This window comes from Streptomyces sp. NPDC110618 (assembly GCF_055657065.1).
The window spans coordinates 1-110,825 of sequence record NZ_JBVKBN010000024.1 but is presented as its reverse complement, the minus strand read 5'-3'; the positions used below and the strand labels follow the sequence as shown (position 1 = coordinate 110,825).

The window sequence follows — 110,825 nt, the reverse complement described above, 5'->3', positions numbered from 1 at the left end:
CCGGATCGGCTTCGGCGAGGCGCGGGGGCGGATCGTCGGCAGCAAGGTCCGGTAGGCGTTAGCCCGTGGCACGGTGCCGTGGTGGCGAAGCTACGATCGGGCGCATCGATCGGTGAGGGTGGTGGGACGTCCGTGGATCACAGCGACATCGAGGACCGGATCCTGGCTGACGGGCTGGGCGCCCTCGGCGCGGCGAGCGGGGGCAGCGGGCGGCTGGTCCGAGCCGTGGCGAAGCGGCTGAAGAAGGACGTCCACGAGATCGAACTGCTCGTCCCCCTGCCCTTTCACGAGACGGTGGAGCGTGTCTTCGGCGTGATCGGCGGTGTCGGCCGGGCCGTCGAGCCCCTGCCTGCCGGTACCGCCGAGGAGCGGACGATCCGTGTGGTGACGGGCGGCGGTGTCGGCGGCCTGAATCCCGTGGTGGTGACGGCGCGCGTGCTGAGGTCCGCCGAGGCCACCACGGAAGTCCGGCTTCGCGCGGCCGCCAAGGAGGGGCTGATCAAGCAGCGGGCCGGGGAGAAGACCGCCGTCCACCTCGCCGCCCGGCTGCGCGAGGCAACCGGGGCGGCCTGAGCGTCCGGGGCCGGGCTACGCGCCCTTGTCCTCGACGTACGTCTTGTCGAACCAGTCGATGAAGTCCCGCACGGTACCGATCTTGGCGACCCGGGCGTGCAGGGCCTTCTGGTCGTGCCCGGCCAGGAACCAGCCGCCGGCGACCGGTTCGCCGCAGTCGCAGCCGCACAGGCGGGTGTCGTGCGGGGAGTCGAAGTAGGTGATCGGGTTGCGGGTCGAGTCCACGGGCGGCTGCTTGCCGACGTACGTGTCGTGGACCTCGTCCCCAGGCTTGAGGTACCGGCCCTCGATGGCCTTGCGTCCCCCGGCGACCGGGACCAGTCGGTCGATCTCGATCGCCATGCGCACCTTGCCCTCGTGGGACAGCAGTGCGTACTTCTCCTTCTCCGCGCGCTCGCCGAGGACCCAACAGCCCCGGTTGGCGCGGAAAAGGGCGTCCTCGCTCATGCTCTCGTCGTAACCCACGTACTCACGGCCGAGTTGGTCTTCCTTCGGGTCGACGTAACGCATCCGGCCGAGCGTGATGTGGATCATGATCCACCCCCCAATACATCGATACCCAGGGCCTCTTGCCCTGCCGACTATGGGCAACTATGACAGGCGGACCGGATACCTTCAACCCCTAGGACGCAAGGGTTTCAACTCACGTGGCCGCAAGGCGTGGCCGGCGTGAACCCGAGGGAATCCTCACGCCATCTTCACCAACCGGGCGCGCCGTCAGGGGCGCAAGGTGACGCCGAACAGGGTCTTCATCCGGTGCAGTTCCCACAGCGAGACCCCCGTCACGGTCAGCGGGCCGCCCAGCGTGGCGCAGATCTGGACCAGGGGTGGACCCGGGGGCAGACCGTCGCCGATCATGTTGATGACCGCGAACACCCATACGAGAGCCATGGTGAGGACCGGTGCCAGCATCGGGTGGACCTGCGCGCTGTTGAAGGCGCTGCGGGCCGAGTGCACCGACGCGAAGAAGAAGAACGGGAAGCCCCAGACGATCACGACGAGTGAGGCACAAAGGAGGACGTACTCCCACCACTGCGCGCCGTCCTCGGCGTTGACCGTCAGCGACGTCGGAAGGAGCACCGCGCAGATCACGGCCAGCGTGAGCACGTACCAGCCGACCGTCTTCAGCGGAATGCGCAGGCGGGAACGCAGGTGCGGGCGCAGATGCGGGGGCGCGTAGTAGATGAACGCGGTGACGACCAGGGGCGCGGCGATCAGCAGGACGAACGGGGCGATGAGGAGTTGGGCGGCGCCGCGCCACGCCGCGTCCTCCCAGCGGTCCGGGTTCACGTTGTAGGCGAGGATCAGCAGGACACTCGCGGCGGCGCCGAGCACCGTGCGGGCCAGCTGCACACGGTCCGCCGTGCGGTCGATGATCTGGTTGTCGCCCCGCTGCGCGAAGACCCTCACGGCCGCGCGGTTCGTCGAGCGCAGCAGCCAACCCCAGGGTCCGAAGAACAGGAAGGTCAGGCAGCCGCCGCGCCGGGCGGCGGGCCTGGTGGGCTGGGGAACGTAGGGGTGCGGCTGGTTCGGGATCGGCGTGGGGTACGGGCCCGGGTAGGGCCCCGGGTTCTGCGGCGGCGGCCCGTACGGGTCGCCCTGCGGGGGTCCGTACGGAGCGCCCCAACCGCCCTGGCCTCCCGGTCCGTTGCCGCTCGGCTGACCTGGACCGGTGCCCGGTCCCCATCCCCCCGTAGCCATGCTGCTCCTCGTTCCCTTTCAGCCAGTTGTTGTGCGTGGGCTGTGATGCCAGCGCGCAGTGTAGTTGCACGGTCGGCGCCCTTTGCGGCATCCCGTGGGGTCCGGTGCGGAGGTGAAGGTTCTGCGGAGCCGGGCCGTTCACGCCGGCCCGCGGGTCATCCCACCGACAGCCGCCGTGCCATGCGCTCTTCGAGGCGCGCCCGGCGCTCCGGCCACTCCTGTGCCGTGATGGAGAAGATCGCGGAGTCGCGGAGCCTGCCGTCCTCCCCCGGCACCCAGGAGCGCGACCAGTTGCGCAGTACGCCCTCCAGGCGGGCACCCGCCGCTTCGATGGCCGCCCTGGAGCGCAGGTTGCGCGCGTCGGTCTTGAGGTCGACGCGCGCCACGTTCCAGGTCTCGAACGCATGCCGGAACAGCAGGTACTTGGCCTCCGTGTTCACACCCGTGCCCTGGGCCGACGCCGCGAGCCAGGTGAAGCCGATCTCGATCGCGCACAGGTCCGTGCCGTCCGGCCACAGCCGGGGGTCCCAGAAGGACGTGCAGCCGATCGCCCGCCCCGAGGACCGGTCCACCTGCGCGTAGGGCGCGAGCTTCCCGACGGCGGCGCGGGCGTGCTGGGCGTCGATGTACGCCCCGACCTCGTCGGCCCTCGGCACCCATGTGAAGTCGTACGAGCTCCGGTCCTCCTCCGCCGCCAGGGCCAGGTCGGCCGTGTGGCGGCGCTCCAGGGGCTCCAGCCGCACCCGCGTGCCTTCGAGTACCGGTCCCTGAAGTACGAAGCTCATCGGTCCCCCGTCGCGTGCGGCTGCACTGATCATGTTCCGGGCCGTAGCGTTGCAGGGCCGACGCCCTCTGTCGCGCGAATTAAGGTGCAGCGTCGCGCGAATGAGGGTGCCGCCGCCGCGCGAATCGAGCGCCGTCGTCGCGCGGACGAGGGCCCGTCCGCCGACGGTCCCGCCCCTGCGAGGCGGTAGGCACCTGTTCGACGGCCTATCCCCCGTTTGGGAGCGCTCTCACACCTTCGTATCCTGCCGATATCCTTGAACAGTCCGCATCACCGTCGATACGAAACGTGCCCAGTCGAGGGAGTGCCCGCCTTGCCCGACCCGATCACGGGGCCCCGCCCCACTCTGGAAGCCGTCGCTGCCCGCGCCGGCGTCTCCCGGGCTACAGCCTCGCGCGTGGTCAACGGGGGTGCGGGGGTGCGCGCCCCGCTGGTGGACAAGGTGCGCCGGGCGGTCGAGGAGCTGGGCTATGTGCCCAATCACGCGGCCCGGACCCTGGTCACCCGGCGCAACGGCGCGGTCGCCGTCATCATCGCCGAGCCGGAGTTCCGGATCTTCTCCGACCCGTTCTTCGCCCAGCAGGTGCGCGGCATCAGCCGTGAGCTGACCGCGAACGACTCCCAGCTCGTGCTGCTGTGGGTCGAGGGGCGCGGCGATCACGACCGGATCGCCCGTTACCTCGGCGGCGGCCATGTGGACGGTGCGCTCGCCTTCTCCGTGCACAATGACGACGAGCTGCCCGCGCTGATCGAGAAGTCCCGCATTCCCACCGTGTTCGGCGGCCGGCCGGTCGAGGAGCGCGGCCTCGCGGCCCCGTACGTCGACTGCGACAACCGCGGCGGGGCCCGGCAGGCGGTCCAGCACCTGGTGTCGCTGGGGCGGCGCAGGATCGCGCACATCGCCGGGCCGCCCGATCTGACGGCCGCCATAGACCGGGTCGACGGCTACCGGGACGTGCTCATCGACGCCGACCCCTCCATGGTCTGCCAGGGCGACTTCACGGAGCAGGGCGGCGCCCGGGCGATGGCCGAGCTGCTGGAGCGGCACCCGGACCTCGACGCGGTGTTCGCCGCCAACGATCTGACGGCTCTGGGCGCGCTGCGCACGCTGCGGGAGCGCGGGGTGCGGGTGCCGGAGGACGTGGCCGTGGTCGGGTTCGATGACATGGCGTCGGTGGTCGAGCAGGCCGACCCGGCGCTGACCACGGTCCACCAGGACATCGAGGGCATGGGGCGGCTGATGGTGAAGCTGCTGATGCGGCTGCTCGACGAGACCGGCGGTCCGGCTCCGGCCTCTGTCATCACGCCGACCTCGCTCATCCGGCGAGTGTCCGCCTGACGCGCAGGGGCGCGGCGGGCGCCGGCTCGATGGCCGGTGCCCGCCGCGCCGAAGGCGGTCAGGACGGGGTCAGCCGAAGGGGATCACCAGGACGGAGTTCTCCGTACCGGTCTGGATCTTGGAGGTGCCGTTGCCGATGGCGCTCCAGACCTCCAGCCGTACCGTGCCGTTGTTCATGGTGCCGAGGGTGCCGCTGGAGGACTTCAGACCTCGGGTCTGGTTGTACTGCTCCCATCCCGGCACCGGGTCGGTGGCGAAGTAGTGGTAGGTCTCCGTGCGGTCGTAGGTGCCGTCGCCGGTGAGGTCGTAGCTGACCCTCACCTGCTGGCCGAGGCCCACCGTGGTGCCAGCGTCGACCTGGAACTTGAACTCGGTCGAGGCGCCCTGCTTGAGGGTGCCGTTGACGCCGCGGGCCACGTAGACGAGCGGCTGGTTCGGGGTGCCGTCGTGGTTGGCGCCCCCGGCGGAGGCGATGGTGTCGCTGCCCGCCGTGCCGTCGGTGGCCGTGGTGAGCGTGCCGCCGGAGCGCAGCCGGAAGGTGTTGCCGGTCGGCTCGGGGTCGGGATCCGGGTCCGGCTCCCCGCTGTCCTCCCCGGTTCCGGACGCGGTCGAACGAGCCGGCACGGACAGGCTCTTGCCGTCCGAGAAGGTCACCGTGCGGGCGCTGGAACCGTAGTTGTGGGCGACGTAGGTGCGGGTGCTGCCGTTGCTGAAGACGGCGGAGGTGGGGATGTCACCGGTCACGGTCGGGTCGGGGGCGCCGAGCGCGCCGAAGGTCTCGATCCAGTGGTAGGTGTGCGCCTTGGTCTCGCCGGCCTCCGGGTCGTACGAGCCGTGGCCCGCGTCCCACTTGGCCTTGGCCGCCGACGGGTCCGCGAAGGACTGGAACTCCCAGAGGATGTCGCGCCATTCCTGGGCCGGTCCGCCGTTCTCCCGTTCCATCTCCGCCAAGTTCCGCCGGATGGCCGCCTTTTCGCCACCCAGGTGCAGGGAACCGCCGGTCACCGGCAGGACGTTGATGCCGTGGATCTCCTCGGGGTTGGCCGTCCACCAGGTGGAGTAGGCGCCGCCGCTGCCCCAGACCATGCCGACGGTGTCGTGGCCGAAGGAGGACGGGAAGACCTGCTCGTCGGCGTCGAACCAGTACTGGGCGATGGCCTCGGCCTCGGTGGTGAGCAGGTAGCTGCCGAGGTCGCGCAGGCTCGCGTCACCGGTGGCGGAGCCCCACAGCACGAGGGCCGCGCTGAGGTTGGTCGACTCCGAGGAGGACTCCTGGTTGTTGCCGGCGGCGAAGCCCTGGTGGCCGGCGGCCCAGCTGTGGCCTGCGTAGACGTCGAAGCCGCGCAGGAAGGGGAAGGAGCTGTCGCCGCGGCTGGGGTTGGCGGTGTCGCGGATCAGGGTCTTGACCATGCCGCCCCAGGCGGAGTCGGCGGCCCAGGAGGAGTCGTACTGGGCGACGATCGCGGCCGCGTAGATGTAGTAGCCGTAGTGGAAGTGGTGGTCGTTGAGTTCGGCGTCGCTGCCGTAGGAGGCCGGGTAGCCGATCAGCGTCTTCCAGGCCTTGTCGTAGGAGAACTCATTGGCGCCGCCCGCGGTGAACCACTGCTCCAGGCGGCCCTTGAGGAGGTTGATGAGCTTGTCGCGGATCGCGCCCTCGCCGATCTGGTCGGCGAGCGGCACCAGCTGGGCGAGCTTGCCGAGGGCCTTGCCCGTCCAGTAGGTGTCGACGGCCCCGGAGAAGGGGTCCGAGGAGTTCGCGACGTCGTTGAGGTAGGTGCGCAGGCGCGCTGTGTCGACGGCGTTCGTCTTCGGCAGGCCCGGCAGCACCGGGGAGGCCTTCTGCGTGGTGGTGAACGTCGTGCCTTCGCGCACCTTCATGGTGCCTCGTGGTGAGACGTAGGTGTACGAGGTGAGCGCGTCCTGGGTGTGCAGCCACTGGTGCCGGTAGAGGGCCTGGAGCGTGCCGCGCTCGCTGCCCTCCTTGGCCTCGGTGGTGAGCTTGTACGTGGCGCGCACGGTGCCGCCGCTGTAGTCCCAGTCGACGGTGGAGCCGGTGACGAAGCTGAAGGCGTACTTGCGGTAGGTGGCGAGTGCGTCGGTGGAGGGCAGGACGGCGACGGAGAAGTAGTCCTTGCCGTTCAGGCCGGCGGTGATGGCGGAGCCGGAGACGTTCCAGTCGCTGCCGCTCGGCGCGAACAGCGCGTAGTGGTGTCCGCCGACCGTGATGCCGAGGACGTTGCCCTGGTCGGCGAAGACGTTCGGTGCGGAGGCCGTGCTGATCCGGGCGTCGCCGCCGGAGCCCTTGGCGTATACGAACGGCAGGCCGTGGCCGATGGTGGTGCGCAGGGTGCGGCTGCCGTCGGACCAGTACGGCGTGACGGTCCAGTCGGACCAGTCGTCGGCCTTGGTGTTGGGCGAGTTCAGCCCGCTGAGACCGAGGGTCAGGTCGGCCTTGTGGGCGTACTCGTACTGGCGGCCGTCGCCGACGATGCTGGGGGACGTCGGGTAGCCGATCTCCAGGCCGCCGGAGACGGCCTGGTAGGTGAGCGGGTGGCCGTACATCGGCGTGGAGTAGGGGTTGTCGCCGTACCGCTGGAAGGCCAGTGAGGACCACCAGTCGTTGGTGGGTACGGGCTTGTCCTTGGCGGCGTCGGTCACCTTCGGGGTGACCGGCTGGCCGGTGTTGTTGGTGGGGCCGGTGGTCCCGGCGGGGCGGGTGTCGGAGTAGCTGCCGGCGCCGATGGGGATCGTGGCGGCGGCTGCCGGGGACGCCATCGGACCGAGTCCGGTGGCAGCCAGTGCGGCGGCCAGGACCAGCACAGCGGCTGGTCGGGTGCGGGTGGCTGGCATGTTGTGGGGCACCTCATGTCATCACGACGGGTAAGTGGGGTCTCACCGTGTGCGTCCGGAACGTTTCGAGAGCGCTCTCAGATGGCCGGAAACGTACGGCCCCTGAAACACACGCGTCAATAGGTCTGACACAGAAGGCAGTTGGAGACCGAGTTCAACCCGTTATGCCTTCGACTCTTGACGGATAGCCCTTGCGACAGGCACGCTCCACCCGCAGTTTGAGAGCGCTCTCAAGGCGTTCTCGCTCCACCCCGAAGCCAAGGGAGGCTTCTTATGCCCATCGCCCGAGCCGCCAAGAGGGGCGCCGTCAGCCTGGGGGCCGTCGTCCTCGCCGGTGCCCTGCTCGCCGCCTGCGGAGGGTCCACGGACACCTCCGACACCGCGGACGGAAAGGTCACCATCACCGTGGACCTCTTCGGTTCCTTCGGATACAAGGAGGCCGGGCTGTACGAGGAGTACGAGAAGCTCAACCCCGGCGTCACCATCAAGCAGACCGACACCGAGGACGAGGCCGACTACTGGAAGTCGCTGCAGACCCGCCTCGCCGGCGGCGGCGGTCTCGCCGATGTCCAGGGCATCGAGGTGGGCCGTATCGCCTCGGTCACCCAGCAGCAGGCCGACAAGTTCGAAGACTTGAAGAAGTACGGCGCCGAGGAGCTCAAGAGCGAGTTCGCCGATGCCAAGTGGTCCGCCGCGACCGGCAAGAACGGCGAGGTCCTGGGCCTGGGCACCGACGTCGGCCCCGAGGCGATGTGCTACCGCACGGACCTGTTCAAGAAGGCCGGACTGCCCACCGACCGCGAGGAACTCGCACAGAAGTGGTCCACCTGGGACGGCTATGTCGACCTCGGCAAGCAGTACCTGAAGAAGGCCCCCAAGAAGAGCGCCTGGATCGACTCCGTCGGCAGCCTGTACTCGATCATGATCGGCCAGGAGAAGGAGCGCTACTACAACGCCTCCGGCGACCTGATCTGGGAGACCAACCCCGCTCTGAAGACCGCCTGGAACACCTCCGTGGAGGCCGCGGAGTCCGGACTGAGCGCCAAGCTCGACCAGTGGTCCCCGCAGTGGAACCAGGCGTTCGCCGCCGGATCCTTCGCCACCATCCCCTGCCCCGCCTGGATGCTCGGCTACATCAAGGGCCAGGCCGGTGACGCGGGCAAGGGCACCTGGGACATCGCCAAGCTGCCCGGCGGCGCCGGCAACTGGGGCGGCTCCTACCTCGCCGTCCCCAAGGCCGCCAAGAACAAGGAAGCCGCCTACAAGCTGATCAAGTGGCTGACCGCGCCCGAGCAGCAGGCCAAGCTCTTCGAGAAGCAGGGCAACTTCCCCTCCGCCACCGGCGCCATCGACAAGGTCGCCGGCGCCAAGGACGAGTACTTCAACAACGCCCCGATCGGCCAGATCTTCGGTGACGCCGCCAAGGCCGCCCCGGTCCAGGTCCTCGGCATCCACGACCAGAACGTGGCCCAGCAGATCACCAACGCGCTGAGCGAGGTCGAGCGCAAGGGCACCGACCCCGACAAGGCATGGTCCAACGCCAAGAAGGGCGTCGAGAACACCATCGGCTGACGCCTCCCACCGGGGCCGGTCCCCGCGCGAGCCACCCCGCGCACGGACCGGCCCCGGGCCCGCCCCGCCCCCACTGGCACCCGGCACCGACACCTCGAAGGGCCGCACCGTGACCCTCACCGCATCCGCGAAGCCGATCTCGCCGTCCCGGCCGCCCGCCGTGCGGCGTGCTTGGCAGAAGTTCTCGCCCTACGCCTACATCGCTCCGTTCTTCACCCTGTTCGCCGCCTTCGGTCTCTTCCCGCTGATCTACACGGCGTTCGTGTCGCTGTACCGGGTCGAACTGCAGACCCCCGGCGACATGGAGTGGCGCGGACTGGACAACTACACCGCCCTGCTCAGCGACGACTTCTTCTGGACGTCGCTGCGCAACACGTTCACCATCGGTGTGATCTCCACCGTGCCGCAGCTCGTCATGGCCCTCGGGCTCGCGCATCTGCTCAACTACAAGCTGCGCGGCCGTACGTTCCTGCGCACGGCCATGCTGCTGCCGTACGCGACGTCCGTGGCCGCCGCCACCCTGGTCTTCGCCCAGCTCTTCGGCCGTGACTTCGGCCTGATCAACTACGTCATCGGGCTCGTCGGCATCGACCCGGTGGACTGGCAGACCGGCACCGTCGCCTCGCAGATCGCCGTCTCCACCATCGTCATCTGGCGCTGGACCGGCTACAACGCCCTGATCTACCTCGCGGGCATGCAGTCCATCCCCGGCGAGCTGTACGAGGCCGCCGAGATGGACGGCGCCTCCAAGTGGCGGCAGTTCGTCCACGTCACGCTGCCCGGACTGCGGCCGACGATCGTGTTCACGGTCATCGTCTCCACCATCGGCGCCACCCAGCTCTTCGGTGAACCACTGCTGTTCGAGGGCTCGGTCTCCGGCGGCATCTCACACCAGTACCAGACGCTCGGGCTGTACATGTACGAGCAGGGCTGGGGCTTCTTCCACCTGGGCCGGGCCGCCGCCATCGCCTGGGTGATGTTCCTGCTCATCCTGGTGCTCGTCGGGGTCAACACCCTGATCGCGCGCCGCCGTATCCGCAAGGAGGCCGGCCGATGACCGCGCTCGCCGACCCGCCGGTCAAGCAGCCCACCGCCGACGGCTCCACCCCGGCCAAACGCCGCCGCTCCCGGGCGGGACGCACCAACCACGGCGGGCCCCTCGCCTACGCCGTCCTGATCGTGGCCGTACTGATCTCCGCGTTCCCCTTCTACTGGACGATCGTCGCCGCGAGCCGCTCCAACGCCGACCTGGCGAAGGTGCCGCCGACCCTGCTGCCCGGCCCCAACCTGATGCGCAACTTCGAGGCGGTGATGGAGGAGGCGGAGATCGGTAAGGCGCTGCTGAACTCCTTCATCGTCTCCGGGTCGATCACCGTCGGCACCGTGCTGTGCTCCACGCTCGCCGGTTTCGCCTTCGCCAAGCTCAAGTTCAAGGGCCGCAACGCGCTGCTCGCCCTCACCATCGGCACCATGATGATCCCGCCGCAGCTGGGTGTGATCCCGCTGTTCATGCTGATCGCCGAACTCCAGTGGGTGAACCAGCTCCAGGCGGTGATCCTGCCGGGGCTCGTCTCCGCCTTCGGTGTGTTCTTCATGCGGCAGTACCTCGTGCAGTCCCTGCCGGACGAGCTGATCGAGGCCGCCCGCGTGGACGGCGCGTCCACCGCCCGTATCTTCTGGTCGATCGTGGTGCCCATCGCCCGGCCCGGTATGGCCGTGCTCGGCCTGCTGACCTTCATGGCCGCCTGGAACGACTTCTTCTGGCCGATCGTCGCGCTGACCTCCTCGGAGCCGACCGTCCAGGTCGCCCTGCGCCAGCTCGGCGGCGGATACGTCCACGACCAGTCCGTGATCATGGCCGGCACCCTGCTCGGCACCCTGCCCGTGCTGCTCGTCTTCGGCCTGCTGGGCCGTCAGATCGTCGGCGGCATCATGCAGGGCGCGGTCAAGGGCTGACCCCGCGGCACCCGCATCCGCCCGTTCCGGCACCACCGTCTCACTCCTGGGAGTCCCAACCTCATGACCGCGCTCGACACCCGCCCCGACGCCATCACGCACCGCTTCCCGCCGGACTTCCGGTGGGGCACGGCCACGGCGGCGTACCAGATCGAGGGAGCCGCAGCCGAGGACGGCCGCACCCCGTCGATCTGGGACACCTTCAGCCGTACCCCGGGCAAGGTGCGCAACGGCGACACGGGGGACATCGCCGCCGACCACTACCACCGCGTGAGCGAGGACATCGCGCTGATGCGGCGGCTCGGTGTCACCGACTACCGCTTCTCGATCGCCTGGCCGCGGGTGCAGCCGACCGGCCGCGGGCCCGCGGTGCAGAAGGGGCTGGACTTCTACCGCAAGCTGGTCGACGAACTGCTGGAGGCCGGCATCCGCCCGGTGGCCACGCTCTACCACTGGGACCTGCCGCAGGAGCTGGAGGACGCCGGCGGCTGGCCGCACCGCGAGACGGCGTACCGCTTCAGCGAGTACGCGCAGATCATGGCCGGGGCGCTCGGCGACCGGGTGGCCACCTGGACCACGCTCAACGAGCCCTGGTGCGCGGCCTTCCTCGGCTACGGCAACGGCGTGCACGCCCCGGGGCACACGAACAATCTCGCCTCCCTGCGCGCCGCGCACCACTTCAACCTGGCGCACGGCCTGGCGGTGCAGGCCCTGCGCACCGCGCTGGGCACCCGCTCGGAGATCTCGCTCACCCTGAACCTGCACGCGGTGCGCCCGAACTCGCAGGACCCCGCCGATGTGGACGCGGCCCGGCGGATCGACGCGGTCGGCAACCGGGTCTTCCTCGACCCGGTCTTCCGCGGCGCGCTCCCGCAGGACCTGGTCGAGGACACCGCGGCGATCACCGACTGGTCGTTCGTGCAGGACGGCGACCTGGACATCGCCTCCACCCGCATCGACTCCCTGGGCATCAACTACTACTCGCCCGCCCTGGTCGAAGGGGTTCCCCCGGAGTCCGTGGTGCCGTTCACCGAGCCCTCCCCGTGGGCGGGCGCGGAGCAGTACGTACGCTTCCTGCCCGCGCCCGGCCCGCGTACGGCGATGGACTGGCCGATCGACGCGGACGCGCTGCACGAGCTGCTGCTGCGGCTGCGCGACGACCTGCCGGGCACGCCGCTGGTGATCACCGAGAACGGCGCGGCGTACGACGACTACGCCGACCCGCAGGGCGAGGTGAAGGACCCCGAGCGGGTGGCCTACCTGCACGCCCACCTGGCCGCCGTGCACCGGGCCATCGAGGACGGCGCGGACGTGCGGGGCTACTTCCTGTGGTCGCTGCTGGACAACTTCGAGTGGGCCTACGGCTACAGCAAGCGGTTCGGCATCGTCCATGTCGACTTCGCGACCCAGCGGCGCACCTTCAAGGACAGCGCCCGCTGGTACGCGGAGGTCATCGCCCGCGGCGGTCTCACAGCCGAATGACGATGAGGGCGGTGTCGTCCTTGTTGCCCTCGGGCGGCAGGAGGTCCGCCAGCAGGACGTCGGCCAGGGCCTCGGGGTCGAGGTCCCGGTGCCGGGTGAGGGAGTCGGCCAGCCGGGCGAGGCCGACGTCGACGTCCTCGCCGCGGCGCTCGAAGAGACCGTCGGTGTAGAGCACCAGTACGGTGCCGTCGGCGAACGGCGCGCTGGCCTGGAGCCGGGGGATGTGCTCGGGGCGGGCGCCGAGCGGGGGGTCGGTGGCCTGGTCGAGGAAGACCACGGAGCCGTCGGGGCGCAGCAGCGCGGGCGGGGGGTGTCCGGCGCAGCTGTAGATGATGGTGCGGTCGTCCCAGTCGACGAAGGCGGTGGCGACGGTGGTCGACTCGGCGCCCTCGACGGAGCGGGCGTACAGGCCGAGGGCGTCGAGTGCCTCGGCCGGGCCGTCCGCGACCCGGCAGGCCGCGCTCAGGGCGCTGCGCAGCTGTCCCATGGCGCAGGCGGCGACCAGTCCGTGGCCGACGACGTCCCCGACGGCGACCGCGAGGGATCCGTCGGGGAGGTCGACCAGGTCGTACCAGTCGCCGCACACGTTCAGCCCGCCGACGGCGGGCCGGTAGCGTACGGCGGCTCCGTGCGGGCCGGTCGGGCCGGGCGGCGGCAGCATGGCGTCCTGGAGGGCGAGCGCGACCTCGCGTTCGTGGGCGTGCGCCCTGCGGAGCCGCTCGTTGACCTCCTGGAGCTCACGGGCCCGGGTGTACAGCTCGGCCTCCAGCACGCGCGAGCGGGTGTCGCTGCCGCCGTCGCCGCCGAACGCCCGGATCAGGTCGGTGACTTCCTCGACCCGGTGCACGAGCAGCACCACCCGCCCGTCCTTGTCGACGACGGGGGCGTTGACCGGGCTCCAGTAGTGCTCCTGCCAGTGGCCCGGCCGGTCGGCGTCCTCGATGTCGTAGCGCAGCAGCGCCATGGTGTCCCGCTGGCCGGTGGCCACCGCCCGCTCCATCGACTCCCGGGTCTCCCGCATGCCGGCCGCCGCGGGCTCGTTCGGGTTCTCGGGGAAGACATCGAAGATGTAGCGGCCCAGGAGTTGTTCGCGGGTGCGCCCGGCCAGTCTCAGGAAATCGTCGTTGGCGTCGACGTAGACGAGGTCCGGGGTGAGCAGTGCCACCATGCCCGGCAGGGCATGGAAGACCTCCGCATAGTCGATGTGCGGTTCTGTCATGCACTGCCTGCCTTGGCGCCGACCGTCGGTGAGCTGTTCCAAGATAGGAGCGATCCCGCCACCCGTCCCCGGCAGTACTCCGTTCGAGGGGTGGTGCGTTCACCTGTACGGCCCTCTGCGGCCGTCACAGGGTCCGGGCCGGAGGTGTGAGGGCGGCGCAACCGAAGTTCCCACACGGCCTAACAGGTCGGAAACCGCCCGTCGTCGTGGTCGGTCTAGCTTCAGCACATGAGGGTGTGGAAGTCGTCACGGCCGGTGTTCGGCTGGCGCAGCGTCAGGGGCCGGGTGGCCGTGGTGATCGCGGTCCCGATCTGTCTGCTGCTGAGTGTGGCCGGTTATGCCGTGCACGAGCGGGCCGAGGCGGTGGGCGCGGCGCGGACGACGCGCGCCGAGGTCGGGCTCAGTCTGCGGGTGCAGTCCCTGGTCCATCATTTACAGCGCGAACGGGGCCTGACCAACGGCCTGTTGGGCGGTGAGGAGGAGTTCCGGGATCCACTCGCCGCTGTGCGCGGGCGTGTCGACGCGGCGTTGGACGACATGCGGGACGAGGACGCCGTGCACGGGGTGGTCCAGCGGCGGCTGAAGCGCCTGTCCCAGGTCCGTTCGGCCGCCGACACGGGGAAGGCGGACCCGGGCGCGACCCTCACCTTCTACACCGACGCCATCGAAGCGCTCAACACCGTCGATCCGGCGGCGCGGACCACGGCGGGCGCCGACCGTCAACTGCGCGACGGACTGGCTGCGTTGCGGGAGCTGGCCGCGGCGAAGGAGTCCGTCGCGCTCGAACGCGGTTTCCTCAACGGCGTGTTCGCCCGCGGTGCGTTCCGCGACGACGAGTACCTCACCTTCACCGAGGTGCGTGCCACCCGCGTCGCCGCCCTCTCCCGCTTCCGCCAGGTCGCCACGGATTCCCAGCGCGCCGCCCTGACGAAGGCCCTCGGGACCGAGAGCGCCGAGCGCGCCACGTCCTTCGAGAAGCGGGCGGAGGCGGCCGCCGGCGGCTCGGCGCTGACCGCCGACGCCCGCACCTGGTGGGACGCGATGACCGTACTCGTCGACGATCTGCACGGCGTCCAGCGGTCGGTCGGGGACGACGTACGGCGGCGCGCCGACGCATTGCGCAACGACGCCGAAGCGGGACTGGCGGCGTTCCTCCTCGCCGGAGCGCTCCTGTCCGCTCTCATCGCCGGTTTCGCGGCCTTCGCCGCCCGCTCCCTGACCCGCCCGCTGGGCGCCCTGGCCGAGGCCGCGCATCATGTGGCACGGCACCGGCTGCCCGAGGCGGTCGCCCGGATCCAGCGCTCGCCGCGCGAACCCGCCGAGCTCCCAAAGGACGTACCGGACGATCTGCTGGGCGGCGCCGAGGAGATCGCCAGGGTCGCCAAGTCCCTGCGCGAGGTGGAGCGGACCGCCCTCCACCTGGCCGCCGAGCAGGCCGGTCTGCGCCGCAACACCACCGAGTCCCTGGCCAACCTCGGCCGCCGCAACCAGAATCTCGTACGCCGCCAGCTCGGCCTCATCACCCGTCTGGAGCGTCAGGAACTCGACCCGGACGCCCTCGCCGAGCTGTTCGAACTCGACCACCTGGCCACCCGGATGCGGCGCAACGCCGAGAGTCTGCTCGTCCTCGCCGGGCAGAACCCGCCGCGGCCCACGACGGCACCGGCGAGTGGACTGGAGGTCGTGCAGTCCGCCGTCGCCGAGGTGGAGCAGTACCGGCGGGTCCTGATCACGACGGTGGAGCCGGTGCGGGTGCGCGGGCACGCCGTCGCCGATGTGGCCCATCTGCTCGCCGAGCTGATCGAGAACGGGCTGACCTTCTCACCGCCGACCGAGGCGGTCGAGGTGCACGGCTGGCACGACGGCGCGGACGGCGTGTACTGCTTCGCCGTCGTCGACCACGGCGTCGGCATGCCGGAGGCCGACCGTGAGCAGGCCAACGCCCGGCTCGCGGACCACCCCGGCTCGGACGAGGACGCCTTCCTCGCCGCGCCCACCCGGTTCCTCGGCCTGCTGGTCGTCGGCCGGCTCGCGCACCGCCTCGGTGCGGGCACCCAGGTCCACCTCTTCGACACCCCGGGCGGCGGTCTGTCCGCCCTCGTCACCCTCCCCAAGCGCCTCCTCGCCCCCGCGCAGGACGCCGCTGCCCCGTCCCTGCCCGCACGGCCCGCCGTCGCCGCCCTGCTCAACGGCTTCCGAGCAGGTGTCGCCCGCGCGGAGGCCGGCACCACACAAGGAGCGTCATCATGACCACCGCCGTCCAGAGCTTCGGCTGGCTCATCTCGGACTTCGTCCGCACGGCCGACGGCGTCACCGACGCCGTCGCCGTCTCCTCCGACGGCCTGCTCATGGCCGCCTCGGACAGCCTCGGCCGGGATCGCGCCGACCACCTCGCCGCGATCGTCTCCGGCATCACCAGCCTCGCTCAGAACGCGGCGACGGCCCACGGCTTCCACGGCATGAAGCTCGTCATGATCGAGATGCTGGGCGGCTTCCTCATGGTCGGCCGCATCCGCGACGGCAGCTGCCTCGGCGTCCTCGCCGCGGAGGGCTGCGACGTGGGCCTGGTCGGCTACGAGATGGCCGTCCTCGCCGACCGGGCGGGCGACCTGCTCACCCCGCAGCTGGTGCGCGAACTGCAGTCCGGGGCCGGCCTGCCCGGGTTCCAGCGGTTCGCGGGCGATCCCTGAGCCATCCGTGCTCGACTGCTGTTTCGGCTGGTGAGCAGGGCCTTACGAGGTCCACACCCCTGTTCCGGCTAAGTTGGGGGAGGGAGGTCAGGGGAATCACCGAGGCACCACGGGACGCTTCCTTTTACAACGGTGGTGAGAGAAAGGAATGCCTCGATGAACCACCTGAGGGTGCGCGACGTGATGAGCGACGCGGTCGTCCGGGTCCAGGGCGGTACGCCATTCAAGGAGATCGCCCATCTGTTGCAGGAGTACGACATCACCGCGGTCCCCGTGGTGGACGGCCAGGACCGCCCGCTGGGCGTGGTGTCCGAGGCCGATCTCCTGCACAAGATGCGCGGCGGACAGGACGCCACCGAAGCTCCGGAGGCCGCGGCGCCGCCGGTCAAGGCCCGTGCCACCGATGCCGCCGGACTGATGACCTCCCCACCGCTGTGTGCCCGCGAGGACTGGAGCGTGGTCGAGGCGGCCCGCGTGATGGCCGAGCACGGCGTCAAGCGGCTGCTCGTCACCGGCGACGACGGACGCCTCATCGGCGTGGTGAGCCGGAGCGACCTGCTGCGTGTGTTCCTCCGTACGGACCAGGCGATCCGGAGGGAAATCGTCGAGGAGATCCTCGTCAAGGAGCTGGGCGAGGCGCCCTCGGCGGTGCAGGTGGACGTGGCCCACGGTCATGTGGTCCTGACCGGACAGCTCTCCTCCCAGGCGGCGATCCCCGCCCTTGAGGCGCTGTGCCGCGATGTCGACGGCGTCGTGGCCGTGGAGTTCCGCAGCGTCACCGCGGCGGACCTGGACGGGCCCCTGGAATCACAGGCCCCCATCGCCCGCGCCTGAAGGGCGGGGGCATTCCCTACGGTTCGATGAGGCCGACGCGGATCGCGTACCGGGTCAGTTCCAGCCGGTCGCGCAGGCCGAGCTTGTGCAGCAGGTTCTCCCGGTGCCGGTGGACGGTCTTGATGCTGATGAAGAGCAGCTCGGCGATCTCCTTGGAGGAGTGTCCCTCCGCGACGAGCTTGAGCACCTCTTCCTCCCGGGGGGTGAGCACCTGGTCGGGGGGCTCCTCGCCGTGGCGTACGCGGTCGAGGTACCGGCGGATGAGGGCGGTGACCGCGCCCGGGTAGAGGAACGGCTCGTCGCGCGTCGCGGCCCGGCAGGCGGCCACCAGGTCGCGGTCGGCGACGGACTTCAGGACGTAGCCGCTGGCGCCGGCCTTGAGCGCCTGGAAGAAGTACTGCTCGTTGTCGTGCATGGTCAGCATCAGCACCCGCAGGTCGGGCTTGAGGGCGATCAGTTCCCGCGTGGCCTGCAGACCGGTCATGCGGGGCATGGCGATGTCCAGTACGGCCAGGTCGACGTCATGGGTGCGGGCCAGCGCGATGGCCTCGGCGCCGTCCCCGGCCTCCGCGACGACCTCCAGGTCCGGCTCCCGGTCCAGGATGAGCCGTACGCCCCGCCGGACGAGCGCGTGGTCGTCGGCGAGGAGGATGCGGATCACGGACGGGTCGGCTGTTGTCATGACTGCTTCCTGGTGACGGGCACGGCCAGGCGCACCTGCGTTCCGGCCTGCGGCTGTGAGGTGACATCCAGCGTGGCCCCGATGAGCAGGGCCCGCTCACGCATCCCGCGCATACCCGCGCCTTCCTTGGCGACTCCGGTCCCCCGGCCGTCGTCGGCGACGGCCAGCACCACCGTGCCGTCGAGGGGCCGCAGACTGACGTCCACACGGTCGGCCTCGGCGTGGCGGGCCACATTGGTGAGGGCCTCCTGGGCCACCCGGTACAGCACGAGTTCGGTCTCCTGGTCGAGTTGGGGCAGGTCGGGGGCGAAGTCGCGCACCACGCGCAGCCCGGTGTGGGTGGCGAACTCGTGGGTCAGCGAGTTCAGGGCGCTGATCAGGCCCAGGTCCTCCAGGACGCCGGGGCGCAGGCGGCGTACCAGGCGCCGGACCTCGTCCAGGCTTCCCCGGGTGATCTCCTGCGCCTGCTGGAGCTCGCCGCGCAGGGGTTCGTCGGCCTCGTCCGCCGACCGCTTGAGCGTCAGCAGGATCGCGGTCATGCTCTGGCCGACCTCGTCGTGGAGTTCCTGGGCGATACGGCGCCGTTCGGCCTCCTGCGCGAGCAGGGCGCGCGCGCTGCTGGCGGCGCGCTCGTGCTCCAGCCGCTGGAGCATGGCGTTGAAGGTGCGGATCACCTCGGCGGCCTCGCCCCGGCCGCGTTCCGGCAGCCGCTGGCCCGGGTGCAGCAAGTCGACGGTGGTCATCAGCTTCGTGAGCCGTTCCAGCGGGGCCAGGCCGATACGCAGCAGGGCGGCGTTGGCGATGAGCATGACGGCGAGGCCGCCGACGAGGATCACCGCCTCGGTGAGCAGGACCGGTACGGAGACGGTCACCGGGGCCCAGAGCAGCAGTGCGGTCGCGGCCCCCAGCACGACGGCGTTGAGTGCGAAGATCCGCCAGAACAGGGACACCGCGAAGAAGCCTTTCCTTTCCGTGACACGGCCTGTGTCTTTCCATCGGCCGGCGCGTGCCCCGGGCACGCACGGTCGCCGCCGCGTACGGCACCGGCCTGCCGCCCAGCCTGCCTCCGCCCCGGCGTAGCGGCCATGGGCTCCAATGCCCATTTCCCGCCCTGACCTGCCTACACGGTGCTGGGCCCTTCGGGCGAAAGCAAATGGGTATTGCGCCCGATGGCTTTCCCGGTGGCCCTCGGCGACGGTGGGGTCATGACCCACCCACCTTGATCACTCCGGTTCCCCCTCAGGCTCACCCCGGGCCCGCCGACCGGCGGGCCCCGTTCGCGCGCCGCCTGCCGCGGCGCACCCATGAAAGGCAGGAATGGCATGTCGCTCGATACGTCCCGGACCGAGGCCGGCTCCGAGCGGCTGACGGCGCACGAGGCCCGTCAGCGGCTGGAGCACGAGCGCACTACGCGGCTGGCCCAGCTCCGGGCCATCGAGGAGGCCGGACGCGACGCGACGGAGCAGGTGCTGGTGGCGCAGAAGGAGACCGTCGAGCGGGTCCTCAAGGAGGTCGACGCCGCCTTCGAGCGCGTCGAGGACGGCAGCTACGGCGTCTGCCAGGGCTGCGCCAAGCCCATCCCGGTCGAGCGGCTGGAGATCCTGCCGTACACGAGGTTCTGCGTGCCCTGCCAGCACACCGCCGGCTGAGCCGCGGCCCTCCAGTCCCCGTATGTCCGCCCTGCCCGAGGGGTGATGTGGTGAACCAGCAGATCATCGGCGACCGCGACACGGCCCTGTCGGCCGAGGACCTGGCCGCGCTGCGCGAGGACCTGCACGAGCAGCGCCTCTTCCGCAGGGAACAGCTCCAGCAGCTCACGGCGGCCCCGGTGTCCGGCACCGGGGCGCCGCTCGACGAGGTCCGCGTCAAGCTCGCCGCCTCCGCCCGTATGGTCCTCGCCGATGTCGAGGCGGCGCTGGCGCGGATGGACCGGGGCTCGTACGGCACCTGCCACCTGTGCCGCCGGCCCATCGACCGGGTGCGGCTGACGATCGTGCCGCAGGCCCGCTACTGCGCCCGCTGCCAGCACGTACGGGAGGCCGGGGCATGACCACCGCGCTCCGGCACCGTCCCTGGCCCCTGTACCGCAAGTGTTCGGGGGTCGCCCTGGACCTCGGCAGTGCCCGCACCCGCGCCTGGGTGTCGGGCCGCGGGTCGATACTCGACGCGCCCACCGTGACCGTCCCCGGCGACGGTGCCGTCCACCCCGTGCAGCGCGGCACCATCGTCGACACCCCGGCGGCCGCCCGGATGCTGGACCGGCTGCTCGGCCACCGCCTGCCCCGCTACGGCAGCCGGCTGATCGTGCTGACCGTCCCCGCTCTCGGCGGCCCCGCGTTCCGGGCCGCGGCCCGTACCGCCCTGGAGTCCCTGCGGCCGCACACCGTGCTGACCGTTCCCTCCGCGCGGGCGGTGGCCACGGCTGCCGGTGCCGAGCAGTCCCGGCCCCTGCTGGTGGTGGACATCGGCGCCCACCTCACCGAGGTCGTGCTGCTCACCGACGGCGCGGTGACCGACGCCCGCTGTGCCGCTCTGGGCACCGTCGACCTGGGCGGCGACACCCCGCCCTCGCGGATCGCCGACGCGGTCACCACGATGGTGACCGCCATGCTGGAGCAGGACCGCACCGCGCAGACGCTGGACGCACTCCAGCGTGGCGTCCTCCTGGCCGGGGGCGGCGCGCTGCGTCCGGACATCACCCGCCCCCTCGCCGACCGGTTGCACACCCCCGTCCGGCCGGTCCCCGCCCCGCACACGGCGGCGGTGCGCGGCGCGGCCACGCTGCTGACGGCCGCGCACACGCACCCTTCCACGCGCTGAGGGGGGACTTGCTTACGGCGCGATCTCGAACTGCGGTGGCTGGAGGCCCGCCAGGCAGCTGGTGTCGGGTGCCGTCGGGCGCTCGAAGAACGATGTGGTGATCGTCTGGGCGCAGGTGGAGTCGGCGAACACCACATGGGCGACGTAGGGCACGGTGACCGTGGTGGCGCGGCTCAGTGTGCGGGCCACGTAGGCGCCGTTGCTCGGCGCTGTCTGGGCGTCGAAGCCGCCGGACAGGGCGAGGGTCGGGATGTCGCTGCGGGTGACGTCCCGGATCCACGGGGGTGCGGGCGGGATGTCCCAGGCTCGGCAGTCGTCGTGCAGCCAGGCGAGCTGGGGGGCGTTGGCCAGCATGGAGCGGGGGAAGGTCGGGAAGGCGCGGTGGCCGGCCCGGACGATGTCGGCCCGGCTCTCGTAGGGCGTCCACTGGCTGCAGAAGACGCCGTAGACGAGTCCGTGGGCGACTCTGCCGATGGCCTGCGGGCTGTACTTGCCGCCGGCGAGCTGTTCGGCGATCCGCTGGGGGTTGCCGTGGGCGAGTTCGTCGAGGGAGCGCGGTACGCCTTGCGCCACATGGGTGGCGGAGGTCAGCCAGGTGACCAGGTTGCTGCCGTCCAGGACGACCTTGACCGGCTCGGGTTCGTCGGGAACCGTGACGGTGGTGGTGAGCGGGTTGGCCTCCAACTCACTGACCAGGCGCAGGAAGGTGGCCTTGAGGTTCGGGTAGCGGGTGTTGCAGGCGGGCTGCTCCTCACAGGCCCGGAACAGGCCGTCGAAGCCCTCGCGCGCCGCCTTCCAGGTGATGGCGCCGCCCGCGAGCGACGGCGGCAGGATGCCGTCGATGCCGACCGAGCGGATGCCCTTGGGGTGCAGGCGCATGTAGTTGAGGGCCAGGTGGGTGCCGTAGGAGATGCCGAAGACGTTCCACTTCCTGACGCCGAGGGTGCGGCGCAGGTCGTCGTAGTCGGCGGCGCTCTCGATGTCGTTGTACGTGCGGCGTTCGGCGCCCGTGCCGTCCACCCGGTCACGGCACTCCCGGGTCGCGTCGACGTGCAGGCGTCCGGTGGAGGGCGCGTTGGAGACCAGGCCGAGGGCGCGGGCGTTGAAGCGGTCGATGTTGGCGCAGGTCAGTTCCGGATCGGCGGAGTAGGTGCCGCGCTGGGACATGAAGACCACATCGCGGTCCCGGTTGAGGTTGCCGGCCAGCGCCAGCGGGATCTCGGAGACCGCGTCGTCGCCGGGGCCGCCCGCGAACCACACGATCGGGTCGGGGGCGGGTCTGCTGGTCTGCGCGGGCATGATCGCGACGGCGAGGGTGATCGTGCGCCTGCCGTGTTCCCTGGGCTTGTGGTGCCTGGAGCGGTCCTCGGGCACGCTGAGGGTGCCGCAGCGGGCGCGGGCGAGGTCGGGAATGGGGTCCGCGGTTCTGGGGCAGGGGCCCGGTTCGAAGCGGGCGTCGCCCACGGTGCGGGCCACCGTGCCGATCGGGTCGTGGGTGCCGGGCCCGGCGTGGACGGGCAGGGCGGCGAGGCCGGTGACGAGGGCGCCGGCCGTGGCCGCGGCCAGGGTGGCCGGGAGCCGGCGCGCGGGGCACCGGCCCGGGGTGGTGCGTGGGGGCATCGTGCGTACTCCCGTCAGGGGATGATCGTGAACGGCTTGGGCCGGACGTCCGACACGCAGCGGGTGTCGGGCGCGGTGGGCCGGGCGAGGAAGGACCGCAGGACGGAGGCGGCGCAGGGTTCCTGCGGCACCACCCAGTGCGTGATGCCGGGGAACACGACGGCGGTCGAGCGGGGCAGCGTACGGCCGGCGAAGCGGCCCCAGCGCGCGCCGGTCTTCGCGTCGAAGGTGCCGGAGATGATCAGTGCGGGGACTTCGCTGTAGGTGGCGATCCGCTGGACGGCGGTGCGGTCCGGCACGTTCCACACGCGGCACAGGTCGTGTTCGAAGGGCAGTTGCGGGGCGTGGGCGAGCACGGAGTCCGGGAAGCCGGGGAAGGCCCGTCGGCCCGCCTCCAGCAGGTCGCGCTCGGAGAAGCCGGGAGCCCACTCCGCGCAGGCCACCGAGTGGGTGAGCCCGTGGGCGAACTCGCCGATGGCGGGCGTCGCTCCGGCCGCCTGGGCGCGCGCCAGGCGCTCCGGGTTGCCCGCGGCGAGTTCGTACAGCGCGGCGGGGACGTCGACGGGCCGCACCAGGCTGCCGTTGGCGACCAGCAGGTTCACCAGGGTGCCGCCGTCGAGGACGACCTTCACCGGGGTTCCGCCGCCGGGCGGCGGCACGGTGAGGGTGAGCGGGTTGGCCTCCAGCCGCCGCACCTGCTGCGTCAGGACGCGGGCGAGGTCGGGGTAGCGGGCGGCGCAGGCCCGCTGGGCCTCGCACGCGGCGAAGACGGCGTTGATCCCCTCGCGGGCGCTGTCCCAGGTCCAGGGCAGGCTCACGGTCTGGGGCGGTGCGACCGAGTCGATCGCCAGCGAGCGGACGCCTTGGGGGTGCTGGCCCAGGTAGGTCAGGCCCAGGTCGGTGCCGTAGGAGTAGCCGTAGACGTTCCACTTCTTGATGCCGAGGGCTCGGCGCAGGGCGGCGAAGTCGGCGGCGTTCTCAGTGGTGTTGTAGGCCGACAGGTCGTTGCCCTCGGCCGTGAGCCGGTCCCGGCACTGCTTGGCCGCGCGCACGAGCCCGCGTCCGGTCGAGGGGGCGTCGTACGGCATGCCCACCGCGGCGGCGTTGAACCGGTCCATCTCCGGGCAGGCGAGGCTCGGCTTCGAGTACAGCGTGCCGCGCTGCGCCATCACGATGAGCTCGCGGTCCCGGTTGACCCCGGAGTCGATGAGGAACGGGATGGCGCCGAAGGCGTCGCCGCCGGGTCCGCCCTCCATGAACACCACCGGGTCGCCGGTGTGTTTCCTCGACACCGCCGGGATGATCGCGACGGCCAGCCGGATGGTCTTGCCCGTACGGTGTTCCCGGCTCTCCGGCACTTCCAGGTATCCGCACCGCCCGGGCACCGGCTCCGGCGTCGGTGGACACGGCCCGGGCACGAACCGCGCCGGATGCCGCGGCCCGGACCCGCCGGGAGGCGCCGCCTGGGCGCTGCCCGGCGCCGTTCCGACCACCCCGACCACCCCGAGGCACACGGCGAGCAACGCCGCCCTGGCCCGTCCTCCCCGCCCGGTCCGCGCAGCACGGGACCCGGGGCCGCTCTCCAGTTCCGCCATTGGCACTCGTCTCTCTGGCGCCCCCGGACACGAGCGGCCCGGGAGACAGCTGGCAGGGCTGTGCCCCGCCCATGACCAGCGAGGACACAACCGCCAGCCTCCGCCGCCCCCGAATCACCCGCACGACCGCACTGCTCCACTCGGAGCAACAGCGGCCGCCTCGGACCGGTGCCCGGGGCGGCGTGCCGCCGGGCACCGGGTGCACCGGAACGCGAGCCGGCTCAGCGCAGCCCGGCGAACAGGTCGTCCTCGGGAACCGCCGCCCCCGTTGTGTCCCGGACGCGCAGGAAGGTCTCCACGCCCATCAGTTCGGCGAAGCGTTCCTTGCCCATCCTGAGGAAGAAGATGTTCTCGCCCTGGCTGGCGTGGGCGGCGAGGGCGTCGTACTTCTGGTCGCTGAAGGCGGTGGTGTCGACCCAGGTGGTGATCTCGTCGTCGGGGAGGCCGATCCTGGCCAGCACCTCGGCCTCGGCGGGGTCCGGTTCCGGCAGGTTCGGGTCGGCCTCGCGCATGAGCTCGCCGAAGCGGCGCATCTGCGAGCGGGGCGCCGTGGTCCAGTACACCTTCGGGTTCAGCCCGGTCAGTTCCAGGGCCGCCATGGTGATGCGGTGGGCCTGGATGTGGTCGGGGTGGCCGTAGAAGCCGTACTCGTCGTAGGTGACGACGACGTCGGGGAGGTAGTGCTCCATCAGCGCCGCGAGCCGGGTCGCGCCTTCCTGAACGGGGCTCTGCCAGAAGGATCCGGGGGCGTCGTTCGTCGGCCAGCCGTCCATTCCGGAGTCGGCGTAGCCCAGCAGTTCGAGATGGCTGATCTTCAAAACGTCGCAGCTGGCTTCGAGTTCTTGACGGCGCATCAGGGCGACGGCGGCGGGGTCGTGCCCGGGGTCACCCGGTTTGACACCCCCCGGTCCGTCCCCGCAGCTGCCGTCCGTACAGGTCACCAGAACCGTACGGACGCCTTCCGCCGCATACCGCGCCAGCACCCCTCCGGTTCCGGTGGCTTCGTCGTCGGGGTGGGCGTGTACCGCCATGAGCGTCAAAGGCCGATCAGTCATGGCACAGTACTTCAGCAGAAGACGCGCCGTGGGCCGAGTGGAACAGGTCGGCCGGATCAGGCGGTGCACGCCAGCAGCCGGGCACGGAAATGGTCGAGGACCTGGTCCAGGGCCTCGCGGGTGGGCTGGCCGGGTTCGTCGATCAGGTGCTCGGTGAGGGCGGAGTGCGGGGGCAGTCGTGCCTCGGGGTTCGCGGACTTGTCGTCGATCTCGATTCCGAGGAACGCCTCGCCGAGTTCCTCCCGCAGCAGCGCGAAGCGGTCGGCGGGGGCGATCCGGTCGCCGCGGAAGCGTACGCCGAGCACGGTCAGGCCCGCCGCACAGCGCTGCCGGACGGCGCCGAGGTCGGTGGGAGAGAGGTCGAGGGACCGGCGTTTGCGCGCGGTGACGGCGAGGGGGAGGGAGGGCTGGCAGACCACCGGCGCGAGGAGGCGTTCGTCGGTGGCCATGGCGAGGGCGTAGCCGCCGGTGAAGCACATGCCGAGCGCGCCGACCCCCGGCCCGCCGCACCGCTCGTGCTCATGGGCCGCGAGTGCCCGCAGCCAGGTGACCACGGGTGAGGTGCGGCCCGAGGCGAGCACGGTGAACTCACGGCTCACGCAGATCTGCGCGGCGGCGCGCAGCCCGGTCATCGCGGCCCCGGCCCATCCGTGGGCACGGGGATCCGGATCGCGTCCGGCGACGCCGAACAGGTCCGGCATGACGACAGTGCAGCCGATGTCGCGCACCCGCCGTGCCAGACGGGCGACCTTCGGGGTGATGCCCGGGATCTCGGCCATGACGATCACGGCCGGTCCGGTGCCGGAGCGCAGGACGGGATGGGTCCGGCCGGCGTGGGTGAAGGGCTCCCGCGCGAAATCCGTCAGCGTGTCGTCGGCCACGCGTCCTCCTGCTCCCTGGCCTGTACGGGTCCACCCGCTCCCTGGCCCGTACGAGTCCACCCGCTCCCCGGCCCGTACGGGTTCATGACAACGGATCAGGAGCGTACTCGCTGGTAGCCGCGAGCGCAGCAGTCGTGCACGGAGCTATGCGTCGCCCTGCTCCCCGCCGGCGCCCTGTCGGAGCACTGCGAGCTCCCGGTTCATCTCGGACAGGAACCGTACGACGACCCCCAGTTCGTCCGGCGTGAAACGGCCGCGCGCGGTGTCCGTACTGCGGGCCAGCGGTCCGAAGTAGTCCCGGGCCAGGCTCCGGCCCGCCTCGGCGTAGTGCAGGTGGACGACGCGGCGGTCGTCGACGGACCGCTCGCGCCGCAGATGCCCCGACCGCTCCAGCCGGTCGATGCACGCGGTCATGGCGCCGGAGGTGAGGTTGAGCTCCTTGCGCAGCCGGCTCGGAGTCATGGGGCCCTCGGCAGGGTCGGCGTCCAGGACCGCGACGAGGGCCTGGATGTCCGTCGGGTGGAGCCCTTGCGTCTGCGCGAACTCCTGAGCGATCCGGTTGAACTCGCTGTTCATCCGCCGCAGAAGAACGGCGAAGGACTGCAACCCTGTCGGGTCCTCCCCCGGAAGAGAGGGCGAGGGGGCGCGGTGATCACTCATGCCCTCAGTATAAAGTCGCTCGATGATTGAGATACTTTACCGTCGAATCAGTTCGTCCGACCGCTGGGAACCTTCATGAGAATCGCACCGCGTTGGGCCCGGTGGCTGGCGCCCCTCGCCCTGTTGCTCGTCTGGCTGGGCGTCGGCGGCATGCTCGGCCCGTACGCGGGCAAGCTGGGCGAGGTCGCCACCAACAACCAGACCTCGTTCCTGCCGAAGAGCGCCGAGTCCACCCAAGTACTCAAGGCCCGTGAGGCGTTCGACCAGTCCGAGACCATGCCCGCCATCGTGGTCTGGACGGCGGACGGCGACCGCGTCAGCGAGGCGCAGCGGACGGCCGCGACCCGGGCCGTCGCCGGACTCGCCGGGCAGGACGGTGTCGTCGGACAGCCCTCCCCCGCCCTGCCCTCCGACGACGGCCTCGCCCTGCAGGCCGTCGTCCAGCTGGATCCCGACCTCGCCGACGACCTGCCCGCCGCACTGGACGCGATACGCGAGGCGGCGGACGGCGTGCCGGGCACCGAGGCGCAGATCGCCGGTCCCGCGGCGAGCCAGGCCGATCTGTCGGACGCCTTCTCGGGCGTCGACGGCCTGCTCCTGGGGGTGGCGCTCCTCGCGGTGCTGCTGATCCTGCTGCTCGTCTACCGCAGCGTCCTGCTGCCCTTCCTGATCATCATCAGCTCCGTCTTCGCCCTCGCCCTGGCCTGCGCCGTCGTCTACGCGCTGGCGGAGCGGGACGTGGTCCGCGTCGACGGCCAGGTCCAGGGCATCCTCTCCATCCTGGTGATCGGCGCGGCCACCGACTACGCGCTGCTGCTCGCCGCGCGCTTCCGCGAGGAACTCGCCGAGGGCCGCGACAAGAGCACGGCGGCCCTCTACGCCGTCCGCCGCTCCTTCGGCGCGATCACCGCCAGCGCCGCCACCGTGGCGCTCGGCCTGCTCGCCCTGCTCGCCAGCGACCTCACCAACAACCGCGCCCTCGGCCCCGTCGGCGCGATCGGCATCGGCTGCTCGGTGCTCACCACGCTCACCTTCCTGCCCGCGGTCCTGGCCCTGCTCGGCCGGGCCGCCTACTGGCCCTCGCGGGCGAAGCCGGCCACCAACGGCAGCCCCGTGTGGCGCCGGGTCGCCGCGACGGTCGACCGCCGTCCCCGGCGTACCTGGATCGTGACCGCCCTGGCCCTGGGCGTCCTCGCCGCCTTCTCCCCCACCCTGTCCTCCAAGGGCGTGCCGCTCAACGAGATCTTCGTGAACGACGCTCCCTCGGTCGCCGCGCAGCGCACGCTGAGCGAGCACTTCCCCGGCGGGTCCGGCAACCCCGCGGTGATCATCGCCGACGCCGGCCGGGCGGCCGAGGTGACCGCCGCCGCGCGGGACACCGAGGGCGTGGCCTCGGCGGGTGCGGTGTCCGCGTCCGGGCGCCCCGGCGGGGGCGAACCGCTCGTCGTCGACGGCCGGGTCCGTATCGACGCCACCTTGAAGGACGCCGCGGACAGCGACGCGGCCAAGGAGACCGTCGCACGCCTCCGCGAGAATCTGCACGCGATCTCCGGCGCGGACGCCCTGGTCGGCGGGTACACGGCGCAGCAGTACGACATCCAGGAGACCTCCGCGCACGACCGCACGGTGATCGTCCCGATCGTGCTGGCGATCATCCTGCTGATCCTGATGATGCTGCTGCGTTCGCTGCTCGTGCCCGTCCTGCTGGTGGCGACCGTCGCCCTGAACTTCCTGGCCACGCTGGGGGTCTCGGCCCTCGTCTTCGAGCACGCCTTCGGCTTCAGCGGCACGGACGCCTCGGTGCCGCTGTACGGGTTCGTATTCCTGGTGGCGCTCGGCGTGGACTACAACATCTTCCTGATGTCCCGGGTCCGCGAGGAGGCCCTCGTCCACGGCAACCGGCGAGGGGTGCTGCGCGGGCTGACCACCACCGGCGGTGTCATCACCTCGGCCGGTGTGGTCCTCGCGGCGACGTTCGCGGCGCTGATGGTCATTCCGCTGGCCTTCCTGGTGCAGATCGCGTTCATCGTCGCCTTCGGCGTCCTGCTGGACACGCTCGTGGTCCGGTCGCTGCTGGTGCCCGCCCTCGTGATCGACATCGGGCCCCGCGCCTGGTGGCCCAGCGCCCTGGCCCGCGACGGCGCCGGGACCGGGTCCTCTCGGTAGCCGCTCCGACATGCCGACGGCCCGGTCCGCCCCTAGCGTGGACCGGGCCAGTGCCGCCTCGCGGAATGGAGGCTCCCATGTCGGTCGTCCGCGGGCCCCTGTACGCCCGCACCGCCGTCGTCACGGGAGCCGCCCGCGGCCTCGGCGCGGGGCTCGCCCTGGAGCTGTCCCACCGGGGTGCGAGGGTGGCCCTGATCGACCGCGAGCGGGAAGCGCTCGTCCACGTCCGGGACGCGCTGCCGGGTGCGGCCGAGTGCTGGGAGGCCGATGTCACGGACGACGCCGCGATGTTCCGCGTCGCCGCCGCGATCCGCGCCCGGTTCGGCCCGCCCTCGGTGCTGATCGCCGGTGCGGGCACCACCGGGCAGGGCCTGTTCGCCGAGGCCGACCTCGCGGTGTGGCGCCGGGTGGTGGAGGTGAACCTCGTCGGCAGCGCCGTCACCGCGCGGGCCTTCCTGCCGGACCTGTTCACCACCCGCGGCTATCTGCTCCAGATCGCCTCGCTCGTCGCGGCGCCGACGATGAGCGCCTACTGCGCCTCCAGGGCCGGCGTCGAGTCGTTCGCGCACGCGCTGCGCGCCGAAATCGCCCACCGGCGGGTGGGCGTGGGGATCGCCTACGTCGGCCGGACCGCCACGGGCAGGGTCCGCGACGCCGACGAGCACCCCGTCCTGCGCGAGCTGCGCGGCCATCTGCCGCCGTCGCTACGCGAGCCGCACCCCGTCGCCGAGGTGGCCGACCGGCTCGTGACGGCCGTGGAACGCCGTAGGCCGACGGTCTACGTGCCGCGCTCACTGCACGCCGCCCCACTCGTCCGCGCGGGCCTGCCACCCCTGATCACCCTGCTGTCGCGCCGCGCACTGGCCCGCCTCGCCGCCCCGGAGCCGCTCACCGTCAGCGGCCGGGCCGTCCGTACGGCCGCCCCGGTGACGGGTGAGGCCGACCGGACCCCGCATCCATGAGCCGCGCCCGCGCCGAAGTGCCGTACGGACCCGTGGAGAATCCCGTGGAGGACCGACCATGACCACTGACGGACCGCACGGCACACCGCGTCTGCGCTGCCTGGTGACCGGAGCCTCGGGATACGTCGGCGGACGGCTGGTCCCGGAACTGCTGGAGGCCGGACATCAGGTGCTGTGCCTGGCCCGCTCCCCCGACAAACTCCGCGACCACCCCTGGGCGGGCCAGGTCGAGACGGTCCGGGGCGATGTCACGGACGCCGAGTCGGTCGCCGCCGCGATGCGGGACGTCGATGTCGCGTACTACCTGGTGCACGCGCTGCGCAGTGGCTCGGGGTTCGAGGACACCGACCGCCGGGCCGCCCGCGTCTTCGCCGAACAGGCCCATGCGGCAGGTGTCCGCCGCATCGTCTACCTCGGCGGACTCACCCCGGCGGACGTCCCCGAGCGGGAGCTGTCGCCGCACCTGCGGTCCCGGGCCGAGGTGGGCCGTATCTTCCTGGACTCACCGGTGCCGGCCGCGGTGCTGCGCGCGGCCGTCGTCATCGGCTCGGGCTCGGCCTCCTTCGAGATGCTGCGCTACCTCACCGAACGGCTGCCCGTGATGGTCACCCCGAGCTGGGTCCACACCCGCACCCAGCCCATCGGGGTCCGTGACGTCCTGCGCTACCTGGTCGGCTGTGCCACGCTCCCGGACGACGTCGACCGTGCCTTCGACATCGGCGGGCCGGACGTCCTCACCTACCGGGACATGATGTGCCGCTACGCCGCCGTCGCCGGACTCCCCCGGCGGTTGATCGTGCCGGTGCCGGTCCTCACCCCGAGCCTGTCCAGCCACTGGGTCGGCCTCGTCACCCCGGTCCCCGCCTCCCTGGCCCGGCCGCTCACCGAGTCGCTGCGCCACGAAGTCGTCTGCCAGGAGCACGACATCGCCCGGTACGTCCCCGACCTGCCGGGCCGCCCGCTCTCCTTCGACGACGCCCTGCGCCTGGCCCTGCGCCGGGTCCGGGAGGCGCAGGTCGCCACCCGCTGGTCCTCCGCCGCCCTCCCCGGCGCCCCGAGCGACCCGCTGCCCACGGACCCCGACTGGGCCGGCGGCAGCCTGTACAAGGACGAGCGCGAGCGGACGGTCGAAGCACCGCGCGAGTCGCTGTGGAAGGTGATCGAGGGCATCGGCGGTGACAACGGCTGGTACTCCTTCCCGCTCGCCTGGGCCGTACGGGGCTGGCTCGACCGGTTCGTCGGCGGGGTCGGGCTGCGCCGCGGGCGCCGGGACGCCGAACGTCTGCGCGTGGGTGACTCGCTGGACTTCTGGCGGGTCGAGGAGATCGAACCCGGGCGCCTGCTGCGCCTGCGCGCCGAGATGAGGCTGCCGGGCCTGGCCTGGCTGGAGATGCGCGCGGAGACGGACGACAGGGGCGGCACCCACTACCGGCAGCGCGCTCTCTTCCACCCGCGCGGACTGCTGGGCCACGCCTACTGGTGGGCCGTCTCCCCCTTCCACGCGGTCGTCTTCGGCGGCATGGCCCGCAACATCACCCAGGCCGCGGCACGGCGGAACTCCGCCACCGGGGACCGCATCCACCGGTCGCACAACGGCAGAAGAGTGCCTCAGTAGCGGACATCGCACCTCCAGGAGCACCCCATGACCGTCGCGGTCGTCCTGTACACCTCCGACCTGCGCGTGCACGACCATCCGCCGCTGCGCGCCGCACTGCGGGCCGCGGACGAAGTGGTGCCGCTGTTCGTCCGCGACCCCGGCATTCACGCGGCCGGCTTCGACGCGCCCAACCGGACCGCCTTCCTCGCCGACTGCCTCGCCGATCTCGACTCTTCGCTGCGCGATCGCGGCGGTCGGCTCGTGGTGCGTTCGGGCCCGCTGGTCGGGCAGGTGCGCGCGGTGGCCGCCGAGTGCGGGGTGACCGAGGTGCACCTGGCGGCCGCCGCCACGGGCTACGGCCACCGCCGGGAGGAACGGCTGCGGGACGGACTGCGCGGGCAGGGCATCGACCTGCACGTCCACGACTGCGTCACCACCGCCGTCGCGCCCGGCGCGGTGACCCCCTCCGGCAACGACCACTACGCCGTGTTCACCCCGTACTTCCGGCGCTGGGCGCGGGAACCGCTCCGGGACATCAGCCCGGCGCCCCGGACCGTCCGCGTTCCCGAGGCGGTGCGCGGCGAGCCGCTGCCGTCCCGGGACGAGGTGCGGGGCGTCTCACCCGGCCTTCCGGCCGGGGGCGAGAGCGAGGGCCGCGACCGGCTGACCCGGTGGCTCCGCAACGACCTGGCCGCGTACGAGGACCAGCACGACGACCTGGCGGGCGACGCGACCTCACGCCTGTCGCCGTACCTGCACTTCGGTGCCCTCTCCCCGGTGGAGCTGGTCCACCGGGCCCGCCACGCGCACGCGGGGCCGGGAGCGGAGGCGTTCGTACGGCAGTTGTGCTGGCGCGACTTCCACCACCAGGTCATGGCGGCCCGGCCCGACGCCTCCCGCCGGAACTACCGCACGCGGGACGACCGGTGGCGGTCCGAGGAGGAGGCGGCCGAGGACATCGCCGCGTGGCGGGACGGCCGTACCGGCTATCCGGTCGTCGACGCGGCCATGCGCCAGCTCCGCCACGAGGGCTGGATGCACAACCGGGCGCGCCTGCTGGCGGCGAGCTTCCTGACCAAGACGCTCTACGTCGACTGGCGCGTCGGCGCCCGGCACTTCCTGGAGCTGCTGGTGGACGGCGACATCGTCAACAACCAGCTCAACTGGCAGTGGGTCGCCGGAACCGGCACCGACACGCGTCCTCACCGGGTGCTCAACCCCGTGGTGCAGGGCAAGCGGTTCGACCCGCGCGGCGAGTACGTGCGGCGCTGGGTACCGGAGCTGGGGGACGTCAAGGACGGCCGTGTCCACGAGCCGTGGCGGCTGAGCGGGCGGGAGCGGCCCGACGACTACCCGACGCCGCTCATCGACCTCGCCGACGGTCTGGCCCGGTTCAAGCGGGCCCGCGGCCGGGACTGACGGGGGATCACGAGCGTTCGTACACCCGGAGATCACGAGTCCGTTCGTACGACCGATTCCAGGGCCGCGACGGCTTCCGCGAGCCCTCTGGGGCGGGACAGGCCCGCCACGGCCCGGCCCGCCCAGCCGGGGCCCAGGGTGAGGACCACCGGATGCCTGCGGGCCCCTCGTACGCCCCACCCCATGGCGGCGACGTGCTGGGCCAGGGGTGGGCTGGCCGTGGTGCGGGACTGGGCCCACAGGGCGACCGCGGCCGGTCCGGTCCTGCGTACGGCCGCGACGAGCGACTCGACGGGTACGGCACCGCCGAACATGCGCACCGGGAGCCCGCGTTCGGCCAGTGCGGCGGCCAGGACCTCCAGCGGCAGGGTGTGGTTCTCGCCCGGTACGCAGGCGAGCAGGGTGGTGGCGCCGGGGCGGTCGACGGCGGCGGGCAGCAGGCCTCGGCGCAAGGCGCAGGAGACGTGCCAGGACAGGAAGTGCTCCACTTCGACGTAACGCTCGCCCGAACGCTCCCACTTGCGGCCCACGGCCTGGAGGGTGGGCACGATGGCCTCGGTCCAGGCGGTGATCAGTCCGTGCCTGTCGATCGCGGCCGCCAGGAGGTCGTCCAGGGCGGCGGCGTCGAGGCGCAGGGCGGCGCGTGCGATGCCCTTGCACTCCTGGCGGGCGTCGCCCAGGCTCAGTCCGCTTCCGGCCTTGCGGTGATCCCGTGACGGTGCCGCCCTCTCCACGTCGACGGGCTCGCCGCTCCGGGCCAGGCGGGCGGCTTCGGCGGGCGCCATTCCGGTGGCCGTGAGGGCGCACATGCGCTCCAGCCTGGCCACGTCCGCGGGGGTCCAGCGGCGGTGCCTGCCGCCGGTACGGGTGTCCGGGCCGAGGCGGTAGCGGCGGTCCCAGGACCGGACCGTGGTGGGGGCGACGCCGAGCCGTCTGGCGACCTCGCCCGTGGTCAGGCCGCCGCTCGCGATGTCCTCCCGGTGTTCCTCCATGCCGTCAGCCTACGCCGCGAAAACGACGCACAACCGATGCGTGTTGTCTGCGTCGTTTTCGATTCAAACACTGGGAGGACACGCACAGGGCGGAAGGAACCGGGCCATGGACGAGGACGAACTGGGACGCGGTCTGCACGCCGCCGACGAGGACGCCTTCGCGGCGATCTACCGGCACTGGGGCGGACTGGTCCGCACCATGGCCACCCGCTCCCTCGGCGACACCCACGAGGCCGAGGACGTGACCCAGCAGGTGTTCATCGGCGCCTGGCGGGGCCGCGCCGGATTCCGCCCCGACCGGGGGCCGCTCGGCGCCTGGCTCGTCGGCATCACCCGGCGCAAGATCGTCGACTCGCTCGCCGCCCGGACCCGGCGCCTCACCCTCGTCGACTCCGCCGCGCACGCCACGGGCACACCACGGCCCGACAGCGCGGCACTGGACGACGTGCTCGACCGGGTCGTCCTGCTGGACGGACTCGCCCGCCTGCCCCGCAACCAGCGGCAGGTACTGGGCCTCGCCTTCTACGAGGACCTCACCCAGGCCCAGATCGCGGACCGCACCGGAATGCCGCTGGGCACCGTCAAGAGCCACACCCGTCGCGGCCTGCACCGCCTGCGCCGGGTGCTGGAAACCGCACCTCTCCCCTCCAAGGACTGATCCTGATGATCTCCCGCACCTCCCTCACCATCGCCACGGCGGCCGGCGCCTGCGCCCTCGCGCTCGGCGTCACCGTCACCCCCGCCACTGCCGCCGAGAACGACAAGGCCATGGTCTCCGTCTTCCACGGCGTTCCCGGACTGACCGTGGACGTCTACGCCAACGGCGACGAACTCCTCAGCGACTTCAAGCCCGGCACGGTCACCGACCCGCAGCCCCTGGTCGCGGGCACCTACGACATCCAGGTCTTCGAGGCGGGCAAGGGTCCCGACGGCGAACCCGCCATAGAGAAGAAGATCGAGGTGCCCGCCGGGGCCAACGCCACCGTCGCGGCGCACCTGTCCGCCGACGGCACCCCGCAGTTGACGGCCTTCGTCAACGACGTGTCGAAGGTCGACGCGGGCAAGGCACGCCTGACGGTCCGCCATGTGGCCGCCGCCCCCGCCGTGGACGTGCGTGCCGGTGGACAGCCGGTGTTCAAGGGGCTGGAGAACCCCAAGGAGCAGCTCACCGAGGTGGACGCCGGTTCGGTCTCCGCCGATGTCGTGGCGGCGGGCACCGACACCGTGGTCATAGGCCCGGCCGACCTCGATCTGGAGGAGGGCACCAGCAACGTCGTGTACGCCTGGGGCAGCGCCGAGGACAAGAACCTGGCCCTCGCCACGCAGACCTTCGAGGGCATGGAATCGGCGCCCCAGGCCGTCCACGCGGGCGGCAACGGTGCCGCCGTCGCCACCAACTCCTCCGGCGAGTGGATCGCCTGGGCGGCGGCGGGCGGCACGGTCGCGCTGAGCTTGCTGGTGGCCCGCCGCGCCTCGCGCCGCCGTGTCTGAGAACGCCCGGCGTGGCGGTGCCCGCACGGCGGCGCTGATCCCGCTGACGGTGGCGGCGGCCCTCCTCACGGGGTCCACCGCCGCCGCACCGGACGCGCCTCCCGTCGACTTCGGACCGACGGCGGGCGCACCGGCCCGGTCGGCCGCCACGGCGGCGCCGGGCCGTTCCGCGCCGCCTAAGCGCGTACGCGTGCCCGCGGCCGGCCTCGACGCCCGGATCCGTCCGGTCGGGGTGACGGAGGAGGGCGCCGTGGCCGTACCGGCCGATCCCGAGCGGGCCGGGTGGTACCGCTTCGGGCCCGCACCGGGGAGCGTGCGGGGATCGGCGGTACTGGTCGGGCACGTCGACAGCGAGACCGGTGCGCTGGGCGAGTTCGCCGCGCTGTACGACGTACGCCCCGGCGATCGCGTCGAAGTGCGCCGCACCGGCGCCGAGCCCGTCGTCTACCGGGTCGCCTCACGGACGACGGTGTCCAAGGACGACCTGCCGTCCTCCGTGTTCCGCCGGACCGGCGCACCCGTGCTCACGCTCATCACCTGTGCCCCGCCGTTCGTTCCGGAGCGCGGCGGCTACCAGGCCAATCTCGTCGTCACGGCGCGACCGCTGGCGGCATGAGGCCAACGGAGTGGCCCGGGCGGTGTCGGTCGGCCCACGGGTAGGGCGTTCGGCGATGCTGGGCGGCGCGGCACCCGTTCTCGTGACAAGGAGCACCGTATGCGCACCGACCCGGTCGAACGCTTCCTGGCCGTCCTGGACCCCGAGCAGCGCGAGGCCGTAGGCGCCAGGCCACGCGAGGAGCAAGAGCGTCTCGCGGACGCCTGGGAACGGGAGCTGGCCTCGGACGACGAGTTGGACACCCTCGACGAGTTGTCTCCCCCGGCGGCCGAGGCCGAGGCGGCGCGGCGGGTGCTGGAGGGGGAGGCGGGGTAACTCCCGTGCGGGAGGCGGAGTGACTCCCGCCGTGCGCTGCGACCCCGGGCGGGGTCGCAGCTCCCGGGCCGGTTACTCGGTCACCAGGCCGTGGCCGTCGTGCAGGCCGCCGCCGCTGCCCGCGTCCCCGTCCGTCGCGGTGGAACGCACCGGCCGGCTCAGCGGTTTGAGGTCGTAGGCGTAGTGGCCGACGGCATCGGCGATGACGTCGATGTTGACGTCCAGCGCCCGCATGTCGATGTTGTGGATGTCGTCGCCCGTGCCGTGGTAGTTGACGTCGTACGCCACCCCCGCCTGTCCGCCGAACTTCGCGGCCTGCGCCTCGGTCTTGATGCCCTCCGCGCCGGTGAAGGTGCCGCCGGAGGGGATGCCGACCTCGATGAACGGACCGTAGTCGGAGCGGCCGGTGAAGTCGGTGCCTTCGTGCGGGATGCCCTTGGAGTCGAGGAAGTCCGTGATCCCCTTCTCCAGTTGGGCCGAGCCCTCGGGGCCGGGTCCGGCGCCGACGCCGTCCGAGTCGTCGCCGTCGTAGACGAAGTAGGCGGCGTTCGGCGAGGCGATCATGTCGAAGTTCAGGTACAGCTTGATCTGCTTCTTCTGTGCCTCGGTGAGGTCGGCGACATAGGCCTCCGAACCCAGCAGGCCGAACTCCTCGGCCGACCACCAGGCGAACTTCACCTTGTTCTTGATCTTGTACTGGGACTTGCCCAGCTTCTGGGCGACCTGGAGGATGCCGGCCGAGCCGGAGCCGTTGTCGTTGATGCCCGGTCCCTCGCTGACCGAGTCCAGGTGCGCGCCGAGGAAGACGGTGCTGTCCGCGTCGCCGCCGCGGGTCTCCGCGACGAGGTTGAAGGTCGTGCGGTTCTCGCGCAGTTCGCGGATGTCGAGGGTGACCCGCACCGGGCCGTCGGCCGCTTCAGCGGCCAGTGCCTCGCCGTCGGCCTGGGTGATCCCGCCGGTGGGGATCTTGCCGAGGGTCGGGTCGCCCATGGTGCCGTTGAGCGTGCCCTCGGTGTTGTTGTAGATCACGGCGCCGACCGCGCCCGCCGCGTGGGCGTTGGCCTGCTTGACGGCGAAGGTGCAGCCGCCGCGCTTGATCAGGGCGATCTTCCCGGTGAAGGCGCCGTCCGCGAAGTCCGTGGCCTCGCAGCCGTTGGTGCCGTCGGCGTCCACGGGGGCGACGGCCACGTCCGCTGTCACGCCGCCCTCGGGGCCGCTGGCGGTGTAGGCCATCAGCTCGATGGGGATGTCGCGCGGGGTGGGGGTGACCACGGCGAGGGTCTCGGCGATCTCGTCGGTGTAGACGAAGTCGAACTCGTGCTTGGTGGCTTTGTAGCCCGAGGCCCTGAGCACGGCCTCCACGTAGGCGGCCGACAGCTTGTGTCCCTTGGAACCGGCCACGCGGGTATCGCCGTTGTGGTCGGCTATCGCCTGGAACACCTTCAGGTGGAGCTGTGCGCCCTTGGCTGTGGACTCCTTGACGAGCTTCCTCGCCAGTGCGTCACCCCGGTGTGCCCAGCTCGAGTGGTCGGCGCCCGCGGTGGCGGGCCCGGCGACGAGGAGGGGGGTGACCAGTGCGGCGGCGGCCAGGGTTGCGGTTGCCGCGGCTCTGTGACGTGCGGACATATCGGTCCTCTCACGCAGGTCGACTGACAGTTCGACAGTTCGGGAGAACTTCGGGAGAACACGGTCGAGGCACGTTATCCGCCTGACTGCTCACTGCCAAGAAGGAGTCCCGCACCAGGTGGACCCGATATCGCCCCCCGTCGGCGCAGGGAGGCCTCGCCGCAGGACGGTTCGTCACGCGGCCCCGGGGGACGACCGGCCGCACACATACCCCCGTACGAGTGACTCCCCCGACAGCACATCACCGGCCCGAGCGCACCTCCTGAGCCGCGCCCGTCGGGCCGGTCACTGATACTGAGGAAATGGGCAAACTTGGGCGAACAGCTCCAGCGAGCCGTAGCGACGACCGAGAGCCGCCGAGGGCCGGGCCACCACCGGAGCCCGGGCCGGAGGCCGGTCGCCCATCGGCGCGCCGACGCGCGCTGACGCTGCTCAAGCCGCGCAGCGTCGCCGGTCAGGTGTTCCTGCTGCAGTTCGTGGTCGTCCTGCTGCTCATCGCCACCGCTGTGGTGGCACTGGTGATCCAGGACCGCAACCGGGCGATCCAGGAGGCCCGCGACCGGTCGCTGGTGGCGGCCGAGTCCTTCGCGAACGCCCCCGGCACCGCGGAGGCGATGCAGAGCGACGACCCGACGGCGGCCCTCCAGCCACATGCCGAGGCGGTACGCAAGAAGACCGGTGTCGACTACGTCGTGGCGCTCAGCCCTTACGGCTTCCGGTGGACCCACCCCGACCCCGACCAGATCGGCAAGCACGTCTCCGCCTCCTACAACGAGGCGCTCGGCGGCGAACCCCACCAGACCACGTTCGACAGCAGCCTGGGCAAGGCGGTCGACTCGACGGTCGCCGTGTTCGACGAGAAGGGCACGGCCGTCGGCCTCGTCACCGTCGGCGTCACCGTGGACAAGGTCACCAGTGTGGTGCAGCACCAGCTGCCGGTGATCTTCGCCGCCGGCGGTCTCGCGCTGCTGCTGGCCGCGGGCGGCTCCGCCCTGGTCAGCGGGCGCCTGCTGCGCCAGACCCAGGGGCTCGGCCCGGTCGAGATGACCCGTATGTACGAGCACCACGACGCGGTGCTGCACGCGGTCCGGGAAGGCGTGATCATCCTGGACGGCGACGGGACGCTGCTGCTGGTCAACGACGAGGCGCGCAGACTGCTCACCCTGCCCCCGGAGGCCGAGGGCAAGCCGGTGACCGAACTCGGGCTGAGCCCGTCCCTGGCGGAACTGCTGACGTCGGGCCGGGCGGCCACGGACCAGGTCTTCCTGGCCGGGGACACCCTGCTCGCGGTCAATGTCCGCCCCGTCGGCCAGAAGGGCAGCAGCGTGGCCACGCTGCGGGACACCACGGAGCTGCGCGCCCTCGCCGGGCGCGCGGAGGTGGCCGGCGGCCGGCTGCAACTGCTCTACGAGGCGAGCACCCGGATCGGCACCACCCTCGACATGAAGCGCACCGCCGAGGAGCTGACCGAGGTGGCCGTCCCGCGCTTCGCCGACTTCGCCACCGTCGAACTGGTGGAGCCCGTGCTGCGCGGCGACGAGCCGTCGGGGGCGCGTCTGGACATGCGCCGGATCGCGGTCGCGGGCACCCGGGAACCGGCGCCCTTTCACCCCGTCGGGACGCTGCTGCGGTTCGTGCCGGACAACCCGGTGGCCATCGGCGTCACCACCGGGCGGCCGGTCCTGGTCGCCGACCTCGCCACGGCCACGGCGTGGCAGTCCCAGGACCCGGAGCGGGCCGCGAAGGTCATCGCCCAGGGCATCCACTCCATGATCTCGGTGCCGCTGCAGGCGCGCGGCCAGTTGCTCGGGGTGGTGGAGTTCTGGCGCTCGGACCAGGACCCCTTCGAGCCGGACGACCTGTCCCCCGCGGAGGAGCTGGCCGCGCGGGCCGCCGTGTGCATCGACAACGCCCGCCGCTACACCCGCGAGCACACCACCGCCGTCACCCTCCAGCGCAGCCTGCTTCCGGGCGCGCTCCCGGAGCTGTCCGCCCTGGAGGTCGGGCACCGGTACCTGCCCGCGCAGGCGGGTGTGGGCGGTGACTGGTACGACGTCATCCCGCTGCCGGGGGCCCGGGTGGCGCTGGTGGTCGGCGATGTCGTCGGGCACGGGCTGCACGCCGCCGCGACCATGGGGCGGCTGCGCACCGCGGTGCACAACTTCGCCTCCCTGGACCTGCCGCCGGACGAGCTGCTGGCGCACCTGGACGACCTGATCACCCAGATCGACGAGGACGCGGCCGCCCAGGGCAAGACCGACGCAGTCACCGGCGCCACCTGTCTGTACGCCGTCTACGACCCGGTCTCCGGTCGCTGTGTGCTCGCCCGGGCCGGTCACCCGGGTCCGGCTCTGGTCACCCCCGACGGCTCCGTGACCTTCCCGGACATCCCCGTCGCCCCGCCCCTCGGCGTGGGAGGGGGGCTGCCGGTGGAGACGGCCGAGCTGCAGTTGCCCGCCGACAGCCGGCTGGTGCTCTACACCGACGGGCTGGTCGAGACCCGCGACCGGGACATCGACATCGGTCTCGGCGTGCTGCGCGAGGCACTCGCCCAGACCGAGGGCGCCAGTCCCGACGACACGTGCGAGGCGGTGCTCGACGCCATGCTGCGCACCCGCTCGGGTGACGATGTCGCCCTGCTCGTCGCCCGCACCCGGCTGCTGGACCCGGACCAGATCGCCGAGTGGGAGGTGCCCGCCGACCCCGCGGCGGTCCCCCGTATCCGCGCCGAGGCCACCCGCAGACTGGCCGACTGGGGGCTCGGCGAGGCGGCCTTCACCACCGAGCTGATCCTCAGCGAACTGGTCACCAACGCCATCCGCTACGGGGCGAGCCCCATCCGGCTGCGGCTGCTGCACGACCGCGACAGCCTGATCTGCGAGGTCGCCGACGGCACCAGCACCTCACCGCATCTGCGCCGGGCGGCCTCCACCGATGAAGGCGGCCGGGGTCTGTTCCTCGTCGCGCAGATGTCCCGCCGTTGGGGGACCCGGTACGCGGACCGCGGGAAGATCATCTGGGCCGAGCAGTCGCTGGACGGCGGGGCCGCGGGCGATCTCGGGGCGTTTCTCATGGCGGAGGACCTGTGAAGGCCCTCGCAGGCCGTTGTGCGGCCCTTGTTCGGCCCTTGTTCGGCCCTTGTGCGGGCTCAGGAACCGGGGACGACCTTGAGGTACGGGATCTTGGCCGGGTCCCGGCCGAAGGCAGAGCCGAGGTAGACGGCCGACAGCTTGGCGAGCGTCCCGTCGTCGATGAGCTGCTTGATGATCCGGTCCAGCTCGTCCTGGTTCGGCGAGCCCTTCGGGTACAGGGCGCCGTAGCCTTGGTTGGTCCGGTACTGGCCGATCAGGCGTACCCGGCTCTCCTTCTCCTGCGGGTACGCCAGCAGGATCGTCGTGTCGTGGACGACCGCGTCGATCCGGCCCAGCTCCAGCGCCTCGACCATCTCGGGGTCGTTGGGGTAGGAGACGACGGGCTGGGTCGGCCTGATGCGGTCCTCGACGAACTCCTCGCCCGTGGTGCCCTCGGCCACGCCGATCCGGACCCCGCTGATGTTGTCCTGGTTGATGTCCTCGCCGTTCCGGATCAGCACGCCCAGCGTCGAGGAGAGGTAGGGCGGCGAGAAGTCGGCGACCTCGCGCCGCCCCGGTGTGATGGTGATCTGGGCCAGGGCCAGGTCGAAGTTCTCGGTGCGGCCCGAGACGACCACCGGGAAGGGCGCGTTCTCCACCTTCAGCCGGTCGAGTCCTGAGCGGTAGGCGATGTTGGCGGCCATGCAGTACTCGTAGCCGCTCTTGACCGTCGCCGGGGTCTGCCCGTTCCACCAGCCGGGCGCCGGCAACGTCGTCTTGACCGTCAGGGCACCCGCCGTGCGGGGTGAGAGATGGAACTCGCCGTACTTCCCGGACACCGCGCAGGAGCCGTAGCGGACGTCCGGTTTCTCCGTGCCGTCCTGGTCGCACGCCGTTGCCGCGACGATGAGCGCCACGCTGACAGCCAGAGATACGGTCGCTGCCGCGGCGCGCATCATTGCACCTCCGGTGGGACATACTCCTTGAGCCACCATAAATCACCCCGAACCATACGACTGCCGGAGCCACGAGGACGACCCCTCGGCCGCAGGTCCGAGGAAACGCGCGGACAGCCCCGGCGCCCGGTCAGGGCGGGGTGAGGGTGTCGAGTTGCTCGGCGAGGTCCGGATGGGTGCCGGTCAGGTGCGGGCGGGTGGCCGTGAGCGGGCGGATCAGCTCGGCGGGGTCGTCGCGGGCGAGCGCTGCGTGGAGCTCGCCGAGCGGGGTGCGGGCCGCCGCGGGCAGGTCGGTGAGCGCCGCGATCTGACCGGCGATACGCCGCAGGTCCGCCGCGTTGCGCCGGGCCCAGCCGGCGGTGGCGCGGGCCGCGGCGCGGCGCTCGCGGGTGGCCTGGACGCGCTGTTCACCGGTGGTTCCCGGGGGGCCCGGCCGCCCCCGCAGATAGCGGCGCTCCGCGGCCTGGCGGCTGGCGACGCCGAGCGGGTCGGCGAGATCGGCCCAGCTGGCGCCGACGCCCCGGGCGGCCTCGATCAGGCCGGTCTCCCAGCCGGCCAGCTGTTCGCGGACCCGCCTCAGCAGCAGCAGGGAGGCGAGGGCCTGCTCCAGGCCGATCTCATGGCTCGCCGTGTCGTCGGGGACCTGCTGCCGGGCGGCACGAAGGACTTCGTCGATGGTCTCCAGGGCTGTCGCCGCGGCGAGGAAGGACGCCGGACGGTTCGCGTCGGCGTCGGTCGGGGCCGTTCGGTCGGCCGGGGTCATGGCACCTCCCTCTCGGTGGCTCTCAGTGCGGTGTCATCCTTTGGACGACATCTTGTTTGTCATCCATTCGATGACATGTTACAACTTCATTGAGGCGCATTGGCAGCAACTGCCCACGACCAACAAGGAGGTGTTCTTCCAGTGTTGATGCGCACCGACCCCTTCCGTGAGCTCGACCGGCTGGCCCAGCAGCTGATGGGTCCGGGCACCTGGTCGCGGCCCACCGCGATGCCCATGGACGCCTACCGCGAGGGCGACGAGTACGTCGTGTCCTTCGACATCCCCGGCGTCAGCCCCGACGCGATCGACATCGACGTCGAACGGAACATGCTGACCGTCAAGGCCGAGCGGCGCCCCGCGACGAAGGAAGGCGTCAAGACGGAGCTGTCGGAACGGCCGCTGGGCGTCTTCTCGCGGCAGATCATGCTCGCCGACACCCTGGACACCGAGAACATCCAGGCCGACTACGACGCGGGTGTGCTGACCCTGCGCATCCCGATCACCGAGCGGGCCAAGCCGCGCAAGATCGCCATCCGGTCCGGTTCCGACCGCAAGGAGATCACCAGCTGATCCGGCCGGACGAGAGCAGCAAGCGGCGGAGGACGGGCATCTGATTCCCCCTGCCCGTCCCCCGCTCCCCTTGGCCCAGAAGGGTGGCGGCAGACGTGACGACTCTCCAGCGGGAAGCGTTCCTCGGCACAGTGCGGGAACGCGGTGGATACGACACCTGGCAGGAAGCCGACCGAGCGGCGCGTGTGGTGCTCGCCCTCCTCGGCGCCCACCTGGCCGGCGAGGTACGGGACCGGCTGGCGGCACGCCTGCCGGAGGAATTCGCCAAGATCCTGCGCGATCCTCTGCGCAGTGCCGAGCCGCTGTCCTCGGAGCACTTCGTGCGCGCGACGGCGGCCTGGATCGACGGGGCCACCGAGCAGACCGCCGCCTGGGACATCGGAGCCGTCCTCAGCACGGTCGCCGACATCGCCGACGACGGCCTGCTCCAGGAAATCCTGCTCCAGCTCCCGGCGGGCTACGACCTCCTGTTCGGCCGCCCCCAGCCGGCCCGACCGACCGCAAACCCCGGTGACCGCACGGCGGCACCCCGAAACCGGTGACAGAAAGGCAACCACCGCAGTGATGTCCGAGTCACGCTCATCGCTCCAGCAGCAGACCTACAGTCCCGCCTACGAACAGATGCTGGAGAAGGTCCGCTACGACGGCGCCTATCCCACCCGCGAGCGGGCCGAGGAGGCGGTCCGCCTCGTCCTCGGGGGACTGGGGCGCCAGCTGACCGGTGACGAACGCGTCGAACTGGCCGCACGCCTGCCCCACGAAGCCGCTCGTATCCTCACCGCCCAGATACCCGACACCAAGCCCCTCGGCGGCTGGGCCTTCGTCAAGGACCTCGCGACCCGCACCGGTGCCTCCCTGGCCACCACCCGCTGGGACACGGGATCTGTCTTCGCCGCCGTCTCGGCCCACGCGGGCCCCGACCTGGTGACCCGCATTCTGCGGCAACTCCCCTCCGGCTACGCGCTGTTGTTCGGCCGGCCCGAGCTGACTCCGGCCGCGTAGCGGGCGGCCCGCGCACTCGGGGTGGACGCGACACAGTTGTCGCTGTCCGCCCCGCGCGGTTTTCGAGGCGGCCGGTGCCCTGTGGCCGCCAGGCGGCTCGGCCCGGGGGCGGCGAGAATGGAACCGACCTGCCCGGAGACCCGATCAAGCGCAGGTGATCGCCCATGTGCCGATGGCTCGCATACTCCGGCACGCCCCAGCTGCTCGACACCATCCTCTACCGGCCGTCCCACTCACTGATCGACCAGAGCCTGCACTCCCGGCTGGGCGTCGAGACGACGAACGGCGACGGCTTCGGCATCGGCTGGTACGCGCAGGAGCACCTCGACTCCCCGGCCCTGTTCAGGGAGATCGGCCCCGCCTGGAACAACCGCAACCTGCGGGAACTGGCCGGCCATGTCCGCTCCCCCCTGTTCTTCGCCCACATCCGCGCCTCGACCGGCACGGCGGTGCAGCAGACCAACTGCCACCCGTTCCGGCACGGCCGCTGGATGTGGATGCACAACGGCGCCATCGAGGACTTCCACCTCATGCGCCGCGAGCTGGCCATGCTCGTGGACCCCGCGCTGTACTCCGCCATCGAGGGAAGTACCGACTCGGAGACGATGTTCTACCTGGCGCTCACCCTCGGCCTCGACGAGGACCCGCCGGGGGCCGTGGCCCGCATGGTGGGCGTGGTGGAACGCAGCGGACGCGACCACGGCGTTCGGTACCCGGTCCAGATGACGATCGCCGTGACCGACGGCGAACGCCTGTGGGCCTTCCGCTACTCGACCGAGGGAGCCTCCCGCTCGCTGTTCTACAGCACCCGCGTGGACGCCCTGCGCAGACTGCACCCGGACATCGGGTTCCTGCGCGAGGTCTCCGACGACACCCGCCTCATCGTCTCCGAACCCCTCGGCGACCTCCCGGGCGCCTGGCACGAGGTCCCCGAGAGCACCTACGGCGTCGTCCAGGCCGGTTCCGGCGAACTGCATCCCTTCACGCCGGAGCCGGCCTGACTCACGTGCTCAGCCCACAGGGACGAGAGTCAGGTACACCAGGCCCATGACACCCCGATAGCCCCGCAGATAGGTGCTGCGGTGGCGCTCGACACGGTCGCGGGTCTCCTTCGCCGAGGGGTGATCCGGGTGGGCGGCCAGCCACTCCTCGACATCGGCCTGGTAGGCGGACTCGAACTCCTCCCACTCGTCGTTGTTCGCCGTCTCGATCCAGGCGGGGCGGAAGCCCGCGGCGACGGCCAGGTCGACAAGGCCGGCCAGGTCGTGGAACTCGGACGCCGAGGCGTCCGGCCACATCGCGGCCAACTCCGCCTCGGTGGGCGGGCGTTGCCAGAATCCCTCGCCGAGGACGACTCGGCCGCCGGGAGTGACCAGGCGGCGCAGGGCGTGCAGGGCGGCCTTGATGTGCTCGGGCGGTTGGGCATCACTGAGCGCCTGACTGGCACCGAGGCAGAGCACGACATCGGCGGGCTCCAGGGTGCCGTCGGTGGCGGACTCCCGTACGAAATCGACGCGTTCGGCCAGCCCGCGGGCCTCGGCCTGGGCGCGTCCGCGGGCGAGGTCGTCCTCATTGAGGTCGACACCCACTCCGGTGGCGCCGGGTGTGGCTTCGAGGAGGCGGAGCATGAACTCGCCCCAGCCGCAGCCGATGTCGAGCACTGATGTCGCAGGTGTCGAGGTGCGCGGTGCCGACAGGCGGCGGATCATCCTGTCCGCCCGTTCCTCGGAGAGGGGGCCGTGGAAAGTGAGCCGGGTCAACCGCGGCGGCGCGGTGGTGTCGTCCATGAGCCTGAACATTACGGAGGCATGATCGACGACGACACCGGTTTTCCCGTGTGTTGTCAAGGCGAGTCCGCGACAGTTCAACTCCGGAAGTCAGGGCGGGACACAGCTCATGTACGTACTATCGCTACGGCACCACTTGCAGCAGTAACCGCTACTGCTGACATGGGACCAGGCAGAACAGTCAGCCGCGTTGGACTTCGCATACGCCGGGAACCCACTGTCCCGCGCAGCCCGGCGCCGAACAAGGATGTGAGCACCGTGTCCAATACCACCGCCGAATCAAGCGGGTTGACGTCGCAGTACAGCGCCCAGGTGGCCGGCGACCTCGAACGCAACCTCAAGGAACAGGAACGCATCAGCGGCGAGATCGAGGCACTGCAGACGCAGCTCGCCGCACTGCGGCACGACCACGCGGTTCTGGTGAACATCCAGCAGGCACTGGGCGCTTCGGCTCCTGCCGATGTCATCCCGACCGAGGCCGACACGGCCGCTTCGGCGGAACCCGAGGCGCCGGAAGCCGCGCCCGAGGCCGCTCCCGCCGCCAAGGTGCCCGCCCCGCGTGCCAAGCGGGCGAGCGCCGCCAAGGCGGTCAAGGCCAAGAAGACCGGCACCGCCATGCGCAAGCGGACCAGCACGAAGAAGGCCGTCACGGCCAAGCCCGCGGCCCCTGCCTCACCCACGCTGGTCGACCTCGTCCGCGCGCACCTGGCGGCCCAGAGCGAGCCGCGCAGCGCCGCGGAGATCGCCGCCGAGCTGGGACGACAGCACCCCGAGCGCAACGTCAAGACCACCGTCGTACGGACGACGCTGGAGGGACTCGTGGCCAAGAGCCAGGCGGAGCGCAGCAAGCAGGGCAAGTCGGTCTTCTACACCGGTCCGGAGGCCAAGCCGAAGGACAAGGAGAAGGAGTAGGAGTCGATGCCCCGGCCGGTCGACTCCGTCCAGGAAGCAGGGACATGGCCACCGTGCGAGGCATTGATGTCCGCGGTACGCAGCACTGCGAGACGACGGCGTCAGGGGTCCTGCTGCGGCACCAGGGAATCGATCTGTCCGAGCCCATGCTCTTCGGCCTCGGTTCCGGTCTGTCCTTCGTCTACTGGGACAGCAGGAACATGGGTTTCCCCTTTCTCGGGGGCCGGGTCAAGCCGTTCGAGCTGACCCGGAATCTCGCCGACCGACTCGGTCTCGATCTGGTCGTGCAGGAGACCACCTCGCCCCGCAGGGCTTGGGAGAATGTGGCGGCCCGCATCGACGCGGGCCGCCCCGTCGGGCTGCAACTCGACAGTTACCACCTGGACTACTTCGGGTCCAAGGTGCACTTCGCCGGTCATGTCGTCGCCCTGTACGGCTACGACGACAGCAACGCGTATCTGGTGGACACCGAGCAGCAGGGCGGTGCGGTCACCTCCAGCCTGGCGAGCCTCGCCGAGGCGCGGGCGGCACGCGGCCCCATGGCGGCCAGGCACCGCTCCTTCACCCTCACCGCTCCCCCGGAACCGCCGTCTCTCCACGACCGGATCGTCCCCGCCATCACGGCCTGCGCCGAGGCGTTCCTCAACCCGCCCATCGCCAACCTCGGGCACCGGGGCATCGACAAGGCGGGGAAGCTGGTGCGCACGTGGCTGCGGCGGACCGAGCATCCGCAGCGGGACCTCCCGCAGGCGGCACTGCTGATGGAGCGGGCGGGCACGGGCGGTGCGCTGTTCCGCAACCTCTACCGCGACTTCCTCGCGGAATGCGCCGAGTTGCTCGACAGCGAGCGCCTGCGCACCGGCCATCGGCGGTACGCGGAGGCGGCGACCCTGTGGACCGAGGTCGCCGGACTCATCAGCAAGGCCGGTGTGTCGGGTGACGAGCGGTGCCTCGAACAGGCGGGTGCGTTCCTCCACGACATCGCACACGTCGAGCGGGAGGCGATGCAGGCGTTGAGCGGCCTGTAGCGCTACTACGGGTACAGCTTCTCCCCCTTCGCGAGCATCGCCACGAACTTCTCGATGCGGCGGGCCCGGGTCTCGGGGCGCTTGGCGTCCTGGACGCGGTGCAGGATGGCAAACCGGTTCTGACTGTTGAGGGTGGCGAAGAAGGCCGCCGCGGCGGGGTCAGCGTCCAGGGCGGCGGCAAGGTCGTCCGGAACCTTGGCGGTGCTGGGGCTGTCGTAGGCCGCGTCCCAGCGGCCGTCGGCCTTCGCGCGGTCGATCTCGGCCTGCCCCGGCGGACGCATCCGGCCGCTCTCGATCAGGGCGGTCACCTTGTCCCGGTTGATCTTCGACCATTTGCTGCGCGCCGTGCGCGGGCTGAACCGCTGGAGCCACCACTCGTCGTCGAGCTTGGCCTTCTGGCCGTCGATCCAGCCGTAGCAGAGGGCCACCTCCAGCGCCTGCGCGTAGGTCAACGCGACGACGCCGGGCGCCTTCTTGCGCAGCTTGAGCCAAATCCCGGGCGAGGAGGCGTGGTTCTTGTCGAGCCATGCCTCGAAGTCCTCGGCGGTGTCGAAGACGACGGTCTCCAAGTCCTGTGTCACGCCAGTAGAAAACCACACTCCACTGACACCGCCACTTCTTCGGGGATCAATCAATCTTTGTACTTCTTGTGTACAAAGCTATGGACGCACCGGAAGAAGTCTCCTAACGTTTCCCGCGCGCCACAGCACTCTGCTCCACCCACCCGCTGCACCCGCCACCCGCAGCCCGGCTCCGTACGCGATACGAGCCGTGAGGAGGACGTATGAGCACATGGCCCGCGCGAAGACGCGGACTCCACCGATCCCTTACGACCGCACTGATCTGCTGCACCGCCGCCCTCGGTCTGACCGCCGTCCCGGCCGGCGCACAGCCGCGGGCGGCCGAGGAACTGCCCCCGCAGGAACCGGGCGTCACACTGCGCGTGTTCGACGTGCAGGTGCCGTTGGACGAGCTGTGCACACTCAAGCCGGGCCAGACGCCGAACGTCGACAAGCTGAGGCCGGTCATCGACTTCTCCTCCGTCGAGGACTTCGGCTTCGAGTCGAACTTCGTCAGCGAGACCACCGCCAACATCGACGTGCCGCAGGACGGTACGTACACCTTCCGGCTGACCAGCGACGACGGTTCCCGGCTGGTCATCGATGACAAGGTTGTCATCGACCACGACGGGCTGCACGGCGCCGAACCCAAGGACGGCGCGGTCGAGTTGACGGAGGGTTACCACTCCCTGCGCATCGACCACTTCGAGCGCGGCGGCGGGCAGCAGGTGACCCTGGACTGGCGGCCGCCCGGCGCCTTTGACTTCGCGCTCGTGCCCAACTCGGTGCTGAGCACGGAGGCGGACGTGGTGCGCGTGACGGCGCCCGGGCGCAAGGAGTGCGAGGGCGCCTTCGACACCCCCGGCGACGGCCTGCCGCTCACCGAGGTGCACCCCGACTACGACCTGACGGACCTGCGTCCCCCGGGCTTCGAACCGCAGGTGTCCGCCATGGACTGGCTGCCCGACCGGCGGCTCGCCGTCACCACGTGGGGCGGGTCGCAGACGACGGCGGGCGAGGTGTACCTGCTGGACAACGTCACCGGCGCCACCGGCCCCGACAAGGTGACGGTCAAGAAGATCGCCTCCGGGCTCAAGGAGCCGATGGGCATCAAGTACGTCGACGGCAAGCTGTACGTCTCGCAGAAGCACGAACTGACCGAGCTGACGGACACCGACGGCGACGATGTCATCGACAAGACCCGTACGGTGGCGACCTGGCCGTACGGCGGCAACTTCCACGAGTTCGCCTTCGGCCTGCTGTACAAGGACGGGTACTTCTACCTGAACCTCTCCGTCGCCATCAACTACGGTGGCGCCACCACCGATCCGCAGCCCGCGCAGAACCGCGGCACGACCATCAAGGTCCACCGCAAGACCGGCAAGGTCTCCTACATCGCGGGCGGTCTGCGCACCCCCAACGGCATCGGCTTCGGTCCCGGCGGTGACCTCTTCGTCACCGACAACCAGGGCGGCTGGCTGCCGGCCTCCAAGCTGGTGCACATCAAGCAGGACCGCTTCTTCAACCACTACACCAACCCCGACGGCCCGTTCGACCACAACCCCGTCACCCAGCCCGTTCTGTGGCTGCCGCAGAACGAGATCGCCAACTCCCCCAGCACCCCGATCTACGTCGCCAAGGGCCGCTACGCCGGTCAGATGCTGTTCGGTGACGTCACCTACGGCGGGCTGCAGCGGGCGTACCTGGAGAAGGTCAAGGGCCAGTACCAGGGCGCCGTCTTCCGCCACACCCAGGGCCTGGAGGCGGGCGTGAACCGCATCAGCCGCGGGCCGGACGGCGCGATCTACGCCGGTGGGCTCGGCGCGGGCGGCAACTGGGGCCAGGAGGGCAAGCTGACGTACGGGCTGCAGAAGCTGACGCCCAACGGGGGCAACGCCTTCGACATCCTGGCGATGCGTGCCGTGGACGGCGGTTTCGAGCTGGAGTACACCCAGCCGCTGTCACAGGAGACCGCGGAGAACCTGGCGGCCCGCTACCGGGTGAAGCAGTGGCGCTATGTGCCCACCCCGGCCTACGGCGGCCCCAAGGTGGACGAGGAGCCCCTCACCGTCCGCTCCGTGAAGCTCTCCAAGGACCGCAAGAAGGTGCGGCTGGCCATCGCAGGGCTGAAGCCCGGTCATGTCGTCCATGTCCGCTCGCCGCGCCCGTTCGCCTCGGACACGGGTCAGTCACTGTGGAGCACGGAGGCCTGGTACACGCTGAACAGCCTCACCGGCGCCCAGCCGAAGTCGGCGTCCCTGTACGAGGCGGAGGAGGCCGCCCGCAGCGGCGGGGCCGGTACCAACACCGACCACGGCGGTTACTCGGGCGCGTCGTTCGTCGACGGCTACGGCACCGAGGGCGCCACGACCACGTTCACGGTGAAGGTGCCCAAGGCCGGTACGTACGACGTGGGGCTGCGCTACTCCAACGGCCCCAACCCGTTCCAAGGGACCAAGACGATCAGCGTCGACGTCAACGGCACGAAGGTGAAGCAGACCCGGCTGCTCAGTACCGGCGACTGGGACACCTGGTCCACCCGGACGGAGAAGCTCACCCTGCGGGCCGGTACCAACACCATCGCCTACCGGCACGACTCCGGCGACGACGGGCACGTCAACCTGGACCTGATCACCGTGCACAAGTCCGGCAAGCGCGTCACCCTCTTCGACGGGGTGGACCGGTCGCTGTGGCAGCACACCTCGGGCCGGGCCGCGCAGTGGCCGCTGCTCCCGGACGGCGGCATGGAGGTCTGCTGCGGCGATCTGCGCACCAAGACCGCCTACCAGGACTTCAAGCTGCACGTGGAGTTCCGGCTGCCGAACCTGCCGCCGGACGTGACGGGCCAGGACCGCGCCAACAGCGGTGTCTACCTCCAGGACCGCTACGAGCTCCAGATCCTGGACTCGTACGGCGACACGGACCTCGCGAACAACGAGGCCGCGTCGATCTACAGCCGCAAGGCGGCCGACATCAACGCGGCGCTGCCGCCGGAGACCTGGCAGACGTACGACATCGACTTCCACGCGGCCCGCTACGACGACGCCGGCAACAAGACCGCGGACGCGCGGGTGTCGGTGAAGTGGAACGGCAAGACCGTCCACGACGACGTCCCCCTCACCTCCCCCACGGGCGGCGGCGCGGCCGAGAGGGCCGCGGCGGGGGCGATCCGCCTCCAGGACCACGGCAACAAGGTCCAGTTCCGCGACATCTGGATCGAGCCACTGAGCTGAAGGACTCCCGTTGCCCCTGCCCGGGTGCGCACCCGGGCAGGGGCAACCGCCGTGCTCTCACCTGTGTTTGCGCCAGCGGAGCAGCAGGAGCACGGTCAGCGCCGCGCCTCCCACCGCCAAGAGCGGGGTGCGGTTGGCCTGCACCCGGGTCCTGACCTGCGCGGCCGTCTCCGCGGCATGGGTCTTGACCAGTGCGGTCTTCTCCGCGGCCTGTTGCTTGGCGGCCGCGGTCTTCTCCTGGGCGCGGGCCTTGATGTCTGTCTTGGCGGCGAGGGCTTCTATGGTCTCGCCCAGTTCCTCACGGTCCTCGTCGACCTGCGTACGCAGCTCCTCCGGGGAGGGGGCCGCGGCGTGGTCGGGCCGGTGCTTGTCGTGGGTCATCGGTGCGCCTTCTCCTTGATCTCGGCGATGTCGGCCTTGACGCCGTCGATGGCCTGGCCGGGTGTCGCCGGGGTTGCCTTGTTGATCTGCCGCTTGCCGAGCATCGCCATGACCGCGGTGATGACGGCGAGAACGCCCGTGACGATCAGGCCCGCCGCCCACACGTCCATCACCAGCGACAGGGCGGCGATCGCCGTGGCCGCCAGCGCCTGGAGCGTGATCACGCTCATCAGCCCGGCGCCGCCGAACAGGCCACCGCCCTTGCCGAAGCGCTTGCCCTTCGCGGTCATCTCCGCCTGCGCCAGGCGCATTTCGTCGCGGGCCAGCTGTGACAACTGCTGCGAGGCGCGTTGTACCAGCTCGCCCACCGAGTCCTGGGTCCCGGCGGCTGTGTGGTGGGCCCGGTCTGTCGTCATGGATGCTCACCCGTTCCTGGTCGGCGGTCTCGGTCGGATCGGGTGCCGGGTACCCCGTGCCGGGCCGGCCTCACCGCTCGTCCGGGGACGCGCCGGCCCCTGTGGTCTCCGCCAGTCGGCGGCGGTCCTCCTCGTCCCACTTGCGGGTGTCGCGGGGCCGGACGTACGGCTCCTGCCCGGCCGGGTGGCCACCGGCGACGGCGCGCTGACGGGCCAGTTCCGCGTCCCACTCCAGGCCCAGCAGGATGGCCAGGTTGGTGATCCATAGCCACACCAGGAAGACGATCACGCCCGCGAAGGTGCCGTAGGTCTTGTTGTAGGAGCCGAAGTTCGCCACGTAGAGCGCGAAGCCGGCCGAGGCCACGAGCCAGATGAGCAGGGCGAGGACGCTGCCCGGGGTGATCCAGCGGAAGCCGCGGACGCGGGCGTTGGGTGTCGCCCAGTACAGGATCGCGATCATGAACGTGACGAGGACGACGAGCACGGGCCACTTGGCGATCGACCATGCCGTCAGGGCCGTGTCGCCGATGCCCAGGGCGGTGCCGGCCTCCTCGGCCAGGCTGCCGGTGAACACGACGATCACCGAGCTGATCACCGCCAGGACCATGAGGACGACGGTGACGCCGACGCGCACGGGCAGCACTTTCCAGATTGGGCGGCCCTCGGGCACGTCGTAGACCGCGTTGGCCGTCCTGATGAACGCGGCGACATACCCGGACGCCGACCAGACGGCGATCAGCAGGCCGAGGACGGCCATCACGGATCCGATACCGGCGCTGCCCTGCAATTGCCGCACGGCGTCGCTCAGCACGTCCTGTACGGCGCTCGGGGCCACCTTCTCGATGGTGTCCAGGACCTCCCGCGTGGCCGACTCCCCGGCCACGCCGAGCAGGGAGATCAGGGCCAGGAGTGCCGGGAAGAGGGCCAGGATGCCGTAGTAGGTCAGCGCCGCGGCCCGGTCGGTCAGCTCGTCCTTCCCAAATTCCTTCACGGTGCCTTTGAGTACCGCTTTCCAGGAACTCTTGGGCAGGTCGGTCGGGCTGTCCGGCTCCTGCCGCTCCACCTCGGCGTCCGGCCCGGTCTCAGCCGTATCCGGCCCGTGCCCGTGGCTGCCGTGCCGTCTCAGGGTCCGCATCATTCCGGCCGAGTATCCCCGGAGACGCCCGCCCAACCACCGATACGGGCCCCGGCCCGGGTCACTCGTAGCGCAGCCGCAGCGATTCCTCCTCCGCCCGCTCGATCTCGGCGATGGTCAGGTCCGGGAGGTTCAGCTGCGCGAGGGTCACCTCGGCGCTGGTGGGCTGGGCGTCCGGGGACAGCCATTCCTCCGGCTTCCAGGCGTTGGCCCGTATCAGCGACTTCGGGCAGTGCGGATAGACCTCCTCGGTCCGCACGACGATGGCGGTGACGGGCGGCTTGCCCACGGGGGTGAGCCGGGAGAGCAGCTCGGGGTGCGTCGTGACGCAGGCGCGGCCGTTGACCCGGAGCGTGGTCGGCCGTCCGGGGATGAGGAAGACCAGCCCGACCCGTCCGGTCTCCACTATGTTGTGCAGGGTGTCGAGACGCCTGTTGCCGGTCGCGTCCGGTATCGCCAGCGTCCGCTCGTCCAGCACCGACACGAACCCCGGCGGCCCACCCCGCGGCGTCACATCCGGCCGCCCCTCGGCGTCCGCACTCCCCACGAACACCAGCGAGGAGCACCCGATCAACGCCCGCGTCTGCTCGGTCAGACGGTCCATCTGCTTGCGCAACGCGTTCGGATTCGGCTCCGGGTAGAACGCGCGGAGCTGCTCCGGGGTGGTGAGGGCGTCTGCGCGCAGGGAGTTGAACAGCGAGTCGGCGGCCTCGGAGTCAGTGGTCATACGAAAGACCCTAGGCGGACGGCGGAGTTACGGCGATCCGGCCCCCTGGCGATCGGTGAGTTCGCCCGTCGTCGTGTACTGCGGCGCCATCGCCAGGAAGCCGTGGCGCGTCACTCGGCCTCCGCCTCGTCGCCGCGCCGTCGGCGTACGCGTTCGGCGATCCCGGTGGAGAGCCTGCCCGTGACCGATCGCGCCCGGTCGAGGGACTGGTTGCGCAGGCGGCGGGCCACGTCCACGCCCTCCGCGCCCGTCTCGACGACCTTGGCCCTCGCCTCCGCGGCCGCCTCCTTCCAACGCCTCGCGTCCAGGGACTGGCGGCCCTGCTCGATCCCCAGGTGGTCGTGGAAGTCCACCACGGCGGTGGCCACCTGGTTGATCGACTGCACCACGGCCGGGGACGCGGAAGGGTGCAGCAGAACCTTGGTGTTGGCCGTGTCGGCCACCATGTCCACGCGGGACAGCAGGCGTTCCGTGGTGCCGGAGATGAGCTCCGTACGCTTCCGGCGGGCGGCCTTCAGCGCGAGGCGGTGCGTATCCAGTTCCTCGGGTGAGGTGTCCAGGACCCGGTCGAGCTCCAGTACGGCGAGGGCGTCGTGGAGTTGGCAGCACCGGGCCAGTACGGCCAGCCACTCCCGTACGGCGGACTCCGCGTCCCGGGAGGCCCTGGCGAGTTCGCCGATCTTGTTCTTCTCCTCCATCTTCTCGGTGAGCGCGTCGAGTTGGCGGAGTGCGTAGGCCTGGGTGCGGGCGATCACCAGCGACATGGTCTGCACCTTGGACCAGGTGACCTCGGAGACCCGGCCCACCTGCTCGCGGACGGTCAGGGCTTCCTCGATGACCAGGCCCGCGCCGATCATGTCCGCCAGTACGCCGTCCTTCTGGGCACGCAGTACGTCGTCGACCTTCTCGTCGATCGCGGCGAGATAGGCGGTGACCTCCTCCATGGCCTGCTGCATGGCGAGCTGGGCCATGAGCCCGGCGGCACCGGAGAGGAGCGCGGGATTGCTCGCGAGCGCTCCGGGCGTGCGTACGACTTCGAGGAGGCCCTTGATCTTGCCCTGCTCCGTCACGACGGCACGGGCTACGCCAGGGTTCGAGCCCTTCATCAGCTCGTACTTCTTGAGCGCCTTGGCGGACTGCTCGGTGAGCTTCACCCAGCGTCCCGCGTTCTCCGCGATCTCGGCGCCCGTCTGCGCGGCTCCGGCCAGCGCGCCGAAGGCGGACCCGAGCCGGGACAGACCGAGGTCCTTCGACGGCAGTTTCTCGGAGGCGAGGAAGCGTTCGACAGCCGACGGGCTTCCGATGACCGCCAGGCCATCGCCGTCGCTGATCAGCTCGATGTCGTTCGTCATGGTGCGGCTCGACAGCTCAGCGGCTCAGGTCACGCCCGCCGGTATACGGCCTGCCCCGGGTCCGGCCTCTCGATCAGGCCTTCCTCGGCGAGTTCCCGAAGGTTGCGCCGGGCCTCCTTGCCGGCCGCCTCCTCGCTCGTCGGCTCGTATCCGGCGACCCGCAGGGCCAGGACCGCGCGTTCCGTGTCCCAGTCGCCGCCCAGCGCCCGAATCACCGCCGCGAGTGCCTGCTTGTGCGTCAGCTGCGTCTCCGCCATGTCGTCCTCCCCTTCGACAGCCGCCACAGCATATGCGGAGATCGACTGGCGCGGGGTGCTCTCCTCCGAAGTAATGATCGTGACGGGGTGCGCGGGCGTGAGGAGCGTGCGAGAGCGCTTGTCTGCATATATCTGCCCCCTCTGTGCGCTGGCGCTCGCCCCATGCGGTGAACTGCGCGCTCCTCCCCTGTGCGTACCTCATGCGCCCCGTTTCACTGAGCACTCACTCACTTTCGACGCAAGTCACCAACACACACGCATCGTCGGATCAGACGTTGACCTGCCGGGACCTCGGGCCCGACATGACGCAGGAGGTTTGTGATGGCACTGGCACAGTGGACGAACGCGATGGAGTGGCTGGCCGCCGCCGCGACCGACCCCCGGTCCTGCAAGAACGACTGGCAGCGCGGCACAACAGGCGTCCACCTCTTGGCCGCCGGACGGTTCTGGGACGTACTCATCGTCCCGGCCTGTCTCGGTCTGCACGCGGCCGACATCCTGGCCGATCTGCCCCGGCTCGAACCGGGCCCGGCACTGCTGGACAGCCGACGTCAGCACATCGGCTTCTTCCTGCCGCCCGCGCCCTCCAGCGTCTGGGCCGGGCACGACATCCGCTACCTCACCAGAGGAGGCTGGATCGCCACCCCCGCTCCGCACTGCCGCTGGGGCGACCTGCGCTGGATCTGCCCGCCCGACGGAAGCGGCACCCTCAACACACCCGAGGCACTGGAACTCGCCCTGCACCAGGCCATGCACGAACTGGCCCGCACCCACGGCATCCCGCACCAGCATCACGCCCCGCACCACGGCACGGCTCACGGCACACAGGCGCCACCACCCACTGCCGCGCCCTACGCCTAGGATCACCGGCATGGCGCTGCGACCGGTGATGGTGAACATCAAGTCCCTCGACCCCTCGGCGCTCGGCCGGTTCTGGGCGCAGGCGCTCGGCTGGACCGCGTACGCGCCCGGCGTGACGACCTACGTCGGCCCGCCGGGCGGCCTCGTCTGGCCGGACCCGGTCTTCGTCGGCGTCGACTTCGTGCCTGTCCCGGAGGCCAAGGCGGCGACGAAGAACCGGGTGCATCTGGATCTGGCGACCACCTCCACCGCCCATCAGGAGGAGTTGTTCGCCCGACTGCGGGGTCTCGGGGCGACGCCGGTCGACATCGGTCAGGGGGATGTCCCCTGGACGGTTCTCGCCGACCCCGAGGGCAACGAGTTCTGCGTACTGGAGCCCCGGGAGACATACCGGGACACCGGTCCGGTCGCCGCGATCGTCGTCGACTGCGCGGACCCACGGGCCATGGCACGGTTCTGGGGCGAGGTGCTGGACTGGACGCCGCGCGAAGTCTCCGACGAGGGTGCGGTGTTCCGCTCGGGCGAGGATGCGGGTCCGTACCTCGAATTCATCCGTACGCCCGGCACGGAAGCCGTGCCGGACCGCGTCCATCTGGATCTGCTCCCCTCCCCCGGCGACGAAGAGGCGGCGGAGGTGACCCGACTGCGGACGCTGGGCGCCACGGACCTCGATGTCGGACAGGGGGACGTGGCGTGGACGTGCCTGTCCGACCCGGAGGGCCATGAGTTCTGCGTCCTCAGCGCAGGTTGAGCAGCATGACGTTGCGGAGTTCGGCACCGGCTGCCGCCGGGCGTGCCTGCCCGATCGCGCGGTAGCCCCACGCCGTGTAGGCGGCGGCCGCCGCCCCGTTCTCCGGATCCACATTCAGCATGACCCGCTCCGCCTCCAGGCCGTCGAGCAGCGACTCGTGCAGTCGGCGCGCGATACCCCGCCCGCGCCAGGCACGGCGGACGGCGAGTTCCATCAGGCCGAAGGTGCGGCGGCCGTCCTCCCGTCGCATGTCCTCCGACACCGGCTCGGTGAACTCGTCCCACCAAGGCGTGTCGGCCGGCAACGGCCACCCGTACGCCATACCGACCGGCTCGCCGTCCCCGGTACGGGCGAGCGCGGCACGGAAGGCGGGCCGCGCGGCCTGGGTGGTGAACCTGAGGAAGGCGGCCGCGACGTCGTCCGCGGTCTCGTGGTGAGGGGGCTCGGCGAACACCTCGGCGTAGATCAGCCGCAACTCGCCCACGGCCCGCGTCGCGGCTGCGCCGTCCAGGCGCGCTGTCGCGACGGTCTCCTGCGGCACTCCTGTTGCCTTCTCGTTCGGGATCATGCCGAGGACCGTACCCGGCGGGGCAATCAGGTGTGCAGCCGTGCGAGTTCATCCGCACGACGGTGGTCCTTCGGGCGGCCCAGGGCTCGGCGCATGCTGATGAGGTCATCGAGCGCGGCGTAGCGGATCGTGAAGCCGGCGGGGTCGCTCGCGGTTTCGGCACGGGTCAGGCAGGGCGCGACGTCCATGGGTCCCCAAGGGAGGGCGGGGGTGCACAGGTCTCCGGCGGCGCCGGTGACCCGGTAGCACGTCTGAGCCCGGCTCAGATCGGGCACTTCGCCACAGCCGCTCGCGGCGAGGGCATCGCGCAGGGCGCGCGCCTCGCCCGGGGTGCCGTCCCAGAGCAGGTCGAGGTCGCCGGTCAGTTCGGTTGAGCCGTGCATGATGCCGGCCACCTGCCCGATGACGACGGCGCGCGAACCGGCGTCGTGCAGCGCCTTGAGGAAGGGCAACGGGTCGAAGCCGAGTGCCCCGTCCGTGGCGAAGGTGCCCTGCAGATCATCGGCCTCGTCCGGGCGGCGGCCGCTGGGGACACGGCCTCGTGTGGCTTCTTCGGTACGGGCGAGGGCCTGCCGCAGGCGCAGGGCAGCTGTGTGGCGCATGGGCACATCCCAACACGTTCGGCCCCGGCTGTCCGGAACCTACGGTGCACCCGTCCGGTACGGACGCAAGGTCATCAGCGCTTCCTCCGAGGTCGCCACCATGGCGAAGGGGAAGCGGTCGAGTTCGAGGCAGAGTGCGACGTCGTCGGGGTGGACGCCCTTGCGTATGCCTTGCGTCAGCTCCCTGGCCGCGCGGGAGTTGGCGGCTCGGCGCAGGTAGTCCGCCGCGTCCGCCCCGGGGTCCGTGACCCGGTGCGCGATGTACTGGGCGCACGCCAGGTCTTCGTCGGCGCGGCCGTCCTCTCCGGTGACCACGAACGTCGTACTGTCGCTCCCGCGCGTCCGCAGAACCGCAGCCGTCGCCTCCGCCACCACGAAGCTCGCGCACAGCACCAGCGACGCGTCCTTCACCGCCAGCGCGCCGACTGTTCCTGCGGTTGTCTTTTGTACGACGGTTCGGCCGTCGAGGTCCGTCGAGCGCAGCAGGCCGGGTGAGTTGACCGCGTCGAAGCCCGGTGCGGGCGGGCCGTCCTTCAGGGCGACCCAGGCCGGGTGCGCGGATTTCAGGGCGAGGGCCTCGTCCAGGGACTCGGCGAGGACGATCTTCTCCGCGCCCCGCGCGAAGGCCCAGGCTGCCACCGTGTAGGCGCGCATGACGTCCACCACTACTGCCACGGACGGGACTTCGGTCAGTTCGGGGATGCCGAGGAATCGTGTGTCCATCCGGCTCATGATCGCGCAGGCAGGATGTGGGTGGGGTCGTTTTCCTCCAGCCATGCCGCCAGGCGGTCCCGTACCGCCTCGGCCACGCCTGCACGCACCGCGGCGGTCGTCAGGCGTGGTGGACCTCGGCGATCAGGTGGCGCGACAGGGCGTTGGTCACGAAGGGGCCCATGCCGAAGCAGCCGACGGGGAGGTACCGGTGGTTCAGGGGATCGGCTGTGCGCGCGTCAGGAGGTCCTGGAGGGTGTGGGTGTGCGCGCCGTCGATCGACTCCCTTTCTGGCCGTCATGCCGACTGTCCGATCGTCACCGTGCGGGAGCCCGGGGTGAAGCGGGCGAAGGACTGCTCCCAACTGTCGTTCGGCCAGTAGCAGGTCAGGCGGCCCTCGGCGGGGCGGTAGTGGGCCGTGTAGACCGTGCCGAGGCCCTCGTCGTACGCGGTCTGGTACAGCGGCGGCTTCAGCATCGCCGACACGTCCGGTCCGGCCGCGCGGATGGTGCGCAGGCGTTCCTGGGTGCGGGAGAAGCGCTCCTGTTCCTCCGGGACCGGCAGGTGCTGGTGGTTGGCGGCGCAGGCCTCCGCGGTCTCGGTGAGGGGGATGTCGGGGCCGACGTGGACCGTGACCGCTCGTTCCCGGTCCACGAGGGTGACGTTCTGCGGGATGGCGATCGGGACGGTCCGGAGTTTGGCCACAGCCTGGTCGACGGTGTCGCAGGTTTCCAGCAGATAGCGCAGGACGATCAGGATCGCGAAACCCGGGCCGTGCACGAAACGGCCGCCGAAGGTGAGGGAGACGGCGAGGCCGGCGTCGTTCATGCCGTCCAGCAGGCCCCAGCCCGCGTCCTGCATACCGATCACCGGGCGCAGGAAGTGGGAGCGCACGATCGTGCCCTCGCACTCGTCGGGCGCGAAGTCGTAGTTGCGCAGGAGGGTGCCGTCGGCGCCGATCTGGGTGCAGCCCGAGAAGAAGGGGCGCAGGGTGGCCAGGGTGAGGAAGGTGTCGCCGCCCGGCCGGTCCAACTGCTCGGTCAGGCGGTCCAGGACCGGGACCAGCTCGGGCATGTGCGTCGCGAACAACTCCCTTGCCCGGACCGCGCCTTCCGGGGTTCGGCTCTCGTCCGTCAGCCAGCTTTCCGCGATCGGCCACATGGGTCGCGTGTGGGAGGCCCAGCGTCCGTCGCTTCCGTCGCCGATGTCGATGGCGCGGAACGTCTTCCGCAGCTCGCTCATGGGCCGCCACTCTCCTTCGGCTGCGGTCGGGAGTACAGCAACCTAACCAATTTCGCGCGGAATTGACCATTGCGTTCGGCGGGAGCGCTGGGTGATCACGCGGCACCCGAACGTACGGGCCGCTCAGGCCGCCGGGCGGGACAGGGTGCTGCCCGCCTCGGCCCGGACCGTCTCGACGGCTTCCCAGTCCTCGGTGCCGAGGTTGGCCAGTGCGGCCGGGAAGACGCCGTCCTGTTCCTTCAGGATGTGGTCCCGCAGGAGGGCCATGGCGTCCATCAGGCGGTCGGGCCAGCCCGGGTCCGCCAAGTAGGCGCCGTTGGCCTCGGCCAGGACCGCCTCGATCCTGCGGTGTTCGGCTTCCAGGGCGGCGATCTGGTCGGGGAAGTCACCGGCCAGGGCGGGGAACAGACCGTGCTCCTCGACCTGGGTGTGCGGGCCGAGCACGCGCCCTATCTCGCGGGCGATCTCCGCCATCCGGGCCACCCCGCCCCGCTCGTGGGCGGTGCGGAGGTGGCTGATCAGCCGGACGACTTCCTCGTGTTCCCGGGTGAGTTCGTCGATGGTTTCCAGGGCCTGGCAGCCGCAGTACTCGCACACCGGTCGTGTCCTCTCTCTCCCCGTGGTGCCGTTACGCGGTGGTGTCCGCGGTGCGGGGCTCGGGCCGGCGTCCGCCGCGCGCCTTGGGCGCGCCGTCGCCCTCCGCCGCGGCCCTGACCCCGGTGAGGGTGTAGATCAGGGCGGCGGTGGCCACGACGGCGAGCAGCGCCAGACCGGCCGCGTAGGTGCCGTACTCGCCGTACAGCGAGCCCATGACCAGCGGGGGAAGGAAGCCGCCCAGGCCGCCCGCCGCGCCGACCACGCCGGTGACCGAGCCGACCTGGTTGCCGGGGGTCAGGAGGGCCACCAGGGCGAAGGTCGCGCCGCTGCCCGCGCCGAGCGCGGCGGCCATGGCGAGGAAGGCGACCGTGCCCAGCGGTGCCAGGGGCGGGGTGAAGGACTGGACGACGGCTCCGAGGACGACCACGGCGAGCGAGCCCGCCAGAACCCGTACGGGGCCCAGCCGGTCCGACAGCCAGCCGCCGAACGGGCGCATCGCCACGGCGAGGATCACGAACCCGGCCATGCGGTTGGCGGCGTCGGCCTGGGTGAGGCCGTAGCCGGTCTTGAGGTAGGTCGGCAGGTAGACGGAGAAGGCGACGTAGCCGCCGAACGCGACCGCGTACAGGGCCGAGGCCTGCCAGGTGATGGGCAGTCGGGCGGTGGTGGCCAGGCGACGCCCTAGCGGTTCGGTCGGGACGGTGCGGCCGGGCGCGTCCCGCAGCAGCAGCGCGGCGACGGCGGCGTAGACGGCCAGGACCGCGGCGGTGATGAGGAACGGCGTGGCCATGCTGCCCGCGTCGACCAGCTTGACCGTGGTGAGCGCGCTGATGGCGGTGCCGCCCATGCCGGCGCCGAAGACGCCGATGGCGAGGCCGCGCCGCTCGGGCGGGAACCAGGCGTTGACCAGAGGCACGCCCACGGCGAACGCGGTGCCGCCGATACCGAGGAAGAAGCCGCCGATCAGCAGGGCGGCGAGGGAGTCGTGTCCGGCCAGGCCCAGGTAGAGCACCGGGACGATGGTGGCCGCGGACACGATCGGGAACATGACCCGGCCGCCGTAGCGGTCAGTGAGCGCACCGACGGGGATACGGCCCAGGGAGCCGACCACGACCGGCACCGCGACGAGCAGGGACTGCTCGAACGACGACAGGTCGAGGCTGTCCTTGAACCGGGGGCCGAGCGGGCTGAGCAGCGCCCACGCCCAGAAGTTCACGGCGAAGCCGACCGTGGCCAGGCTCAGCATCAACCATGCCCGGCCGGGCACCGATACCGGTGCTCCCGACGGCGAATCGCCGCTCTGCGACTTCAACGGCTGGACCATGTGTCCGTCCCTTTCGTCTTGTGCGGGTGGTACTGCGCCACCGCGGACACGCCTCCCCCACCGGGCCGTTGCCTGCTGGGCGGTGTCCTGTCACCACTCTCCGCACCAGGGGTCACGCGAAGGATGGGCCACCGGTCCCTGCCCGCGGCCGGACAGTCCCGGGCCGGGGGGCCTAAAGTCCCGTCCCCTTGGAAAGTCCCGGGTCACGGCGTGGTGTGCGGGGGCCCTCGGGGCCGTAGCCGAAGCGGATCAGCATCTGTGGATGGCACCTCTTGTGCCGGGCCAGGACCGCGGCGGCGCGCAGGTCGGGCCACTCCATGGCCTGGTGCATGAGGGAGGTGCGTACGCCGTGGGCGGTGGCCGTGAGCAGGACGTACTGGAGGGCCTGGCCCGCCCGCAGCCAGTCCTGCCTGCGGTCGTGCGTCGTCCACAGCAGGGCCAGTTGTACATGCCTCTCGAACCACACCGCGGGGCGGTGCACGCCGGGCAGCGGGCCGGTGAAGTCCCGCATCGGCAGGCGCCGGCCCGCGTCCGGCGGGCCGAGGGCGGTGACGGGGATGCCGTAGGGGGTGTCGGCGCCGGGGGCGGTGATCCAGGAGCGGGTCTCGGCGGCGCGGTCGGGGTGGGTGTGGGACCGCTCCTCGGCCGCCGCGGTCAGCCGCAGCAGCCGTCGGGTGCCGCCGTAGTCGGGCAGGTGGAGGCGGGCGCCCGCGGCGTGCGCGGCCGTGGCCATCTCCGCGAGGACCGGTTCCGGCACCGGGCGGCCGGTGAACGGCATACGGCTGGTGTGGCGGCGCTGGATGGCCTCGTACAGGCCGGGGTCGGAGCGCCGCTCGTCCGGACGCAGCGGATCGGCCAGGCGTACGGCGGCCAGCAGGCCGGGGTCGTTGGGGTCCGGCAGCAGCCGTACCTCGGGCCGCCAGCCCCAGTGCACGGCGGCGAGGCGGAGGTTGAAGACCGCCGCACCCACGGAGAGGTACTGGGCGCGGTGCACCGGGTCGGCCAGTGGCAGGGCGCGCTCCGGTGCCGAACGGACCTGGAGCACCTGGGTGTCGGGGTCGAGGCGGAAGCGCCAGGGCTGGGTGTTGTGGATCGACGGGGCGGCCACCGCGGCCGCCAGGAGCGACTCCAGGGTGGCCGCGTCCAGCACGGCTTGGGCACGCATGATGCCTCCTCGGTGTTCTGTTGTCCTTGGGGGAGCCCGGCGACCGGCGGATGTCAGGTCGCGGGCAGGGCCGTGGCGAGCAGGACCACGCCAAGGGAGCCGACCAGGGAGACGACCGCCAGGGAGCGGGCCAGGTCGGTGCGGCCCTTGGAGTGGGCGATGCCGTGTCCGGCGGCGGCGAGCATGACCACCACGAACAGGGCGAGTTTGGTGGCGAAGGTGCGGCCGTAGCCGGGTTCGGCGAGGGAGGCCCAGGTGATGCCCTTGTGCCAGGCCATGGCGAGGCCGGTGGCCAGCTGTACGGGCAGGAACACCGCCCCGGTCAGCAGGCCGAAGCGGCGGCCGGCCGCGGCGGTGAAGGTGTCCTTGGCCTCCGGGGCGAGCAGGTGGCGGGCGAGCGGCAGGATCACCAGGGAGAGGGCTAGTTGGCCGCCGACCCACAGGGCAGCACCGGCCACGTGCGCGAACCGGATGAGGGACCACCAGCCGACGGTGTCCATCAGTCGGTCACGTCCACCATGCCGTGCGCGCCCGCTTCGGCGTGCCGCATGTCGTGGTCGACGAAGGCGTAGTGGCCGGCCTCGGGGAAGGTGGTCTCCACGAATCCGCCCTGTGCCGGGGCGAGGTCCAGCACCTGCGCGCCGCCCGGGTCGCCGGGCTTGAGGAGGTGGGTGCCCTCCTTGTACACGGTGTCGAAGACGGTGCCGACGATGTGGAAGGCGATGCCGTCGGTGGGTCCGGCGGCGACCACCCAGAAGCGGGCGCGTTCTCCGGCCTTCGCCTTCAGCGGCTGTTTCGCGTACTGGTTGGCGACGCCGTTGAACGTCCAGGCGTCCGGGTCGCCCTGGCGCATCTTCGTCACCTGGGCGGTGCTGCCGGGGGTGCCGAGGTACAGCTCGGAGGAGACCAGGAGGTATTCGCGGTCGACCTTCGGCAGGCCGGGCGGGTCGATGACGACGGCTCCGTACATGCCGTTGCCCATGTGCTGGAGCATCGGCGCGGTGCTGCAGTGGTACAGCCAGGCCCCGGCCTTCTCGGCGCGGAAGCGGTAGACCAGGCGTTCGCCGGGCTGGAGGGTGCGCATGGGCCGGTCGGGGGCGAGGGAGCCGGCGTGGAAGTCGATGCCGTGGGCCATGTCCTTGTCGTCGTTGACGAGGGTGATCTCGAAGACGTCTGAGACGGTTCCGCGCAGCGTGGGGCCGGGTGCGGTGCCGCCGAAGGTCCACATCTGCTGGCGCACGCCGGGGGCGACCTCCACGGTGGTGTGGTCGGCGTGGAGTTCGAGCTTGTGGAGCTTGCCGCCGGGGGCGGGGGCGAGTTCGGCGTCGCGGGCCTTCCAGCCGTGCGAGAAGTCGGCGCCGAGGTCGAGCCCGCCTGCGGTGGCCGTGGTGGTGTGCCCGCTGTGCCCGTCGGGTGAGTCGGCCGTCCCGTCCTTCACGACGATGTCCATGCTCATCCCGGCCGCCCGGTGGCCCGGCAGGGTGCACCAGGCCTCGCGGTCGTCGGTGATGGTGCCGAGGTCGAGGACGCGGGTGTCGCCCTTGCCGAGCATCGGGGTGGCGGGGCCGTTCTCGACCTTCAGGTCGTGGCGCTGGGCGTCGTCGTTGGTGACTTTCAGCCGGAGCGCGGTGCCCGGGGCGACCTCGACGCGGGCGGGGCGGACCCGCATGTGGGCCAGGGTGACGGCGACGATGCGGACCTCGCCGTCCGCCGCGTGGGAGGTTCCGGCGGCGCTGGTCCCGGTGCCCGTGTCCGCGCCGCCGCTGTTGGCGACGAGCACGGCCAGTACGGTCAGTGCGACGCCCGCCGCGGTGCCCCACAGAGCGGGGTTGCGTGACGTGCCCTTCTCGGGTGAACGGCCGCTGCGGGCCAGTACGACCATGGCGAGGCCGAGGAACGCGGCCCCCGCGAGCGCCGCCAGCAGGACGCCGGTCGTGGTGGCGGGGCCCGGCAGGGGGAGGGCCGCCAGCAGGATGCCGGTGTTGAGGACCACCAGCCTGGGCAGCCAGCCCCGTTCGAGGACCGCGCGGACGGCGGCGCGTTCCTCCTGGCCGCCGCACAGGACGACCGGCAACAGATAGGTGAGCGCGCCGATCAGGATCTGCGCGACGAACCCGATGAGCAGCACCGGCATGAGCGTGTCGATACCGGACTGGGCGTTGGCGAGGGACCGGCTGGCCAGCAGGGCGAGATCCGCGGCCACCGCGACCAGCAGCCAGCAGGTGGCGGCCGCGAGCATCCACACCGCGGCGGCGGAGACGGGCCGATGGCCGCGTACGGTACGGACGAAGAGGTTGACGGCGAGGGCGACGCCCTCCACGTAGAGGGCGAGGCCCGCCACGGCCGGCCAGCGCCAGCCGAGCGCGAGGGCGGTGACGGTCACGAGCAGTCCGCTGCCGGTGAGTGCCAGGACCCAGCGGGAGACCTTGGTGGTGCGCTCCTTCATGCGGACGCCGAGCACGGTCGGCCACAGCATGAACAGGGTGCCCAGGACGGGCAGTCCGATCCAGCCGAGCAGCGTGACATGCAGGTGGGCCAGGCGCAGTCCCGCGTACCGGTCGGGTCCGGCGCCGCCGTTGGACAGCAGCCAGCCGAGCAGGGTCCCGGCGATCAGGGCCGCCGTGGCCGCCCGGTAGGAGGAGACGATCGGCTTGAGCCGTCCGCCGAGCGCGCCGCGGCCCAGGCGGACCAGCATCACCAGGTGGGCGGTGGCGGCAGCCACCAGCAGGGCGGCGAAGACGGCGGTCAGGACGGGCGTGGCACTCCAGACGCCGATGAGCAGTCCGGCGACGGCGATGTTGGCGGTGGCGAGGCGGGCGGTGCCCAGGCGTTCGTCGGGGAGGCGGGCGTGCAGCAGCGCTACGGCGAAGTGCTCGCTCCAGATGAGGATGGCGGTGGTGACGGCGCCGAGCAGGAACATGTGCACGGCCAGCCAGCGCGATATCGACAGCGAGTCCTGCGCGGCGACGGCCAGCAGGGCGAGGCCCAGCCAGGTCACGACCAGGACGTGGGCGCGCAGATGACGGGCTCTGACACCGGACTCACGGAACCGGCTGGGGTAGCGGGCCGGTCGGCTCGCGTCGCCCGTGCCGGTGGGCCCACTGGCGATGCTGGTCATGCCACTCCTCGGTGCTGCTGCGTGGCCGCCCCGGCGGACAGCAGCGCGGCCAGTTCCTGCTGGTGCGGGAAGGACCCGGGCACGTAGGAGCACCACGGCTCCTCCGCGTACGGGTCGCCGGTCACGCCGTAGGCGCGGGAGCGCGAGCCGCCGCAGACCTGACGGAACTCGCAGGCCCCGCAACGGCCGCCCAGCCGGTCGGCGTCCCGCATACCGGTGAACAGCTCGGAGGTGCGGTAGATCCGGGTCAGCGGAGTCTCGCGGACGTTTCCGGCGCCGAGCGGGAGGAAGCCGCTCGGGTGCACGGTGCCGGTGTGCGAGACGAAGACGAAGCCGCGGCCCGCGTTGACGTCCAGCGGCGGGCGCCGCACCCGGCGTGCCCCCGGGTCCAGGCCCAGTGCCGCGACCGCCTCGCTCAACTCCCGGTACAGCGGGCCCAGTTTGAGCACCGCCGCGTGGTCGTCGCCGGTGGCGGCGAGGACCTGGCGCTGCAGGGCGACCCGGCGGAAGTGGTGGGCCTCGGTGGTCTTGGCGGGCACGGTCAGGCCGATGTCGTAGACGAAGTTGAGGACGTCCTCGACTTCCTGGGCGGTGAGCGCGCCGAGGGCGCGGCCCCGGCCCGTGGGCACCAGGAAGAAGGCGCTCCACAGCATGGCGCCGTGCTCGGCGACCAGGCGCACGATGTCGGGCAGGTCGTGCAGGTTGTGCCGGGTGACGGTGGTGTTGATCTGCACCTTCATGCCGAGGGCGCGGGCGGCGTCCCAGGCGTCGAGGGTCCAGCGGAAGACGCCGGGGACGCCGCGGAAGGTGTCGTGGATGTCGGCGGTGGAGCCGTCCAGGCTGAGCGACAGGCCCACGGCGCCGGCCTCGTGCACCGCCTTCAGACGCGCCGGAGTGAGGGTGGGCGTGCCGGACGGGGAGACCGCGACGCGTACGCCGATCTCGCGTCCGTGGGCGATGAGTTCGTTCAGGTCGGGGCGTTGGAAGGGGTCACCGCCCGTGATCACGAACAGGGGTGCGGGGTGGCCGAACTCGCCTACCTGGCGCAGGAGTTCCTTTGCCGCGTCGGTGTCCAGCTCGCGCGGGTCGCGGTCGGGTACGGCCTCGGCCCGGCAGTGCAGACAGGCCAGCGGACAGGCGCGGGTGGACTCCCAGATGACGATGAACGGCCGCTCCCCCGCGTCGTGCCGCTGACGCCGTACGGCCTGGCCGGTCGCGTTCATCGGGCGGCCCTGCCCAGCGCCCATGTGCTGTGTCCGGCCGCCCTGGAGTCAGGGCAGACGAGGCGGGCGGCCGGACGGTGACCGGGCCGGACCGTGCGCGGCGCCCACCGCGAGCGACAGCGGTGGTATCGGCCTCGGGGGCGGTCGATGTTGTCGTGCACGGGGGTACCTCCGGATCGGTCGCCGTCAGCATCCACCGGCGGCGGCGGTCGGCGCGGCGGCCGATGGTCTTGCGGGACAGGGCCGTTGGTCCCTTTTCAGGACTGGGCGGTGCGTTCTCGGGGGCCGTCCTCAGGGCAGGCGCGCCGGGCGCTCCGTCAGGGCGTCGGCGGTGGCCAGCAGGGCGGCGCCCAGTCCGGTCAGTGCGGCGCCGAGGCCGGTGACCAGGGTGGTCAGGTGCCAGGCCTGGTAGGCGGAGAGCAGGGAGGCGCGCAGGGACTGGCCCATGAAGGCGGTCTGGCGCAGCTCGGTGAGCTTGTCGTCGTCCCCGCCAGCGGCGTGCAGTTCCGCGGTGATCTCCGCGTACGTGCGTCCGTTGGTGGCGTGGGCGACGTTGCCGCGGATGAACTCGGCGTAGGCGTGGGCCTGCGGTCCCGTCTCCACGGGTTGGCCTGCGTGCCGGGCGAGTTCGACGGGGAGTCCGCGCTCGGGGAAGGTGATCTTCTGGGCGGCCAGTTCGGCGCGTATCTCCCTTCGGGCGCCGCGTCCGCGCCACAGCATGACCGGTCCGGCGGCGACCAGGGCGGCGCCGACCGTGCCGAGCAGGAGAGGGGTGTGACGGTGCGATCCGTCCATGTCCGGTGTGTCCTTCCTTCTGCGGTGGGTCGGGGTCAGCGGTGGGCGAGCCGCAGTCGCCACGTCTCGGGTCCGCGCTCCAGGTAGTCCACGGCGAACACGCCCGGGTTGCGCTGCTCGATCTGCGCGAGCAGCGGCAGCGGGTCGTGCGGGGCGACCAGCACCATCGCGCTGCCCGCGGGGACGGCGGCGAGGGCACCGAAGACGGTGGCGTGCCGGAGGGAGTGCGGCACCTCGCGGACGTCGAGTTCGGGCTCCGCCGTGTCGTCGGAGCCGCCGCAGCCGCAGGTCCCGCCGCAGCCGCCGCGCTCCTCGGGCTCGCCCTGCGCGGCGCCGGCCACGTCCGCGTGCTGGTGGTGCATCCCGTCGAGCAGCCCGGCCAGGGACACTTCCGGTGCCATGGCGAGCAGCGGCAGCACCAGGCCGTTCTCCTTGGCGACGTGCTCCTCGAAGAGCACCTGCAGAGCGCGGGCGTCGGCGGGGACGGACTCGGAGCGGGGCGCGTCGCGCAGGGTGGCGACGAGCCCCTTGAGGGCGCGGTGTTCGCCGATCAGGCTCTCGATGAGCAGGCGGGCCTCGGGCAGGGCGTGGGCGGCCGGGTAGAGCACGGCCTCCTCGGCGGCGGCGTGCGGCAGCAGGGAGCGCTCGCAGAAGGTCACCAGTCCGGCGTGGATGCGCGCGGCGGCGCCGGGGTCGCGGTCGGCCGCGGTGAGCAGCATGCTGACCCGTCCGGCCAGCTCCCCGGCCAGGCGGGCGTGATGCGCCTCGGCGGCTTCCAGGGCGGTGGCGTCCTCGGGGGCCGAGGCGAGGGTGACTGAGCTCATGGCGGTCTCCTGCGGGTGACGGCCGGTGCGGGCCGACCGGTGCGGGGTGCGCGGAAGTGGGTGCGCGGGACCGAACGGCGGGCGGTGTGCCGTACGCGGTTCGATCCGAGCCCAACCCTGCATCGTCGACCCCGCCCGCCAACCCGGCCGAGCAGACCCTTCACCAGGACCAATGGTCCCTATTGCGGGTGGCGGGTTAGGGCCGGTAGGTCGTCGGGGGAGGACCCGCCGGACCCAGGTACAGCGCGGCGCCCGAGACCTAGGTTCCTGGCCATGGAGAACGATCAGACAGCACGGCGTCAGGCGCCGAGCGCCGGTGAGGGCTGGCCGCTGGCCGCCCGCAGACTGCTGACCCGCCGTGAGGTTTCGGCCGACGGCCGTGCCGTGTTCGGCGCCGGTGACCCCAAGTGGGAGGGCTTCTACCGGGACCGCTGGGCACACGACAAGGTCGTGCGCTCCACCCATGGCGTCAACTGCACCGGTTCCTGCTCATGGATGGTGTACGTCAAGGACGGCATCATCACCTGGGAGCACCAGGCGACGGACTATCCGTCGATCGGTGCGGACTGCCCGGAGTACGAGCCGCGCGGCTGCCCGCGCGGGGCCTCCTTCTCCTGGTACACCTACTCCCCAAGCCGCGTCCGCTACCCGTATGTGCGGGGCGAGCTGCTGAAGCTGTGGCGCGAGGCGCGCCGCAGGCTCGGCGACCCCGTGGCGGCCTGGGCGGAGATCACCGGCGACCCGGCGAAGGCGCGGGCCTACAAGCGGGCCCGCGGCAAGGGCGGCCTGGTGCGCGCCGACTGGGACGAGGTGACCGAGCTGATCGCCGCCGCCCATGTGCACACCATCGAGGCGTACGGCCCCGACCGCGTCACCGGTTTCTCGCCGATCCCCGCGATGTCGATGGCCTCCTTCGCGGCGGGCGCCCGCTTCATGTCGCTGATCGGCGGCACGCTGCTGTCGTTCTACGACTGGTACGCGGACCTGCCGGTGGCCTCGCCGCAGGTCTTCGGCGACCAGACGGACGTGCCGGAGGCGGCTGACTGGTGGAACGCCGGCTATCTGATCATGTGGGGCTCCAACATCCCGGTGACCCGCACCCCGGACGCCCACTTCCTGACCGAGACGCGCTACAACGGCACCAAGATCGTCGCGGTCAGCCCGGACTACGCGGACAACGTCAAACACGCCGACGAGTGGCTGTCCCCGCACCCCGGCACCGACGGCGCGCTGGCGATGGCCATGGGCCATGTGATCCTGCGCGAGTTCCTGGTCGACCGTGAGGTGCCGTACTTCCGGGACTACCTGCGCAAGTTCACCGACGCCCCGTTCCTGGTGACCCTGCGCGAGCGCGACCACGGTCTGGTGCCCGACGGGTTCCTCACCGCCGCCGATCTGGGCCGCGACACCGAGAACGCCGAGTCCAAGACGGTGCTCCTCGACGCGGCCACCGGGCAGCCGGTCGTGCCCAACGGCTCCCTCGGCTTCCGCTGGGGCGACTCGGAGCCCGGCCGCTGGAACCTCGACCTCGGCGACACCGTGCCCGAGCTGAGCCTGCTGGACACCGCCGAGGACACCGTCGCGGTGGCGCTGCCTCGCTTCGACGAGGGCGGCACGGAGGGCGGCTCGGTCATGGTCCGCGGGGTGCCCGTGCGGCGCGTCGGCGGGCGTCTGGTGACCACCGTCTTCGACCTGATGCTCGCCCAGTACGGCGTGCAACGGCCGGGCCTGCCGGGCTCGTGGCCCGAGTCGTACGAGGACGCCTCGCAGCCGTACACCCCGGCCTGGCAGGAGACCGTCACCTCGGTGCCCGCCGAGCAGGCGGCCCGGATCGCCCGGGAGTTCGCCCGCAACGCCGAGCGCACCCAGGGCCGTTCGATGATCGCGCTGGGCGCGGGCACCAACCACTGGTTCCACTCGGACACCATCTACCGCGCGTTCCTGGCGCTGGTGACGATGACCGGCTGCCAGGGCGTCAACGGCGGCGGCTGGGCGCACTACGTGGGCCAGGAGAAGATCCGCCCCGTCACCGGGCTCCAGCACCTGGCGTTCGCCTTCGACTGGCAGCGGCCGACCCGGCACATGGCGGGGACCTCCTACTGGTACCTGAACTCCGACCAGTGGCGCTACGAGGCGTTCGGTCCGGACGAGCTGGCCTCCCCGCTGGGCGAGGGCCGGTTCGCGGGCAAGGGGTTCGCCGATGTGCTCGCCCAGGCGGTGCGCCTGGGCTGGACGCCGGGGCACCCCGGCTTCAACCGCAACCCGCTGGACCTGGCCGACGAGGCGAAGTCGCTGGGCCGTACGGTCCAGGAGCACATCGTGACCGAACTGAAGGCGGGACGGCTGAAGTTCGCCGCGGAGGACCCGGACGACCCGGCCAACTTCCCGCGCGTGCTGACCGTCTGGCGGGCCAACCTGCTCGGCTCGTCCGGCAAGGGCAACGAGTACTTCCTGCGCCACCTGCTCGGCACCGACGCCGCCGTGCGCTCCGCGGAGACCCCGCCGGAGGGCCGCCCCGAGGACGTGGTGTGGCGGGAGGAAGCACCCGAGGGCAAGCTCGACCTGCTGGTCGACATCGACTTCCGGATGACCTCCACCGGACTGCTCTCCGACGTGGTCCTGCCGGCCGCGACCTGGTACGAGAAGGACGACCTGTCCAGCACGGACATGCACCCCTTCGTGCACGCCTTCACCCCGGCCATCGCCCCGCCCTGGCAGGCCCGCACCGACTACGACACGTTCCTCGCGATCGCCGACCGGTTCAGCGAACTGGCCGCCGACCACCTGGGCAGGCGCACCGACGTCCTGCCCGTGCCGCTGCTGCACGACACCCCCGACGAACTCGCCCAGCCCGGCGGGACCGTGAAGGACTGGCGCACCGGCGAATGCGAACCGATCCCCGGAAAGACGATGCCGAAGCTCGTCGTCATCGAACGGGACTACGGCGCGACCGCGCAGAAGATGCGCGCGGTCGGCCCGCTGCTGGACACCCTCGGCACCACCACCAAGGGCGTCACCGTCCACCCGGACAAGGAACTGGACGAACTGCGCCGCCGCTGCGGCACCGTACGCGACGGCATCGCCACCGGACGCCCCTCGCTGGCCACCGCCTCCGACATGTGCGAGGCGATCCTCGCCCTGTCCGGCACCACCAACGGCCGCCTCGCCACCGAGGGCTTCCGCGAACTGGAGCGGCAGACCGGCAGCGAGGGACTGGTGGAACTCGCCTCGGAGCGGGAGGCGGAGCGCATCACCTTCGCCGACACCCGCACCCAGCCGCGCGCGGTGATGACCTCCTACGAGTGGTCGGGCTCGGAGACCGGCGGGCGCCGCTACTCGCCCTTCGTCATCAACACCGAGCACCTCAAGCCCTGGCACACCCTCACCGGCCGCCAGCACTTCTTCGTCCAGCACGACTGGATGGCCGAGTTCGGCGAGCAACTCCCGGTCTACCGGCCGCCGTTGAACACCCCGCGCCACTACGGCGACGAACACCTGAACGAGGACGGCCGGGCCGAGGTCACCGTCCGCTACCTCACCCCGCACTCGAAGTGGTCCATCCACTCCAACTACCAGGACAACAAGTACATGCTCGACCTGTCCCGGGGCGGCCCGACGATCTGGATGTCGCTCGCGGACGCCGAGAAGATCGGCGTCAAGGACAACGAGTGGATCGAGGCGTACAACCGCAACGGCGTGGTCGCCGCGCGGGCGGTGGTCACCCACCGGATGCCCGAGGGCACGGTGTACATGTACCACGCCCAGGACCGCAACGTGAACGTGCCGAAGACCGAGGTCAGCGGCCGGCGCGGCGGCATCCACAACTCCCTGACGCGGCTGCTGCTCAAGCCCACCCATCTCGCGGGCGGCTACGCGCAGTTCACCTACGCCTTCAACTACTACGGCCCTACCGGCAACCAGCGCGACGAGGTCACCGTCATCCGCCGCCGCAGCCAGCAAGTGGAGTACTGACATGCGCGTCATGGCACAGATCGCGATGGTGATGAACCTCGACAAGTGCATCGGCTGCCACACCTGCTCGGTCACCTGCAAGCAGACGTGGACCAACCGCACCGGCGTCGAGTACGCCTGGTTCAACAACGTCGAGACCAAGCCCGGCGTCGGCTACCCCCGCCGCTACGAGGACCAGGAGCAGTGGAAGGGCGGCTGGATGCTCGACAAGCGCGGCCGACTGGTGCTGCGCTCCGGGGGCAGGGTCAAGCGGCTGCTGTCGCTGTTCTCCAACCCGGACCTGCCGTCCATCGAGGACTACTACGAGCCGGTCACGTACGACTACGACAACCTGGTCAACGCCCCGGCCCAGAAGGACATCCCGGTCGCCCGTCCCCGCTCGGTCCTCACCGGCAGGCCCACCGACATCACCTGGGGCGCCAACTGGGAGGACGGTCTGGGCGGCGCGCCCGAGCACGCGGGCGGCGACCCCAACCTCAGCGGCGAGTGGGCGGAGAAGGTCAGGTTCGAGTTCGAGCAGACCTTCCTCTTCCACCTGCCCCGGCTGTGCGAGCACTGCCTCAACCCGGCCTGTGTGTCGGCCTGTCCCTCCGGCGCGATGTACAAGCGGGTCGAGGACGGCATCGTCCTGGTCGACCAGGACAGGTGCCGCGGCTGGCGGATGTGCGTGACGGCGTGCCCGTACAAGAAGGTGTACGTCAACCATGCCACCGGCAAGGCCGAGAAGTGCACCTTCTGCTTCCCGCGCATCGAGGCCGGCCAGCCCACCGTCTGCTCCGAGACCTGCGTGGGACGCCTGCGCTACCTGGGGCTGCTGCTCTACGACGCCGACCGCGTCGGAGAGGCGGCGGCGACGCCGGACGAGAAGGATCTCCTGGACGCCCAGCGCAACGTCTTCCTCGACCCGCATGACCCCGAAGTCGCCGCCGCCGCACGGGAGTCGGGCATCCCCGAGGACTGGCTGGACGCGGCCCGCCGCTCCCCCGTGTACGACCTGGTCTCCCGGTACAAGGTGGCGCTGCCGCTGCACCCGGAGTACCGGACCCTGCCGATGGTCTGGTACGTGCCGCCGCTGTCGCCGGTGCTGGACGCCGTGGACGCGGCGGGCGGCAACCAGGACGACCCGGACCATGTGTTCGCGGCCGTCACCCGGCTGCGGATCCCGCTGGAGTACCTGGCGGAGCTGTTCACCGCCGGGGACACGGACGTGGTGGCCGGGGTGCTGATGAAGCTGACCGCGCTGCGCTCGTACATGCGCGAGCGCACCCTCGGCGAGGACGGCGACGAGTCCGCGCTGAAGGCCGTCGGGCTCACCGCGCGGGAGGCGCGGGACCTGCACCGCCTGCTGGCGGTCGCCAAGTACGCCGATCGGTACGTCGTCCCGGCCGCGCACAAGGAGGACGCGGCCGCGCTGACCGCGATGGAGAACCGCTGCCCGGTCGAGACCTCCGGCGAGCCGGAACCCCGCAAGGTCATGCTCGGCATCCCCACCCTGCGCCGCCGCACGCCCGAAGCCCCCGCCGGAGGCCGTCCATGAGCCCGTCGATCCCTGCCCTTGTGCGCACCAAGGTCCGCGCGGCCGTGCGCCGTCCGACGCGGCTCACCCCCGAGGAGGCCGAGGCGCGCACCCTGGTGCTGCGGCTGTGCTCGCTGATGCTGCAGTACCCGGACCGTGAACTGGCCGCCTCCGGAGCGGTGTTGGCCTCCACCGTGCAGGCCATGCCCGAATCCCCCGCCAGGGAGCACCTGGCCGCCTTCACCGACTGGTTCACCGGGCAGGAGCTGGACGCGTCGGAGCGGCACTACGTCGAGATGTTCGACCTGCGCCGCAAGAGCAGCCTGTACCTGACCTACTACCTGCACGGCGACACCCGCCGCCGGGGCATGGCCCTGCTCACCCTCAACCAGCGCTACCGGGCGGCCGGTTGGGAGATCGGCGGCGGGGAACTCCCCGATCACCTGCCGGTCGTCCTGGAGTTCGCCGCGCTGGCCGGGCCGGCCGGCGGCGAGGCCCCGCTGCGCCAGCACCGGCGCGGACTGGAGCTGATCCACCGCGCACTGACCGACGCCGACTCCCCCTACCGGCATGTGCTCGCCGCCCTGCTGACCCTCCTGCCGCCGCCCACCGAGGCCGACGAGGCGGCGCTGGCCGAGCTCGCCGCCGAGGGCCCGCCGAACGAGGAGGTCGGCCTCGACCCCTACGGCGCCTACGGGGACGGCGAGTTCGCGCCCCCGGGCACCTTCGTGCCGCCCCTGCCCGCCCCGCCCACTCTTTCGGAAGGTCCGCGATGATCGCCGCCGACTCCTCCTGGGCCGCCGCCTCTACGAGCGGCGCCGACCTGCTGCTGTGGGTCGCCCTGCCCTACATCTGCCTCGCCGTGTTCGCGGTCGGCCATGTCTGGCGCTACCGGCAGGACCAGTTCGGCTGGACCTCCCGCACCAGCCAGCTCCTGGAGCACCGGTGGTTGCGCTGGGGCAGCCCGCTGTTCCACCTGGGCGCCTTCATGGTGATCGCCGGACATGTGGTGGGCCTCGCCATCCCGGACTCGTGGACCGAGGCCGTGGGCATCAGCGAGCACGCGTACCACACCACGGCGGTGTGGGCCGGTTCGGTGGCGGGCGTCGCCATGGTCACCGGTCTGGGCATGCTGTGCGCCCGCAGGCTCCTGACCCGGAGCATCCGGCTCGGCACCGACCGCAGCGACAAACTGCTCTTCCCGCTGCTGTCCGTCACCGTCGTGCTGGGCATCACGGCGACCGCCGCGCACAACGTCTTCGGCGGCGGCTACGACTACCGGGAGACCGTCTCCGTCTGGTTCCGCGGCCTGTTCGCCCTCCAGCCCCGGCCCGAGGCCATCGCCGACGCGCCGCTGCTGTTCCAACTGCACGCCCTGAGCGCCTGCCTGCTCTTCGCGGCCTGGCCGTTCACCCGGCTCGTCCATGTGTGGAGCGCCCCGATCGGGTACCTGGCCCGGCCGTACCTGGTCTACCGGCGGCGGGCCACCACCGCGGCCATGCCCGCTCCGGGTGACCGGACCTCGTCGTCCGCCGGGACCCGGCGGGCCGCATGAGCCAGGGGTCCGCGCTCACCCCCGACGCCCCGCCCGTCCGGCGCCCCGCCGAGGCGGGCGGGCGGCGCCGTACCGCCTGGGTGATGGTCGTCACCGGGATCGCCGGCTGGCTCGCCTCGTTCCAACTCACCCTGGACGACTGGCGGTTGCTGCGGGATCCCTCCTACCAGCCGTCCTGCAACATCAGTCCGGTCGTCAGCTGCGGCAGCGTCATGTCCAGCCCGCAGGGCAGCCTGTTCGGCTTCCCCAACATGCTGCTCGGACTCGGCGCGTTCGCCGCCGTGGCGGCCCTGGGCGTCGCCGTGCTCTTCGGCGCGCGTCTGCACCGGGGGCTGTGGCTGGCGCTGAACGGCGGGGCGCTGGCGGGGGTGGTGTTCACGCACTGGCTGATCGGCCAGTCCCTGTACGAGCTGAACAAGATCTGCCCGTACTGCGTGGCCGTGTGGGTCGTGACCATCGCCCTGTTCTGGTACGTGAGCGTGCACTGCGTGGAGGAGGGCATGCTCCGGGTCCCGCGCGGGGTGTGGGAGGTCGTCCGGGACACGCACGTCCTGCTGCTGGGCGCCTGGTACGGGGTGATCGCGCTGCTCGTCCTGACCCGCTTCTGGTCGTACTGGAGCAGCCTGCTGTGACCGGGTCCGCACGGCCCTGGGGTCGGGACCTTCGGCCCCGGCCCCTCACCACCAGCACAAGTTAGGTTCGCCTAAGAACCATCGGTGCCGGCAGAGAGCGAGGCACGACATGGCATCGACGAACCCCCTCCCCGACTCCGCCCCCGCCCCCGCCCCCACGCCCGGCGACGGGCTGGACGCCTCCCGGATGCCCGGCCACTGGCTGCTGGCTCGCCTCGGCAAGCGGGTGCTGCGCCCCGGCGGTGTGGAACTGACCCGGTGGATGCTCGACACCTTGGCCATCGGCCCCGGCGACCGGGTGGTGGAACTCGCCGCGGGACTCGGCACCACCGCCCGGATCACCCTCGAACGCCGCCCGGCCGCCTACACGGCTGTGGACCGCGACCCCGCGGCCGTCGCCCACCTCGGCACCCTCCTCGCCCCCGGCGCGACCGAGGTGACCGCCGTACGGGCGGACGCGGCGGACACCGGACTGCCCTCCGGCAGCGCCACCGTGGTCTACGGGGAGGCCATGCTGACCATGCAGCCCGAGCCCGCCAAGCGCCGCATCGTACGGGAGGCCCACCGTCTACTCGCCGACACCAGCGGTCGGTACGCCCTCCACGAACTGTGCCTGCTGCCCGAGGACTTGGAGGCCGAGCACGCCGCCGCCGTCACCCGGGACCTCGGCGAGGCCATCCACGTCGGCGCCCGCCCGCTGACCCCGTCCGGCTGGACCGCCCTGCTCGCCGCCGAGGGCTTCACCGTGACCGCGCGCCGCCGGGCGCCGATGGCCCTGCTCGAACCGCGCCGGCTCGTCACCGACGAAGGGCTCGCCGGGGCCGTACGCATCACCGGCCGGGCCCTGCGCGATCCGGTGGCCCGGCGCCGGGTGCGGGAGATGCGACGTGTCTTCCGCCGCCACCAAGCCCATCTGGGCGCGATCAGCCTGGTCGCCGCCCCCACCCCGACCAGCTGAGGAGACAGCGCCATGAACGCCACCGTGATCACCGACCTGACCGACGAACTGCCCCTGCCCGAGGACGGCACCCTCAGCCGGGTGCTGTACCGCGACGACCGGCTCCGCGTGGTCGGCTTCGCCTTCGCCGCCGGGCAGGAACTGACCGAGCACACCTCCGCGCTGCCCGTGGTGATCCAAGTCGTCCGGGGGCGCCTGGACTTGGTCCTCGGGGACGAGAAGACCCAGGCGGGGCCCGGCACTTGGATCCACCTGCCCGCACGGATGCCGCATTCGGTGCACGCGGTCGAGCCCACCGTCATGCTGCTGACGATGCTGGCCGACCCGCGGCCGCCCGCCCCGCGCGGGCCCGTGGCGGCTTGAGCGGACCGGCGGTCAGCGGCCCTGCTGTCAGTGACCCTGCTGCTTGAGCCGGTCCTGGGCCTGGGTGGCGATGACGGCGGCCTGGATGCGGCGTTCCACACCGAGCTTGGCCAGCAGGCGGGAGATGTGGTTCTTGACGGTCTTCTCGGCGAGGTAGAGGCGCTGGCCGATCTGCCGGTTGGTCAGCCCCTCGCCGATCAGGAAGAGGATCTCCCGCTCCCGCTCGGTCAGCCCGGGCAGGGCGTCCGGCTCGGGCTCCGGGTCCGGGCCCTGGCGCAGCCTCGCCATCAGCTTGGCGGTGGCGCTGGGGTCGAGCAGGGACTGGCCGGAGGCGACGGTACGCACGGCCGACACCAGGTCCGAGCCCTTGATCTGCTTCAGCACGTACCCCGAGGCACCCGCCATGATCGAATCCAGCAGGGCCTCCTCGTCGTCGAACGAGGTCAGCATCAGACAGGCCAGCTCCGGCATCCGCGAGCGCAGCTCCCGGCACACAGTCACGCCGTCCCCGTCCGGCAGCCGCACGTCCAGCACCGCGACCTGCGGGCGCAGTGCGGGGGCGCGAGTGAGGGCCTGCTCTGCGGTGGACGCCTCGCCGACGACGGTGATGTCGGGTTCGTCGTTGAGGAGGTCGTGCACCCCGCGCCGTACGACCTCGTGATCGTCCAACAGGAAGACCCGGATCGGGTCGTCGGGGCCCGGCCGCTCGCCGTCCGCCATCGGGATGCACCTCGTTCCGCGCTGTCCGCTCGCCCGTGCCGCACGCGCGCGCCGCGCGGCACAGGACCCTGTCTGTCGTTGATCTTGCGTCATCCGGGGCCGAAGGGCCAGGGCCTGTCGGCCCTACCGGTCACGGTTACCCGGCCGGCCCAGGTCGCCGCCACCGAGCAAGCCCGGGCAATTCGGACCCCGGCCAGGGACTCTCGGCCTCTCCCCCGGGACCCACTGCGTGGGTGACGCTGCAAAGCAACGCCGTTCCGTTTGCCTCACGGGCGGCGGACGACGAAGGGAGTTGCCCGATGGCCCGCACTGTCGGCGAGGTGATGACCAGCGAGGTCGTCGAAGCACGCCGGGATACGTCGTTCAAGGAGCTGGCGCGGCTGCTGGACCGCCATCGCATCAGCGGCCTGCCCGTGGTGGACGACGACGACAAGGTCGTGGGCGTGGTCTCCGAGACCGACCTGATCCGCCGCCAGGCGGCCAGGTCCGCGCACGCCCGTGCGCGGCGGGCCCGTACGCCCGCGTCGCGCCGTCCGCTGCGCGACGCCTTCCTGGCGGGCCAGGCCACGACCGCCGCCGAGCTGATGTCGTCGCCGGCCATCACCGTGCACCCGGAGCAGCGCGTCGAGGACGCCGCCCGGGTGATGGAGCGCCACCGTGTGAACCGGCTGCCGGTGGTGGACGAGGAGGACCGGCTGATCGGTATCGCCACCCGGCGTGACCTGCTCAGGGTCTTCCTGCGCACGGACGGGGAGATCCGCCGGGACGTCGTCGACGCGGTCCTCACCCGGGCCCTGGGCCTGCCGCCGCACTCCGCGGACGTCTCGGTCCATGACGGCATGGTCACCCTCGCCGGGCAGGTGGAGCGGCGCAGCGACATCGCGCTCGCCATCCAGCTGACGTGGCGGGTGGACGGCGTCGTCGGCGTGGTGAACGAGCTGACCTACCGGGTGGACGACACCGAGGCGCCCGCGCGGCGACCGTCGGTGCTCGGCCACTGAGCGTGCGCCTCAGGCGGGGAGCGTGCCGCGCACCCCCGCCTGGCATGCCGAGCGACACCTGTGCGAACTTGGCAGCCGACCCGCGCGGCACGGGCCCGAAACGCCACCGCGCCGACCCAGCGCAGCCCTGCCACCGGCCCCGGCGACCGCCTCGACCCGCACAGGCCCGCCCGCCCACCCACGCAGCCCAGGCCGCCCACACCGCGCAGGCCGAGCCCCTCAGCCGCGACTCCCGCCCATGCCCCGCCGCCCACCCGCGCGGCCCTGGCACGACAACTCCTGCCCATGCCCCGCCGCCCACCCGCGCGGCCCTGGCACGACAACTCCTGCCCATGCCCCGCCGCCCACCCGCGCGGCCCTGGCACGAAACGCCACCGCGTCACGCGGCGCCCGCCCTGAACGCGACCCGCGCCCTCCCACCGGCCCCGGCGACCGCCTAGACCCGCCGCGCAAGCCGCCCACCCACGCCGCCCACGCCACCCAGGCCGAGCCCCGTAGCGCCGCCGCCCTCGGTGCTCGGTCCCTCAGCCATGCCCGGAAGTGTGGGCCGTTGGGCCCTGGAACTCGGGGCCGGTCGGACACCGCCCTGGTACCGGGCGGACCTGCTCGCCGGGACGGTGCGGGAGGGACGCTGATCGTGGAGCGGCGCTGATCCCCCGCAGCGTCGCTCCACTGACGGGTCGCCGACCGCGCGGCCGCTACGGGGACGACGGAGGCCACAGATGACGCGCCACGACCGCACCGCCACCGCTGCCACGCCCGAGGCCCAGTCCGGCACCGCCACCGCGGCCGAGGCCGCCTCCGGCACCGCGCCCACCGCCACCGCCGAGGCCCCTTCCGGCACCGCCACCACCGCCACCACCGAGGCTCCGTCCGACACCGCCGTCGCTGTCGACAGACTGGTCACCAACGGGCTCAAGGCCCTGGCCGACTACGAGGCCCTGGACCAGGAGCGGGTCGACCACATCGTGAAGAAGGCGTCGGTCGCCGCACTCGACCAGCACACGGCGCTGGCTCTGCTGGCGGTCGAGGAGACCGGACGCGGCATCTTCGAGGACAAGGCCGCGAAGAACATGTTCGCGTGCGAGCACGTCACGCACAGTATGGGCCGGATTAAGACGGTCGGTGTCATCGCCCGCGACGAGATCGAGGACATCGTCGAGATCGCCGAGCCGGTCGGCGTGGTCGCGGCGGTCACCCCGGTGACCAACCCGACCTCCACCACGATCTTCAAGGCGCTGATGGCGCTGAAGACCCGCAACCCGGTCGTCTTCGCCTTCCACCCCTCCGCCCAGCGGTGCAGCGCCGAGGCAGCCCGGATCGTCCGGGACGCCGCCGTCGCCGCGGGCGCGCCCGAGCACTGCGTGCAGTGGATCGAGGAGCCGTCCGTCGAGGCGACCAGGACGCTGATGCACCACCCGGGTGTCTCCCTCATCCTCGCCACCGGCGGCAACGCCATGGTCAAGGCCGCCTACTCGGCCGGGAAGCCCGCGCTGGGCGTCGGTGCCGGCAACGTCCCCGCCTATGTACACAAGAGCGCGAAGCTGCGCCGGGCCGTCAACGACCTCGTGCTGTCGAAGTCCTTCGACAGCGGCATGATCTGCGCCTCCGAGCAGGCCGTCATCCTCGACGAGGAGATCTACGACGAAGCCCTCGCCGAATTCCGCACCCTGCACGCCCACTTGGCCACGCCGGAGGAGAAGGCGAAGCTGGAGGCCTTCCTGTTCCCGACCGGCAAGGCGCCGGGCGGCGGCTGCGAGCCGAAGGTCAACTCGGCTGCCGTCGGGCAGAGTCCGGCGTGGATCGCCGAGCACGCCGGGTTCGGTGCCCCGGCGGACACCTCGATCATCCTGGTCGAGGCCGACCACGTCGGCCCGGACGAGCCGCTGACCCGCGAGAAGCTGTGCCCCGTGCTCGCCGTGCTGCGCGCCGGTTCCGAGGAGCAGGGCTTCGACCTGGCCGCCGACATGGTCGCCTTCCACGGGCAGGGGCACAGCGCGGTCATCCATACCGAGGACCGGGCGCTGGCGGAGGCGTACGGCAGGCGGATGAAGACCGTGCGGGTCATCGTCAACTCCCCGTCGTCGCAGGGCGCGATCGGCGGTATCTACAACAACCTGCTGCCCTCGCTCACGCTCGGCTGCGGTTCCTGGGGGAGCACATCGGTGTCCAACAACGTCTCGGCCGCCCAGCTCCTCAACGTCAAGCGGGTCTCCACCCGGCGCAACAACCTCCAGTGGTTCAAGGTGCCCCCGAAGATCTACTTCGAGCCGCAGGCCATCCGCTATCTGCAGTCCATGCCGGACGTGCACCGCGTCACGGTCGTCACCGACGCCACGATGACCCGGCTGGGCTTCGTGGACCGGATCAGCCGCGTGCTGCAGCGGCGGCCCGAGCCGGTGACCCTGCAGATCATCGACAACGTGGAGCCCGAGCCGAGCATCGACTCGGTGCGCCGGGGCGCGGACCTGATGCGGGACTTCAACCCCGACACGATCATCGCGCTGGGCGGCGGTTCGCCGATGGACGCGGCCAAGGTGATGTGGCTGCTGTACGAACAGCCCGACATCGACTTCGCGGACATGCGGCAGAAGTTCTCCGACATCCGCAAGCGGGCCTTCCGCTTCCCGGTCCTGGGTGCCCTCGCCCGCCTGGTGTGCATCCCGACCACGTCCGGCACCGGCGCCGAGGTCACCCCGTTCGCGGTGATCTCCGACCCGGCGACGGGCAAGAAGTACCCGCTGGCCGACTACGCCCTCACCCCGAGCGTGGCCATCGTCGACCCGCTACTCACCGACGGACTGCCCCCGGCGCTGGCGGCCGACAGCGGCTTCGACGCCCTCACCCACGCCATCGAGGCGTATGTGTCCGTCTACGCCAACGACTTCACCGACGGCCTCGCCCTGCACGCGATACGCCTGATCTTCGGCAACCTCGAAGCGGCCGTGAACAACCGCGTCAACGCGGACGAGGCGCGGGAGAGGATGCACAACGCCGGCACCATCGCGGGCATGGCCTTCGGCAACGCCTTCCTCGGCATCGTGCACGCCATGTCGCACACGCTCGGCGCGACCTTCCGCATCGCCCACGGCCGCACCAACGCGGTCCTGCTGCCCCACGTCATCCGCTACAACGGCACCGTCCCCACGAAGCTGACCGGCTGGCCCAAGTACGAGAACTACCGCGCCCCGGAACGCTTCCAGGACATCGCCCGCGCCCTGGGCCTGCCGGCCGCCACCCCCGCCGAGGGCGTGGAGTCCCTCGCCACCGCGGTGGAACGGCTCCGTGACGCCGTGGGCATCGAGCCGTCGTTCCAGGCCGTCGGCGTCGACGAGCGGAGCTTCCTCGACGCGCTGCCGCAGCAGGCGATGAACGCCTACGAGGACCAGTGCGCCCCGGCCAACCCGCGCATGCCGATGCTGGACGACATGCGGGAACTGATGCGCCGGGCGTACTACGGACACGCCGCGGGAACCGCCGTCTGACCCGCGGCGCCGGGCCCTGTGCATGGGGGCCAGGGCCAAGTGACCCCATGCACAGGGCCGTTCGGCCCCACTTCGGCCGGTGTCGGGAAACGACCCGAAACCGGCCTTCCGTCCCTGATACACAGTGGGGTGCCGCCCGACGAGATGCGGCACTCTTCCCTCACCTCACCCCTGCCCGGGAGGCTTCATGCTGTCCCCAGAGTCCGCCGCCGTGGTCCGCGCCACCCTTCCCGCCGTGGCCGGAGCGCTGGACGAGATCACCACGCGCTTCTACGGCACCATGTTCCGCGACCGACCGGAACTGCTGGACGGACTGTTCAACCGCGGCAACCAGGCCAGCGGGGACCAGCGCCGCGCGCTGGCCGGTTCGATCGCCGCGTTCGCCACCGCGCTGCTCGACAACCCGGGCACCCGGCCGGACGCCCTACTGGACCGGATCGCGCACAAGCACGCCGCCGTCGGTGTCACGGACGACCAGTACACGATCGTCCACAAGTACCTGTTCGGCGCGATAGCGGAGGTGCTCGGCGACGCCGTCACCGCCGAGGTGGCCGCCGCCTGGGACGAGGTGTACTGGCTGATGGCCGGGGCGCTGATCGGCCGTGAGGCCCGCCTCTACCAGGACGCGGGCGTGGCCCCGGGCCAGATCTGGCGGAAGTGGACGGTCGTCGAACGCCGCACCGAGACCCCGGACGTGGTCTCCTTCGTGCTCAGCCCCTCCGACGGCGAACCGGCGCCGCCCGCCCGCGCGGGCCAGTACGTGAGCGTGCGGGTGCGGATGCCCGACGGGGTGCACCAGCCGCGCCAGTACAGCCTGTCCTCCGGCCCCGGCGGCGACCTGCGCCGGATCACCGTCAAGCGGGTCACCGGGACGGACGGCGCCCCCGACGGCGAGGTGTCCACGCTCCTGCACAGCCAGGTCAACGAGGGCGACGAACTCACCCTCTCCGCACCCTTCGGCGACGTGTTCCTCGACGACCCGGCCGACGCCACGACCCCGCTCGTCCTGGTCTCGGCGGGCATCGGCGGCACGCCCATGACCAGCATCCTGGCCCATCTGCACGCCATCGGCGCGACCCGCCCGGTGCTCGTCCTGCACGCCGACCGCTCCCCCGCCGAGCACGCCCTGCGCGGCGACACCCGCGCGCTGGTCGGACGGCTGCCCGGCGCCCGCACGGTTTTCTGGTACGAGCGCCCCGGCCCGGAGGAACCCAACGCGCGCGAGGGCCTGATGAACCTCGAAGGCGTCGAACTCCCCGAGGACGCCACGGTGTTCCTGTGCGGGCCGCTGCCGTTCATGCGTGACGCCCGCGCCCAACTGCTGCGCGCCGGCATCCCCGCGCAGCGCATCCGCTACGAGGTCTTCGGCCCCGACCTCTGGCTGCCCGACGCGGCGTCCTGAGCCTCGTCCGTCCGCACGGCGGGAAGCCGGACCGTCACGACCAGACCGCCCGCGGCGCGGGCGGCGAGGTCCAGGGTGCCGTCGTGCGCGCGGACGACACTGCGCACGATGGCCAGACCCAGTCCGACGCCGGCGTGCTCGTCGGCGCGGACGCGGTCCGTGCCGCGCCGGAAGGGCTCGGTGAGCGTCGGCACGAGATCCGGCGGCAGCGGGTGACCGGTGTTCTCCACCCGCAGCACGCTGGTGTCGCCGTGCGCCTCGGTGCGGACCGTGACGGTGCCGTCGGCGGGGAGGTTGTGGACGAGAGCGTTCTGGACGAGGTTCGTCACCATGTGCGGCAGCAGCTCGGCGGAGCCGCTGGTCCACGCCTCCCCGCCACCGACATCGAGCCTGATGCCCCGCTTCTCGGCGAGCGGGAGCAGCGTCTCGGCGGCTTCCTCGGCGAGGAGGGAGAGATCGACTCTCTCGCGGGTGAAGCCCGCGCGGTCGCTGCGGCCGAGCAGGAGCAGGGCCTCGACGAGGCCGATGGCCCGCGCATTGACCGCGTGCAGGCGTTCGAGGACTTCATCCCGGTCCCGGGTGGGGTCCTTGCGGGCGACGTCGAGGAGCGTACGGGAGACGGCGAGCGGGGTGCGCAGCTCGTGCGAGGCGTTGGCTGCGAACCGGCGCTGCTCCTCGACGTGGGACTCCAGCTGGTCGAGCATCGCGTCGAACGTGTCGGAGAGCTCACGGAATTCGTCCCGGCGCCCTTCCAGACGAATGCGGTGCGACAGCGACCCCTGCCCGGCCAGGCGGGCCGCGTGCGTGATGCGGTCGAGGGGCGCGAGCATCCGCCCGGCCAGGATCCACCCGCCGACGAGTCCGAACACCAGCAGGAAGACCAGGCTGGAGGCGGTGGCGGGCCCGAGGGAGTGCAGGAGGAACGAGCGGTTCGGGGAGAGCCCGTCCGGCGTCCTGACCGTCTCCTCGGGCACGTACTGGAACATCGCCACCCACACCACCCCGAGGACGACGGCGCCGGCGGCGAAGAGGAACGCGGCGTAGCTGAGGGTGAGCTTCAGTCGGGCGCTGAGCCCCGGACGCCTACGCATCGCCGCGGTGAGTGGTGTCGATCCGGTACCCGACGCCGGGCACGGTGGCGATGATCCATGGCTCGCCGAGCCGTTTGCGCAGCGCGGAGACGGTGATGCGGACGGCGTTGGTGAAGGGGTCGGCGTGCTCGTCCCATGCGCGCTCCAGCAGCTCCTCGGAGCTGACAACTCCGCCCTCGGCGGCGACGAGAACGTCGAGCACGGCGAACTGCTTGCGGGTCAACGCGACGTACCGTCCGTCCCGGAACACCTCCCGGCGGAACGGGTCCACACGCAGGCCCGCGATCTCGCGGACCGGGGGCCGGGCGTACGCGCGCCTGCGGTCGAGCGCCCTCAGCCGCAGGACCAGCTCCCGCAGGTCGAACGGCTTGGTGAGGTAGTCGTCGGCGCCCAGTTCGACCCCGGACGCCTTGTCGTCGATGCGGTCGGCGGCGGTGAGCATGAGGATCGGGATGCCGGAGCCGGAGGCGACGATGTGCCGGGCGACCTCGTCGCCGGACGGGCCGGGGATGTCGCGGTCGAGGACCGCGAGGTCGTAGGAGTTGACGGCGAGCAGTTCCAGGGCGGTGTCACCGTCACCGGCGATGTCGGCGGCGATCGCCTCCAGCCGCAGCCCGTCACGTACGGCCTCGGCCAGATAGGGCTCGTCCTCCACGATCAGTACGCGCATGGTCGGAGCCTAGACAGCGGGCCGTGTCGCCTGCGTATGCGCCGCTCCGCCACCATCGCCGGGACGCCAGCCCGGCCAGCACGGCACCGGTGGCGTTGACGAGGACGTCGTCCACGGACGAAACCCGGTCCAGCCGGAACACGTACTGCGCGGTCTCGACGAGGACGGAGCACCCCGCCCCCAGCGCCAGAACCCGCGGCAGGGACGCCACCGCGGCGAACCGCATCGGGGCGAAGAACCCGAGCGCCGCGAAAATGAGCAGGTTCCCGGCGATCCCGAGCGCCCCCATGGTCACCAGGTCCCGCAACGGCACAAGACTCACCCGGGCAGGCGCGACCCCGACCTCCGCCCCCGGCATCAAGGTCAGCCACACCAACGGCACGGTCCCGTGCACCATGCCCACGTCGGCGACGACGATCCGCAAGGCCCCGACGTCCGCTCGCCGCCGCGCCAGCACCCACACGACCACCGCGGACACCGGCAACGCGACCAGGGTCATGAGGAGAACCCCGTTGAAGGTGTCATAACACCCGTGCCACCGCCCGGCCGCGCACGCCGGCGCGGCCATCAACAAGGGCCGCCGGAGAACGACCAACGCCCCCAGCAGCCCGAACACGCCCAGCCCGCACAGCACAATCCGCCGCGCACGACGAGGTGATACCGACCCTGACGCCTCGTGATTCATGCCCTCATTGGAGCCGGGGGCAGGTCACGACGGCGTATGCGCATTCCGATACGCCGACGATACGTACAGCACCTCGGCGGGGCGGATACCCAAACGGACGTGATCACCGGAATATTCGGCCTGCCTGCGGCCACCCCGACCAACACCCGTCTGCGCGAGGTGCTGAGCCGTGCCGCACGCGTCGTCATCGTCGAGGGCCCGGCTCACCGCGTCGACGGCCCGGGCCGCACACGGGCCACCGCGACAGACCGGCAAATCGCCGACCTCGGACGCCTATTGGCTGTGGTGGACGGCGGAAGAGGCAACCACTGTCTGTGCGACGGCTGGCCCACGATTCCCCCGCCGACGTCCTCACCGCGCTGACCACCTCCTCTCCGTCACCACTCCAACTCGACGGCGCGTCCTCGCTCTTCTGCTCCCTCGACTGGACGACACAGGCGCATGTGGCTGTGCGTCATGGGCCCGCATGCCCGCGTGGCGTGGATGATCCCCGACGGCGGCTCCAAGCCCGTCACCGCGCCGGACCCGAGCGGGTGAAGGTGCCCAGGTCCTGCGCGTCCAAGTACTCGACTGTGAAGGACTTTCCGTCCTCGGAGAAGGTGACCCCGGTACGGCCGACGGCGTTCTCGCCCGCCGTCACGAAGCTGAAGGTGTTTCCGTCGTAGTGGGTCAGGCGGTACGACTGGGATTTTGGGCCCAGGCGGAGGGTGAGGGTTCCCTCGTCGTCCGCTACCACCTCGGCCTTGCCGTAGTAGTCGTTCTCGTACGTACCTGTGTATGCGTCCGCGTCCTGTGCGGGCGTCGCGTTCGACGGCGGGTGGGCGTAGTCCGTCTCGGAGCGGGCCGCGTCCTCCTGCTGTTGGTACACCGCGTCCACCAGCGGGATCCAGTCGCGGCTTACCTTCCCCGTCTCGGCGATGTCGAAGAAGTCCAGTGCGACGGCGTCGGCCACGCCGACCGGTGAGGTGTTGGTCAGCACGACGATGCCGAGTTCTTCTCCGGGCAGCATCGTGACGTTGGTGTGCGCGCCGAGGGCGAAGGCTCCGGTGTGGGAGAGCCGGAGGCGGCCCGCGTCGTCGTAACTCACGTTCCAGCCGAGGCCGTAGAAGCCGGTCCGGGCGCCCGGGGAGCCGGGCGGGTTGGAGACCGTCTCGGGCCAGTGCGTGCGCTGCAGTGCCTCGGCGTCGATGATCTGCTCCCCGTCGAGCTTGCCGTCGGCCAGTTGGAGACGGAGCCAGACGGACATGTCCCGGGCGGTGGAGCTGACGCCGCCCGCGGGCGACTGCGCGTCCGGGTCCCGTACGAACTCGGCCTTCCAGGCGTCGTCCTGGGTCTGTACGTGGCCCCAGGCCCTGTTCTCGGCGTTCTCGTAGTCCTCGAAGCGGGAGCTGGTGGAGTCCATCCCGGCCGGCTCGTACAGCGTGTCGGCGGCGAGCTTCTCCCACGGCACGCCCTTTTCCTCCGCGACGGCCTCGGCGGCCGCTGTCAGGCCGAAGTTGGTGTACGCGTAGCTGGCGCGGAAGGGCGCGAGGGGCTCGTAGCGCAGGTGGGAGAGGATGTACTCGCGGTCGTAGCCGAGGTCTTCGAGGAGGTCACCGGCATGGTCCGGCAGGCCACTGCGGTGCGCGAAGAGGTCGGCGGCCGTCACGTGGGAGGTGACCCACCGGTCCCTCAGCCGGAAGTCGGGGAGGTTGGGTGCCACGGGCTCGGTCCAGCCTTCGACGCCCACCGCTCCGGACACGACCGTCGAGGCGATCGGCTTGGAGACGGACGCCAGTTGGAAGACCGTGTCGGCATTCACTCGCGCCTTCCCGCCCACCTTCCGCACACCGTACCCCTCCAGGTGCACGACCTTGCCGTCGTGGACGACCGCGACGGCCACGCCCGGGGTCCCGGTGCGTTTCATGGCGGCCCGCACCACCCCGTCGAGCCGGTCGACGGCCCGTTGCACATCCGCGTCGGAAATCTGCGGCGGCGGCTGCGGCGGAGGGGGTGAGGGAGTCGAGCTCGGTGCGGAGGCTGCCAGCAGGGCCACCGTCACCCCTGCCGCGGTCATCAATCCGATGGCGCTCACTCCTTCATTGAAAGTCCCCGGCCCCGATCTGTCGCGGGCAGCCCGAGCCGGTCCACGGCGTTGCCCAGCAGGGTCACCAGTTCGTCGACGAGGGGCGGGTGCGCTCCGGGGCGGCCCACGGCCAGGATCTCCCGGTGGACCGGGGCGACTCCGTCCGGCAGGGTCACCGTCTCGACCCCGCTGCCCTCTCCCCCGCCGAGGAGCGTGGCCGGGATCAGGCCGACCGCGAGCCCGGCCCGGATCATGGCGAGCATGCTGTGCAGGTCGTCGGTCTCCAGCGTCACCTGCGGTGCGATCCCGAGCGCGCCCGCCCAGCGGCGCAGCAGGCGTCGGTCGGGGTTGTTCGCGTGGCCGGAGACCCATTCACGCTCCAGGCAGTCGGCCAGCTCCAGCGGGCGCCCGCGTTCCGGGTCGGCGCCGGCGACGAGGAGCAGCGGCTCGCGGCCCAGGAGCCGGATCGTCAGACCCTCGGAGGGGGCAGGTGGGTCCTCGGGCAGGTAGCGGTAGGCGATCAGCAGGTCGATGTCCCCCGACCGGACCCGCGGCACGCCCTCGTCCGTCTCGACGACCACGAGGCGGATACCCGGTCCCGCCCCGCGTGTCCTGAGCGTGGCCAGCACCGGGGGGAGCAGGTACGTCATCGCGCTGGGGTAGACACCCACCCGTACTTCGGCGATCTCGCGGCCCGCGATGGCGTGGGCCACGTCCTGGAAGCGGGCGGTCGCGTCGAAGAGCGTCTCGGTCGCGCGGGCGAGGGAGCGGCCGGCCGCGGTGAGGATGAGCCGGCTGCCCGGGCGGCGGGCGATGAGTTCGATGCCCAGGTCGCGTTCGAGGGCGGCGATGTGCTGGGAGACCGCGGAGGGCACATATCCGAGTTCCGCCGCCGCCTCGGCCATCGAGCCCCGGCGCACCACGGCCAGGAAGGTGGCCAGGAGCTTGAGGTCCGGCTGCGGCTTCTGCGGCTTCATCATCCCTCCCCCCTTCATGGCCCGTGAACTCTCCCTTCGTAATCCATCGCTTTACGTGCAGCAAGTGGGCGGCCAGAGTAGAAGGCACCCCGAGTCTCGACCGAAAGCAGGGACCATGCCCCTCGACCTCGCCGCCCTGCGCGCCCACTTCCCTTCCCTCACCACCGGGCTCGCCTTCTTCGACGGTCCCGGCGGCACGCAGACCCCGCGGCCCGTCGCCGACGCCATCGCCGCCACCCTGACCGGCCCGCTGTCCAACCGCGGCACCGTCAGCCCCTCCGAGCTGAACGCCGAGTGCGCCGTGATGGACTTCCGCGCCGCCTACGCCGACCTGCTGAACGTTCCGGCGAACGGCGTCGTCCACGGCCGCAGCGCCACGCAGCTGACGTACGACTTCTCCCGCCATCTGGCCAAGCAGTGGCGCGCCGGCGACGAGATCGTGCTCAGCCGTCTCGATCACGACGCCAATGTCCGCCCCTGGATCCAGGCGGCCGAGCGCGCGGGAGTGACCGTCCGCTGGATCGAGATCGACCCGGAGACGACGGAACTCGACCTCGACTCCTACGAGCGCGCCCTCACCCCCCGGACCCGCCTGGTCGCGGTCACGGCGGCCTCCAATGTGCTGGGCACGAAGCCGCCCCTGCGCCGGATCGCCGACCGGGCCCACGAGGCCGGCGCCCTGGTGTACGTGGACGGCGTCCACTACGCCGCGCACCACCTCGTCGACGTGCCCGCGCTCGGCGCCGACCTGTTCGTCTGCTCGCCGTACAAGTTCCTCGGCCCGCACTGCGGGGTGCTCGCGGCGGCACCCGAGTTCCTGGACACCCTGCGGCCCGACAAGCTGCTGCCCTCCCCGGACACCGTGCCGGAACGGTTCGAGTTCGGGACGCTGCCGTACGAGATCCTCGCGGGCGCCACCGCGGCCGTCGACTTCCTGGCCGCCCTGGACCCGGGCGCGGGTGTCACGCGCCGGGAGCACCTGATCAGCTCCCTGGCCTCCGTGCACGCACACGAAGTGGAACTGCGGGCCCGTCTTCAGGAGGGACTGGAGTCCCTGGGGGACGCGATCACCCTGCATTCCAAGGCTCCCGACCGCACACCGACCCTGCTGATGTCGCTGGAGGGCCGCGACGCCCGCGAGGCGCAGGAGCATCTGGCGGCGCAGGGCGTGGTGGCACCGGCGGGTTCGTTCTACGCGTACGAGCCGTTCGCCGCGCTCAAGCTCGACGACCCGGCGCTGCGCGCGGGCCTGGCCCCGTACAACTCGGCCGACGACGTCGACCGCTTCCTCGACGGGCTGGCCTCGTTCCTCTGACCCGGCCGTTTGACCTTGACACGGTGACAAGCCCTTCACTGTCGTCCATGTCCACACAGAACACGACGTCCGCACAGAACACGCCGGCCGTACTGCAAGGGCTGACCAGCACCGACGCCTCCGTACGGCTCAAGGCCGCCCTGGCGGTCGGCACCGCCCCGGACCCCGGGTACGTCGGCCCGCTGATCGAGCGGTGCGCGGTGGAGCCCGAGTTCTTCGTACGGGACATGCTGACGTGGGCGCTCACCCGGCACCCGCCCGGCATCACGGTCCCGGGGCTCGTCGAGGAACTCGGCTCCGCGCGCCCCCAGGCCCGCAGCCAGGCGCTGCACACCCTGTCCAAGGTGGGCGACGCGCGGGCCTGGCCGGCGATCACGCGGGCGCATCTGACCGACCCCTGCGACGAGGTGGCGCGGAGCGCCTGGCGTGCTGCCGTCATACTCGTGCCCGAGGCGGACCGGCCCGCCCTGGCCGGCGTGCTGGTGTCCCAGCTCGGTCGCGGCGGGCGGGACACCCGGCTCAGTCTCAGCCGGGCGCTCGTCGCCCTCGGCGAGGCCGCCGCGCCCGCCCTCCGCACGGCGCGGAGCCACGGCGACCCGGGAGTACGGCAGCACGCGATGGCGACGGAGCAGCTGCTGCGCGACCCGGACGCCGACTTCGGGTACGCGCTGGAGGAGGCGAAGCGCATCGTGGCCCTGGGTCCCGGACGGCAGGAGGAGTGAGCGGCGGTGCTGATCGGTGAGGTGGCACGGCGGTCCGGGGTCAGCGCCCGCATGCTCCGGCACTACGAGGCGCTGGGCCTGGTGCGGCCGACGGGTCGGACGACGGGCGGCTACCGCGAGTACTCGGACGCGGACATCCGCCGGATCTTCCACATCGAGAGCCTGCGGTCGCTCGGTCTGTCGCTGCGCGATGTCGGGCGGGCCCTGGACGATCCCGGGTTCAAGCCCTCGGAGCTGGTCGCCGATCTCATCCGGCAGACGCGGCAACGCATCGCGCGCGAGAGCGAACTGCTGAGCCGCCTCCGACGGATCGACGCTTCCGAACCCACGGGCTGGGAGGACGTCCTCCAGACGGTGCACCTCCTGCACGCCCTGACCTCGGAGAACGCCCAGCGCCGCCAGCGGGCGGCCCTGTCCTCGGTGGAGGAGACCCCGGTACCGGTGGAGGCGCTGGTCGACGCCGTACTGAAGGAGGCGGAGACGAATGTCGCCGGGGCCCTGCGCTGGGCGCTGGCGCAGTCCGGCGACCGGGCGGCGGCACTGCTGGCGCGGGGGCTGGACTCGGCCGATCCCGACGTACGCATGCGGGCCGTCCGGGCCGTCGCCGCGCTGCCGGGCGCCGCCGCGACCGCCGTGCTCCATGACGCCCTCAGCGGCTCAGACCCCGCGGTCCGGCGGCACGCGGCGCTGGTGCTGGGCGCGCGCGGGTCGGCCGAGGCGGTCCCCACGCTCGTCGGCATGGTCGTCGACGAGGTGAACGACGTGGACGCCGCCGACGCGCTCGGCACGCTGGCCGGTGATCCCGCGCTGGCGGAGACGATCGCCGCCGGTCTCGTGGCGCGTCTGGGCGACGGCGGTGCCGCCCGGCGGCGGCTGGCTCAGGCCCTCGCGGACATCCCCGGCGCCACGGCGTCCCGGGCCCTGGCCGAGCTGGCGCAGGACGAGGACCGGGGCGTGGCGGTCACGGCCGCGTACGTGCTCCGGTTGCGCGACGCGCGCTGACCGTCACTTCGCGTCCAGGTCGGCGTAGACGACGTAGTGGTCCGAGTAGGCGGACTGCCGGACGTGGTGGGTGAGCGGGGTGTAGCCGCGCAGGAAGATGTAGTCGAACTTGGACTGCCACTCGGTGGTCGGCTCGCAGTCGAGTTCCGGCGAGGGGTGGCACTGCGGGTCGGCGTCCTCGGCAAGCTCCCACATCGGCGACAGTTCGGGGGCGTCCGGTACGGCGTTGAAGTCGCCGAGGACGATGGTCCGCCTGTGCTTGGCGACCACCTTGGCGAGGGCGTTCGCCTGGTCCGCCCGGATCTCCTCCTGGCGCCGCTCGGCGAGGTGGGTGTTGAAGACCCGGACGGTCCTGCCGTCGACCCGGGTGGTGACGGCCATGTAGCCGCGGTCCTCGGAGCCGCCGTCGGCGTACTCCACCTTCTCGTAGTCCGTCATCGGCGCCGCCGACAGGATGGCCTGCCCGTACGCGCCCGGGCTCCACGGCGCCCCGCCGCAGCGGCTCCACTTGCGCAGGACGGTGCCGTACTCGACGTGGTACTTCAGCCCGTGCAGGTTCTCCAGGTACTCCCGGATCCTCGCGACGTCGTTCTGGCAGGCCTCCTGGACGGCGATGACCTGGGGCGCGTACGTCGCGATCTCGGCGGCGCGGTCGACGTTGCTCTCGTCGCAGGGGTTGCACAGGTTCCATGTCATGACGCGGTTGGGTACGGCGTCACGCGCGGCGGCCGGGGACCCGCCGGAGGCTCCGTCGGGCGCGCTGGGGCCGACGAGGACCGCGCAGCCGGCGATCACCGCGACCACGAGCAACCACGCGCCCCTTGCGAACAACATCGCCTCCCGGCTGTGCGTACGGACTGCTCCGACGTCTCCAACCCCAAGATTAGGAGACCAAGTTGTCGGTTTGCTGTCCGTGACCGGGCGCCAGGGCGCGAAGAACCCCGGCCGGGCCCACGACGGCGCGGGTCCGACCGGGGTGTTTCCGCTGTCAGAGGGTGGTGCCGGGGTCCCCCGGGCGGATGCGGCCACGCCAGCCGCCCGTGCTGCCGCCGCCTTCGACGTAGTCCTTGAAGCGGTGCAGGTCGCCCTTGATCCGACGGTCGATCATGCCGAGGGCGTCGGCACCCTTCTCGGCCATGCCGGTCGGTTCGACGTCCATCGTGAGCTCCACGCGGGTGTGCGTGTCGTCCAGCCGTTCGAACCGGACCGAGCCGCGCTGCCGGGTGTCGCCGTCGACGGTCCGCCAGGTGATCCGGTCGTCCGCGAGCTGGTCGACGATCTCGGTGTCGAACTCGCGCCGTACGCCGCCGATGCTGGTGGTCCAGTGGTTGTGCCGGGCGTCGAGCTGCGTGACCTCCTCCACTCCCTCCATGAACCGCGGGAAGTCCTCGAACTGCGTCCACTGGTCGTAGGCCCGGCGCAGCGGAACCTCCACGTCGACCGTTTCCTTGACCGTGCTCATCGAACCCTCCTGGTCCGCTCGTCGTGCGGGTCGGCCCCGCGGGTACGGGGCGCCGGGTACCCGGGATTCCGGTACTGAAAGTTCGACCGCGACCCGGACCGCTTGTCCGGGCGGCACAGGGGAACCCGTCCGCCATGAATGCCAAGACCGATCTCCAGGGTTCGTACTGGCTCGACACCGCACCGCCCGGCGCCCCCGCGCCCCCGCCCACCGGCGACCTCACGGTCGACGTCGCCGTGATCGGGGGCGGTGTCGCGGGCCTGAGCACGGCCTGGGAACTGGCGCGCCAGGGCCGCGAGGTCGCCGTCCTGGAGGCCGGGCGGCTGGCCGCCGGGGTCACCGGGCACACGACGGCCAAGCTCACCGCCCTGCACACGCTGATCTACGACCGCCTGCGCCGCACCCGGGGGCCCGAGGGCGCCCGGCTCTACGCGCGCTCCCAGGACTCCGCGATCCGGCACGCCGCCGATGTCGTGGCCGAGCTGGGCATCGAGTGCGAGTGGGAGGAGGCGGCGGCGTTCACGTACTCCGAGGATCCCGGGCGGGTCGCGGAGCTGCGGGCGGAGGCGGACGCGGCGCGCGAGGCGGGCCTGCCGGCGGAGTTCGTCACCGAGACCGGGCTGCCCTTCCCGGTGGCCGGGGCGGTCCGGGTGAGCGGGCAGGCCCAGTTCCATCCCCGCAAATACCTGCTGGCCCTGGCCGACGACCTGGTCCGGCGCGGCGCCTCGGTGTACGAGGGCACCCGGGTGGTCGACCTCACCGAGGGCGAGCCCTGCGTGCTGCGGACCGAGGCGGGCGTGTCGGTGCGGGCGCGGGAGGTCGTGATCACCACGCACTACCCCGTCTTCGACCGGGCGCTGCTCTTCGCGCGGCTCTCCCCGCGCCGGGAGCTGGTGGTGGCCGGTGCCGTGGACGCGGAAGCCGCCCCGAGGGGCATGTACATCACCCCCGACGGGTCGACTCGGTCCGTCCGCTCGGCACCCCTCGCCGACGGCCGACGGCTGCTCATCGTCACCGGGGAGCACTTCACCCCCGGCACCGCCGACACCGAGGAACGCTTCGCGCGGCTGGCGCACTGGTCCGAGTCCCGGTTCCCCGGGGTCGCTCTCACGCACCGCTGGGCCGCCCAGGACAACGACTCCACCGACTCCGTCCCGCTGGTCGGTCCGTTCCACCCGGGAAGCAGGCACACCTACGTGGCGACCGGCTTCGGCGGCTGGGGGCTGAGCGGCGGCATCATGGCGGGCCGCCTGATCAGCGACCTGCTGACGGGGCGCGCGGCCGAGTGGAGCGGCCTCTACGATCCCCGCCGGGTGGGCACCGTCGTACGCGAGGCCGGGCCCTTCCTGAAGCATCAGGCGCAGGTGGCGCGGCACTTCGTCGGTGACCGAGTATCGCCGCTGACCGGGCCCGGAATCGACGACATCGCCCCGGGCGAGGGCGCTGTGGTGCGGGTAGGCGCGAGCCACTGCGCGGTCCACCGCGACGAGGACGGACAGCTCCACGCGGTGTCCGCCCGCTGCACCCACCTGGGCTGTCTGGTCGCGTTCAACCGGGCGGAACAGGCGTGGGAATGCCCCTGCCACGGCTCCCGGTTCGCCGTGGACGGCCGGGTCCTGCAAGGCCCCGCTGTACGGCCGCTGCGGAAACGGGAGTCATGAACCCTGTTTCCCGGCCATGATCGCGGGAACTCGGGCCCCATCCCATAGAGAGCCGTGAACAGACCGGCTCCGCACGACTCCGGAAAGAAGATGAAGCGCCGTGACCGCGCGCCCCATGGACCACAAGACCCTGACCGTACGAGAGACCGGCTGGACCAAGGCCCGTCAGCAGCGCGGTCCGGCGATCCGCACCTGCGTCCCCGCCGTGTCACCCCCGGCGTCCCGGACCTCGACCGGTTCCGAGGACAACATCGTCCGGGGCGAGGACTGAACCGGGGTAACCGCGGAGGAGTCGCCGCGGCCGCCCGCCACCGGCCTGCGGCCCCCGCTGAGAAAGGCAGCCCATGACCACCCACACCCATGTCATCTCCCCACCCCTGCGCTACTGGGTGCCCCGGGGCGTGTACCGTCCGCAGACCGACACCCGGCTTCTCGGCCGGGCGCTGCGCCGCGAACGGGTGACCTCCGGGACCGAGGTGCTGGACCTGGGCACCGGCAGCGGTGTCCTCGCCGTGGAGGCGGCCCGTCTGGGCGGACGGGTCACCGCGGTCGACATCTCCTGGCGGGCGCTGCTCACCGCCTGGTCCAACGCCCTCCTCAACGGCCGGACCCTGCGCGTACGCCACGGCGACCTGGCCGCGGCCGTGCCGGGCCGCCGCTACGACCTGGTCATCTCCAACCCGCCCTACGTCCCCGCCCCTGGCCCCACCCCGCCCAAGGGCCCCGCGAGAGCCTGGGACGCCGGCGACGACGGGCGCCGACTCATCGACCGCATCTGCGACACCGCGCCCCACCTGCTGCGCCCCGACGGCACGCTCCTGATGGTCCACTCGCACCTGTGCGGCATCGACACCACCCTCACGCGCCTGGAAGAGGCCGGACTGCGCGCGCGGATCGTCGACCGGACCTCGCTGCCGTACGGGCCCGTGCTCCGCTCGCGGCTCGGCTGGCTGCGCGAGCGGCACCTCGCCGACACCGACACGACGGAAGAACTGGTGGTGATCCGCGGTGAACTCGCCTGAACGTCCGCGCCGGGCCCGGGTCCAGCGCGACGGGCCACTGCTGGTCGAGGGGCCTGTCGAAGTCGTGGGCGAGGACGGCGAGGTGACGGTCTCCGACCGGTTCATGGTTGCCCTGTGCACCTGCCGTCGCAGCCGTACCTTCCCCTGGTGCGACACCAGCCACCGCCGCCGCGAACGGCATCCCGGCGAAGGCGGACCGGCATGAACCACCCCGCCTCCGCACCGCCGTTGCCACGACCGCGCGGCCCGCTGTCCGCTGCCGTGACGGCGCTGCTCCAGCGCTGCCGCCCGGAGGACGTACCGGCACCGGCGGACTGTTCCCCGTACGACGACGATCTCCAACTCGCCCTCTACATGCTGTACGAGCTGCACTACCGGGGCTTCGAGGGCGTGCCCGAGGAACTGGAGTGGGACGCCGGGCTGTTGGGCCTGCGCGGCGCGATCGAGAAGCGGTTCCTTGACGCCCTGCGCCAGGACGTCCCCGTCGACGGCACGGCCGACGCTCGGGAGGCGCTGGACGCGCTCCAGGTCGAGCCGGTGGACGGTTCCGGGAGCGTCTCGCACTATCTGCGCGACGAAGCCCGCCTGGACCGTCTGCGCGAGTACGCGGCACTGCGCTCGCTGTACCACCTCAAGGAGGCGGACCCGCACGCCTGGGTCATTCCCCGGCTGCGCGGACGTGCCAAGGCGGCCATGGTCGCCGTGGAGTTCGACGAGTTCGGAGCGGGCCGCGCCGAGGACATCCACGCCCAGCTGTACGCCGATCTCATGGCGGACCTCGGACTCGACACCTCCTACGGCCGCTACCTCGACTCGGCGCCCGCCGAAGTGCTGGCCACCGTCAACCTGATGTCCCTCTTCGGCCTGCACCGCGCCCTGCGCGCGGCCCTCGTGGGCCACTTCGCCTTCGTGGAGGTCACCTCCTCCCCCGCCTCGCGCCGCCTCGCCGGTGCCCTGGAGCGCGCCGGGGCGGGCCCCGCCGCCGTGCGCTTCTACACCGAGCATGTGGAGGCGGACGCGGTGCACGAGCAGGTCGTACGCCATGACGTCGTGGGCGGACTCCTGGAGAGCGAACCGTACTTGGAGCAGGACGTGGTCTTCGGCGTCCGCGCGACCGGCCACCTCGAAGACCGTCTCGGGGCGCGGCTGCTCGGTGCCTGGCGTGCGGGGGAATCGGCGGCGCTCGGCGCGCTGTGAGGACTCCGGCGAAACAGGTCACCTTTGTCACGCGGGTATCTAGACCGCCACGACCGACCGATTGAGGGTGGTCCTTCCCATCGGACCGGCACACCGTCACCGGGGAGGACTTCCATGAGACGCAGGCGCTTCGTGGCAGGGGCCATCGGCGCCCTCTCGGCACTGGCCCTGGCACCGGACCCGGCCCGCGCAGGAGCCGGCGCGGGCGCACCGGCGGTGCCCGCGCCGGAGGGCTGGCACCCCGTACCGGCGCCCGGCAGTACACCTCCGGCGCAGGTGCGCCGTATCTCCGCCGCCGGGCCGGCTCTGGCCTGGGCCGTCGGCGAGGAACAGATGGGCGGGGCCGGGGGCGGGCGGGCACTGGCCATGACGTGGGACGGCAGCGCCTGGTCCAAGACCGACCTGACGGTCCTGGAACTGACGCGGCTGAGCGATGTGGCCGGTGTCTCCGCCGAGTTCGCGTGGGGCGTGGGCCAGCGGGCCGGGGGCGCGAGCGCCCTGCTGCGCTGGGACGGGACGACGTGGCGGGAGGCATCCTTCCCGGGGCAGGGCGAGCCCGGCCTGCGCCTGTACGCCGTCGCGGTGAGCCCCGCCCGACGGGTGTGGGTCGTCGGACTGCGCGGCGGGGCCCTGCGGCTGCTGCACGGCGACGGGCGGAGGTGGCGGTGGCTGGACCCGTTGCCGGTGACGAGCGCGAACCTCTACCGGGTGGTGTGGCGGGCGCCCGGTGACGTCTGGGTGTGCGGCGACCAGTCGAACGGCGGCGGCTGGAACGGCCTGGTGGCCCGCTGGAACGGCTCGTGGACGGCACTGCCACCGATCGCGGGACTGCGCCTGGGCATCGGCGACGTCCACGCGGACACCCCGGACGATGTGTGGGCCGTGGGTACGGAGGCGGGCGTCGGGGGACCCCCGGGCCGCCCCGGCAACCCTGCCCTGGCCCACTGGGACGGCACGGCCTGGACACGCCCGGACGCCGGATTCACCGTCGGGGCCCTCAGCGCCGTGGCCGCCGACGCGCGGGGCCGCGCGGCGTGGATCAGCGGCTGGAACTACCAGGACCAAACCCGCAGCACGTACCTGCGCCGGGACGGCACCGGCTGGACGGTGGTCCGCGGCCCGGAAGGCGCTGCTCCGGCCCCGTACCTCAACGACATCACCCGCATCCCGGGCACCGGCGGGTACTGGTCGGCGGGCATGACCCGCCCGGTCGCGGCGCCGCCCACAGAGGCGTACACCGAGCGGTTCGGGGCATGAACGACCGACAACGCGCCTCGGCATACCCACAACCATCGGTTGTGGGTACGTAAGGTGCTCCCGTGGACACCGAAGCACTCCGATCATTCGTCCGGGCCGCCGAGCTGGGGCGGTTCCAGCACACGGCCGAGGAACTGGGCGTGACGCAGCAGGCTGTGTCCAAGCGGATCGCCGGGCTGGAGCGGGAGCTGGGGGTGCGACTCTTCGCCCGTACCGCGCGCGGGGTGGAGCTGACGCTCGACGGCCAGGCGTTCCTGCCCCATGCGCGGAGCGTCGTCGCCGCTGTAGAGCGGGCCGTCGCGGCGGTGCGGCCGGGGTCGAGGGCGCTGCGGATCGATGTGCTGGGGCTGCGGAGCGCACAGGCCGTGGTACTGCACGACTACTGGCGCTCGCGCCCCGGCACCGACCTCGATGTGGTCACCCTCCGGGTCACCGACCCGCGCGTGGCCGTCGCCGCCGTCGCGGCGGGCGAGGTCGACGCGTCGTTCCGTTCCGTCACCGACCCGGCCGCGCTGCCGCACGACATCCGCATGATCCACGCCTTCGACTCGCCCCTGGAACTGCTCGTCGGCCCGCGACACCCCCTCGCCGCCACCCGCCGCCTGAGCCCGGCGCACCTGCGCGGGCACCGGATCTGGGTGCCGGGCATCACGCCGGGAAGCGAATGGGCGGAGTTCTACGACGAGTTGGCCACCGAGTTCGACCTGCGCGTCGACGCGGCGGGCCCGCACTTCGGGGACGAGGTGCTGCTGGACACGCTCGCGGAGTCCGCGGACGTGGCGACGTTCGTGGGCGCACGCGACCGGTACATCTGGCCGACCCACTACGACCTGCGCCGTATCCCGATCGCGGATCCGGTCCTGGCCTACCCGCTCTCCCTCCTCCTCCCCGCGACGAGCCCGCACCCGGGACTGCGGGCGATCATCACCCACCTCGGCACCCTGCCCCAGCCCCCTGAGCCGGTGTGGCGCCCGTCCTGGGCGCTCCCCGTACGTCCGAAGGAGTCGCGGCATGCCCGGCGACCGTCTGATGCGCATCCACAGTGACGAGTTCAAGGCCATGGCCGCCAGAGTTCTGGAGGTCACGTCCTTGACCTCCAGGCTGAACGTCCTCCCCTTCGACGACGAGGCCGGCAAAGCCGCTCTGTTCGAGCGGATCCTCGGCAAACCCCTGCCGGCGCGCGTCACGGTCTACCCGCCCTTCTACACCGACCACGGCCTCCGGCTCGATCTCGCCGAGCGGGTGTTCATCAACCAGAACTGCGCGTTCCTCGACTACGCGGGCATTCGGCTCGGTGAACGGGTCATGGTCGGCCCGAAGGTCACCTTCATCACCAGTGGCCACCCCGTCGACCCGGAGGAGCGCCGGCACTACCTCACCGGCGCGCCCATCGACGTGGCCGAGAACGTGTGGATCGGCGCCGGTGCCACGATCCTGCCGGGCGTCAGCATCGGGCGGGACTCGGTGATCGCGGCCGGAGCGGTGGTCGCCGACGATGTTCCGGCGGCGAGCCTGGTGACCGGCGCCAAGGCGACCGTGCAACGCCAGTGGGGTCAGGGCGAGTTCGGTACTGTGTCGAGCGTGCGTTGATTTCCAGGGCGGCGGCGGTACGGCCGCCGCACACTCGGACCACGACGACGGCTTCGAGCGCTACGGCCTGTCCAGGGCCCGGGTGGCCTCGACCGCCTCGACGGCGGAATCGCCGGGATCGTCGCCGCGCCGGCCCGTCGCGACACCGACGAGGCGAGCACGGCGGCCGCACATTGGCTCGACGCGTACGCCAACTCCCTCTACCGCTCGGTGAAGAATGCCCGCGACGGCCGGCTTCCGGCCGCCCGCCTGGACGCCACCGACAGCGTGGGCTTCCTGCTGGAACTCCTCTTCGCCCGGGTCGAGCCCCGAGCGCGTGAGGCGGGCCTCGGCCCCACGCTGGACGCCTGGGGCGAGGATCTTCTGCTGATGCGCCCTGGGACTAACGTGGCCGGCATGCATGATTCCGTCAGCACGACCCGCGAGGCCTATGACGCCGTCGCCGACCTCTACGCTCAGAAGTTCCGCGACTCGCTCAAGGACAGCCCCCTGGAACGCGCCTGCTTGACGGCCTTCGCCGACTTCGTTGGCGAGGGGGGCCAGGTCGCGGACCTGGGCTGCGGGCCGGGTCATGTCACGGCGTATCTCACCGAGTTGGGGCTGGCGGCGTTCGGCGTCGATGCCTCGCCCGCCATGGTCGACCTCGCTCGACAGGCGTGCCCGGGGCTGCGGTTCGACGTGGGCTCGATGTCCGGGCTGGACATCGAGGACGGCGCCCTGGACGGCGTACTGTCGCGTTGGTCCATCATCCATACGCCGCCGCACGAACTCCCCGCCATTCTGGGGGAGTTCAGCCGCGTCCTGAAGCCTGGCGGGCACCTTCTGATCGGGTTCTCCGCGACGGACGGGCCATCGCCCGCCACGGAGGTCTTCGATCACGCGGTCGCTCCGGCCTACCGGTGGTGGCCGGATCACCTGGCCGGGATGCTGAGGGAGTACGGCTTCGCCGAGGTGGCCCGGACGGTGCGTGCGCCGCAGCCGACCGACAAGCGGCAGCACCGGGAGATCCATCTGTTCGCCCGCAAGGGCTGACCCAGCCCGTCAGGCGGGCAAGGTGAGGAGGAGTTCGTCCACTTCCTCGCCCCGCCCGTTCGCGAAGCCCCGGTCGCTGCCCGTGACGGCGAAACCGCACTTCTTCAGTACCTGGAGGGAGCCGAGGTTGTCCGCCGTCGCGCGGGCGTACAGGGGCCTCGTCGGTTCGAGGGCGAGCAGTTCCCGCAGCGCGGCGGTGGCGGCGCCCCGGCCCCAGTACTGGCGCCCGATCCAGTACGTGACCTCGCGCTCCTCGGGCGGGCCGTAGACGGAGACATGCCCGACGATCTCGCCGTCGGCGCCCACGACGGTGCGGATGATGACCTCGGGGTTGCCGAGGATGCGCGCCCAGTGCTCCTGGAAACGGTCGTGGTCCGAGGGGTCCTTGGCGGTGAACGCCGCCATCCGGATCGCCTCGGGTTCGTTGGACTGGGCGAAGAAAACAGGCAGGTCGGTGCCCCGCACTTCGCGCAGCACTACGTCCATTGGAGCCTCCTCGTGGCGGACATCCCTGAGAGGCTACGCGGCGAAGCCGATGTTGGTGACGTATTCGTACTGTCCCCACTCCGAACCCAGGTCCACGGTCGCGTCACTGACCCACGCCTCGTCCAGCGCCGCGTCGTCCTCGGCGGCCCAGGCCTCGACGATGCGGTCCCAGCGGCGGACGTTGAGCGTGCGGTAGGTGACCACGCGCTGGCGCGGCCGGTCGACCTGGGACTGGTTCAGGGGGTGGAACTCCACGCGCGTGCCGCGTCCTTGACGGTTGAGGCGGGCCAGCAGGTAGCGGGCGACGTTGCGACGGCGGACCGCGCGGTAGGCGGTCTCGACATGCTGCAGATTCTTCCGCGACGGATTGCGCCGCCCCGCCAGCCACGCCTTCAGCGTCCGGTCGGTGACGGTGAGCCCGGCCTCACGGGCGGCCTCGCGGGCGTGCGGAGTACGGGTGAGGTAGTGCAGGCGAGCGAGCAGACCGCGCCGGGTGGTGATCGGGGTGGCGATGAAGCCGGCGAGCGCGTCGAGTTGGCGTGCCGCGGCCTCGTACCCTTTGATACCGCTGGCGCCGTACTTGCCGAACTCGATGTTCCTCTCCGGCACTTCCCTCTCCTCGCTCCGTGTCCCTCGCCCGGCCGGTTCAGTCGCCGGTAGCCGTACCCACGGTGTACACGTCCTTGACCTTCACCTGTGTGACGCCGCGCCCTTCGTCGAAGACCGCGCGCCAGTCGCCGATGACGTGCAGCTCGTCGGTGCCCATGGCGCGGACGACCATCAGCCCCTGATCGTAGGCGCGGTGCGCCTTCCACCACAGGTTGGCGAACGCCTGCGAACGGATGAGATGCATCCAGTCGGAGCGGTACAACTCCCGGTTGTAGTTCGACTCCCCCAGCGTGGAGACGAACTTCGCATACATGGCCTTCACGTACTCCAGCGTCACCTCGTCGCCCTCGGCGATCGCCCGTTCGCGGGCGTCCTTGAGGGTGACGCGGAACTTCTCCAGCAGGCCCTCGGTGCACCCGGACGTCCAGGACTCGTGGATCTCCGGCGGGTCGCACAGGCCGTACGCCGGGCTCGCGCACCTCAGCAGCAGGCGCAGGGTGGGTTCGGTCACCCACAGCGGTCCGGGCTCGTCCCGGCTGCCGATCGGGTTGGGGAGGTAGGCGTCGTGGTCCCAGTCGGGCGGGGTGATCAGGTGCACGCCGGCCCGGCGCCGGTCGTGGTGGTTGCCGGTGGAGTGCTCCAACTGGCCGAGCGGGAGGTGGGTCTTGAGCGCGGACAGGTAGGCGCCGTTGAGGTCGAGCGCGGTCACCTGGTGCTCCCCCGGCGGCAGTTCGGGCCGGGCCCACTTGGGGCGCGCCTCCCAGATCTGGTCGGCGCCGCGCGCGGTCTGCTTGCGCAGGATGTCGGGCAGCCAGGGGTGGGCGATCACGTCGTACCGGCCGCCCTTGCGGCTGTGGTCCAGCAACGCCATCGCATCCGGGATCGCCCGCTTCACCAGCGCCTTCGTCGCCGCCTCCACGTCTCCGGAGTGCTCGTCGAGCACGGCGGCCACGGCGGAGGCGATGAGGTCGGGGCTGTCGGCAGTCCTGAGGCGGCGGCCGACCGGGACGACGCGTACGGAGTCGCGCCGCTCGGGGTTCGGCTTCTGCGCGGGCTCCAAAGTCGCTGCCGTCGTGCCGCATTCGGCCGGGTCCAGGTGCTGCGGGAACCCCTCCACCTGGTGCCGCGCGGGCTGCCCGCACAGCACGCACGGCTCCGGGGCCGCGAGGATTTCGTCGTCGTCCGGGTCGGGTTCGTGCTGAGGCTCGGCCGCGGCCAGCTTGTCCCGGGCGCCGCTCAGGAAGTACGCGTACTTCTCGCGCACGTCACCGCTGGGCTCGCGTCCCGACTCCCACCCCGCGACCGTGGAGGGGCTGACGTCGAGGGCCTGGGCGAGCTGCCGGCGGGAGACGTTCAGCCCTTCGCGCAGGGCGCGGCGCTCCTCGGGTGACGGGAGGGGCACGTCCTTCCTGGCCTCGGCGAGGAGGGCGTCGATCGCGTCGAAGTCGGTCATCGGGCTCTCCCCTCCTGCACGGCGGCCGGGCGTGTCGTCGTACGGCGGCGACCGGGCGGGAGGGCCTCCGACGCGCGCGTCGGTCCCGCCACGAGGTCCAGGACGTCGATGCCGTAGTGGGCGGCGACCGCGTCGCAGTCCGCGAGACTCCACACCGCCGTGCCGGACTGGCGTCGGCTCACCTGGGCCTGGCTCACACCGAGCGCGGCGGCGAGTTCCGTCTGTGTCTCCCCGGTCGCGTGCAGCAGCGCGGCCACCGCGGACCGTACCCGATCATCCAGACTCATACCCACGGTAGTGACTATACCCCGTACACCTCATATCTCATGCGTATCGCGCATGAGACCGCCTCGGCATGCCCGGGTGCTCTCGCCCGATTCGTCGGCGCGCCCGTACACGCGCCGATGAGTTTTCCGGGCCACGCTGGTCCTTGCATCGCACACCCACGGAGGGAAGGCCGGGCCATGCGGAAACTGATCTACGGCATGAATCTGTCCCTGGACGGCTACATCGCCGCACCCGGCGACGACATCGGCTTCAGCGGGCCGCCGAGCCCGGAGCTGTTCAGGTTCTGGCTCGGCTACGAGAAGGCGAGTGACCTGACGCTGTACGGGCGCAAACTGTGGGAGACGATGAGCTCCTACTGGCCGACCGGCGAACAGCAGCCCGGCGCCGGCCCGGCGGAGGCCGAGTTCGCGCGGAACTGGCGGGACATGCCGAAGGTGGTGTTCTCCTCGACGCTCGACAAGGTCGACTGGAACGCCCGCCTGGTCACCGGCGACGCCGTCGCCGAGATCACCCGGCTCAGGGCCGAGGACGGGGGTCCGATGACCATCGGCGGCGCGACACTCGCGGGGGCGGCCATGCGCGCCGGACTGATCGACGAGTACGTGGTCGCGACGCACCCGGTCCTGCTGGGTGGCGGTACGCCGTTCTTCAGCGCGGTGGACAGCTGGGTGAATCTGAATCTGGTGGAGACACGGACATTTCCCGGTGGCGTGGTCGTGAGTACGTACGAGACGAGGCGTTGAAGGAAGTGCCGAACCGAGAAGAGTTCTCTGTCACCCGCACAGCGCGGCGTACCTGTGCTACTGTTCTTGTATTGCAGTTGTGGTACCCATGAACCTATGTGCGCCTGACGGGAATAATCCATCGGGCGCACTATTTGTTTTACCGGCATCTCCGGATGGGGCCTTCTGCCTACCAGAAGGAGAACGTCATGGCACAGGGAACCGTGAAGTGGTTCAACTCTGAAAAGGGCTTCGGCTTCATCGAGCAGGACGGCGGCGGCCCCGACGTCTTCGCCCACTACTCCAACATCGCGACGCAGGGCTTCCGTGAGCTCCAGGAGGGCCAGCGGGTCTCCTTCGACGTCACGCAGGGCCAGAAGGGCCCGCAGGCGGAGAACATCGTTCCCGCCTGATCGCTCTGACGCGTATCCGCTCGACCGGGGTCCGCACCGCTGTGGTGCGGACCTCGGTCTGTGCTGTTTCCAGGAAGCAGGAAGGCAGACAACCGCATGTCCCGTAGGTCCCCGAGGTCGAACCGGCGCGCCTCGTCCCCGGCAGCCCCCGCACGGTCCGCGCCGTCCTCGTCGCCGAGGGAATTCCGGCTGCCGGAGAGCACGACTCCCACACTTCCCGCCGTCGAGGACTTCGCGGCTCTGGACATGCCCGAGGGTCTGTTGAAAACCCTCGCCGCGCAGGGTGTCACCACCCCTTTCCCCATTCAGGCCACCACCCTGCCGAACTCGCTCGCCGGACGTGACCTGCTCGGTCGCGGGCGGACCGGTTCCGGCAAGACCCTGGCGTTCGGGCTCGCGCTGCTGGCCCGTACCGCCGGACTGCGCGCCGAGCCGAAGGCGCCGCTGGCCATGGTGCTGGTGCCCACGCGTGAACTCGCCCAGCAGGTGACGGACGCGCTGGCCCCGTATGCGACGGCCGTGAACCTGCGGATCGCGACCGTGGTGGGCGGGCTGTCGATCACCAAGCAGGCGGGGACACTGCGGCGCGGCGCCGAGGTCCTCGTGGCGACTCCGGGGCGCCTCAACGACCTTGTGGAGCGCGGGGACTGCGTGCTCGGGGACGTCCGCATCACGGTGCTCGACGAGGCCGACCAGATGACGGACATGGGGTTCCTGCCGCAGATCACCAAGCTGATCCAGCGGGTACGGCCGGACGGGCAGCGCATGCTGTTCTCGGCAACGCTGGACCGCAACATCGACCGTCTGGTGCAGCGGTTCCTCACCGACCCGGTGGTGCACTCCGTCGACCCGTCCGCGGGTGCGGTGACGACGATGGAGCACCACGTCCTGCACGTCATGGACGAGACCGACAAGAAGGCCGTCACCACGCGTATCGCGGCGCGGGACGGCCGGGTCATTCTCTTCCTCGACACCAAGAGGTCCGCCGACCGGCTCGCCAAGCGGCTGCTCGCCGTCGGCGTCCGCGCGGCGGCCCTGCACGGCGGCCGGTCCCAGCCGCAGCGCAACCGGACGCTGGAGCAGTTCAAGAACGGCCAGGTCACCGCGCTCGTGGCGACGAACGTCGCGGCCCGGGGCATCCATGTCGACGACCTCGACCTGGTGGTGAACGTCGATCCCCCGACCGACCACAAGGACTACCTCCACCGCGGCGGCCGCACGGCCCGCGCCGGCGGCTCGGGCAGCGTGGTCACCCTGGTCCTCCCCGACCAGAAGCGCGACGTCACCCAGCTGATGTCCCACGCGGGCATCCGCCCCCGCACCGCCCGTATCACCTCCAGCGACACGGCACTGGCCACCATCACGGGCGCCCGCGAGCCGTCCGGCGTCCCGGTCACGATCGAGGTCCCGGAACCGGCGAAGCCGGCGGCGGCCCGGAAGCCCGGCAACCGCTCGTCCCGCCGGCGGAGCGGGGCTCGCGGCGCGGCAACGGCGGCGACGCCCCGGGGCACGGACAACCGAGCCTCGACCGGCAAGACCCCGACCACCGGCGCCCCCAAGCGCGGCGCGGCGCGCCGGACCTCGGCGGCGCCGGCCGCGAAGGGCCGGCCCACGGGCGGCAAGAGCGGCGGCTCCGGCCGCGGTTCTCGCCGCAACCCGGCGACCTAGGGAACAGCGGTTCGGCCGGGCGCACGGGGGCGGGCGCGGCCCGGCCGGAAGTCCGGCTGTCAGACCCCCGGCCTAGCATCCGCGCATGACCGTTGAAGCCCGCCTCTGCCGCGTCTCAGGGCTGCCGCCCGGCCGTGTGATCACCTCGTACGAGAGCGTGGGGGACGCACGGCCCCTGTGGCTCAGCGACGCCCCTGCCACCGCCGAACTGTGGTCCCGGCTGCGCAGACAACACCCCGTCACCGGGCTCTGGCCGCTGCTGCTGGAGGCCCTGGACCCACTCGACGAGGACTTCCGACCCTGGGGCTGTGGGGAGTTGTACCCCCAGGGCACGTCGTCCTCCGTGGACCACCGCGCCGAGACGCTCCTGGCGGACTGGTGGAGGGAGTACACCTCCGTCGACGAGGACGACGACCACCTCACCGCGGAGGAACGCCTGGCCGTGACCGCCCCCTTCGGCCGGGCCTGGCCGGGCCTTTCACCCACGTCGGCGCCTGACACGGACCCCGAGGAGATGGCGGAGGAGTACGCGAAGGTGTTCCTCGCCGGGCACCCGCACGCGCGCCTCGGCCTCGTCGAAGCCCTCCGCGGAGCCGACGCCCTCACCGCCGTCGGCTGGAGCGGCCCGGCCAATTACGGCGACACGGCCAAGTTCTCCGCCATCGTCCGCAGTTGGGAGGACCGCTTCGGGGCGCGCGTCGTCGCCGTCGGTTTCGACACCCTCCACCTCAGTGTCGCGGCACCGCCGAGGCGGCAGGAGGACGCCCTGACCGTCGCCGCCGAGCACTTCGCCTTCTGCCCCGACACCGTCTGGCAGGGCGCACACGACGGACTCGCCTCCTGTGCCGAGACTCTTGTCGGCCTCAACTGCTGGGAATTCTGGTGGGATTGAGCGCGGAGATCCGCACAACAACCACGCTCCCGACTCGTTGACAACCGGACATCCCGGCGCGACGCTGAGAGCGCTCTCAAAGGCAGGTACGGACCAACCCCACTCCCACCCCCACGGAGGTCCGAGCATGCTCCGAAGGTTCAAGCATCCCCTCACAGCCATGGCCGCGGCGGTCGCCCTGCTGGGCACGCTGTTGTCGTGGGCGGCGCCGAGCGAGGCCGATGCCGCGGTGCCGGCCACGATTCCGGTGCAGATCAAGAACAGCAGCGGGCGGGGCGAGCCCGTGTACATCTACAACATCGGCACCTCGCTGACGACCGGCCGACAGGGCTGGGCCGATGCGAACGGCACCTTCCACACCTGGCCCGCCGGAGGCGTCCCGCCCACGCCCGCGCCGGACGCGTCCATCACCGGGCCCGCTCCCGGGCAGACGATGACGATCCGGATGCCGAAGTTCTCGGGCCGGATCTACTTCTCCTACGGCCGCAAGCTGGACTTCCGCCTCACCACCGGCGGCCTGGTCCAGCCCGCCGTGCAGAATCCGAGCGACCCGAACCGCAACATCCTGTTCAACTGGTCCGAGTACACGCTCAACGACGGCGGCCTGTGGCTCAACAGCACCCAGGTCGACATGTTCTCCGTGCCGTACTCGGTCGGCGTCCAGCGCGGTGACGGCAGCACGATCAGCACCGGGCGCCTCAAGGCCGGTGGGTACAACGCCGTCTACGCCGCACTGCGCGCACAGCCCGGCGGCTGGGGCAACCTGATCCAGACCGCGCCCGACGGCACCGTGCTCAGGGCCCTCTCCCCCGGCCACGGCCTGGAAACCGGCGGGCTCCCGGCCTCCGTGCTCAGCGACTACGTCAACCGGGTCTGGCAGAAGTACTCCACCACCACGCTCACGGTCACGCCCTTCGCCGACCAGCCCAACACGAAGTACTACGGCCGGGTCTCGGGCAACGTCATGAACTTCACCAACAGCTCCGGCGCCGTCGTCACCAGCTTCCAGAAGCCCGACGCGGACAGTATCTTCCGCTGCCACAAGCTGCTCGACGCCCCCAACGACGCGGTGCGCGGCCCCATTTCCCGCACCCTGTGCGCGGGCTTCAACCGCTCCACCCTGCTGACGAACCCCAACCAGCCCGACCCGTCCTCGGCCAACTTCTACAAGGACCCCGTCACCAACCACTACGCACGGATCATCCACTCCCAGACCGTCAACGGAAAGGCATACGCGTTCGCCTTCGACGACGTCGGCAACCACGAATCCCTCGTCCACGACGGCAACCCGCGGCAGGCGTATCTGACACTCGACCCGCTGAGCTGAAGCTGAACACATGTGCCCGCACGCGGAGTTGCCCCGCGTGCGGGCATCCCGTCCATCGACGTACGTCACCTACCGAACCACGGCTTCCAGGTCCTGTCTTCAAACTCCCGTCGTCGCCCGGAGGGCGGCCCCGCGGCGTCAGGTGCGTGCTCTCGGCGTGCCGGACGAAGGTCCTCGTAGCGGAGCT

General features: G+C 71.6%; 107 protein-coding genes (1 of these 107 running past the window's edge). 59 read left to right on the top strand and 48 right to left on the bottom strand.

Annotation, left to right across the window (positions count from 1 at the left end; genetic code table 11):
* Both fahA and ACZ7L7_RS31710 read left to right on the top strand, forming a co-directional pair.
* On the top strand, positions 1-55 hold the 3' portion of the coding sequence (fahA, locus tag ACZ7L7_RS31715) for a fumarylacetoacetase (RefSeq protein ID WP_285513967.1). The gene continues 1,136 nt to the left of window position 1, outside the view; the window shows 55 of its 1,191 coding nt (coding positions 1,137-1,191); its start codon lies off the left edge, out of view; it ends in the stop codon at positions 53-55.
* 77 nt (positions 56-132) lie between these two features.
* Positions 133-573: a hypothetical protein gene (locus ACZ7L7_RS31710; protein ID WP_471593050.1), complete on the top strand. Its 441-nt coding sequence runs from the start codon at positions 133-135 to the stop codon at positions 571-573.
* Positions 574-588: 15 nt separating this feature from the next.
* On the opposite strand, the gene ACZ7L7_RS31705 is transcribed toward ACZ7L7_RS31710, so the two are convergent.
* The 3 genes from ACZ7L7_RS31705 to ACZ7L7_RS31695 form a co-directional block, all read right to left on the bottom strand.
* Positions 589-1,107: a hypothetical protein gene (locus ACZ7L7_RS31705; protein WP_285513969.1), complete on the bottom strand. Its 519-nt coding sequence runs from the start codon at positions 1,105-1,107 to the stop codon at positions 589-591.
* A 183-nt stretch (positions 1,108-1,290) separates the two neighbouring features.
* Entirely contained in the window at positions 1,291-2,274 is a 984-nt protein-coding gene (locus tag ACZ7L7_RS31700; RefSeq protein WP_285513970.1) for a hypothetical protein, read from the bottom strand.
* A gap of 155 nt (positions 2,275-2,429) precedes the next feature.
* Positions 2,430-3,059, bottom strand: a complete 630-nt coding sequence (locus ACZ7L7_RS31695; protein WP_285513971.1) for a GNAT family N-acetyltransferase — start codon at positions 3,057-3,059, stop codon at positions 2,430-2,432.
* Between the two features lie 312 nt (positions 3,060-3,371).
* On the opposite strand from ACZ7L7_RS31695, the gene ACZ7L7_RS31690 reads away from it, so the two are divergent.
* Positions 3,372-4,397, top strand: a complete 1,026-nt coding sequence (locus ACZ7L7_RS31690) for a LacI family DNA-binding transcriptional regulator (protein ID WP_285513972.1) — start codon at positions 3,372-3,374, stop codon at positions 4,395-4,397.
* A gap of 69 nt (positions 4,398-4,466) precedes the next feature.
* Here the strand turns inward: ACZ7L7_RS31690 and ACZ7L7_RS31685 are convergent, their stop codons facing one another.
* Positions 4,467-7,247, bottom strand: a complete 2,781-nt coding sequence (locus tag ACZ7L7_RS31685) for a glycosyl hydrolase (protein WP_453598658.1) — start codon at positions 7,245-7,247, stop codon at positions 4,467-4,469.
* A gap of 273 nt (positions 7,248-7,520) precedes the next feature.
* Between ACZ7L7_RS31685 and ACZ7L7_RS31680 the strand changes: the two genes are divergently transcribed.
* The 4 genes from ACZ7L7_RS31680 (at position 7,521) to ACZ7L7_RS31665 (ending at position 12,257) form a co-directional block, all read left to right on the top strand.
* Positions 7,521-8,819 carry an ABC transporter substrate-binding protein gene (locus tag ACZ7L7_RS31680; RefSeq protein ID WP_285513974.1) on the top strand — a complete coding sequence of 433 codons (1,299 nt, stop codon included), beginning with the start codon at positions 7,521-7,523 and terminating at the stop codon, positions 8,817-8,819.
* Between the two features lie 109 nt (positions 8,820-8,928).
* On the top strand, positions 8,929-9,876 hold the full coding sequence (locus ACZ7L7_RS31675) for a carbohydrate ABC transporter permease (RefSeq protein WP_285513975.1): 948 nt from the start codon (positions 8,929-8,931) through the stop codon (positions 9,874-9,876).
* Positions 9,873-10,775 carry a carbohydrate ABC transporter permease gene (locus ACZ7L7_RS31670; protein WP_093723449.1) on the top strand — a complete coding sequence of 301 codons (903 nt, stop codon included), beginning with the start codon at positions 9,873-9,875 and terminating at the stop codon, positions 10,773-10,775. Before ACZ7L7_RS31675 ends, ACZ7L7_RS31670 begins: the two co-directional genes overlap by 4 nt.
* 63 nt (positions 10,776-10,838) lie before the next feature.
* Positions 10,839-12,257, top strand: coding sequence for a GH1 family beta-glucosidase (locus tag ACZ7L7_RS31665; RefSeq protein WP_472077738.1), 1,419 nt, complete (start codon positions 10,839-10,841; stop codon positions 12,255-12,257).
* Here ACZ7L7_RS31665 and ACZ7L7_RS31660 read toward each other — a convergent pair.
* A complete protein-coding gene (locus tag ACZ7L7_RS31660; protein ID WP_285513978.1) occupies positions 12,244-13,476 on the bottom strand; it encodes a PP2C family protein-serine/threonine phosphatase in 1,233 nt (410 codons plus the stop codon). The genes ACZ7L7_RS31665 and ACZ7L7_RS31660 overlap by 14 nt on opposite strands.
* 228 nt (positions 13,477-13,704) lie before the next feature.
* Between ACZ7L7_RS31660 and ACZ7L7_RS31655 the strand changes: the two genes are divergently transcribed.
* From ACZ7L7_RS31655 to ACZ7L7_RS31645, 3 genes are all read left to right on the top strand, one after another.
* Positions 13,705-15,726 (top strand): sensor histidine kinase, encoded by a 2,022-nt coding sequence (locus ACZ7L7_RS31655; RefSeq protein WP_285513979.1) that lies wholly within the window; start codon positions 13,705-13,707, stop codon positions 15,724-15,726.
* Positions 15,723-16,166, top strand: coding sequence for a roadblock/LC7 domain-containing protein (locus ACZ7L7_RS31650; RefSeq protein WP_285513980.1), 444 nt, complete (start codon positions 15,723-15,725; stop codon positions 16,164-16,166). The genes ACZ7L7_RS31655 and ACZ7L7_RS31650 overlap by 4 nt, the downstream gene beginning before the upstream one ends.
* A 156-nt stretch (positions 16,167-16,322) precedes the next feature.
* Positions 16,323-17,000, top strand: a complete 678-nt coding sequence (locus ACZ7L7_RS31645) for a CBS domain-containing protein (RefSeq protein WP_453598666.1) — start codon at positions 16,323-16,325, stop codon at positions 16,998-17,000.
* Positions 17,001-17,016: 16 nt separating this feature from the next.
* Here the strand turns inward: ACZ7L7_RS31645 and ACZ7L7_RS31640 are convergent, their stop codons facing one another.
* The gene (locus tag ACZ7L7_RS31640; RefSeq protein ID WP_285513982.1) at positions 17,017-17,682 is read right to left on the bottom strand and encodes a response regulator; all 666 of its coding nucleotides are present in this window, start codon (positions 17,680-17,682) and stop codon (positions 17,017-17,019) included.
* Positions 17,679-18,632, bottom strand: a complete 954-nt coding sequence (locus tag ACZ7L7_RS31635) for a HAMP domain-containing sensor histidine kinase (RefSeq protein WP_285513983.1) — start codon at positions 18,630-18,632, stop codon at positions 17,679-17,681. The genes ACZ7L7_RS31640 and ACZ7L7_RS31635 overlap by 4 nt, the downstream gene beginning before the upstream one ends.
* 372 nt (positions 18,633-19,004) lie before the next feature.
* Between ACZ7L7_RS31635 and ACZ7L7_RS31630 the strand changes: the two genes are divergently transcribed.
* From ACZ7L7_RS31630 to ACZ7L7_RS31620, 3 genes are read left to right on the top strand one after another with little or no spacing between them, the layout of a single operon-like run.
* Positions 19,005-19,331, top strand: a complete 327-nt coding sequence (locus tag ACZ7L7_RS31630) for a TraR/DksA family transcriptional regulator (protein WP_285513984.1) — start codon at positions 19,005-19,007, stop codon at positions 19,329-19,331.
* Positions 19,332-19,378: 47 nt separating this feature from the next.
* Positions 19,379-19,732 carry a TraR/DksA family transcriptional regulator gene (locus ACZ7L7_RS31625; protein WP_285513985.1) on the top strand — a complete coding sequence of 118 codons (354 nt, stop codon included), beginning with the start codon at positions 19,379-19,381 and terminating at the stop codon, positions 19,730-19,732.
* Positions 19,729-20,502, top strand: a complete 774-nt coding sequence (locus ACZ7L7_RS31620) for a rod shape-determining protein (RefSeq protein WP_453598672.1) — start codon at positions 19,729-19,731, stop codon at positions 20,500-20,502. The genes ACZ7L7_RS31625 and ACZ7L7_RS31620 overlap by 4 nt, the downstream gene beginning before the upstream one ends.
* 12 nt (positions 20,503-20,514) lie before the next feature.
* On the opposite strand, the gene ACZ7L7_RS31615 is transcribed toward ACZ7L7_RS31620, so the two are convergent.
* The 5 genes from ACZ7L7_RS31615 to ACZ7L7_RS31595 all read right to left on the bottom strand — a co-directional run bounded on the left by ACZ7L7_RS31615 (position 20,515) and on the right by ACZ7L7_RS31595 (position 26,313).
* Complete coding sequence (locus ACZ7L7_RS31615; protein WP_453598675.1) at positions 20,515-22,122, bottom strand: alpha/beta fold hydrolase; 1,608 nt, start codon at positions 22,120-22,122, stop codon at positions 20,515-20,517.
* Positions 22,123-22,136: 14 nt separating this feature from the next.
* Positions 22,137-23,480: an alpha/beta fold hydrolase gene (locus ACZ7L7_RS31610; protein WP_285513988.1), complete on the bottom strand. Its 1,344-nt coding sequence runs from the start codon at positions 23,478-23,480 to the stop codon at positions 22,137-22,139.
* Positions 23,481-23,938: 458 nt separating this feature from the next.
* Positions 23,939-24,772, bottom strand: coding sequence for a PIG-L family deacetylase (locus ACZ7L7_RS31605; RefSeq protein WP_453598681.1), 834 nt, complete (start codon positions 24,770-24,772; stop codon positions 23,939-23,941).
* 56 nt (positions 24,773-24,828) lie between these two features.
* Entirely contained in the window at positions 24,829-25,653 is an 825-nt protein-coding gene (locus ACZ7L7_RS31600; protein ID WP_453598684.1) for a dienelactone hydrolase family protein, read from the bottom strand.
* Between the two features lie 144 nt (positions 25,654-25,797).
* Positions 25,798-26,313, bottom strand: a complete 516-nt coding sequence (locus ACZ7L7_RS31595) for a MarR family winged helix-turn-helix transcriptional regulator (RefSeq protein ID WP_471431290.1) — start codon at positions 26,311-26,313, stop codon at positions 25,798-25,800.
* A gap of 75 nt (positions 26,314-26,388) precedes the next feature.
* Here ACZ7L7_RS31595 and ACZ7L7_RS31590 point away from each other — a divergent pair, with 75 nt between their 5' ends.
* From ACZ7L7_RS31590 to ACZ7L7_RS31575, 4 genes are all read left to right on the top strand, one after another.
* The gene (locus ACZ7L7_RS31590) at positions 26,389-28,479 is read left to right on the top strand and encodes an MMPL family transporter (protein WP_453598688.1); all 2,091 of its coding nucleotides are present in this window, start codon (positions 26,389-26,391) and stop codon (positions 28,477-28,479) included.
* A gap of 77 nt (positions 28,480-28,556) precedes the next feature.
* Positions 28,557-29,441 carry a short-chain dehydrogenase/reductase gene (locus ACZ7L7_RS31585; protein ID WP_453598691.1) on the top strand — a complete coding sequence of 295 codons (885 nt, stop codon included), beginning with the start codon at positions 28,557-28,559 and terminating at the stop codon, positions 29,439-29,441.
* Between the two features lie 58 nt (positions 29,442-29,499).
* A complete protein-coding gene (locus tag ACZ7L7_RS31580) occupies positions 29,500-31,056 on the top strand; it encodes an SDR family oxidoreductase (protein ID WP_285513994.1) in 1,557 nt (518 codons plus the stop codon).
* Between the two features lie 27 nt (positions 31,057-31,083).
* Positions 31,084-32,457 carry a cryptochrome/photolyase family protein gene (locus ACZ7L7_RS31575; protein ID WP_472077737.1) on the top strand — a complete coding sequence of 458 codons (1,374 nt, stop codon included), beginning with the start codon at positions 31,084-31,086 and terminating at the stop codon, positions 32,455-32,457.
* 32 nt (positions 32,458-32,489) lie between these two features.
* On the opposite strand, the gene ACZ7L7_RS31570 is transcribed toward ACZ7L7_RS31575, so the two are convergent.
* Positions 32,490-33,449 carry a MerR family transcriptional regulator gene (locus tag ACZ7L7_RS31570; RefSeq protein WP_472077736.1) on the bottom strand — a complete coding sequence of 320 codons (960 nt, stop codon included), beginning with the start codon at positions 33,447-33,449 and terminating at the stop codon, positions 32,490-32,492.
* Between the two features lie 106 nt (positions 33,450-33,555).
* Here ACZ7L7_RS31570 and ACZ7L7_RS31565 point away from each other — a divergent pair, with 106 nt between their 5' ends.
* The 4 genes from ACZ7L7_RS31565 to ACZ7L7_RS31550 all read left to right on the top strand — a co-directional run bounded on the left by ACZ7L7_RS31565 (position 33,556) and on the right by ACZ7L7_RS31550 (position 35,871).
* Positions 33,556-34,107: a sigma-70 family RNA polymerase sigma factor gene (locus ACZ7L7_RS31565; protein ID WP_453598698.1), complete on the top strand. Its 552-nt coding sequence runs from the start codon at positions 33,556-33,558 to the stop codon at positions 34,105-34,107.
* Positions 34,108-34,112: 5 nt separating this feature from the next.
* Positions 34,113-34,940: a DUF4397 domain-containing protein gene (locus ACZ7L7_RS31560; RefSeq protein WP_285513998.1), complete on the top strand. Its 828-nt coding sequence runs from the start codon at positions 34,113-34,115 to the stop codon at positions 34,938-34,940.
* Positions 34,933-35,556 (top strand): class F sortase, encoded by a 624-nt coding sequence (locus ACZ7L7_RS31555; RefSeq protein ID WP_472077735.1) that lies wholly within the window; start codon positions 34,933-34,935, stop codon positions 35,554-35,556. Before ACZ7L7_RS31560 ends, ACZ7L7_RS31555 begins: the two co-directional genes overlap by 8 nt.
* A gap of 99 nt (positions 35,557-35,655) precedes the next feature.
* Positions 35,656-35,871, top strand: coding sequence for a hypothetical protein (locus ACZ7L7_RS31550; RefSeq protein ID WP_285514000.1), 216 nt, complete (start codon positions 35,656-35,658; stop codon positions 35,869-35,871).
* Positions 35,872-35,943: 72 nt separating this feature from the next.
* Here the strand turns inward: ACZ7L7_RS31550 and ACZ7L7_RS31545 are convergent, their stop codons facing one another.
* Complete coding sequence (locus ACZ7L7_RS31545; protein WP_472077734.1) at positions 35,944-37,497, bottom strand: M28 family metallopeptidase; 1,554 nt, start codon at positions 37,495-37,497, stop codon at positions 35,944-35,946.
* Positions 37,498-37,799: 302 nt separating this feature from the next.
* Between ACZ7L7_RS31545 and ACZ7L7_RS31540 the strand changes: the two genes are divergently transcribed.
* Positions 37,800-40,586: a SpoIIE family protein phosphatase gene (locus ACZ7L7_RS31540; RefSeq protein WP_471431299.1), complete on the top strand. Its 2,787-nt coding sequence runs from the start codon at positions 37,800-37,802 to the stop codon at positions 40,584-40,586.
* A gap of 59 nt (positions 40,587-40,645) precedes the next feature.
* On the opposite strand, the gene ACZ7L7_RS31535 is transcribed toward ACZ7L7_RS31540, so the two are convergent.
* Together ACZ7L7_RS31535 and ACZ7L7_RS31530 are read right to left on the bottom strand one after the other, a co-directional pair.
* Entirely contained in the window at positions 40,646-41,524 is an 879-nt protein-coding gene (locus tag ACZ7L7_RS31535) for an ABC transporter substrate-binding protein (RefSeq protein WP_285514003.1), read from the bottom strand.
* A gap of 130 nt (positions 41,525-41,654) precedes the next feature.
* The gene (locus ACZ7L7_RS31530; protein ID WP_453598709.1) at positions 41,655-42,287 is read right to left on the bottom strand and encodes a type III effector protein; all 633 of its coding nucleotides are present in this window, start codon (positions 42,285-42,287) and stop codon (positions 41,655-41,657) included.
* Positions 42,288-42,428: 141 nt separating this feature from the next.
* Here ACZ7L7_RS31530 and ACZ7L7_RS31525 point away from each other — a divergent pair, with 141 nt between their 5' ends.
* From ACZ7L7_RS31525 to ACZ7L7_RS31510, 4 genes are all read left to right on the top strand, one after another.
* The gene (locus tag ACZ7L7_RS31525; RefSeq protein ID WP_285514005.1) at positions 42,429-42,857 is read left to right on the top strand and encodes an Hsp20/alpha crystallin family protein; all 429 of its coding nucleotides are present in this window, start codon (positions 42,429-42,431) and stop codon (positions 42,855-42,857) included.
* Positions 42,858-42,952: 95 nt separating this feature from the next.
* Complete coding sequence (locus tag ACZ7L7_RS31520; RefSeq protein ID WP_453598712.1) at positions 42,953-43,399, top strand: DUF2267 domain-containing protein; 447 nt, start codon at positions 42,953-42,955, stop codon at positions 43,397-43,399.
* A gap of 22 nt (positions 43,400-43,421) precedes the next feature.
* Complete coding sequence (locus tag ACZ7L7_RS31515; RefSeq protein WP_471431301.1) at positions 43,422-43,859, top strand: DUF2267 domain-containing protein; 438 nt, start codon at positions 43,422-43,424, stop codon at positions 43,857-43,859.
* 164 nt (positions 43,860-44,023) lie between these two features.
* Positions 44,024-44,860, top strand: a complete 837-nt coding sequence (locus ACZ7L7_RS31510; protein WP_285514008.1) for a class II glutamine amidotransferase — start codon at positions 44,024-44,026, stop codon at positions 44,858-44,860.
* 9 nt (positions 44,861-44,869) lie between these two features.
* On the opposite strand, the gene ACZ7L7_RS31505 is transcribed toward ACZ7L7_RS31510, so the two are convergent.
* Positions 44,870-45,646: an SAM-dependent methyltransferase gene (locus tag ACZ7L7_RS31505; RefSeq protein WP_285514009.1), complete on the bottom strand. Its 777-nt coding sequence runs from the start codon at positions 45,644-45,646 to the stop codon at positions 44,870-44,872.
* Positions 45,647-45,904: 258 nt separating this feature from the next.
* Between ACZ7L7_RS31505 and ACZ7L7_RS31500 the strand changes: the two genes are divergently transcribed.
* The gene (locus ACZ7L7_RS31500) at positions 45,905-46,558 is read left to right on the top strand and encodes a hypothetical protein (RefSeq protein ID WP_285514010.1); all 654 of its coding nucleotides are present in this window, start codon (positions 45,905-45,907) and stop codon (positions 46,556-46,558) included.
* Between the two features lie 44 nt (positions 46,559-46,602).
* Positions 46,603-47,586: a BtrH N-terminal domain-containing protein gene (locus ACZ7L7_RS31495; RefSeq protein WP_472077733.1), complete on the top strand. Its 984-nt coding sequence runs from the start codon at positions 46,603-46,605 to the stop codon at positions 47,584-47,586.
* Between the two features lie 5 nt (positions 47,587-47,591).
* Here the strand turns inward: ACZ7L7_RS31495 and ACZ7L7_RS31490 are convergent, their stop codons facing one another.
* Positions 47,592-48,185 (bottom strand): YdeI/OmpD-associated family protein, encoded by a 594-nt coding sequence (locus tag ACZ7L7_RS31490; RefSeq protein WP_472077732.1) that lies wholly within the window; start codon positions 48,183-48,185, stop codon positions 47,592-47,594.
* Between the two features lie 185 nt (positions 48,186-48,370).
* Between ACZ7L7_RS31490 and ACZ7L7_RS31485 the strand changes: the two genes are divergently transcribed.
* Positions 48,371-51,379 (top strand): 3-keto-alpha-glucoside-1,2-lyase-like domain-containing protein, encoded by a 3,009-nt coding sequence (locus ACZ7L7_RS31485; protein ID WP_472077731.1) that lies wholly within the window; start codon positions 48,371-48,373, stop codon positions 51,377-51,379.
* A gap of 57 nt (positions 51,380-51,436) precedes the next feature.
* Here the strand turns inward: ACZ7L7_RS31485 and ACZ7L7_RS31480 are convergent, their stop codons facing one another.
* The 6 genes from ACZ7L7_RS31480 to ACZ7L7_RS31455 all read right to left on the bottom strand — a co-directional run bounded on the left by ACZ7L7_RS31480 (position 51,437) and on the right by ACZ7L7_RS31455 (position 55,647).
* Positions 51,437-51,760 carry a DUF3618 domain-containing protein gene (locus ACZ7L7_RS31480; RefSeq protein ID WP_285514014.1) on the bottom strand — a complete coding sequence of 108 codons (324 nt, stop codon included), beginning with the start codon at positions 51,758-51,760 and terminating at the stop codon, positions 51,437-51,439.
* Complete coding sequence (locus tag ACZ7L7_RS31475) at positions 51,757-52,176, bottom strand: phage holin family protein (protein ID WP_472077730.1); 420 nt, start codon at positions 52,174-52,176, stop codon at positions 51,757-51,759. Before ACZ7L7_RS31475 ends, ACZ7L7_RS31480 begins: the two co-directional genes overlap by 4 nt.
* Positions 52,177-52,246: 70 nt before the next feature.
* Positions 52,247-53,314 carry a YihY/virulence factor BrkB family protein gene (locus ACZ7L7_RS31470; protein WP_285514016.1) on the bottom strand — a complete coding sequence of 356 codons (1,068 nt, stop codon included), beginning with the start codon at positions 53,312-53,314 and terminating at the stop codon, positions 52,247-52,249.
* A gap of 58 nt (positions 53,315-53,372) precedes the next feature.
* Complete coding sequence (locus ACZ7L7_RS31465) at positions 53,373-54,038, bottom strand: pyridoxamine 5'-phosphate oxidase family protein (protein WP_285514017.1); 666 nt, start codon at positions 54,036-54,038, stop codon at positions 53,373-53,375.
* A 110-nt stretch (positions 54,039-54,148) separates the two neighbouring features.
* Entirely contained in the window at positions 54,149-55,390 is a 1,242-nt protein-coding gene (locus ACZ7L7_RS31460) for a hypothetical protein (protein ID WP_285514018.1), read from the bottom strand.
* Positions 55,391-55,419: 29 nt separating this feature from the next.
* Positions 55,420-55,647, bottom strand: a complete 228-nt coding sequence (locus tag ACZ7L7_RS31455) for a hypothetical protein (protein ID WP_285514019.1) — start codon at positions 55,645-55,647, stop codon at positions 55,420-55,422.
* A gap of 321 nt (positions 55,648-55,968) precedes the next feature.
* Between ACZ7L7_RS31455 and ACZ7L7_RS31450 the strand changes: the two genes are divergently transcribed.
* Together ACZ7L7_RS31450 and ACZ7L7_RS31445 are read left to right on the top strand one after the other, a co-directional pair.
* Positions 55,969-56,508, top strand: coding sequence for a hypothetical protein (locus ACZ7L7_RS31450; RefSeq protein WP_285514020.1), 540 nt, complete (start codon positions 55,969-55,971; stop codon positions 56,506-56,508).
* Between the two features lie 10 nt (positions 56,509-56,518).
* Positions 56,519-57,259 carry a VOC family protein gene (locus ACZ7L7_RS31445; protein ID WP_472077729.1) on the top strand — a complete coding sequence of 247 codons (741 nt, stop codon included), beginning with the start codon at positions 56,519-56,521 and terminating at the stop codon, positions 57,257-57,259.
* On the opposite strand, the gene ACZ7L7_RS31440 is transcribed toward ACZ7L7_RS31445, so the two are convergent.
* From ACZ7L7_RS31440 to ACZ7L7_RS31385, 12 genes are all read right to left on the bottom strand, one after another.
* Positions 57,246-57,827: a GNAT family N-acetyltransferase gene (locus ACZ7L7_RS31440; RefSeq protein WP_472077728.1), complete on the bottom strand. Its 582-nt coding sequence runs from the start codon at positions 57,825-57,827 to the stop codon at positions 57,246-57,248. The two genes, ACZ7L7_RS31445 and ACZ7L7_RS31440, sit on opposite strands and share 14 nt — an antisense overlap.
* A gap of 26 nt (positions 57,828-57,853) precedes the next feature.
* Positions 57,854-58,429 (bottom strand): hypothetical protein, encoded by a 576-nt coding sequence (locus ACZ7L7_RS31435; protein ID WP_453598748.1) that lies wholly within the window; start codon positions 58,427-58,429, stop codon positions 57,854-57,856.
* A 39-nt stretch (positions 58,430-58,468) separates the two neighbouring features.
* Positions 58,469-59,152 carry a 2-phosphosulfolactate phosphatase gene (locus ACZ7L7_RS31430; protein ID WP_285514024.1) on the bottom strand — a complete coding sequence of 228 codons (684 nt, stop codon included), beginning with the start codon at positions 59,150-59,152 and terminating at the stop codon, positions 58,469-58,471.
* A gap of 285 nt (positions 59,153-59,437) precedes the next feature.
* A complete protein-coding gene (locus ACZ7L7_RS31425) occupies positions 59,438-60,382 on the bottom strand; it encodes a C45 family autoproteolytic acyltransferase/hydolase (RefSeq protein WP_472077727.1) in 945 nt (314 codons plus the stop codon).
* Between the two features lie 123 nt (positions 60,383-60,505).
* A complete protein-coding gene (locus ACZ7L7_RS31420; protein ID WP_285514026.1) occupies positions 60,506-60,979 on the bottom strand; it encodes a hemerythrin domain-containing protein in 474 nt (157 codons plus the stop codon).
* 31 nt (positions 60,980-61,010) lie between these two features.
* Positions 61,011-62,225, bottom strand: coding sequence for an MFS transporter (locus ACZ7L7_RS31415; RefSeq protein WP_472077740.1), 1,215 nt, complete (start codon positions 62,223-62,225; stop codon positions 61,011-61,013).
* Positions 62,226-62,475: 250 nt separating this feature from the next.
* Positions 62,476-63,468 (bottom strand): Acg family FMN-binding oxidoreductase, encoded by a 993-nt coding sequence (locus ACZ7L7_RS31410; RefSeq protein ID WP_285514027.1) that lies wholly within the window; start codon positions 63,466-63,468, stop codon positions 62,476-62,478.
* 53 nt (positions 63,469-63,521) lie between these two features.
* Positions 63,522-63,968 (bottom strand): hypothetical protein, encoded by a 447-nt coding sequence (locus ACZ7L7_RS31405; protein ID WP_285514028.1) that lies wholly within the window; start codon positions 63,966-63,968, stop codon positions 63,522-63,524.
* Positions 63,968-66,586, bottom strand: a complete 2,619-nt coding sequence (locus tag ACZ7L7_RS31400; RefSeq protein WP_472077726.1) for a multicopper oxidase domain-containing protein — start codon at positions 66,584-66,586, stop codon at positions 63,968-63,970. The genes ACZ7L7_RS31405 and ACZ7L7_RS31400 overlap by 1 nt, the downstream gene beginning before the upstream one ends.
* Positions 66,583-67,833: a TIGR04053 family radical SAM/SPASM domain-containing protein gene (locus tag ACZ7L7_RS31395; protein ID WP_453598763.1), complete on the bottom strand. Its 1,251-nt coding sequence runs from the start codon at positions 67,831-67,833 to the stop codon at positions 66,583-66,585. The genes ACZ7L7_RS31400 and ACZ7L7_RS31395 overlap by 4 nt, the downstream gene beginning before the upstream one ends.
* A gap of 267 nt (positions 67,834-68,100) precedes the next feature.
* Complete coding sequence (locus tag ACZ7L7_RS31390) at positions 68,101-68,604, bottom strand: hypothetical protein (protein WP_285514031.1); 504 nt, start codon at positions 68,602-68,604, stop codon at positions 68,101-68,103.
* A 35-nt stretch (positions 68,605-68,639) separates the two neighbouring features.
* Positions 68,640-69,428 (bottom strand): DUF2249 domain-containing protein, encoded by a 789-nt coding sequence (locus ACZ7L7_RS31385; RefSeq protein ID WP_472077725.1) that lies wholly within the window; start codon positions 69,426-69,428, stop codon positions 68,640-68,642.
* Positions 69,429-69,701: 273 nt separating this feature from the next.
* Between ACZ7L7_RS31385 and ACZ7L7_RS31380 the strand changes: the two genes are divergently transcribed.
* From ACZ7L7_RS31380 to ACZ7L7_RS31350, 7 genes are all read left to right on the top strand, one after another.
* Positions 69,702-73,400: a nitrate reductase subunit alpha gene (locus ACZ7L7_RS31380; protein WP_472077724.1), complete on the top strand. Its 3,699-nt coding sequence runs from the start codon at positions 69,702-69,704 to the stop codon at positions 73,398-73,400.
* A gap of 1 nt (position 73,401) precedes the next feature.
* The gene (gene narH, locus ACZ7L7_RS31375; protein ID WP_472077723.1) at positions 73,402-74,937 is read left to right on the top strand and encodes a nitrate reductase subunit beta; all 1,536 of its coding nucleotides are present in this window, start codon (positions 73,402-73,404) and stop codon (positions 74,935-74,937) included.
* Positions 74,934-75,692: a nitrate reductase molybdenum cofactor assembly chaperone gene (gene narJ, locus ACZ7L7_RS31370; protein ID WP_472077722.1), complete on the top strand. Its 759-nt coding sequence runs from the start codon at positions 74,934-74,936 to the stop codon at positions 75,690-75,692. Before narH ends, narJ begins: the two co-directional genes overlap by 4 nt.
* Complete coding sequence (gene narI, locus ACZ7L7_RS31365; RefSeq protein ID WP_285514036.1) at positions 75,689-76,471, top strand: respiratory nitrate reductase subunit gamma; 783 nt, start codon at positions 75,689-75,691, stop codon at positions 76,469-76,471. Before narJ ends, narI begins: the two co-directional genes overlap by 4 nt.
* On the top strand, positions 76,468-77,103 hold the full coding sequence (locus ACZ7L7_RS31360) for a vitamin K epoxide reductase family protein (RefSeq protein WP_453598775.1): 636 nt from the start codon (positions 76,468-76,470) through the stop codon (positions 77,101-77,103). The genes narI and ACZ7L7_RS31360 overlap by 4 nt, the downstream gene beginning before the upstream one ends.
* 109 nt (positions 77,104-77,212) lie before the next feature.
* Positions 77,213-78,061 (top strand): class I SAM-dependent methyltransferase, encoded by an 849-nt coding sequence (locus ACZ7L7_RS31355; RefSeq protein WP_472077721.1) that lies wholly within the window; start codon positions 77,213-77,215, stop codon positions 78,059-78,061.
* Between the two features lie 12 nt (positions 78,062-78,073).
* Positions 78,074-78,424, top strand: coding sequence for a cupin domain-containing protein (locus tag ACZ7L7_RS31350; RefSeq protein ID WP_453598781.1), 351 nt, complete (start codon positions 78,074-78,076; stop codon positions 78,422-78,424).
* A gap of 27 nt (positions 78,425-78,451) precedes the next feature.
* On the opposite strand, the gene ACZ7L7_RS31345 is transcribed toward ACZ7L7_RS31350, so the two are convergent.
* Positions 78,452-79,144: a response regulator gene (locus ACZ7L7_RS31345; RefSeq protein ID WP_285514040.1), complete on the bottom strand. Its 693-nt coding sequence runs from the start codon at positions 79,142-79,144 to the stop codon at positions 78,452-78,454.
* Between the two features lie 299 nt (positions 79,145-79,443).
* Between ACZ7L7_RS31345 and ACZ7L7_RS31340 the strand changes: the two genes are divergently transcribed.
* The 3 genes from ACZ7L7_RS31340 to ACZ7L7_RS31330 all read left to right on the top strand — a co-directional run bounded on the left by ACZ7L7_RS31340 (position 79,444) and on the right by ACZ7L7_RS31330 (position 85,032).
* Positions 79,444-80,145, top strand: coding sequence for a BON domain-containing protein (locus ACZ7L7_RS31340; RefSeq protein ID WP_285514041.1), 702 nt, complete (start codon positions 79,444-79,446; stop codon positions 80,143-80,145).
* A 722-nt stretch (positions 80,146-80,867) separates the two neighbouring features.
* Complete coding sequence (gene adhE / locus ACZ7L7_RS31335; protein ID WP_472077720.1) at positions 80,868-83,630, top strand: bifunctional acetaldehyde-CoA/alcohol dehydrogenase; 2,763 nt, start codon at positions 80,868-80,870, stop codon at positions 83,628-83,630.
* Between the two features lie 187 nt (positions 83,631-83,817).
* Positions 83,818-85,032 (top strand): globin domain-containing protein, encoded by a 1,215-nt coding sequence (locus ACZ7L7_RS31330; RefSeq protein ID WP_471431334.1) that lies wholly within the window; start codon positions 83,818-83,820, stop codon positions 85,030-85,032.
* On the opposite strand, the gene ACZ7L7_RS31325 is transcribed toward ACZ7L7_RS31330, so the two are convergent.
* The 3 genes from ACZ7L7_RS31325 to ACZ7L7_RS31315 are packed head-to-tail and all read right to left on the bottom strand — an operon-like array spanning position 84,984 to position 87,478.
* Positions 84,984-86,123, bottom strand: a complete 1,140-nt coding sequence (locus tag ACZ7L7_RS31325) for a sensor histidine kinase (protein WP_285514044.1) — start codon at positions 86,121-86,123, stop codon at positions 84,984-84,986. The two genes, ACZ7L7_RS31330 and ACZ7L7_RS31325, sit on opposite strands and share 49 nt — an antisense overlap.
* Entirely contained in the window at positions 86,116-86,793 is a 678-nt protein-coding gene (locus tag ACZ7L7_RS31320; RefSeq protein ID WP_472077719.1) for a response regulator transcription factor, read from the bottom strand. The genes ACZ7L7_RS31325 and ACZ7L7_RS31320 overlap by 8 nt, the downstream gene beginning before the upstream one ends.
* On the bottom strand, positions 86,741-87,478 hold the full coding sequence (locus tag ACZ7L7_RS31315; RefSeq protein WP_285514046.1) for a VanZ family protein: 738 nt from the start codon (positions 87,476-87,478) through the stop codon (positions 86,741-86,743). The genes ACZ7L7_RS31320 and ACZ7L7_RS31315 overlap by 53 nt, the downstream gene beginning before the upstream one ends.
* A 99-nt stretch (positions 87,479-87,577) precedes the next feature.
* On the opposite strand from ACZ7L7_RS31315, the gene ACZ7L7_RS31310 reads away from it, so the two are divergent.
* Positions 87,578-87,841, top strand: coding sequence for a hypothetical protein (locus tag ACZ7L7_RS31310; protein WP_472077718.1), 264 nt, complete (start codon positions 87,578-87,580; stop codon positions 87,839-87,841).
* A gap of 148 nt (positions 87,842-87,989) precedes the next feature.
* Here ACZ7L7_RS31310 and ACZ7L7_RS31305 read toward each other — a convergent pair whose 3' ends face one another.
* Positions 87,990-89,534 (bottom strand): serine hydrolase, encoded by a 1,545-nt coding sequence (locus ACZ7L7_RS31305; RefSeq protein WP_472077739.1) that lies wholly within the window; start codon positions 89,532-89,534, stop codon positions 87,990-87,992.
* A gap of 14 nt (positions 89,535-89,548) precedes the next feature.
* Complete coding sequence (locus ACZ7L7_RS31300) at positions 89,549-90,523, bottom strand: LysR family transcriptional regulator (protein WP_472077717.1); 975 nt, start codon at positions 90,521-90,523, stop codon at positions 89,549-89,551.
* A 112-nt stretch (positions 90,524-90,635) separates the two neighbouring features.
* Here ACZ7L7_RS31300 and ACZ7L7_RS31295 point away from each other — a divergent pair, with 112 nt between their 5' ends.
* The 3 genes from ACZ7L7_RS31295 to ACZ7L7_RS31285 are packed head-to-tail and all read left to right on the top strand — an operon-like array spanning position 90,636 to position 93,559.
* On the top strand, positions 90,636-91,835 hold the full coding sequence (locus ACZ7L7_RS31295) for a cysteine desulfurase-like protein (protein ID WP_472077716.1): 1,200 nt from the start codon (positions 90,636-90,638) through the stop codon (positions 91,833-91,835).
* Between the two features lie 47 nt (positions 91,836-91,882).
* Positions 91,883-92,557, top strand: coding sequence for a HEAT repeat domain-containing protein (locus ACZ7L7_RS31290; RefSeq protein ID WP_471593028.1), 675 nt, complete (start codon positions 91,883-91,885; stop codon positions 92,555-92,557).
* Positions 92,558-92,563: 6 nt separating this feature from the next.
* Entirely contained in the window at positions 92,564-93,559 is a 996-nt protein-coding gene (locus ACZ7L7_RS31285) for a MerR family transcriptional regulator (protein ID WP_453598805.1), read from the top strand.
* A 3-nt stretch (positions 93,560-93,562) separates the two neighbouring features.
* On the opposite strand, the gene ACZ7L7_RS31280 is transcribed toward ACZ7L7_RS31285, so the two are convergent.
* Together ACZ7L7_RS31280 and ACZ7L7_RS31275 are read right to left on the bottom strand one after the other, a co-directional pair.
* Positions 93,563-94,393, bottom strand: coding sequence for an endonuclease/exonuclease/phosphatase family protein (locus ACZ7L7_RS31280; RefSeq protein ID WP_453598808.1), 831 nt, complete (start codon positions 94,391-94,393; stop codon positions 93,563-93,565).
* Positions 94,394-94,547: 154 nt separating this feature from the next.
* Entirely contained in the window at positions 94,548-95,021 is a 474-nt protein-coding gene (locus ACZ7L7_RS31275) for an SRPBCC family protein (RefSeq protein WP_453598811.1), read from the bottom strand.
* Between the two features lie 134 nt (positions 95,022-95,155).
* On the opposite strand from ACZ7L7_RS31275, the gene ACZ7L7_RS31270 reads away from it, so the two are divergent.
* The 9 genes from ACZ7L7_RS31270 (at position 95,156) to ACZ7L7_RS31230 (ending at position 102,780) form a co-directional block, all read left to right on the top strand.
* Positions 95,156-96,682 (top strand): FAD-dependent oxidoreductase, encoded by a 1,527-nt coding sequence (locus ACZ7L7_RS31270; protein WP_472077715.1) that lies wholly within the window; start codon positions 95,156-95,158, stop codon positions 96,680-96,682.
* A 100-nt stretch (positions 96,683-96,782) separates the two neighbouring features.
* Positions 96,783-96,953: a hypothetical protein gene (locus ACZ7L7_RS31265; RefSeq protein WP_285514055.1), complete on the top strand. Its 171-nt coding sequence runs from the start codon at positions 96,783-96,785 to the stop codon at positions 96,951-96,953.
* A 73-nt stretch (positions 96,954-97,026) separates the two neighbouring features.
* Positions 97,027-97,704: a HemK2/MTQ2 family protein methyltransferase gene (locus ACZ7L7_RS31260; RefSeq protein WP_285514056.1), complete on the top strand. Its 678-nt coding sequence runs from the start codon at positions 97,027-97,029 to the stop codon at positions 97,702-97,704.
* Positions 97,691-97,909 (top strand): CDGSH iron-sulfur domain-containing protein, encoded by a 219-nt coding sequence (locus ACZ7L7_RS31255; protein ID WP_285514057.1) that lies wholly within the window; start codon positions 97,691-97,693, stop codon positions 97,907-97,909. The genes ACZ7L7_RS31260 and ACZ7L7_RS31255 overlap by 14 nt, the downstream gene beginning before the upstream one ends.
* Positions 97,906-98,901: an iron-containing redox enzyme family protein gene (locus tag ACZ7L7_RS31250; protein WP_472077714.1), complete on the top strand. Its 996-nt coding sequence runs from the start codon at positions 97,906-97,908 to the stop codon at positions 98,899-98,901. The genes ACZ7L7_RS31255 and ACZ7L7_RS31250 overlap by 4 nt, the downstream gene beginning before the upstream one ends.
* 114 nt (positions 98,902-99,015) lie before the next feature.
* Complete coding sequence (locus ACZ7L7_RS31245) at positions 99,016-100,158, top strand: hypothetical protein (protein WP_472077713.1); 1,143 nt, start codon at positions 99,016-99,018, stop codon at positions 100,156-100,158.
* Positions 100,159-100,220: 62 nt separating this feature from the next.
* A complete protein-coding gene (locus tag ACZ7L7_RS31240; protein ID WP_453598824.1) occupies positions 100,221-101,204 on the top strand; it encodes a LysR family transcriptional regulator in 984 nt (327 codons plus the stop codon).
* Positions 101,170-101,748, top strand: a complete 579-nt coding sequence (locus ACZ7L7_RS31235) for a sugar O-acetyltransferase (protein ID WP_472077712.1) — start codon at positions 101,170-101,172, stop codon at positions 101,746-101,748. Before ACZ7L7_RS31240 ends, ACZ7L7_RS31235 begins: the two co-directional genes overlap by 35 nt.
* Positions 101,749-102,144: 396 nt before the next feature.
* Positions 102,145-102,780, top strand: coding sequence for a class I SAM-dependent methyltransferase (locus tag ACZ7L7_RS31230; protein WP_285514179.1), 636 nt, complete (start codon positions 102,145-102,147; stop codon positions 102,778-102,780).
* 9 nt (positions 102,781-102,789) lie between these two features.
* Here the strand turns inward: ACZ7L7_RS31230 and ACZ7L7_RS31225 are convergent, their stop codons facing one another.
* The 4 genes from ACZ7L7_RS31225 to ACZ7L7_RS31210 are packed head-to-tail and all read right to left on the bottom strand — an operon-like array spanning position 102,790 to position 105,615.
* Positions 102,790-103,266, bottom strand: coding sequence for a GNAT family N-acetyltransferase (locus tag ACZ7L7_RS31225; RefSeq protein ID WP_453598830.1), 477 nt, complete (start codon positions 103,264-103,266; stop codon positions 102,790-102,792).
* Between the two features lie 33 nt (positions 103,267-103,299).
* The gene (locus ACZ7L7_RS31220) at positions 103,300-103,875 is read right to left on the bottom strand and encodes a transcriptional regulator (protein ID WP_285514063.1); all 576 of its coding nucleotides are present in this window, start codon (positions 103,873-103,875) and stop codon (positions 103,300-103,302) included.
* A 37-nt stretch (positions 103,876-103,912) separates the two neighbouring features.
* The gene (locus tag ACZ7L7_RS31215; RefSeq protein ID WP_472077711.1) at positions 103,913-105,328 is read right to left on the bottom strand and encodes a helix-turn-helix domain-containing protein; all 1,416 of its coding nucleotides are present in this window, start codon (positions 105,326-105,328) and stop codon (positions 103,913-103,915) included.
* Positions 105,325-105,615 (bottom strand): helix-turn-helix domain-containing protein, encoded by a 291-nt coding sequence (locus ACZ7L7_RS31210; protein ID WP_285514065.1) that lies wholly within the window; start codon positions 105,613-105,615, stop codon positions 105,325-105,327. The genes ACZ7L7_RS31215 and ACZ7L7_RS31210 overlap by 4 nt, the downstream gene beginning before the upstream one ends.
* A gap of 177 nt (positions 105,616-105,792) precedes the next feature.
* Here ACZ7L7_RS31210 and ACZ7L7_RS31205 point away from each other — a divergent pair, with 177 nt between their 5' ends.
* The 5 genes from ACZ7L7_RS31205 (at position 105,793) to ACZ7L7_RS31185 (ending at position 110,638) form a co-directional block, all read left to right on the top strand.
* The gene (locus ACZ7L7_RS31205) at positions 105,793-106,359 is read left to right on the top strand and encodes a dihydrofolate reductase family protein (protein ID WP_285514066.1); all 567 of its coding nucleotides are present in this window, start codon (positions 105,793-105,795) and stop codon (positions 106,357-106,359) included.
* 188 nt (positions 106,360-106,547) lie between these two features.
* Positions 106,548-106,751, top strand: coding sequence for a cold-shock protein (locus ACZ7L7_RS31200; RefSeq protein ID WP_007502648.1), 204 nt, complete (start codon positions 106,548-106,550; stop codon positions 106,749-106,751).
* Positions 106,752-106,847: 96 nt separating this feature from the next.
* Complete coding sequence (locus tag ACZ7L7_RS31195; RefSeq protein ID WP_471593020.1) at positions 106,848-108,419, top strand: DEAD/DEAH box helicase; 1,572 nt, start codon at positions 106,848-106,850, stop codon at positions 108,417-108,419.
* Between the two features lie 85 nt (positions 108,420-108,504).
* Positions 108,505-109,311, top strand: a complete 807-nt coding sequence (locus tag ACZ7L7_RS31190) for a DUF4253 domain-containing protein (protein ID WP_285514068.1) — start codon at positions 108,505-108,507, stop codon at positions 109,309-109,311.
* A 127-nt stretch (positions 109,312-109,438) separates the two neighbouring features.
* Positions 109,439-110,638: a glycoside hydrolase family 64 protein gene (locus tag ACZ7L7_RS31185; RefSeq protein ID WP_453598843.1), complete on the top strand. Its 1,200-nt coding sequence runs from the start codon at positions 109,439-109,441 to the stop codon at positions 110,636-110,638.
* The last annotated feature ends 187 nt before the right edge of the window (positions 110,639-110,825 follow it).

Coding starts and splice junctions, on each gene's coding strand:
- ACZ7L7_RS31570 (WP_472077736.1), bottom strand. CDS start 33,449: ATGGAGGAACACCGGGAGGACATCGCGAGCGGCGGCCTGACCACGGGC.
- ACZ7L7_RS31270 (WP_472077715.1), top strand. CDS start 95,156: ATGAATGCCAAGACCGATCTCCAGGGTTCGTACTGGCTCGACACCGCA.
- ACZ7L7_RS31345 (WP_285514040.1), bottom strand. CDS start 79,144: ATGGCGGACGGCGAGCGGCCGGGCCCCGACGACCCGATCCGGGTCTTC.
- ACZ7L7_RS31565 (WP_453598698.1), top strand. CDS start 33,556: ATGGACGAGGACGAACTGGGACGCGGTCTGCACGCCGCCGACGAGGAC.
- ACZ7L7_RS31235 (WP_472077712.1), top strand. CDS start 101,170: ATGCCCGGCGACCGTCTGATGCGCATCCACAGTGACGAGTTCAAGGCC.
- ACZ7L7_RS31515 (WP_471431301.1), top strand. CDS start 43,422: ATGTCCGAGTCACGCTCATCGCTCCAGCAGCAGACCTACAGTCCCGCC.
- ACZ7L7_RS31460 (WP_285514018.1), bottom strand. CDS start 55,390: ATGACGAACGACATCGAGCTGATCAGCGACGGCGATGGCCTGGCGGTC.
- ACZ7L7_RS31450 (WP_285514020.1), top strand. CDS start 55,969: ATGGCACTGGCACAGTGGACGAACGCGATGGAGTGGCTGGCCGCCGCC.
- ACZ7L7_RS31315 (WP_285514046.1), bottom strand. CDS start 87,478: ATGAATCACGAGGCGTCAGGGTCGGTATCACCTCGTCGTGCGCGGCGG.
- ACZ7L7_RS31605 (WP_453598681.1), bottom strand. CDS start 24,772: ATGACTGATCGGCCTTTGACGCTCATGGCGGTACACGCCCACCCCGAC.
- ACZ7L7_RS31655 (WP_285513979.1), top strand. CDS start 13,705: ATGAGGGTGTGGAAGTCGTCACGGCCGGTGTTCGGCTGGCGCAGCGTC.
- ACZ7L7_RS31385 (WP_472077725.1), bottom strand. CDS start 69,428: ATGAGCTCAGTCACCCTCGCCTCGGCCCCCGAGGACGCCACCGCCCTG.
- ACZ7L7_RS31225 (WP_453598830.1), bottom strand. CDS start 103,266: ATGGACGTAGTGCTGCGCGAAGTGCGGGGCACCGACCTGCCTGTTTTC.
- narI (WP_285514036.1), top strand. CDS start 75,689: ATGATCGCCGCCGACTCCTCCTGGGCCGCCGCCTCTACGAGCGGCGCC.
- ACZ7L7_RS31640 (WP_285513982.1), bottom strand. CDS start 17,682: ATGACAACAGCCGACCCGTCCGTGATCCGCATCCTCCTCGCCGACGAC.
- ACZ7L7_RS31410 (WP_285514027.1), bottom strand. CDS start 63,468: ATGCGTGCCCAAGCCGTGCTGGACGCGGCCACCCTGGAGTCGCTCCTG.
- ACZ7L7_RS31670 (WP_093723449.1), top strand. CDS start 9,873: ATGACCGCGCTCGCCGACCCGCCGGTCAAGCAGCCCACCGCCGACGGC.
- ACZ7L7_RS31665 (WP_472077738.1), top strand. CDS start 10,839: ATGACCGCGCTCGACACCCGCCCCGACGCCATCACGCACCGCTTCCCG.
- ACZ7L7_RS31550 (WP_285514000.1), top strand. CDS start 35,656: ATGCGCACCGACCCGGTCGAACGCTTCCTGGCCGTCCTGGACCCCGAG.
- ACZ7L7_RS31195 (WP_471593020.1), top strand. CDS start 106,848: ATGTCCCGTAGGTCCCCGAGGTCGAACCGGCGCGCCTCGTCCCCGGCA.
- ACZ7L7_RS31595 (WP_471431290.1), bottom strand. CDS start 26,313: ATGAGTGATCACCGCGCCCCCTCGCCCTCTCTTCCGGGGGAGGACCCG.
- ACZ7L7_RS31425 (WP_472077727.1), bottom strand. CDS start 60,382: ATGAGCGAGCTGCGGAAGACGTTCCGCGCCATCGACATCGGCGACGGA.
- ACZ7L7_RS31455 (WP_285514019.1), bottom strand. CDS start 55,647: ATGGCGGAGACGCAGCTGACGCACAAGCAGGCACTCGCGGCGGTGATT.
- ACZ7L7_RS31495 (WP_472077733.1), top strand. CDS start 46,603: ATGGCCACCGTGCGAGGCATTGATGTCCGCGGTACGCAGCACTGCGAG.
- ACZ7L7_RS31705 (WP_285513969.1), bottom strand. CDS start 1,107: ATGATCCACATCACGCTCGGCCGGATGCGTTACGTCGACCCGAAGGAA.
- ACZ7L7_RS31540 (WP_471431299.1), top strand. CDS start 37,800: ATGGGCAAACTTGGGCGAACAGCTCCAGCGAGCCGTAGCGACGACCGA.
- ACZ7L7_RS31340 (WP_285514041.1), top strand. CDS start 79,444: ATGGCCCGCACTGTCGGCGAGGTGATGACCAGCGAGGTCGTCGAAGCA.
- ACZ7L7_RS31560 (WP_285513998.1), top strand. CDS start 34,113: ATGATCTCCCGCACCTCCCTCACCATCGCCACGGCGGCCGGCGCCTGC.
- ACZ7L7_RS31355 (WP_472077721.1), top strand. CDS start 77,213: ATGGCATCGACGAACCCCCTCCCCGACTCCGCCCCCGCCCCCGCCCCC.
- ACZ7L7_RS31695 (WP_285513971.1), bottom strand. CDS start 3,059: ATGAGCTTCGTACTTCAGGGACCGGTACTCGAAGGCACGCGGGTGCGG.
- ACZ7L7_RS31430 (WP_285514024.1), bottom strand. CDS start 59,152: ATGGACACACGATTCCTCGGCATCCCCGAACTGACCGAAGTCCCGTCC.
- ACZ7L7_RS31300 (WP_472077717.1), bottom strand. CDS start 90,523: ATGATGAAGCCGCAGAAGCCGCAGCCGGACCTCAAGCTCCTGGCCACC.
- ACZ7L7_RS31475 (WP_472077730.1), bottom strand. CDS start 52,176: ATGACGACAGACCGGGCCCACCACACAGCCGCCGGGACCCAGGACTCG.
- ACZ7L7_RS31350 (WP_453598781.1), top strand. CDS start 78,074: ATGAACGCCACCGTGATCACCGACCTGACCGACGAACTGCCCCTGCCC.
- ACZ7L7_RS31275 (WP_453598811.1), bottom strand. CDS start 95,021: ATGAGCACGGTCAAGGAAACGGTCGACGTGGAGGTTCCGCTGCGCCGG.
- ACZ7L7_RS31585 (WP_453598691.1), top strand. CDS start 28,557: ATGTCGGTCGTCCGCGGGCCCCTGTACGCCCGCACCGCCGTCGTCACG.
- ACZ7L7_RS31505 (WP_285514009.1), bottom strand. CDS start 45,646: ATGGACGACACCACCGCGCCGCCGCGGTTGACCCGGCTCACTTTCCAC.
- ACZ7L7_RS31660 (WP_285513978.1), bottom strand. CDS start 13,476: ATGACAGAACCGCACATCGACTATGCGGAGGTCTTCCATGCCCTGCCG.
- ACZ7L7_RS31400 (WP_472077726.1), bottom strand. CDS start 66,586: ATGACCAGCATCGCCAGTGGGCCCACCGGCACGGGCGACGCGAGCCGA.
- ACZ7L7_RS31700 (WP_285513970.1), bottom strand. CDS start 2,274: ATGGCTACGGGGGGATGGGGACCGGGCACCGGTCCAGGTCAGCCGAGC.
- ACZ7L7_RS31535 (WP_285514003.1), bottom strand. CDS start 41,524: ATGCGCGCCGCGGCAGCGACCGTATCTCTGGCTGTCAGCGTGGCGCTC.
- ACZ7L7_RS31615 (WP_453598675.1), bottom strand. CDS start 22,122: ATGCCCCCACGCACCACCCCGGGCCGGTGCCCCGCGCGCCGGCTCCCG.
- ACZ7L7_RS31405 (WP_285514028.1), bottom strand. CDS start 63,968: ATGGACACCGTCGGCTGGTGGTCCCTCATCCGGTTCGCGCACGTGGCC.
- ACZ7L7_RS31330 (WP_471431334.1), top strand. CDS start 83,818: ATGCTGTCCCCAGAGTCCGCCGCCGTGGTCCGCGCCACCCTTCCCGCC.
- ACZ7L7_RS31685 (WP_453598658.1), bottom strand. CDS start 7,247: ATGCCAGCCACCCGCACCCGACCAGCCGCTGTGCTGGTCCTGGCCGCC.
- adhE (WP_472077720.1), top strand. CDS start 80,868: ATGACGCGCCACGACCGCACCGCCACCGCTGCCACGCCCGAGGCCCAG.
- ACZ7L7_RS31190 (WP_285514068.1), top strand. CDS start 108,505: ATGACCGTTGAAGCCCGCCTCTGCCGCGTCTCAGGGCTGCCGCCCGGC.
- ACZ7L7_RS31590 (WP_453598688.1), top strand. CDS start 26,389: ATGAGAATCGCACCGCGTTGGGCCCGGTGGCTGGCGCCCCTCGCCCTG.
- ACZ7L7_RS31280 (WP_453598808.1), bottom strand. CDS start 94,393: ATGTTGTTCGCAAGGGGCGCGTGGTTGCTCGTGGTCGCGGTGATCGCC.
- ACZ7L7_RS31645 (WP_453598666.1), top strand. CDS start 16,323: ATGAACCACCTGAGGGTGCGCGACGTGATGAGCGACGCGGTCGTCCGG.
- ACZ7L7_RS31620 (WP_453598672.1), top strand. CDS start 19,729: ATGACCACCGCGCTCCGGCACCGTCCCTGGCCCCTGTACCGCAAGTGT.
- ACZ7L7_RS31185 (WP_453598843.1), top strand. CDS start 109,439: ATGCTCCGAAGGTTCAAGCATCCCCTCACAGCCATGGCCGCGGCGGTC.
- ACZ7L7_RS31465 (WP_285514017.1), bottom strand. CDS start 54,038: ATGACCACTGACTCCGAGGCCGCCGACTCGCTGTTCAACTCCCTGCGC.
- ACZ7L7_RS31250 (WP_472077714.1), top strand. CDS start 97,906: ATGAACCACCCCGCCTCCGCACCGCCGTTGCCACGACCGCGCGGCCCG.
- ACZ7L7_RS31470 (WP_285514016.1), bottom strand. CDS start 53,314: ATGATGCGGACCCTGAGACGGCACGGCAGCCACGGGCACGGGCCGGAT.
- ACZ7L7_RS31380 (WP_472077724.1), top strand. CDS start 69,702: ATGGAGAACGATCAGACAGCACGGCGTCAGGCGCCGAGCGCCGGTGAG.
- ACZ7L7_RS31580 (WP_285513994.1), top strand. CDS start 29,500: ATGACCACTGACGGACCGCACGGCACACCGCGTCTGCGCTGCCTGGTG.
- narH (WP_472077723.1), top strand. CDS start 73,402: ATGCGCGTCATGGCACAGATCGCGATGGTGATGAACCTCGACAAGTGC.
- ACZ7L7_RS31440 (WP_472077728.1), bottom strand. CDS start 57,827: ATGATCCCGAACGAGAAGGCAACAGGAGTGCCGCAGGAGACCGTCGCG.
- ACZ7L7_RS31320 (WP_472077719.1), bottom strand. CDS start 86,793: ATGCGCGTACTGATCGTGGAGGACGAGCCCTATCTGGCCGAGGCCGTA.
- ACZ7L7_RS31305 (WP_472077739.1), bottom strand. CDS start 89,534: ATGACCGCGGCAGGGGTGACGGTGGCCCTGCTGGCAGCCTCCGCACCG.
- ACZ7L7_RS31245 (WP_472077713.1), top strand. CDS start 99,016: ATGAGACGCAGGCGCTTCGTGGCAGGGGCCATCGGCGCCCTCTCGGCA.
- ACZ7L7_RS31650 (WP_285513980.1), top strand. CDS start 15,723: ATGACCACCGCCGTCCAGAGCTTCGGCTGGCTCATCTCGGACTTCGTC.
- ACZ7L7_RS31485 (WP_472077731.1), top strand. CDS start 48,371: ATGAGCACATGGCCCGCGCGAAGACGCGGACTCCACCGATCCCTTACG.
- ACZ7L7_RS31445 (WP_472077729.1), top strand. CDS start 56,519: ATGGCGCTGCGACCGGTGATGGTGAACATCAAGTCCCTCGACCCCTCG.
- ACZ7L7_RS31295 (WP_472077716.1), top strand. CDS start 90,636: ATGCCCCTCGACCTCGCCGCCCTGCGCGCCCACTTCCCTTCCCTCACC.
- ACZ7L7_RS31390 (WP_285514031.1), bottom strand. CDS start 68,604: ATGGACGGATCGCACCGTCACACCCCTCTCCTGCTCGGCACGGTCGGC.
- narJ (WP_472077722.1), top strand. CDS start 74,934: ATGAGCCCGTCGATCCCTGCCCTTGTGCGCACCAAGGTCCGCGCGGCC.
- ACZ7L7_RS31260 (WP_285514056.1), top strand. CDS start 97,027: ATGACCACCCACACCCATGTCATCTCCCCACCCCTGCGCTACTGGGTG.
- ACZ7L7_RS31435 (WP_453598748.1), bottom strand. CDS start 58,429: ATGCGCCACACAGCTGCCCTGCGCCTGCGGCAGGCCCTCGCCCGTACC.
- ACZ7L7_RS31215 (WP_472077711.1), bottom strand. CDS start 105,328: ATGACCGACTTCGACGCGATCGACGCCCTCCTCGCCGAGGCCAGGAAG.
- ACZ7L7_RS31510 (WP_285514008.1), top strand. CDS start 44,024: ATGTGCCGATGGCTCGCATACTCCGGCACGCCCCAGCTGCTCGACACC.
- ACZ7L7_RS31200 (WP_007502648.1), top strand. CDS start 106,548: ATGGCACAGGGAACCGTGAAGTGGTTCAACTCTGAAAAGGGCTTCGGC.
- ACZ7L7_RS31545 (WP_472077734.1), bottom strand. CDS start 37,497: ATGTCCGCACGTCACAGAGCCGCGGCAACCGCAACCCTGGCCGCCGCC.
- ACZ7L7_RS31395 (WP_453598763.1), bottom strand. CDS start 67,833: ATGGGCGCTGGGCAGGGCCGCCCGATGAACGCGACCGGCCAGGCCGTA.
- ACZ7L7_RS31530 (WP_453598709.1), bottom strand. CDS start 42,287: ATGACCCCGGCCGACCGAACGGCCCCGACCGACGCCGACGCGAACCGT.
- ACZ7L7_RS31325 (WP_285514044.1), bottom strand. CDS start 86,123: ATGCGTAGGCGTCCGGGGCTCAGCGCCCGACTGAAGCTCACCCTCAGC.
- ACZ7L7_RS31575 (WP_472077737.1), top strand. CDS start 31,084: ATGACCGTCGCGGTCGTCCTGTACACCTCCGACCTGCGCGTGCACGAC.
- ACZ7L7_RS31680 (WP_285513974.1), top strand. CDS start 7,521: ATGCCCATCGCCCGAGCCGCCAAGAGGGGCGCCGTCAGCCTGGGGGCC.
- ACZ7L7_RS31210 (WP_285514065.1), bottom strand. CDS start 105,615: ATGAGTCTGGATGATCGGGTACGGTCCGCGGTGGCCGCGCTGCTGCAC.
- ACZ7L7_RS31205 (WP_285514066.1), top strand. CDS start 105,793: ATGCGGAAACTGATCTACGGCATGAATCTGTCCCTGGACGGCTACATC.
- ACZ7L7_RS31230 (WP_285514179.1), top strand. CDS start 102,145: ATGCATGATTCCGTCAGCACGACCCGCGAGGCCTATGACGCCGTCGCC.
- ACZ7L7_RS31480 (WP_285514014.1), bottom strand. CDS start 51,760: ATGACCCACGACAAGCACCGGCCCGACCACGCCGCGGCCCCCTCCCCG.
- ACZ7L7_RS31415 (WP_472077740.1), bottom strand. CDS start 62,225: ATGCTGAGCCTGGCCACGGTCGGCTTCGCCGTGAACTTCTGGGCGTGG.
- ACZ7L7_RS31290 (WP_471593028.1), top strand. CDS start 91,883: ATGTCCACACAGAACACGACGTCCGCACAGAACACGCCGGCCGTACTG.
- ACZ7L7_RS31630 (WP_285513984.1), top strand. CDS start 19,005: ATGTCGCTCGATACGTCCCGGACCGAGGCCGGCTCCGAGCGGCTGACG.
- ACZ7L7_RS31360 (WP_453598775.1), top strand. CDS start 76,468: ATGAGCCAGGGGTCCGCGCTCACCCCCGACGCCCCGCCCGTCCGGCGC.